82 protein-coding genes and 1 tRNA gene (1 of these 83 only partly in view) are annotated in these 85,518 nt (G+C 65.6%); 27 read left to right on the forward strand and 56 right to left on the reverse strand.

The window, feature by feature from the left end; all coding sequences use genetic code 11:
- The 7 genes from NMQ14_RS10485 to NMQ14_RS10515 form a co-directional block, all read right to left on the reverse strand.
- On the reverse strand, positions 1 to 1,242 hold the 5' portion of the coding sequence (locus NMQ14_RS10485) for an ATP-binding protein (RefSeq protein WP_257095848.1). It extends 246 nt beyond the left edge of the window; 1,242 of the gene's 1,488 nt are visible here — the first part of the coding sequence; its start codon is at positions 1,240 to 1,242; its stop codon lies beyond the left edge, outside the window.
- Between the two features lies 1 nt (position 1,243).
- Complete coding sequence (locus tag NMQ14_RS10490) at positions 1,244 to 1,927, reverse strand: response regulator transcription factor (RefSeq protein ID WP_257095851.1); 684 nt, start codon at positions 1,925 to 1,927, stop codon at positions 1,244 to 1,246.
- Between the two features lie 78 nt (positions 1,928 to 2,005).
- On the reverse strand, positions 2,006 to 2,650 hold the full coding sequence (locus NMQ14_RS10495) for a tetratricopeptide repeat protein (RefSeq protein ID WP_257095852.1): 645 nt from the start codon (positions 2,648 to 2,650) through the stop codon (positions 2,006 to 2,008).
- 4 nt (positions 2,651 to 2,654) lie between these two features.
- Positions 2,655 to 3,473: an SDR family oxidoreductase gene (locus tag NMQ14_RS10500; protein ID WP_257095854.1), complete on the reverse strand. Its 819-nt coding sequence runs from the start codon at positions 3,471 to 3,473 to the stop codon at positions 2,655 to 2,657.
- On the reverse strand, positions 3,470 to 4,150 hold the full coding sequence (locus NMQ14_RS10505; RefSeq protein WP_257095856.1) for a TenA family transcriptional regulator: 681 nt from the start codon (positions 4,148 to 4,150) through the stop codon (positions 3,470 to 3,472). Before NMQ14_RS10505 ends, NMQ14_RS10500 begins: the two co-directional genes overlap by 4 nt.
- Positions 4,137 to 5,612, reverse strand: coding sequence for an AMP-binding protein (locus NMQ14_RS10510; RefSeq protein ID WP_257095858.1), 1,476 nt, complete (start codon positions 5,610 to 5,612; stop codon positions 4,137 to 4,139). The genes NMQ14_RS10505 and NMQ14_RS10510 overlap by 14 nt, the downstream gene beginning before the upstream one ends.
- Positions 5,609 to 6,280, reverse strand: a complete 672-nt coding sequence (locus tag NMQ14_RS10515; RefSeq protein WP_257095860.1) for a thermostable hemolysin — start codon at positions 6,278 to 6,280, stop codon at positions 5,609 to 5,611. The genes NMQ14_RS10510 and NMQ14_RS10515 overlap by 4 nt, the downstream gene beginning before the upstream one ends.
- A gap of 185 nt (positions 6,281 to 6,465) precedes the next feature.
- Here NMQ14_RS10515 and NMQ14_RS10520 point away from each other — a divergent pair, with 185 nt between their 5' ends.
- The 7 genes from NMQ14_RS10520 (at position 6,466) to hemF (ending at position 14,441) form a co-directional block, all read left to right on the forward strand.
- Positions 6,466 to 7,791 carry an aminopeptidase P N-terminal domain-containing protein gene (locus NMQ14_RS10520; RefSeq protein ID WP_257095862.1) on the forward strand — a complete coding sequence of 442 codons (1,326 nt, stop codon included), beginning with the start codon at positions 6,466 to 6,468 and terminating at the stop codon, positions 7,789 to 7,791.
- Positions 7,788 to 8,963: an FAD-dependent monooxygenase gene (locus tag NMQ14_RS10525; protein ID WP_257095864.1), complete on the forward strand. Its 1,176-nt coding sequence runs from the start codon at positions 7,788 to 7,790 to the stop codon at positions 8,961 to 8,963. Before NMQ14_RS10520 ends, NMQ14_RS10525 begins: the two co-directional genes overlap by 4 nt.
- A gap of 109 nt (positions 8,964 to 9,072) precedes the next feature.
- The gene (dusB, locus tag NMQ14_RS10530; RefSeq protein WP_257096002.1) at positions 9,073 to 10,107 is read left to right on the forward strand and encodes a tRNA dihydrouridine synthase DusB; all 1,035 of its coding nucleotides are present in this window, start codon (positions 9,073 to 9,075) and stop codon (positions 10,105 to 10,107) included.
- Positions 10,108 to 10,156: 49 nt separating this feature from the next.
- On the forward strand, positions 10,157 to 10,393 hold the full coding sequence (locus tag NMQ14_RS10535; protein WP_257082114.1) for a helix-turn-helix domain-containing protein: 237 nt from the start codon (positions 10,157 to 10,159) through the stop codon (positions 10,391 to 10,393).
- A 50-nt stretch (positions 10,394 to 10,443) separates the two neighbouring features.
- The gene (gene purH / locus NMQ14_RS10540) at positions 10,444 to 12,033 is read left to right on the forward strand and encodes a bifunctional phosphoribosylaminoimidazolecarboxamide formyltransferase/IMP cyclohydrolase (RefSeq protein WP_257095866.1); all 1,590 of its coding nucleotides are present in this window, start codon (positions 10,444 to 10,446) and stop codon (positions 12,031 to 12,033) included.
- A gap of 225 nt (positions 12,034 to 12,258) precedes the next feature.
- Positions 12,259 to 13,521: a phosphoribosylamine--glycine ligase gene (purD, locus tag NMQ14_RS10545; protein ID WP_257096005.1), complete on the forward strand. Its 1,263-nt coding sequence runs from the start codon at positions 12,259 to 12,261 to the stop codon at positions 13,519 to 13,521.
- Positions 13,518 to 14,441, forward strand: coding sequence for an oxygen-dependent coproporphyrinogen oxidase (hemF, locus tag NMQ14_RS10550; RefSeq protein WP_257095875.1), 924 nt, complete (start codon positions 13,518 to 13,520; stop codon positions 14,439 to 14,441). The genes purD and hemF overlap by 4 nt, the downstream gene beginning before the upstream one ends.
- A 635-nt stretch (positions 14,442 to 15,076) precedes the next feature.
- On the opposite strand, the gene NMQ14_RS10555 is transcribed toward hemF, so the two are convergent.
- The 7 genes from NMQ14_RS10555 to hemC form a co-directional block, all read right to left on the reverse strand.
- The gene (locus tag NMQ14_RS10555) at positions 15,077 to 15,742 is read right to left on the reverse strand and encodes an OmpW family protein (RefSeq protein ID WP_257095877.1); all 666 of its coding nucleotides are present in this window, start codon (positions 15,740 to 15,742) and stop codon (positions 15,077 to 15,079) included.
- Between the two features lie 80 nt (positions 15,743 to 15,822).
- Positions 15,823 to 16,872 (reverse strand): M48 family metallopeptidase, encoded by a 1,050-nt coding sequence (locus NMQ14_RS10560; protein ID WP_257095879.1) that lies wholly within the window; start codon positions 16,870 to 16,872, stop codon positions 15,823 to 15,825.
- Complete coding sequence (locus tag NMQ14_RS10565; RefSeq protein WP_257095882.1) at positions 16,853 to 17,920, reverse strand: YjgN family protein; 1,068 nt, start codon at positions 17,918 to 17,920, stop codon at positions 16,853 to 16,855. The genes NMQ14_RS10560 and NMQ14_RS10565 overlap by 20 nt, the downstream gene beginning before the upstream one ends.
- Positions 17,921 to 17,972: 52 nt before the next feature.
- Positions 17,973 to 19,136 carry a heme biosynthesis HemY N-terminal domain-containing protein gene (locus NMQ14_RS10570; protein WP_257095885.1) on the reverse strand — a complete coding sequence of 388 codons (1,164 nt, stop codon included), beginning with the start codon at positions 19,134 to 19,136 and terminating at the stop codon, positions 17,973 to 17,975.
- Positions 19,136 to 20,251: a uroporphyrinogen-III C-methyltransferase gene (locus tag NMQ14_RS10575; RefSeq protein WP_257095887.1), complete on the reverse strand. Its 1,116-nt coding sequence runs from the start codon at positions 20,249 to 20,251 to the stop codon at positions 19,136 to 19,138. The genes NMQ14_RS10570 and NMQ14_RS10575 overlap by 1 nt, the downstream gene beginning before the upstream one ends.
- Positions 20,248 to 21,051: a uroporphyrinogen-III synthase gene (locus tag NMQ14_RS10580; protein WP_257095889.1), complete on the reverse strand. Its 804-nt coding sequence runs from the start codon at positions 21,049 to 21,051 to the stop codon at positions 20,248 to 20,250. Before NMQ14_RS10580 ends, NMQ14_RS10575 begins: the two co-directional genes overlap by 4 nt.
- A complete protein-coding gene (gene hemC / locus NMQ14_RS10585) occupies positions 21,048 to 22,055 on the reverse strand; it encodes a hydroxymethylbilane synthase (protein ID WP_257096007.1) in 1,008 nt (335 codons plus the stop codon). Before hemC ends, NMQ14_RS10580 begins: the two co-directional genes overlap by 4 nt.
- 182 nt (positions 22,056 to 22,237) lie before the next feature.
- Here hemC and ppc point away from each other — a divergent pair, with 182 nt between their 5' ends.
- Complete coding sequence (ppc, locus tag NMQ14_RS10590; protein ID WP_257096010.1) at positions 22,238 to 25,021, forward strand: phosphoenolpyruvate carboxylase; 2,784 nt, start codon at positions 22,238 to 22,240, stop codon at positions 25,019 to 25,021.
- 157 nt (positions 25,022 to 25,178) lie between these two features.
- Here ppc and NMQ14_RS10595 read toward each other — a convergent pair whose 3' ends face one another.
- Together NMQ14_RS10595 and NMQ14_RS10600 are read right to left on the reverse strand one after the other, a co-directional pair.
- Positions 25,179 to 25,964 carry a LytTR family DNA-binding domain-containing protein gene (locus tag NMQ14_RS10595; protein ID WP_257095891.1) on the reverse strand — a complete coding sequence of 262 codons (786 nt, stop codon included), beginning with the start codon at positions 25,962 to 25,964 and terminating at the stop codon, positions 25,179 to 25,181.
- Positions 25,961 to 26,962: a sensor histidine kinase gene (locus NMQ14_RS10600; RefSeq protein WP_257095893.1), complete on the reverse strand. Its 1,002-nt coding sequence runs from the start codon at positions 26,960 to 26,962 to the stop codon at positions 25,961 to 25,963. The genes NMQ14_RS10595 and NMQ14_RS10600 overlap by 4 nt, the downstream gene beginning before the upstream one ends.
- Before the next feature lie 95 nt (positions 26,963 to 27,057).
- Between NMQ14_RS10600 and argH the strand changes: the two genes are divergently transcribed.
- The 5 genes from argH (at position 27,058) to NMQ14_RS10625 (ending at position 32,890) form a co-directional block, all read left to right on the forward strand.
- Positions 27,058 to 28,461, forward strand: a complete 1,404-nt coding sequence (gene argH, locus NMQ14_RS10605; protein ID WP_257095895.1) for an argininosuccinate lyase — start codon at positions 27,058 to 27,060, stop codon at positions 28,459 to 28,461.
- Positions 28,462 to 28,513: 52 nt separating this feature from the next.
- Positions 28,514 to 29,824 carry a serine/threonine-protein kinase gene (locus tag NMQ14_RS10610; RefSeq protein WP_257095897.1) on the forward strand — a complete coding sequence of 437 codons (1,311 nt, stop codon included), beginning with the start codon at positions 28,514 to 28,516 and terminating at the stop codon, positions 29,822 to 29,824.
- A 3-nt stretch (positions 29,825 to 29,827) separates the two neighbouring features.
- Positions 29,828 to 31,150: a serine/threonine-protein kinase gene (locus tag NMQ14_RS10615; protein WP_257095900.1), complete on the forward strand. Its 1,323-nt coding sequence runs from the start codon at positions 29,828 to 29,830 to the stop codon at positions 31,148 to 31,150.
- Between the two features lie 11 nt (positions 31,151 to 31,161).
- Positions 31,162 to 32,034 carry a fructosamine kinase family protein gene (locus NMQ14_RS10620; RefSeq protein ID WP_257095902.1) on the forward strand — a complete coding sequence of 291 codons (873 nt, stop codon included), beginning with the start codon at positions 31,162 to 31,164 and terminating at the stop codon, positions 32,032 to 32,034.
- A 292-nt stretch (positions 32,035 to 32,326) separates the two neighbouring features.
- Positions 32,327 to 32,890 carry a phasin family protein gene (locus NMQ14_RS10625; protein ID WP_069040689.1) on the forward strand — a complete coding sequence of 188 codons (564 nt, stop codon included), beginning with the start codon at positions 32,327 to 32,329 and terminating at the stop codon, positions 32,888 to 32,890.
- A 333-nt stretch (positions 32,891 to 33,223) separates the two neighbouring features.
- Here NMQ14_RS10625 and NMQ14_RS10630 read toward each other — a convergent pair whose 3' ends face one another.
- Both NMQ14_RS10630 and ubiD read right to left on the reverse strand, forming a co-directional pair.
- The gene (locus NMQ14_RS10630; RefSeq protein WP_257095904.1) at positions 33,224 to 33,979 is read right to left on the reverse strand and encodes a molybdopterin-binding protein; all 756 of its coding nucleotides are present in this window, start codon (positions 33,977 to 33,979) and stop codon (positions 33,224 to 33,226) included.
- A 37-nt stretch (positions 33,980 to 34,016) separates the two neighbouring features.
- On the reverse strand, positions 34,017 to 35,510 hold the full coding sequence (gene ubiD / locus NMQ14_RS10635) for a 4-hydroxy-3-polyprenylbenzoate decarboxylase (protein WP_257095906.1): 1,494 nt from the start codon (positions 35,508 to 35,510) through the stop codon (positions 34,017 to 34,019).
- Positions 35,511 to 35,678: 168 nt separating this feature from the next.
- Between ubiD and NMQ14_RS10640 the strand changes: the two genes are divergently transcribed.
- Positions 35,679 to 36,620 carry a histone deacetylase gene (locus tag NMQ14_RS10640; protein WP_257095908.1) on the forward strand — a complete coding sequence of 314 codons (942 nt, stop codon included), beginning with the start codon at positions 35,679 to 35,681 and terminating at the stop codon, positions 36,618 to 36,620.
- Positions 36,621 to 36,654: 34 nt separating this feature from the next.
- Here NMQ14_RS10640 and NMQ14_RS10645 read toward each other — a convergent pair whose 3' ends face one another.
- Positions 36,655 to 36,852 carry a DUF1127 domain-containing protein gene (locus tag NMQ14_RS10645; RefSeq protein ID WP_257095910.1) on the reverse strand — a complete coding sequence of 66 codons (198 nt, stop codon included), beginning with the start codon at positions 36,850 to 36,852 and terminating at the stop codon, positions 36,655 to 36,657.
- Positions 36,827 to 37,222 (reverse strand): hypothetical protein, encoded by a 396-nt coding sequence (locus tag NMQ14_RS10650; protein ID WP_257095912.1) that lies wholly within the window; start codon positions 37,220 to 37,222, stop codon positions 36,827 to 36,829. Before NMQ14_RS10650 ends, NMQ14_RS10645 begins: the two co-directional genes overlap by 26 nt.
- Before the next feature lie 202 nt (positions 37,223 to 37,424).
- On the opposite strand from NMQ14_RS10650, the gene NMQ14_RS10655 reads away from it, so the two are divergent.
- The 4 genes from NMQ14_RS10655 (at position 37,425) to NMQ14_RS10670 (ending at position 41,975) form a co-directional block, all read left to right on the forward strand.
- Entirely contained in the window at positions 37,425 to 38,828 is a 1,404-nt protein-coding gene (locus NMQ14_RS10655; protein ID WP_257095913.1) for a PLP-dependent aminotransferase family protein, read from the forward strand.
- Between the two features lie 196 nt (positions 38,829 to 39,024).
- Positions 39,025 to 40,551 carry a PhoX family phosphatase gene (locus NMQ14_RS10660; RefSeq protein ID WP_257095914.1) on the forward strand — a complete coding sequence of 509 codons (1,527 nt, stop codon included), beginning with the start codon at positions 39,025 to 39,027 and terminating at the stop codon, positions 40,549 to 40,551.
- A gap of 66 nt (positions 40,552 to 40,617) precedes the next feature.
- Positions 40,618 to 41,190, forward strand: a complete 573-nt coding sequence (locus NMQ14_RS10665) for a PEPxxWA-CTERM sorting domain-containing protein (protein ID WP_257095915.1) — start codon at positions 40,618 to 40,620, stop codon at positions 41,188 to 41,190.
- 56 nt (positions 41,191 to 41,246) lie between these two features.
- The gene (locus tag NMQ14_RS10670) at positions 41,247 to 41,975 is read left to right on the forward strand and encodes a DNRLRE domain-containing protein (RefSeq protein ID WP_257095916.1); all 729 of its coding nucleotides are present in this window, start codon (positions 41,247 to 41,249) and stop codon (positions 41,973 to 41,975) included.
- A gap of 51 nt (positions 41,976 to 42,026) precedes the next feature.
- Here NMQ14_RS10670 and NMQ14_RS10675 read toward each other — a convergent pair whose 3' ends face one another.
- The 8 genes from NMQ14_RS10675 to tsaE all read right to left on the reverse strand — a co-directional run bounded on the left by NMQ14_RS10675 (position 42,027) and on the right by tsaE (position 49,566).
- Positions 42,027 to 42,932 (reverse strand): alpha/beta hydrolase, encoded by a 906-nt coding sequence (locus tag NMQ14_RS10675; protein WP_257095917.1) that lies wholly within the window; start codon positions 42,930 to 42,932, stop codon positions 42,027 to 42,029.
- A 67-nt stretch (positions 42,933 to 42,999) separates the two neighbouring features.
- Positions 43,000 to 43,863 carry a 4-hydroxybenzoate octaprenyltransferase gene (gene ubiA / locus NMQ14_RS10680; RefSeq protein ID WP_257095918.1) on the reverse strand — a complete coding sequence of 288 codons (864 nt, stop codon included), beginning with the start codon at positions 43,861 to 43,863 and terminating at the stop codon, positions 43,000 to 43,002.
- Positions 43,860 to 44,357 carry a chorismate lyase gene (locus NMQ14_RS10685; protein WP_257095919.1) on the reverse strand — a complete coding sequence of 166 codons (498 nt, stop codon included), beginning with the start codon at positions 44,355 to 44,357 and terminating at the stop codon, positions 43,860 to 43,862. Before NMQ14_RS10685 ends, ubiA begins: the two co-directional genes overlap by 4 nt.
- 107 nt (positions 44,358 to 44,464) lie before the next feature.
- A complete protein-coding gene (locus NMQ14_RS10690; protein WP_069039604.1) occupies positions 44,465 to 44,812 on the reverse strand; it encodes a hypothetical protein in 348 nt (115 codons plus the stop codon).
- Positions 44,813 to 44,909: 97 nt separating this feature from the next.
- Complete coding sequence (gene ccoS / locus NMQ14_RS10695) at positions 44,910 to 45,092, reverse strand: cbb3-type cytochrome oxidase assembly protein CcoS (protein ID WP_257096012.1); 183 nt, start codon at positions 45,090 to 45,092, stop codon at positions 44,910 to 44,912.
- 13 nt (positions 45,093 to 45,105) lie between these two features.
- Complete coding sequence (locus tag NMQ14_RS10700; RefSeq protein WP_257095921.1) at positions 45,106 to 47,583, reverse strand: heavy metal translocating P-type ATPase; 2,478 nt, start codon at positions 47,581 to 47,583, stop codon at positions 45,106 to 45,108.
- 163 nt (positions 47,584 to 47,746) lie between these two features.
- On the reverse strand, positions 47,747 to 49,108 hold the full coding sequence (locus NMQ14_RS10705; RefSeq protein WP_257095923.1) for an N-acetylmuramoyl-L-alanine amidase: 1,362 nt from the start codon (positions 49,106 to 49,108) through the stop codon (positions 47,747 to 47,749).
- Entirely contained in the window at positions 49,072 to 49,566 is a 495-nt protein-coding gene (tsaE, locus tag NMQ14_RS10710) for a tRNA (adenosine(37)-N6)-threonylcarbamoyltransferase complex ATPase subunit type 1 TsaE (RefSeq protein WP_257095925.1), read from the reverse strand. The genes NMQ14_RS10705 and tsaE overlap by 37 nt, the downstream gene beginning before the upstream one ends.
- Before the next feature lie 117 nt (positions 49,567 to 49,683).
- On the opposite strand from tsaE, the gene queG reads away from it, so the two are divergent.
- Positions 49,684 to 50,790: a tRNA epoxyqueuosine(34) reductase QueG gene (gene queG, locus NMQ14_RS10715; RefSeq protein WP_257095927.1), complete on the forward strand. Its 1,107-nt coding sequence runs from the start codon at positions 49,684 to 49,686 to the stop codon at positions 50,788 to 50,790.
- Between the two features lie 4 nt (positions 50,791 to 50,794).
- Complete coding sequence (locus NMQ14_RS10720) at positions 50,795 to 51,016, forward strand: SlyX family protein (protein ID WP_257095929.1); 222 nt, start codon at positions 50,795 to 50,797, stop codon at positions 51,014 to 51,016.
- A gap of 97 nt (positions 51,017 to 51,113) precedes the next feature.
- Here the strand turns inward: NMQ14_RS10720 and gluQRS are convergent, their stop codons facing one another.
- Positions 51,114 to 52,046 (reverse strand): tRNA glutamyl-Q(34) synthetase GluQRS, encoded by a 933-nt coding sequence (gene gluQRS / locus NMQ14_RS10725; protein WP_257095930.1) that lies wholly within the window; start codon positions 52,044 to 52,046, stop codon positions 51,114 to 51,116.
- A gap of 46 nt (positions 52,047 to 52,092) precedes the next feature.
- Between gluQRS and trxA the strand changes: the two genes are divergently transcribed.
- Positions 52,093 to 52,470, forward strand: a complete 378-nt coding sequence (trxA, locus tag NMQ14_RS10730) for a thioredoxin (RefSeq protein WP_257095931.1) — start codon at positions 52,093 to 52,095, stop codon at positions 52,468 to 52,470.
- A gap of 84 nt (positions 52,471 to 52,554) precedes the next feature.
- Here the strand turns inward: trxA and NMQ14_RS10735 are convergent, their stop codons facing one another.
- From NMQ14_RS10735 to NMQ14_RS10775, 9 genes are all read right to left on the reverse strand, one after another.
- The gene (locus NMQ14_RS10735) at positions 52,555 to 53,490 is read right to left on the reverse strand and encodes a hypothetical protein (protein ID WP_257095932.1); all 936 of its coding nucleotides are present in this window, start codon (positions 53,488 to 53,490) and stop codon (positions 52,555 to 52,557) included.
- Between the two features lie 181 nt (positions 53,491 to 53,671).
- On the reverse strand, positions 53,672 to 54,763 hold the full coding sequence (ychF, locus tag NMQ14_RS10740; RefSeq protein WP_257095933.1) for a redox-regulated ATPase YchF: 1,092 nt from the start codon (positions 54,761 to 54,763) through the stop codon (positions 53,672 to 53,674).
- A complete protein-coding gene (pth, locus tag NMQ14_RS10745; protein ID WP_257095934.1) occupies positions 54,760 to 55,380 on the reverse strand; it encodes an aminoacyl-tRNA hydrolase in 621 nt (206 codons plus the stop codon). The genes ychF and pth overlap by 4 nt, the downstream gene beginning before the upstream one ends.
- Positions 55,381 to 55,389: 9 nt before the next feature.
- Positions 55,390 to 56,001 carry a 50S ribosomal protein L25/general stress protein Ctc gene (locus NMQ14_RS10750; RefSeq protein ID WP_257095936.1) on the reverse strand — a complete coding sequence of 204 codons (612 nt, stop codon included), beginning with the start codon at positions 55,999 to 56,001 and terminating at the stop codon, positions 55,390 to 55,392.
- Between the two features lie 68 nt (positions 56,002 to 56,069).
- The gene (locus NMQ14_RS10755) at positions 56,070 to 57,020 is read right to left on the reverse strand and encodes a ribose-phosphate pyrophosphokinase (protein ID WP_257095938.1); all 951 of its coding nucleotides are present in this window, start codon (positions 57,018 to 57,020) and stop codon (positions 56,070 to 56,072) included.
- Between the two features lie 164 nt (positions 57,021 to 57,184).
- Positions 57,185 to 57,261: transfer RNA gene (locus NMQ14_RS10760), tRNA-Gln, on the reverse strand.
- Positions 57,262 to 57,315: 54 nt separating this feature from the next.
- Positions 57,316 to 58,236, reverse strand: a complete 921-nt coding sequence (gene ispE / locus NMQ14_RS10765) for a 4-(cytidine 5'-diphospho)-2-C-methyl-D-erythritol kinase (RefSeq protein WP_257095940.1) — start codon at positions 58,234 to 58,236, stop codon at positions 57,316 to 57,318.
- Positions 58,237 to 58,246: 10 nt separating this feature from the next.
- Complete coding sequence (gene lolB, locus NMQ14_RS10770) at positions 58,247 to 58,822, reverse strand: lipoprotein insertase outer membrane protein LolB (protein WP_257095942.1); 576 nt, start codon at positions 58,820 to 58,822, stop codon at positions 58,247 to 58,249.
- Between the two features lie 14 nt (positions 58,823 to 58,836).
- Positions 58,837 to 60,573: a tetratricopeptide repeat protein gene (locus NMQ14_RS10775; protein WP_257095944.1), complete on the reverse strand. Its 1,737-nt coding sequence runs from the start codon at positions 60,571 to 60,573 to the stop codon at positions 58,837 to 58,839.
- A gap of 139 nt (positions 60,574 to 60,712) precedes the next feature.
- On the opposite strand from NMQ14_RS10775, the gene mutM reads away from it, so the two are divergent.
- Together mutM and NMQ14_RS10785 are read left to right on the forward strand one after the other, a co-directional pair.
- Positions 60,713 to 61,525 (forward strand): bifunctional DNA-formamidopyrimidine glycosylase/DNA-(apurinic or apyrimidinic site) lyase, encoded by an 813-nt coding sequence (gene mutM / locus NMQ14_RS10780; RefSeq protein WP_257095946.1) that lies wholly within the window; start codon positions 60,713 to 60,715, stop codon positions 61,523 to 61,525.
- Between the two features lie 47 nt (positions 61,526 to 61,572).
- Entirely contained in the window at positions 61,573 to 63,525 is a 1,953-nt protein-coding gene (locus NMQ14_RS10785; RefSeq protein WP_257095948.1) for a dynamin family protein, read from the forward strand.
- Between the two features lie 11 nt (positions 63,526 to 63,536).
- On the opposite strand, the gene NMQ14_RS10790 is transcribed toward NMQ14_RS10785, so the two are convergent.
- The 5 genes from NMQ14_RS10790 to NMQ14_RS10810 form a co-directional block, all read right to left on the reverse strand.
- On the reverse strand, positions 63,537 to 63,791 hold the full coding sequence (locus tag NMQ14_RS10790; protein WP_257095950.1) for a YfhL family 4Fe-4S dicluster ferredoxin: 255 nt from the start codon (positions 63,789 to 63,791) through the stop codon (positions 63,537 to 63,539).
- Between the two features lies 1 nt (position 63,792).
- On the reverse strand, positions 63,793 to 64,293 hold the full coding sequence (gene coaD, locus NMQ14_RS10795; RefSeq protein WP_257095953.1) for a pantetheine-phosphate adenylyltransferase: 501 nt from the start codon (positions 64,291 to 64,293) through the stop codon (positions 63,793 to 63,795).
- Positions 64,290 to 64,823, reverse strand: coding sequence for a 16S rRNA (guanine(966)-N(2))-methyltransferase RsmD (gene rsmD / locus NMQ14_RS10800; RefSeq protein WP_257095954.1), 534 nt, complete (start codon positions 64,821 to 64,823; stop codon positions 64,290 to 64,292). Before rsmD ends, coaD begins: the two co-directional genes overlap by 4 nt.
- 104 nt (positions 64,824 to 64,927) lie before the next feature.
- Positions 64,928 to 66,241 (reverse strand): pitrilysin family protein, encoded by a 1,314-nt coding sequence (locus NMQ14_RS10805; RefSeq protein ID WP_257095956.1) that lies wholly within the window; start codon positions 66,239 to 66,241, stop codon positions 64,928 to 64,930.
- A gap of 32 nt (positions 66,242 to 66,273) precedes the next feature.
- Positions 66,274 to 67,659, reverse strand: coding sequence for a pitrilysin family protein (locus NMQ14_RS10810; RefSeq protein WP_257095958.1), 1,386 nt, complete (start codon positions 67,657 to 67,659; stop codon positions 66,274 to 66,276).
- Positions 67,660 to 67,765: 106 nt separating this feature from the next.
- On the opposite strand from NMQ14_RS10810, the gene ftsY reads away from it, so the two are divergent.
- From ftsY to dacB, 4 genes are read left to right on the forward strand one after another with little or no spacing between them, the layout of a single operon-like run.
- The gene (ftsY, locus tag NMQ14_RS10815) at positions 67,766 to 68,815 is read left to right on the forward strand and encodes a signal recognition particle-docking protein FtsY (protein ID WP_257096014.1); all 1,050 of its coding nucleotides are present in this window, start codon (positions 67,766 to 67,768) and stop codon (positions 68,813 to 68,815) included.
- 22 nt (positions 68,816 to 68,837) lie between these two features.
- The gene (locus tag NMQ14_RS10820; protein ID WP_257095959.1) at positions 68,838 to 69,488 is read left to right on the forward strand and encodes a cell division ATP-binding protein FtsE; all 651 of its coding nucleotides are present in this window, start codon (positions 68,838 to 68,840) and stop codon (positions 69,486 to 69,488) included.
- A complete protein-coding gene (gene ftsX / locus NMQ14_RS10825) occupies positions 69,485 to 70,384 on the forward strand; it encodes a permease-like cell division protein FtsX (RefSeq protein WP_257095962.1) in 900 nt (299 codons plus the stop codon). Before NMQ14_RS10820 ends, ftsX begins: the two co-directional genes overlap by 4 nt.
- Positions 70,385 to 70,394: 10 nt before the next feature.
- Positions 70,395 to 71,825, forward strand: coding sequence for a D-alanyl-D-alanine carboxypeptidase/D-alanyl-D-alanine-endopeptidase (gene dacB / locus NMQ14_RS10830; RefSeq protein WP_257095964.1), 1,431 nt, complete (start codon positions 70,395 to 70,397; stop codon positions 71,823 to 71,825).
- A 150-nt stretch (positions 71,826 to 71,975) separates the two neighbouring features.
- Here dacB and NMQ14_RS10835 read toward each other — a convergent pair whose 3' ends face one another.
- From NMQ14_RS10835 to NMQ14_RS10895, 13 genes are all read right to left on the reverse strand, one after another.
- Positions 71,976 to 72,299: a DUF3135 domain-containing protein gene (locus tag NMQ14_RS10835; RefSeq protein WP_257082392.1), complete on the reverse strand. Its 324-nt coding sequence runs from the start codon at positions 72,297 to 72,299 to the stop codon at positions 71,976 to 71,978.
- An 82-nt stretch (positions 72,300 to 72,381) separates the two neighbouring features.
- Positions 72,382 to 72,732: a hypothetical protein gene (locus tag NMQ14_RS10840; RefSeq protein ID WP_257095967.1), complete on the reverse strand. Its 351-nt coding sequence runs from the start codon at positions 72,730 to 72,732 to the stop codon at positions 72,382 to 72,384.
- 189 nt (positions 72,733 to 72,921) lie between these two features.
- Entirely contained in the window at positions 72,922 to 74,784 is a 1,863-nt protein-coding gene (locus NMQ14_RS10845) for a chemotaxis protein CheA (protein ID WP_257096016.1), read from the reverse strand.
- Positions 74,785 to 74,955: 171 nt separating this feature from the next.
- Positions 74,956 to 75,786: a protein phosphatase CheZ gene (gene cheZ, locus NMQ14_RS10850; protein WP_257095969.1), complete on the reverse strand. Its 831-nt coding sequence runs from the start codon at positions 75,784 to 75,786 to the stop codon at positions 74,956 to 74,958.
- 22 nt (positions 75,787 to 75,808) lie between these two features.
- Positions 75,809 to 76,207, reverse strand: coding sequence for a chemotaxis response regulator CheY (cheY, locus tag NMQ14_RS10855; RefSeq protein ID WP_257095971.1), 399 nt, complete (start codon positions 76,205 to 76,207; stop codon positions 75,809 to 75,811).
- A 12-nt stretch (positions 76,208 to 76,219) separates the two neighbouring features.
- Positions 76,220 to 77,164, reverse strand: a complete 945-nt coding sequence (locus NMQ14_RS10860) for a chemotaxis protein (protein ID WP_257095973.1) — start codon at positions 77,162 to 77,164, stop codon at positions 76,220 to 76,222.
- Between the two features lie 20 nt (positions 77,165 to 77,184).
- A complete protein-coding gene (locus NMQ14_RS10865) occupies positions 77,185 to 78,156 on the reverse strand; it encodes a chemotaxis protein (protein WP_257095975.1) in 972 nt (323 codons plus the stop codon).
- Between the two features lie 147 nt (positions 78,157 to 78,303).
- Positions 78,304 to 80,325 (reverse strand): methyl-accepting chemotaxis protein, encoded by a 2,022-nt coding sequence (locus tag NMQ14_RS10870; RefSeq protein ID WP_257095977.1) that lies wholly within the window; start codon positions 80,323 to 80,325, stop codon positions 78,304 to 78,306.
- Positions 80,326 to 80,494: 169 nt separating this feature from the next.
- Positions 80,495 to 82,204, reverse strand: a complete 1,710-nt coding sequence (locus NMQ14_RS10875) for a methyl-accepting chemotaxis protein (RefSeq protein ID WP_257095979.1) — start codon at positions 82,202 to 82,204, stop codon at positions 80,495 to 80,497.
- A 171-nt stretch (positions 82,205 to 82,375) separates the two neighbouring features.
- On the reverse strand, positions 82,376 to 82,681 hold the full coding sequence (locus NMQ14_RS10880; RefSeq protein ID WP_257095981.1) for an STAS domain-containing protein: 306 nt from the start codon (positions 82,679 to 82,681) through the stop codon (positions 82,376 to 82,378).
- A gap of 48 nt (positions 82,682 to 82,729) precedes the next feature.
- Complete coding sequence (locus NMQ14_RS10885) at positions 82,730 to 83,809, reverse strand: chemotaxis response regulator protein-glutamate methylesterase (RefSeq protein ID WP_257095983.1); 1,080 nt, start codon at positions 83,807 to 83,809, stop codon at positions 82,730 to 82,732.
- Between the two features lie 13 nt (positions 83,810 to 83,822).
- Entirely contained in the window at positions 83,823 to 84,452 is a 630-nt protein-coding gene (cheD, locus tag NMQ14_RS10890; RefSeq protein WP_257095985.1) for a chemoreceptor glutamine deamidase CheD, read from the reverse strand.
- On the reverse strand, positions 84,427 to 85,275 hold the full coding sequence (locus tag NMQ14_RS10895; RefSeq protein WP_257096018.1) for a CheR family methyltransferase: 849 nt from the start codon (positions 85,273 to 85,275) through the stop codon (positions 84,427 to 84,429). The genes cheD and NMQ14_RS10895 overlap by 26 nt, the downstream gene beginning before the upstream one ends.
- Between the last annotated feature and the right edge of the window lie 243 nt (positions 85,276 to 85,518).

The following is an 85,518-nucleotide window of genomic DNA, read 5'->3' on the forward strand; positions in this document are numbered from 1 at the left end:
GTGCAGCGCAACCTGGATTGCGCTGCCCGACGGCGCATACCGCTGTGCGTTGTCGATCAGATTGCCGACCATACTTGACAGGCCGGTGGCGTCGGCAAGCACCACGCAGAGATCTTCGCAGACATCGAGTTCCAGTGCGTGGCCGCTCGCTTCGCAGCCAGGTAGCCGGTGCTTCACCGCATCAATCACGACGCTGCGCAGCGAGACCGCTGCATCGTCTGCCGGTCTCCCGGCGCGACTGTGCGCGAGCATCTGTTCGGCCAGGTGTACGGTGCGCGCCACGCCTGCGAGCAGGTGGTCAAGCGATGCATTGCGCTGTGCGGCGTCCTCCGCGCGGCGGGCGTTCTGGGCATGTATCTTCAACGCGGCCAGCGGTGTCCGCAGCTCGTGCGCGGCCGAATCGATGAAACGACGTTCACGTTCCAGCGTGCTGCGCACGCGGCCGAACAGGCCGTTCAGCGCGCTCAGCACCGGTTCGATCTCGCTCGGCACCCGGGTCAGCGAAAGGGGCTCGTCGTCCTGCGGCCGGCGTGCGGAAATGCGTTCGGCCAGCTCGGACAGAGGCGCCAGCCCGTATCCGATGAGCAGGCCGGTCAGCAACAGCACCACCAGCAATCCGATCAGCAGCGGCGCACCGGTGGCCCATCCCAGCTTGGCCGACAGTTCCTCGCGCGCGTCGGCGCGCTCGCCCACCTGTATCCAGACGTCGCCCGAATGCAGCACAAACACGCGCCACACGCCGTCCTCCAGCGTATGGTCACTGAAGCCCTTTCGCAGCGGTGCGAAGGGCGCGGCCGGTGCGGACGAGGAGCGCGCCAGCAGGGCGGCCGGGCCCTCATCTGATGCATCGCTCCAGATCTGGTAGGCGATGTGGGTTTCGTATTCGTGGCCAAGTGGCGTCTCGACGTCGTGGTGGCCGAACAGCCAGTCCTGCAGGCGCCAAGACAAAGGCATGTTCGAGCCGGCATCGATCGCCCTGTCGTGCGCCCGGGCCCCGGCACGGATCGGTGCCGGCAGATCCATGACCAGCGGAGAACTGAGGGTGGCGTGCTCGATCTGGCGCGCCATCAGGCTGTCGAGTACGCGCGCCGAGGTGGCGAGGCGGGCATCGAACAGTTCGTCCGCCTCGTCGCGGCCGGCCACGACGGCCAGCCACACGGTGCTGCCCAGCACGCCGAGCAGGATGATTGCGCTGCCGGCCAGCAGCAGCAGGCGTATCGACACGCGTCCCGGCGGCGCCACGTCAGCGGTCGGACCGGGCAGCCGCCGGCAGCGGATCGATCACGTAGCCGACACCACGCACCGTACGGATCAGGCCGGGATGCAGCTTGCGCCGCAGATTGTGGATGTGCACATCGAGTGCATTGCTTTCCAGCTCACTGTCCCAGCCGTAGATGTTGTCCACCAGCTGCTGCCGGCTCAGCACGTGGCCGATGTTCTCCAGCAGCTTGCGCAGCACCATGTATTCGCGCCGCTGCAGTTCGACGTTGCGGCCGTCCACGCTGACCGTCATCGCCGAGGTATCGACCTCGATGCTGCCGTGGCGGATCACATTGACGACCGCACCGCGGGTGCGCCGCTCCAGCACGCGGATACGCGCCATCAGCTCGTCCAGATCGAACGGCTTGGTGAGATAGTCGTCCGCACCGGCGTCCAGGCCGCCGATGCGCTGCAGCGTGGTGTCGCGCGCGCTCAGCACCAGCACTGGTGTGGTCACGCCGGCCTCGCGCGCACGGCGCAGCACTTCCATGCCGTCCATCCGGGGCAGGCCGAGATCGAGCACGGCAAGATCGACGCCCGAGCCGCGCAGCGCCTCGAGCGCCTGCGCGCCATCGCGTACCCACTCGACGGTGTAGCGCGTGCGCTCCAGCGCGTCGCAGATGCCGCTGCCGAGCAGTTCGTCGTCTTCAACCAGCAGAACCCTCATCGGTCGGATCGCGCCATATCGGAAGTGCGTCATTGTCGCTCCAAAACGCGTTGCGGCCGGTTGTGCGGTATCAGGGGGCTACTTGAGCTTCTCTTTCACCTTGACCATCAGCACTTCGATCTCCTTGCGGCGCCCTTCGTCAGCCAGCGGGCGGTTCGGGCGTGCCGGCGCCTTGAGCGCCGTTTCCAGCGATGCCCGTGCCTTTTCGTACTCGCCGGCCCGGTACAGGCAATCGCCCATGAAGTAGTGCGGGTCGATGCCGTTCGGGTTGAGCGCGAGCGCCTTGTTAAGCAGTTCGCGCGCCTTGTCCTTGTCACCGAAGCCGATCGGCCAGCCGGGCACCTGGCAGTACAGCGAAGACAGCGTCACATAGGCCGAGCCATTCAGCGCCTCCGGATTGCGCGCCAGCGACTGTTCCAGCACGGTGCGCGCTTCCTTGGCCAGCGACAGTGCGCCGAGCCCGCCCTTCGCACCAGCCTGGCTGGCCAGTGCGATGGCGTACCAGATGTCGGCTTCGGAGCGGTCAGGATGCTCCGCGCGCACGGCAGCGGCGTCCTTGGTCAGCGCCTCGTAGGCCTTTTCCTGCTTGTCGGCCGGCTGCTTGTACTTGATCTGTTCCCACTCCGACTGCAGTCGGGTGATCGACTCGTCCAGACCTGCCCAGGCCGGCGTGATCAGGAACAGGGCGGTGACCGATAGAAAGGTCTTGATCGACATCTTCATGTGTTTACTCCTCTTGCTTGCTGACTGTTTGTGCGTAACGACGAATGACCGGCAGCTGTTTTGCGAGGCTGGAATCGACCAGCGACGGCAGCATACGGTTGATCCGGACGAAAAGGCGTTCCGGCCAGCCGAGATGCGCTTCCGGACGCCGGTTGTCGAGCAGCGCCAGCAGCGCCTGCGCGACCGTCTCAGGTGTATCGCTGGCGACTCCGAGCTCGCGGTTCAGCGCGACCTGGGCCGGGCTGTTCAATGTGGTCTGCGTGGCACGCGGAGCGAGGTACTGCAGTTCAATGCGGCTGCCAGCCAGCTCGCGTCGCAATGCTTCGCTGAAGCCGCGCAGCGCGAACTTGCTCGCGCAGTAGGCGACGCTGCCCGGGTGACCGATGTCGCCCAGGATGGAGCCGATGTTCACCACGCACGCCTTTTTCTGCCGGTGCAGCAGCGGCAGCAGCGCACGTACCAGCAGCATCGGCGCCAGCGCGTTGGTGTGCAGGATATGTTCGATCTGTTCCGGTGACTGGTCCTCGAACCATGCGAGCTGGCCGACACCGGCGTTGTTGATCAGCAGGTCCGCGCCGCCCGGCAGTGCTTCGGCCGCCGCCAGCACGGCACCCCGGCCGGATGCAGCGGTCAGATCCGCGCGGACGATACGCACGTCCAGAGCGGGAAATGCGAACGTCAGTTCGGCCTGCAGCGTCGCCAGTTTCACCACGTCACGACCGACCAGCAGCAGCGCCGCGCAGCGCGGGGCGAGCGCCTTCGCGATCGCCGCGCCGATGCCGCCCGTGGCGCCGGTGAGCACCACGCGAAGATCTGCCTTCATGCCGCAACCGCCTCATGCAGCGGCGTCAGCGAACGAGTCAGCGAGCGAAACAGGTCGCCGTACAGCCGGTACATCACACGTGCCACATGGATGACCGCCAGCCGGTCATCCTCGTCGTCCAGGCTGTCCATCAGGGTGGCGAAGAAACGCACATGTTCCTGGTCCAGCGAGCCGTGCGAATTGAGGTAGGTGAAGGCGGCCGGCGGCAGATGCAGGCTGTGCGCGATGCGCTCGGCCGCAGTGGTCGCAATCGACACGCTGGTGCCTTCGAGCACATGCACCATGCCGAAGAATCCGACCGGATTCTTGCGCGCAATCCAGTCGTGTGCGTAGGCCACCATCAATTCGGCCTCGACTCCGGGCTCGGCGTTGCGGGCAGCTTCCCTCTGGCCGCCGCAGGCCGCGATGTCGTCGAGTATCCATTCCTCGTGGCCGATCTCCTCGTCGATGTACTCGGCAATGGCGTGCCGCAGCGCTTCGTGCCGTGCCGGCAGGCGCGCGCCGCAGGCCATCAGCAGCGGCACCGTGTGCCGGACGTGATGGAAGGCCTGACCGAGGAAGGCGCGGTACTGCGTCAGCGTCACGCGACCGGACACCGCGTCCTGCAGGATGGGAGCGCTCAGCAGGTGGGCGCGTTCGGCAGCGGTTTCGCGCTGCAGGCGTTCATGAAACGACATCGGGAAAGGTCTCCGCAGTGAAGGGAAGGTGTGCTTCGGGAGGTGCTGCGTACAGCACGGCGAGCCGTTCGCCGTAGACCCGGAGGATGGGATCCCTGCGCACGCGGCCGTTGTCGGTCGCCTGCCCGTTGAGCGCAGAAAAAGGCGCGTCGGCACGCAGCCAGTGAATGATCCGGGCGTAATCGGGCAGGCGGTCGTTGGCCGCGCGCACCACGGCGGCGAGCGCTTCGTCGGTCACCTCGCCGCGCGGCACGATGACGGCGCACAGCTCCGGCCGACCCTCGCCGAACACGACCGCCTGCGCCACGGACGGCGCGGCCAGCAGTTCCGCTTCCGGCCATTCGGGCGCCACGTTGCGACCGAAGCCGGTAATGATCTGATGCTTGATGCGGCCGGTGACGTGCAGACAGCCACGCGCATCGACGTGGCCGATGTCGCCGGTGTGCAGCGGTCCGTCGGCCGGCGCGGCAGCGCCCAGACAGCCGGCCAGCCGGCTGCCGTGCAGCAGGATCTCGCCATCCGGCGCGATCTCTGCCCTGAGGTGGGGCAGCACGCGGCCGACCGCCCCGGGTGCATCGTCCGGCCGGTTCAGCGCCACGACCGAACCCGCTTCGGACAGGCCATACCCTTCGCAGGCCGGAAAACCGAGCGCCCGCGCACGCGTGATCAGGTCGGGCGACACCCGGGCGCCACCGACCGCCACCAGCTTCAGGCCGTGCGGTACCGCTGCGCCCGCTTCGGCGGCGGCCACCAGCGCGGTCAGCATCTGCGGCAGCAGGATGACGCTGTCCGGCTGCCAGCGATGCAGCGCAGCCAGTGCCGCCCGTACATCGAAACTGCTCGAGCCGTGCAGCCCGACGTCGGACAGCGGCGGCACCACGCATTCGCCATCGAGCGCGAGGGCCACATCGGCGCCCGCCACATTTTCGAGCAGCACGGCCAGCGGCAACATGCACAGGTGGCGCCGGATGCCCAGTTCGCGTGCAAGCTGCACCAGCGAACCGGTGACCGCCGACAGTTGCGCCGCGGTCAGGCAGACCCCCTTGGGCTGGCCGGTCGTACCCGACGTGAAAGTGATCTTGGTGGTCATCGGCGGGACGACCACCGCCGATTCATTGCGCCGTGTCCACACCGACAGACCTTGCGACGAACTCGTGCTGGCGCTCAACCCGAGTCGCGCGGCGCGTGCCGGGTCATCCGTCAGCAGCACCGGCGCACCGGCGGCGTCGAGCGCGTGCCGGCACTGCGCGTCGGTGAAGAAGGTCGGCAACGGCAGGGCGACCCGGCCGACCCGGCGGATGGCCCGATCGGCCACCAGCCAGTCGATGCCGTTGTCGGCCAGCAGGGCAACGACCTGCCCCGGGCACCCGGCCAGCCGTTCGGTCAGCGCGTCGACGCGGCCGATGACGGTCGCGTCATCGGCGACACCGTGAGCATCGATCAGGACTGCCTGACGGCTCACGCCGCGTCCTCGACGACGGTGTGCAGACCGCTGGCAATACGGCCGACCATGACCGTCGGGCTGTTGCGGTAGTAATTGCCCCAGTTGCCGACACCGTCGCGCAGCCGTGCCGGGTCGGCCACCGCCACCGGAAAGATCGGAATGCCCAGGCGCACGAACGAATTGGCCAGCGCGCGTGTGGCCGTGAACACCACGTAATCCAGGCCCTGCGCGTAGAAATGCTGCGTGGCGAGTGCGATCAGCAGACGCCCCAGTCCGGCGGACGTCGACGCCATATTGCCCACCTCGGCCACCGCGGCGCGGGCGACCCGCTCGCCCAGCACACCGCCCAGCGCGCTTTCGAGCGGTACATCGAGATACTGTTCGATGAACACCGGACGCACGCCCGGCAAGCTGTAGCCCAGTCCTGCCGCCCATTGGCCATCGCTGTTGCGCACACCCAGCAGCGTGTCGGCAAAGTGCGTGATCACCGCACCGTAGCCGCGGAAAAAGCAGCCGGCGATGAAGCGTTCGAGCGCGGCGCGTTCCGGGTGCAGGCGGCCGACGACTTCGAGCGCCGGGTCGGACAGCGCGGGCGCCATGCCGCGACCCAGCACGCACGCACGGACACCGGCGGAATGCACGGCGGACGTTCCTGCAAGGGTACACAGTGTTGCGGCCTGGTTCATCGCATGCCTCCATTGGGATGGAGGGCATGTTTGCCGGCGAACATTAATGGAGACTTAAGCAAATCCGGCGCGACATGAAACAGGACATTTCGGGACCGGATGCCGCACGAGGAACCGGAACGCATTCCGGAACGCCAGGTCTGTTGGCATTAAACTCCCTCCCTGATCGAATGCCGGAACCCGTCATGCACCCCTATTCCGAACGCCGCGCCCGCCTGATCGAACGCATGGGCAGCGGCGTCGCCGTGATCGCCACGGCCCCCGAACACCTGCGCAACCGCGACACCCACTACGGCTACCGCCACGACAGCTACTTCTATTACCTGACCGGATTCAGCGAACCGGAGGCGGTGCTGGTGCTGATCGCGGGCGATGCACCCCGCTCCATCCTGTTCTGCCGCGAAAAGAACGAAGAACGCGAAATCTGGGATGGCTGGCGTCACGGACCCGATGCGGCACGCGAGCAGTTCGGCTTCGACGCGGCGCACTGCTACGCCGAACTGGACGCGAAGCTGGCGGAGCTGATCGCCAACCAGCCACGCCTGCACTACGTCATCGGCGAAGATGCCGCATGGGACAATCGAATGATGGCGGCGCTCAATGCCGTGCGCGCGCAGAGCCGCGCCGGCAAGTTCGCCCCGTCGGAACTGCTGGACATCCGCCAGCCGCTGGACGACATGCGGCTGATCAAGGACGCGCACGAACTGGACATCATGCGCCGCGCCGCCGAAATTTCCGCCCGCGCGCACCGGCGCGCCATGCAGGCCACGCGGCCGGGCGCTTTCGAGTACGAAATCGAAGCCGAATTGCTGTATGAATTCCGTCGCTCCGGCTCGGAAGCCCCGGCCTATGGCTCGATCGTGGCGGGTGGCGCCAACGCCTGCGTGCTGCATTACGTATCGAACAACGCCCCCCTGCGCGACGGCGACCTGCTGCTGATCGACGCCGGCTGCGAACTCGGCGGTTATGCGTCCGACGTCACCCGCGCCTGGCCGGTGAATGGGCGCTACAGCGCGGCCCAGCGCGACCTCTACCAGCTGGTTCTGGCCGCCCAGGACGCCGCGTTTGCCGCGGTGCGGCCGGGCGCACGATTCATCGACTACCACGACGCTGCCGTGCGCGTGCTCGCCCAGGGCTTCATCGACCTGAACATGCTCGAAGGCAGCGCCGACAGCGTGATCGAACAGGGCACCTACAAGCGCTTCTATATGCATCGTACCGGCCACTGGCTGGGCATGGACGTACATGACGCCGGCGAGTACCGCCCCCGTCCGGGCAGCGCCGGCGCCGGCGAGCAGGACTGGCGCACGCTCGAGGGCGGCATGGTGCTCACGGTTGAACCCGGCTGCTACGTGCGCCCGGCCGACGACGTACCGGAAGCGTTCTGGAACATCGGCATCCGCATCGAAGATGACGTGGTCGTGACCGCCGACGGCTGCGATATCTATACCTCGGCCACGCCGAAGACGATCGCCGAGGTCGAAGCCGTCATGCGCGAGGCACGCGGATGAGTGACGCGCCGACAGCGACCGTGCGCGACGCAGTCATCGTCGGCGCCGGCCCGGTCGGGCTGGCCGCCGGCTGCGCGCTGCGCGCGGCGGGGCTGGACGTGACGGTGCTGGACGCCGGCCCCGCCGGACGCGCGCTCGATGACACGCGCGTGATCGCGCTGTCGGCCGGCTCGCGCGACATCCTGCGGGGCCTGCAAGCCTGGCCGGTTGCCGGCACGACGCCGATCCGGCGCATCCATATTTCGCAGCGCGGGCACCTGGGCCGCACCGAACTGCGCGCCGAAGACTTCCGCCTCGAGGCGCTCGGCCATGTGGCGCGCGCCGGAACGCTGGTGCGCGCGTTGCGCGAACGCGCCGGTCAGCTGGGCCTGACCGTGCAGCACGACAGCGCGGTGCTCGGTGCGCACGAAGGCGACGAAACGGTGCATGTCCGCACGGCAGGCGGCGAGCTGATGGCGCGCACACTCCTCTGGTGCGAAGGCCGCATCACTGACGACGAGGCGCTGTCGCAACAGCGCGACTACGACCAGCACGCCGTGATTGCGCTGGTCACGCCGGCCCGGCCGCATGACAACGTGGCCTATGAACGCTTCACGCCGCAGGGCCCGGTGGCGCTTTTGCCCTGCGGGCGTGATTACGCCCTTGTGTACACCTGCGCCAGTGGCGACGCCCAGACACTGATCACCGAATCCGACGCCGCCTTCGCCGCGCGCGTGAACGATGCGCTGGGCGGACGCGTCGAGGTTTCGGCCGTCGGCCCGCGCAGCGCGTGGCCACTGACCCTGCGCATGCGCCGCGACATCGTCAGCGGACGCCAGGTCTGGCTGGGCAATGCGGCGCAAACCCTGCACCCGGTGGCTGGCCAGGGCCTCAACCTCGGCCTGCGCGATGTCGCCCAGCTGTCCGCCTGCCTGCTGCCTGCGCTGGCGCGCCATGCCGGCGACCCAGCCGTGGCGCTGCAGGCGTACGCCCGGCTGCGCCGCGCCGACCGGATGGCCACCGGCCGGTTCACCGACGGACTGGTACGCATCTTCGGTTTCGGCAGCTCGCATCCCGGGCTCGGCGCACTCGCCGGCCATGCGCGGGGCGCCGCGCTCGCGCTGCTGGATGCCTGTCCGCCGGCCCGTCAGTTCATCGGCCGGCGCATGATGTTCGGCGCGCGCGGCTGGTAGCCACGGCCGACAGAAATTTCGACCGCATTTGCGTGACGGACACGCTTCGCCCCGGCCGCGCATCGGGTTAGAATCGCGCCCCTGTTCGTCGGCAATGCCCCCGCACCCCATGCACTTCGTTGGCTTCAACCTGCGAAACAACCTGTTCGTCGCGCCCATGGCTGGCGTGACCGACCGCCCTTTCCGCCAGCTGTGCAAAAAGCTGGGCGCAGGGCTGGCCGTGTCCGAAATGGTCACGTCGAATTCGCTGCTGTACGGCAGTGCGAAGACGCAGCGCCGCGCCAACCACGACGGAGAAGTGGCGCCGATTTCGGTGCAGATCGCCGGCGCCGATCCGAAGATGATGGCTGACGCCGCGCGCCACAACGTCGATCGCGGTGCCCAGATCGTCGACATCAACATGGGCTGCCCGGCCAAGAAGATCTGCAACGTGATGGCCGGCTCGGCGCTCATGCAGGACGAGCCGCTGGTCGAGCGCATTCTGGAAGCCGTCGTGCGGGCAGTGCCGGACACCCCGGTCACGCTGAAGATGCGCACCGGCTGGAACCGCGACAACAGGAACGCCCCGATGCTGGCGCGCGTGGCCGAACAGTGCGGCATCCGCGCGCTGGCCATCCATGGCCGCACGCGCGCCGACCAATACACCGGCCATGCCGAGTACGACACCATCCGCGCGGTCAAGGCCGCGGTGAACATTCCGGTGATCGCCAATGGCGACATCACGACGCCGCAGAAGGCGCGCGACGTGCTCTCCATCAGCGGCGCGGACGGCGTGATGGTCGGCCGCGCCGCGCAGGGCCGGCCATGGATCTTCCGCGAGATCGAACACTTCCTGGCCTCCGGCGATCTGCTGGCGCCGCCCGAGGTGTCGGAAATCCATCGCGTGTGCCGCGAGCACATCGAAGACCTGTACGGTTTCTATGGCATCGAATCGGGCGTGCGCATCGCCCGCAAGCACATCTCCTGGTACACCAAGGGGCTCATCGGGTCAGCCGCCTTCCGCCACGCGATGAACCAGCTCGAAGGCACCGACCGGCAACTGGCGGCAATCGACGAATTCTTCGGCCGCATGGCGGCCGACAACCATCGTCTGGCCTACGAGCCGGGTGCACTGGACGAACACGCGCAGGAACTGGCCGCCTGATCGCTCAACAGGGCGACGGAGCAGGCCGGACCATCAGGGAGATGCCGCCATGAGCGGACGGAGTGATATTGCCGAGTGCATCCGCCATTCGCTGGAACGCTACTTCCAGGATCTGGATGGCGAGGCCGCAAGCGGCATCTATGACATGGTGCTCAGACAGATGGAGCGACCGATGCTCGAAGTGGTGATGCGCGAAGCCGAAGGCAACCAGACGCGCGCCGCCGACATGCTGGGCATGAACCGCAATACCCTGCGGCGCAAGCTGAACGATCACGGCATGATCTAGCCCATCCATTCCTCTCCGCACCGCCCTCCAACACCCTCCCGGAAAAGCGCATGAAGATACAGCGTGCATTGATCAGTGTGTCCGACAAGACCGGCATCGTTGAATTCGCCACCGCCCTGACCGGGCTCGGCGTCGAGTTGCTGTCCACAGGCGGCACGGCCGCGCTGCTGGCGAAAGCCGGTCTGAAGGTGACCGAAGTGGCCGAGCACACCGGCTTTCCGGAAATGCTGGACGGTCGCGTCAAGACGCTGCATCCGCGCATCCACGGCGGCCTGCTCGCGCGACGTGAGGTCGACGCGCACATGCAGGCGCTGGCCGAACATGACATTCCGGTCATCGACCTGCTGGTGGTGAATCTCTACCCGTTCGAGGCGACGGTCGCCAAGCCCGGCTGCACGCTCGAAGACGCGATCGAGAACATCGACATCGGCGGCCCGGCCATGGTGCGTTCGGCTGCCAAGAACTGGCGCGGTGTCGGCGTGCTGACCGATGCCGGGCAGTACCCCTGCGTGCTCGAAGAACTGCGCACCTCGGGCACGCTGTCCGAAGCCACGCTGTTTGCCCTGTCGGTGGCGGCATTCAACCGCATTTCGAATTACGACGCAGCGATCAGCGACTACCTGTCTTCGCTGAACGCCGACGGCACGCGCGCCGAGTTTCCGGCGCAATCCAATGGCCGCTTCGTCAAGGTGCAGGACCTGCGCTACGGCGAAAACCCGCACCAGCGCGCGGCCTTCTACCGCGACCTGTACCCGGCGCCCGGCTCGCTGGTCAGTGCGAAGCAGCTGCAGGGCAAGGAGCTGTCGTACAACAACATCGCCGACAGCGATGCGGCGTGGGAATGCGTCAAGAGCTTCGAAACCGGCGCCTGCGTCATCGTCAAGCATGCCAATCCCTGTGGTGTGGCACTCGGCACCAGCACGCTGGAGGCCTACCGCAAGGCACTCGCCACCGATCCGACTTCGGCTTTCGGCGGCATCATCGCGTTCAACCGCCCGGTCGATGCGGCGACAGCCGAAGCGGTCAGCTGCCAGTTCGTCGAAGTGCTGATGGCCCCCGCATTCGAACCGGCCGCGCTGGCGGTGCTGGCGGCCAAGGCCAATGTGCGCGTGCTGGAGATTGCGCTCGACGGCGTTGATCCGCAGGGCGCAAGCGCCTGGGCGCGCGGCCGCAATTCTCACGACGCGAAGCGCGTGGGCTCCGGTCTGTTGATCCAGACCGCCGACGAACCGGAATCGCTCGAAGGCCGGCTGAAGGTGGTCACGCAGCGCGCGCCGACCGGCGCGGAAATGGCCGACCTCACCTTTGCATGGCGCGTGGCGATGTACGTGAAGTCCAATGCCATCGTGTATTGCCGCGACGGGGCGACAGTCGGTGTCGGCGCCGGACAGATGAGCCGCGTTGATTCGACACGTATTGCCCGCATCAAGGCGGAGAACGCTGGCCTGACGATCGCCGGTTCGGTGGTGGCATCGGACGCCTTCTTCCCGTTCCGCGACGGCGTGGATGTACTGGCCGAAGCCGGCGCGAGGGCCATCATCCAGCCCGGCGGCAGCATGCGCGACGAAGAGGTGATCGCCGCGGCGAACGAACACGGCCTGGCCATGGTATTCACCGGCACGCGACATTTCAGGCACTGAGATGAATGCCCCCACGCTCACTGTGTTCGCTCGGGAGGGGCGGCTGTGCACAGCCGCCCCGTTCTGCCGGCGCAGCACATGCGCTGCGCAACCCCGGCTTCACCCCCACCGTGGGGGCTGCGCCGCCCTTGGGGCGGCCCGGCGGGCGGCGCGCCGGGCCACGGAAAACAGATGTGCCACGATTTCCGGCCGCAGGTCGGCATACGCATTGAAGAAGGACGCATCATGAAGCTGCTGGTCATCGGTTCAGGCGGACGCGAACACGCGATAGCCTGGAAGCTGTCGCAAAGTCCGCGTGTTCAGAAGGTCTATGTCGCGCCCGGCAACGCCGGTACGGCGCTCGAACCCGGTCTGGAAAATCTGCCGATCACCGATTTCACCGAACTGATCAACTTCGTCGAAGGCGAGAACATCGCCTTCACCGTGGTCGGCCCGGAAGCGGCGCTGGCCGCCGGTGTGGTCGATTGTTTCCGGGTGCGCGGCCTGAAGATCTTCGGTCCGACCCGCAAGGCCGCCCAGCTTGAAAGCTCGAAGGACTTCGCCAAGCAGTTCATGGTCCGCGCCAGCATTCCCACGGCGCGCTACGAAACCTTCACCGATGCAGCCGCTGCGCACGCCTATGTCGATGCAATGGGCGCACCCATCGTCATCAAGGCCGACGGGCTTGCCGCCGGCAAGGGCGTGGTGGTGGCCATGACGCTGACCGAGGCGCACGGCGCCATCGGCATGATGCTCGCCGACAACGAGAGCGGCCGGTCGCGCGTCGTGATCGAGGAATTCCTGCAGGGCGAAGAAGCGAGCTTCATCGCCATGTGCGATGGCGTGACCGCGCTGCCGCTGGCCACCAGCCAGGATCACAAGCGTCTGCTCGACGGCGATGCCGGCCCGAATACCGGCGGCATGGGCGCCTATTCACCGGCGCCGGTGGTCACGCCGGAAATACACGCTCGCGTGATGCGCGAGGTGATCCAGCCGGTGCTGACCGGCATGGCGCTGGATGGACTGCCTTTCACCGGCTTCCTGTATGCCGGCCTGATGATTTCACCGGATGGAGACGTCAAGGTGCTTGAATTCAACTGTCGCATGGGCGACCCGGAAACCCAGCCCATCATGATGCGGCTGAAGACTGACCTGGTCGACCTGATGGAAGCCGCGCTGGAAAACCGACTGTCCGAAGCGCACACCGACTGGGACCGCCGCGTCGCCCTCGGCGTGGTCATGGCCTCTGCCGGCTATCCGGATGCGCCGCGCAAGGGTGACGCCATCAGCGGACTGCCGCCGGACACGGCGGAAAGCCATGTCTTCCACGCAGGCACGTCGGCGCAGGACGGTCAGGTCGTGACCGCCGGCGGGCGTGTGCTGTGCGTGACCGCGCTGGGCGACACGGTGAAGCAGGCGCAGCGTGCCGCCTACTTGCTGTGCGACAAGGTGCAGTTCGCCGGCATGCAGTTCCGCCGCGACATCGGCTACCGGGCGTCACGGCGATGAGCGCGCGCGCAGAGAGGGTACGCAGCTGGCTGCTCGGTCTGCAGGACCGCATCATCAACGGTCTGCAGGCGGCGGACGGCAAGCCCTTCATCACTGACGGCTGGGTGCGTGGCCCGGAAGAGCGCCTGCAGGGCGACGGGCGTACGCGGCTGGTCGAAGAAGGCAATGTATTCGAGCGCGGCGGCTGCAATTTCTCGCATGTGCGCGGCCCCAACCTGCCGCCGTCGGCCTCGGCTAACCGACCGGAACTGGCCGGCGCCTCGTTCGAGGCCATGGGCGTGTCGCTGGTGCTTCACCCGCGCAACCCCTACATCCCGACGGTGCACCTGAACGTGCGCTTCTTCACTGCGCAGCCGCCGTCCGGCGATGCGGTGTCCTGGTTCGGCGGCGGCATGGACCTCACGCCCTACTACGGCTTCGAAGAAGACGCCGCGCACTTCCACCGCACCTGCCGCGACGCACTGGCCCCGTTCGGTGCCGACACCCACGCACGCTACAAGCAGTGGTGCGATGAGTACTTCCATCTGAAGCACCGCAAGGAGGCGCGCGGCATCGGCGGCGTGTTCTTCGATGACCTCGGTGCCGATGGCGAAGTCAGCTTCGACCACGGCTGGGGTGTGATTCAGGCGGTCGGAGACGCCTTCCTCGCTGCCTATCTGCCCATCGTCGAGCGCCGCCGCGATGTGCCCTACGGCGAACGCGAACGCGACTTCCAGGCCTACCGGCGCGGCCGCTATGTCGAATTCAACCTCGTATTCGACCGCGGCACGCTGTTCGGACTGCAGTCGGGCGGCCGCACCGAATCCATCCTGATGTCGATGCCGCCGATCGTGAAGTGGCGCTACGACTGGCACCCGGAACCGGGCTCGCCGGAAGCAAAGCTCTACACCGACTTCCTGCCCCCAAGGGAGTGGGTGTAGCGGCGGTTTCGCGAAGCACTGCTTCGCGCCCGCGGAACCGGGCCGCCGTGCAAAGCGACCCGTGGATGTAGCGGGGGGGTGAGGCAGGGGTTTCGCAGCGCACGCGCTGCGCCTGCCGAACGGGCTGGCTATGCAAAGCCAGCCTCCGTTTCATCGGGGTTTCGCAGCGCATGCCGAACAGGCTGGCTGTGTGCAAAGCCAGCCTCCGTTCAACAAGCAAATTCGGCAAGCACTGCTTCCGGCCCGGTGTTGGGCATCGCTGCGCTCACCCCAACCTACGAAGTACGGCAAGTAGGTTGGGGTGAGCGCAGCGATGCCCAACACCTGCCGCAATGAAAACTGCAACCCCTGCCGGCGAATGCGCGGCGCGATCGCTGTGGAAGCGGATCACGCGCCCGTTCGCGGCGTTCACCGCTTCCCACAGGTCTGCCTCACCGCCCCGCCCCGCCCCGGCCCGACGCGTTCAACATGCAAAAAAACGGGCACCTCAAAGGCGCCCGAACCGGGACCACAGGAAGAACTCATCAGGGTCTGTCGACCATGCATCGTGTCTCACGGTGCATGGTCGACAGACCCTCATCCTGCCTGCCGGCGTTCGGGCTTTTGGCCCTTTGCCGTCAGTCAGGCGCTACAACTCAGAAGCGATAACCGATGCCGACCGACACCAGCAGCGGATCGATATCCAGCTTGCTTACCTTCTGGCCCTGCAAGGCCACTGCATCGTTCCGGACATGGATGTCGGTACTGATGGTCACGTACTTCACATCGACGTTGAAGAACCATTGGTCCGCGAGCTTGTAATCTGCTCCGACCTGGAGCGCCCAGCCAAAGCTGCTGCGATCAATGCGAAGCGGCAACCCGGTCGTTCCGGCAACCGCGAGGTTCGCATCCAGATCGACGCTGCTGAAACGCGTGTAGTTGATGCCCGCACCCACATAGGGACGGATCGTACCTTCCGGATTGAAGTGGTACTGCAGCGTCAGCGTCGGCGGCAGATGCTTGACCGAACCGATCTTGCCCAGGCCATCCAGATCGATGTCATGTTTTTGCGGGTATGTCAGGATCAGCTCGGCAGCGATGTTCTTGGTGAAGAAGTAGCTGATGTCGATTTCCGGGAACACCTTGCTCTCGGCTTCGACATCGGGAAGGGCGCCAGCGCCGACCAGACCGCCGCCATTGCCGTTGTGCGGGTTCATGTGCAGTACCCGCGCGCGCACCATCCAGTTTCCTTCATCGGCCGCTTGCGCAACGCCTGCCACGGCCGTCAGCGCTGCCACACCCACCCACTTGATCGCCTTCATTTTTGTTACTCCCGAGAACTGAAATCCGAATTTGGTAGCGGGAGTATCCTCAAGACGTCAAAGCCCTACTTTGATCAGGGTCAATGGATGATGAAGTCCTCGCCGCGCAGCCGCGCGATGCGTTCGGCGGTATCCGGATGGCTGGACAACCAGCCCATTGGCCCGGAACGGCTCGCGCTGTCATCACCGTGCGCGGCGGCCAGCTTCTCGAGCATGCCAGCCAGCAATTCGGGGGACTGTCCGCGTGTGCGGAGCAGTTTCACGGCGAAATCGTCGGCTTCGCGTTCCATGTCGCGCGAATAGCCCGCCTGTACCAGCGCCGTCGGAGCGGTGGCCAGCAGACTGCTGATGTCGCCCAGATACCAGGCCATGAACAGTGCGGTCACCGAGCCCTGCAGCAGCATGCGCACGCCGTGGCGCTGCTGCACATGCCCCAGTTCGTGTGTCAGCACGGCCAGTACCGGCGCGTCAGCCCCGGCCAGCGCAATCAGTTCGTCGGTGACGATGAGCGTACCGTCGGGCAGCGCAAAGGCATTCGCACCCAGTTGCCCGCTGCTGCGGAACAGCAGCGTATGCGCGATGGGCTGACCATCGACCGACGCCACCGACGAAAGCGCCTCGCGCAGCGCCTGCTGGCGCGCCGGCGGCAAGGTCGTCGGACGGGTCAGCGACTGGTCCAGCCATTCGAGCGTGCGTTCCGACAGCGCGGTCATCGCACTGTCGGGCACCAGCGGCGCGCTGACACGGGCGGCCCAGGGCAGTCCGTACTGCATGATGAGCCAGACCGACAGCAGCAACGCCGACAGCACTATCACCACCATGCGCGGCTGGAACGCCCAGCGCACGACGGCCGCATCACGATGGCCGGTGGCCTCGAGCAGTCGCGCCAAGGCGGCATGGTCGCGCACTTCCAGGTGGGCGCCATCGGCAAAGCTGATCAGGCGCGCGGCATCGCCCATCGGCTCGGACACGCGCAGTGCAGGGAGCGGCTCGCTGCGCGACACCTGGTCGCCTTCGACATGCAGCACGCCATCGGTCACGCCCAGCGTGACAACGTGCGCCCGCGCGCTGCGGCCGTCAAAGTACAACGCGGCGACGTCGGTCACCGGATCAGAGGGCGATGTCGACATCGAACAGGTCTGCCGCCTCCTCGCCGGTGGCGGCGGCGTCCTGCGCCTGCCCGGCGATGAAATCATCGAGCGGACCAGCGCACAGCATCGTGACGCTCTGCAGCCGGTAGCGCGCCAGGCGGATGGCCGCAAATGGCATGAACAGGCCGAGCGTGCATATCACGCCGATCAGGTTGGTCAGCATGATCCCGTACAGCCTGCGCGCACTGACCGTCGATTCGAAACGGTGACCGTCAAGTTTCATGTGGTTCCACACCAGGTTCTGCAGGCGTGCCGACAGATAGGGCTGGACGAACAGCAGCAGCAGGATGAACAGCAGCGGCGCCAGCGCGAATACCGCCGGATTGCCGTCGGCCAGTGTCCCGAGCAGCGCACCGATGGCCGCCATTCCAACAAGCACGACCGCGATCGCCGCGCCATAGATGCGATAGTAGACGCCCACCGGCGCGTCGATGGCGAAGTGCGCACCGCCGAAGCGCGCGTGATTGAACTGGTAGGCCTTCATGCGCTGGTGCCACATCGGTCCCAGCAGATACAGCGTCAGCACGCTGAAGATCGGCCACTTCAGGAACACCGAATAGGCGCCGCCGCTATCACCGTCGAAACCGAAGCGAAGGCCGCGCCAGCTGGAGTAATGCGCCCGGAAGCGCAGCGAGCGCATCAGCAGCACCGGCATGACGGCCGCCAGCGCAACGGCCACCGCGATGCCGGCGATGATGGAAAACTGGAACGACACGTTGTAGGCCAGCAGCAGTATGAAGCCGATGACCCGGCCCTTGAGGATGGCGCGTGGATCGCCGTGATAATCGAAGGCCGCGCCGCCGAGCGTCGTGTGGCGGTAGAAATACTGCAGCCGCCTGACCTTGGCCCAGGCCGAATAGATGCCGAGCGTGAGCAGCGTCAGCACCAGATTGACGATCCAGATGCCGAAGTACTCGCCACCGCGTCCGGAAAACGAGACCGGCTCGCGCTGCAGCGCCGGCGAGCCGGCTGCGAAGGGGTTGCCGCCGGCCGCTTCGGCCGGGGCGTGTCCAAACGGGTTGTTCATGATGGATGGGCAAAAAGCGGGATGACCCAATCATGCCAGATGGCATGACGATTCAACCCATCAGCGCAGCCGATCGGAAATGACTGCGCGCATCCTCGCCGCGGTCGAGGTGTTCGTGCAGCAGCGCCAGTTCGACATGCACGCCGCGCGTCGGCTGCACGGCCAGAGCCGCTTCGAGATAGCTCTGTGCCTTGCCCCACAGCTGCTGCGTGCGGCACAGCCGGCCCAGCGCCAGCAACAGGCCGGCGTCCCCCGGATGCACGCGCAACCACGCTTCGGCGCGACCGATGCGGGCCTGCACATCGCTGCCGTCCGTTTCCGCGTACAGCACGACCAGCGCGGAATCCCATTCGCGGTCGAGTTGCGCCTCGATCAGCTTGCGCGCCTGCGTTTGCTGTCCATCGGCGATCAGTGCTTCGCACATGGCGCGTACCACCTGTGCATCTTCCCGCTCAAGCGCGGGCAAGTCGCGCCAGTAGGCGTCAAGATCAGCCGGGTCGGCCTCACGCAGCGCACCCATGTGCGCCTGTCGGCGCACCGGTGCGGCCTGCTCCGGCGTCAGCGCACGATGCTTCTGGAGCAGGCGTACCACGCGCAGCAGGCCGACCCAGTCGCCCAGCCCGCGGCGCGCGCGCATCGCCAGCCGCAATGCCGCAACATGGCGTTGCCCGCCGGACTGCAGCGCGTCAATGCGGGTGAGGGCATCGGCGAAATCGCGTCGGTCGGTCAGGATGCCTGCTTCGGTCATCAGGCGGGCGGTGCGAAGATCGTCATGCTGCGCCGCCTGGGCGAGCCAGTCGTCGACCTGATCGGACTCGCGCATTTCATGCGCCGCGCGGGCACCGATCAAGGCCGCCAGCCCGGGTGACTCGCCGCCTTCGACCGCCACCCGGGCACTGCGCTGCGCCTGGCCGTAACGGCCTTCGAAGTACAGCCGTGCCGAATCGCGCAGCGCGGTGACCGCGCGCTGACGGCGCTGACGCAGGCGGTAGCGCCGCGCGCGCGCCGGCATGCGCAGCAGACCGTCGACGAAATGGAACAGGCTGTACAGCGCGGCCACGCCCAGCAACAGCACGACGATGAAGAAATTCAGCGACAGCTCGATGCGCCAGGGCGACCACTGCAGCAGCACGAAGCCGTCATTCTCGCGCGCCGCGATCACCAGGCCGACCGCCAGCACGCACAGGCCGAGCAGCCAGAGCAGCAGGCGCACCATCAGTTCGCCCCCTCGCGCACGACCGGCACGCGCTGGCGACTGGCTTTCAGCTGCGCCAGCGCACTCATCGATTCGTTCAGGTCGGGCAGCGCTTCGCCGGGATCCACCATGCCGAGCTGGCGCAAAGTGGTCAATGCGTTCTCGGTGGCGCGCGCGCGGGTGTCGAAGTAGCGCTCCACCCACTCGCGCGCCAGCCGGATGTCTTCCCGCCAGATCGCACCATTGCGCTGCAGCAGCGCGATACGCGCATTGACCAGGCGAAGTTTCAGGTTCTCGCGCAGGAAAAAGCTGTGCGACGGCGCCAGCAGCACCGGATCCGGGCGATCCAGCCGCTCGATCCGCACCAGCTGACGGAATTCGCCCCAGATGTCCTGCAGCAGGCGCTCGACGAAGGACGTGTCGGCAACCGGCGTGGCAGGAGTCGCCGGCGGTTCCGACGGCGAACGCTCGAAAGCCAGCGGCAGCGTGTCGATGGCGGCCAGCAAGGTGTCGATGCGCAGCGCCTGCCCGGCCAGATCGGCCATCGGTGCGCGCCGCAGGCGTTCCATGTCATTGGCCATGGCGCGCCGCAGCGGCAGATAGCGGCCGGTGTCGCTGCGCGCCAGCTGTGCTTCGGCGCCGGACAGTGCCCTGAGCGCCAGCTTGGCGTCTCCGGCCAGCTGCAGCTGCTGCTGGCCGAGCACCAGCGCATGTTCGACCTCGGCCAGTGCGCGCTCGTCGTAGGTGCGCACCAGATCGTCCGCCAGAAATTCGTAGGCCTCGATGCGCGCGCGCAGCTCGGACAGCTGCGCTTCCTGGCTGCCCAGTCGCTCGCCATGGCTGGCCATGCCTTCGGCACCCTGTTCGTTCGCGCGGCTCGCTTCAACCGCCTGCGCGCCGACGGCCGCCACCCGCTTGTTCAGTTCGGCTTCGAGCACGCGCATGCGCTGCACCATGAAGAAGCTGAGCAGGCCGAACACGATCAGCACGAACACGACCACCGGCAGCAGCCAGCCCGGCAGGCGGGTTTCGCGCGCGGCCCGCGAATCGGGTGCGGCCCCGGGCGGGACGTCGGTCCGTTCGGGGCTCACTGCGGACGGCATCGGTGTTGCGGAATTCGGGGACGGGTCTGTCATGTCGATTCGGTGGAGGCGTACTGCGAAAAATAGTCGGTCAGACCGATCATCAGGCCGGCGTCGCTGGCGGCCGTCTCGATCACCCGCGTGAAACCTTGTTCCGCTGCCTGTTCGGCGATGCGCGCATGCGGCACAAACAGCGGCAAGCCACTCAGCCGCTCGAAACAATCCGGTGTCGCGAGCGCGCGCAGATTGCGCACCGATTCGGACGAGGTAAGGGTCAGCGCATGCAGCCGGCCGGCCATCACCGCCTCGTGCAGCATGGCGGCGCCCTCGGTCGGCGCACGTCGACGGTAACAGGTGACGTGGTCAACCGATGCGCCGCGCTCGCGCAGCGTGTCGCCGAGCAGTTCGCGGCCGCCGTCGCCGCGGAAGATCAGTACCTGGCGGCCCGACAGCACGGCGGCCGACAGTTCCGGCAATGCCAGCAGCGCCTCGGAGTCGGAGCGCCCATGCGGCACGATGACCCGAGGTATGCCGCGCGCCCGCAGCGCCTGCGCCGACTGCTCGCCGATGGTGGCCGCCGCGAGATCCGGTGGCCACGGGCGCAGCGGCAGCATCACGTCGAGCGTATGCGCCACCGCGTTCGCGCTGACGAAGATGGCCAGCGCGAGCGTGTCGAGCCGGCCGGCGGCGTCGGCGACCGCCTGCACATCGTCCAGCGGCTCGATGTCGATCAGCGGCAGCAGCAGCGGCTCACCGCCGGCTGCGCGAATCGCCTCGCCCAGCGCGGCCGCCTGGGTGCGCGGGCGGGTGACCAGCACACGGCGTCCGGCCAGCGCGCTGCCTGCCCCGGTCATCGAGTGTCCAGGGCGTTGAGGATGTCCTGCGCACCGTCGGCACGCAGCAGTGCCACACATTCGGCTGCCAGTTCGTCCGGCTGGGCGATGTTGCCGCGCACTTCGGCGGCGGCGATGCGCGTGCCATCCGGCAGGGCGACCCGGGCGCGCAGCCACAGCGCACCGCCATCGACCACGCAATAGGCGGCCAGCGGCACTTCACAGGATCCGGCCAGTGCACGCGACACCGACCGTTCGGCGCGCACACAGGCCTGCGACGGCCCGCACACCAGCGGTGCCAGCCAGGCCGCCACTTCCGGTCGCGACGACAGCGCCTCGATGCCGAGCGCGCCCTGCCCGGCGGCCGGCAGCGACAGCTCGACCGGAATGGTTGCGCGGATGCGACCACCGAGGCCGAGCCGCTTCAGCCCGGCGGCCGCCAGGATGATCGCGTCGTACTGCCCTTCGTCGAGCTTGCGCAGCCGAGTATCGAGATTGCCGCGCAGGCTGGTCACGGCGAGATAAGGAAAGTGGGCGCGCAGCTGCGCTTCGCGGCGCAGACTGGATGTACCGACCACGGCACCCGGCGGCAATTCGTCAAGATTGGCGTAGCGCGACGACACGAAGGCATCCTGAGGCGTTTCGCGCTCCAGCGTGGCCACCAGCGCGAATTCGTCGGCCAGTGTCATCGGCACGTCCTTCATCGAATGCACCGCCAGATCGGCGCGCCCCTCGAGCAACGCGGCTTCGAGCTCCTTGACGAACAGGCCCTTGCCGCCGACCTTGGCCAGCGGACGATCGAGAATCTGGTCGCCGCGAGTGGTCATGCCCAGTATGTCGACCTGGGTGCCGGGGTACAGGGCGGACAATCTGTCACGCACGTGTTCCGCCTGCCACATCGCGAGTCGCGATTCGCGAGAGGCAATCACGATGCGCGCGGGCTTCGGGTAAGCTTGGGTTTCATGCTGCGGGACGGGATTCGACAGATCCGAAATCACGTTCTCCAGGCCGGCCGGGTAGTCCATGAGGGATAAGGGGCGTGAGGTGAACACACCGCGCGCCAGCGTGATCAGGAGCCCCACCGGCTCCTGCAGGCAGCGCGCGAAACGGCCTCGGATTCTAGCAGCCCTGAATGGAACGCACCGCCCTGCCAATGCAGGCCGGCGGCGTCGTTCCCGACCTGACCGATCTTCTGGAAGGATTGCACGTGAATCAACAGGCCCAGACGCCCGTTGCGACGCACGAACGCGCCGCACACGACAAGGACCAGCCGCTGTTCGACGACATCCGCCTGCTTGGCCGCATGCTGGGCGACGTGGTGCGCGAACAGGAAGGCAGCCGCATGTTCGAAATCATCGAGAACGTGCGCCAGCTGTGCGTGCGCTTCCGCCGGGATGACGACCTCGAAGCGCGCGCAGAACTGGCGAAGCTGCTGAACGGATTGAGTGACGACGACACCATCATCGTGGTGCGCGCCTTCAGCTACTTCCTGCATCTGGCCAATATCGCAGAGGATCAGCATCACATCCGGCGCGCCCGGGCGCACGCCATCGCCGGCGACGCACCGCGGCCCGGCACGCTGGCCAATGCCCTGGGCAAGGCGCTCGACGCCAAGGTACCGGCTGAGGAAATCATCGGCTTCTTCCGCGACGCGCTGGTGGTGCCGGTGCTGACCGCCCACCCGACCGAGGTGCAGCGCAAGAGCATCCTCAGTCAGGAAATGAAGATTGCGCGGCTGATCGATGAGCGCGACCGCACCCGCCTGACCCCTGAAGAACTGGCCGACCACGACGAAGCGGTGCGGCGCACCATCACTTCGCTGTGGCAGACGCGCATGCTGCGGCGCACGCGCCTGTCGGTCGCCGACGAGGTGATCAACGGACTGTCCTTCTACGACTACACCTTCCTGCGCGAATTGCCGCGCGTCTACAACGCAGTCGAGGACCAGCTCGAAGCGGCCTTCCCGGAGCACAAGCGCGACATCGGCAGCTTCCTGCGCATGGGTTCGTGGATCGGCGGCGACCGCGACGGCAACCCGTTCGTCACGGCCGACGTGCTGCGCTCGACGCTGCGCGTGCAGTCGGCCCGCGCGCTCGACTATTACCTGACCCAGGTGCACATCCTCGACACCGACCTGTGTTCGACCATGATGCTGAACAATGTCAGTGACGAACTGCGCGTACTGGCCGCCACCGCACCGGACAAGTCGCCGCACCGAGAGGACGAACTGTACCGGCGCGCGCTGGCCGGCATCTATGCCCGGCTGGCCGCCACCGCGCGCACGCTCGACCAGCACGAAGCGCTTTGGAAGGCGGTCGGCGACGCCGACCCCTATCGCACGGCCGCCGAATTCGTGCGCGACCTCGACGTGATCCACGATTCGCTGATCGGCCACAAGTCGCGCCTGATCGCGCGCGGCCGGCTGCGCCGCCTGCGCCATGCGGCACGCGTGTTCGGCTTTCATCTGGCCGCGCTCGACCTGCGGCAGAACTCGGATGTGCATGAACGCGTGATCGCCGAACTGCTCGCCAACGCGCACGTGTGCAACAACTACCTCGAGCTGCGCGAAGAGCAGCGCATCGAAATCCTGATCAACGAGTTGGGCACGCCGCGGCCGCTGACCTCGAGCTTCATGCAGTTTTCGGAAGAAACCGAAGGTGAGCTGGCGATCGCGCGCACGGCGGCACAGATGCACGCGCTGTACGGCCCCGAAGCACTGCCCAACTACATCATTTCCAAGGCCGACGGCGTGTCGGACATGCTGGAAGTGGCGCTGATCCTGAAGGAAGTCGGGCTGCTGAACGTGCATGAGCGACGCGCCGCGATGAACATCATTCCGCTGTTCGAAACCATCGGCGACCTGCGCAATGCGCCGCGCGTGATGGACCGCATCTTCACCATTCCGATCTGGCGCGTGCTGCTCGACGCCCGCTCGACGACGCAGGAAGTGATGCTGGGCTATTCCGATTCGAACAAGGACGGCGGCTTCCTGACTTCGGGCTGGGAACTGTACAAGGCGGAAACCCGGCTGGTGCAGGTGTTCAAGCGGCACGGCATCCGGCTGCGCCTGTTCCACGGCCGCGGCGGTTCGGTCGGTCGGGGCGGCGGCCCGAGCTTCCAGGCCATCCTCGCGCAGCCGGCCGGCGCGGTGCAGGGCCAGATCAGGGTCACCGAACAGGGCGAGGTGATCGCGTCGAAGTACTCGAATCCGGATGTCGGCCGTCGCAACCTGGAAGTGCTGGCCGCTGCCACCTTCGAGGCGACCCTGCTGGGCAAGCGGGAAGGCGATGCGCCGCCGGAATTCACCGATGCGATGGAAGAGCTGTCCGGATATGCCTTCAAGGCCTACCGCAGTCTGGTCTATGAAACCGAAGGTTTCGAGAAGTACTTCTGGGAGTCGACGGTCATTTCGGAAATCGCCGAGCTGAACATCGGCTCGCGCCCGGCCTCGCGCAAGAAGGGCCAGAAGATCGAGGACCTGCGCGCGATTCCATGGGTGTTTTCGTGGTCACAGTGCCGCCTCATGCTGCCCGGCTGGTACGGCTTCGGCACCGCGGTGAACGAATATCGCGCCAAGCACGCCGACGGTCTGGCGCGGCTGCAGGCCATCGTGCACGAGTGGCCCTTCTTCGCGACGCTGATTTCCAATATCGACATGGTGCTGTCGAAGACCGACATCGCGATCGCCAGCCGCTACGCCGAACTGGTCGAGGACGAAGCGCTGCGCACCGCGATCTTTTCGCGCATCCGCGCGGAATGGCAGGCCACGCTGGAGGCGGTGAGCCAGATCACCGGCGCGCCGGAACTGCTGTCCACCAATCCGCTGCTCGCCCGCTCGATCCGCAACCGCTTCCCCTACATGGAGCCGCTGAATCACCTGCAGGTGGAACTGCTGCGCCGTTTCCGCAGCGGCAATCGCCACGAACGCACACGCCGGTCGATCCACCTGACCATCAATGGCGTGGCTGCGGCGCTGCGGAACAGCGGATAAGCCAAAGGGGCTGCGAGCAACATTTACCGCCCGTCCTCTCCGCCCACGCAGTGACGGCCGCCGTGCGGCGCGAACATTTCCGGAGGGAGCGGCGCCTGTAAAGACGGCCTCGGCGGACGCCTCGCCCACAACCACCACCTGCCGAAGCCCAGGCGCCTTACCCGCGCCCCGTCTCCGCGAATTCCGCCTTGACCTGCGCCCACTGCCGGCGGCTGACCGGGAGGCGCTCTTCCAGGCTTTTCAGCACGACTGCCCAGTGGCCGTCGGTGCCGTCGCGCACCTGCTCGAAACCGACCACGGCATCGCGCGCGACCAGGCAGCTGCGATGGATGCGCACGAATCGGCTGGCGAATTCCTGCTCCAGCGCAGCCAGCGGTTCCTCCAGCAGGTATTCGCGTTCGGCGGTGCGCGCGGTGACGTACTTGAGCTCGGCGCGCAGATACAGCACATCGCGCACCGGCACCAGCAGGATGCGGCCGCGTTCGCTGCACGACAGGTGCAGGCGTCCGCCGGGCAACAGACTCTGCACGACGTCGGCCGGCACCGCCCGGCCGGGCACGCGGCGTAGCGCATCGAGCAGACGGGCGGCGCGCACCGGCTTGAGCAGGTAATCGACCGCATTCAGTTCGAAGGCACGCACCGCGTACTGGTCGTAGGCGGTGCAGAACACCAGCGTCGGTGGCGCCGGCAGCCGGCCGAGGTGCGCGGCCAGTTCGATGCCATCCATGCCGGGCATGCGGATGTCGACCAGCGCCAGATCGGCCACATCGTGCGGTGGCAGCGCCTGCAGCGCGTCGAGCGCTTCATGCCCGTTGGCTGCTTCGCCAACCACGCGATTGGGCAGTTCGGGTGCGATGTCGGACAACAGGGCGCGCAGACGCAGGCGGGCAGGCGCCTCGTCGTCGGCGATGAAGACGCGCAGTTCGGCCGGGCGGTCGGTCATGTGGCCGCCCGATAAGGAAAGCGGATGCGCACCCGGTACAGGCCATCCTGTTCGCCGGCATCCAGCTGCGCTTCCAGGTCGAAGAACAGCATCAGCCGCTCACGGATATTGTCCAGCGCCATGCGGTTGCCGCCGCCGTGCGCCGCCATCCGGCCGTCGCGCGGCGGCGCCGGATTGTCGATCTCGACCACCACTTCGTTGCCGCTGCGCGTCACGCAGACCCTGACTTCGCCATTGCCGGCCATCGGCTCGACCCCGTGATAGACCGCGTTTTCGAGCAGCGGCTGCAGCATCAGCGGCGGCACGCGGGCGTCCGGCGGGCAGCCGTCGGTCTGCCACAGCACGCCGAGCCGGTCGCCCAGACGCAGCTTTTCCAGCGCCATGTACTGGCGGCACAGCGCCAGTTCCTCGCCCAGCGTGACCAGTTCGCGGTTTTCGCGCATCAGCACGCGGAACAGGTCGGACAGTTCTTCGAGCGCCCGTTCGGCCCGACGCGGGTCCTCGCGCATGATGCCCAGCACGGCGTTCAGGCTGTTGAACAGGAAGTGCGGACGGATGCGCGCCGACAGCGCCATCAGACGCGCCTGCGCGATGGCCGGGCCGAGCGCGCGCTCCTGCACGGTGAAATAGACCATCGCCGCGGCCGACGCGAGCAGCGCCCACAGGGCCTCGCGCACCGGCCAGGCCTTCATGTCCTCGATCGCCCAGCCGGTCATGGCTTCGGCTAGAAAGGTACACACGAGCGCGCACAGCGCCACGAGCGCCCAGCCGGCGCGTACCGGCAGGCGGGCGAACAGCGGCGCCGCGAGATACAGCAGCAGCAACGACATCAACAGCGCCGGTTCGACCCGCGCCGCCATTTCCATGGCGTCGAGCAGCAGCGCGTCCCAGCTGCGGTTGCGCGCCAGCAGCGCCAAGGCGGCGAGTGCGTTGACCAGCAGCACGGTGCGCAGCACCACGCCCAGGTTGCGCCAGTCAGGCGCGCGCGACGGCCTCAAGCGGCGCTCCGCCACGGGCAGACTGCCCGGTGGCCTATACTTGCAGTCCTTTTTCCGACGCTTCTCATCGCGCGTTTCTTCTACCCGTTGCCATCATGAGCCATCCTTCGCAGCCCGAGCCGACCAAGGCCTGGTCGGGCCGTTTTTCAGAGCCGGTGTCCGAACTGGTGAAACGTTACACCGCTTCGGTATTTTTTGACCGCCGCATGTGGCGGCAGGACATCCGCGGCTCGCTGGCCCACGCCGCCATGCTTGCGCGTCAGGGCATCATCGCGCAGACCGATCTGGACGACATCCGGCGCGGCATGACGCAGATCGAGGCGGAAATCGAGAACGGGCAGTTCGACTGGAATCTCGATGACGAAGATGTCCACCTCAATATAGAGAAGCGCCTGACCGCACTGGTCGGCGACGCCGGCAAACGCCTGCACACAGGCCGCAGCCGCAATGACCAAGTGGCGACCGACATCCGGCTGTGGTTGCGCGACGAGATCGACGTCATCCTCGCCCGCCTGACCGACTTTCAGTCTGCCCTGCTCGATCTGGCCGCCCAGCACACGGATACCGCGATGCCCGGCTTCACCCACCTGCAGGTGGCCCAGCCGGTCACCTTCGGCCACCACCTGCTGGCCTATTTCGAAATGGCGCAGCGCGACCGCGAACGCCTGATCGACTGCCGCCGCCGCACCAACCGGCTGCCGCTGGGTTCGGCCGCGCTGGCCGGCACCAGCTTTCCGATCGACCGTCACTTCGTCGCCGAGCAGCTGGGGTTCGAGGCGGTGACCGAAAATTCGCTCGACGCGGTCAGCGATCGCGACTTCGCCATCGAGTTCTGCGCGGCCGCGGCACTGGTGATGATCCACCTGTCGCGCATGTCGGAAGAACTGATCCTTTGGATGAGCCCGCGCGTCGGTTTCATCGATCTGGCCGACCGCTTCTGCACCGGCTCGTCGATCATGCCGCAGAAGAAGAACCCGGACGTGCCCGAACTGGTGCGCGGCAAGACCGGCCGCGTCAACGGCCATCTGGTCGGGCTGCTCACGCTGATGAAGGGCCAGCCGCTGGCCTACAACAAGGACAATCAGGAAGACAAGGAACCGCTGTTCGACACCGCCGACACGCTGCGCGACACGCTCACCATCTTCGCCGACATGATGACCGGCATCCGGGTCAAGCCCGATGCGATGCGCGCCGCACTTCGTCAGGGTTTCGCCACCGCAACCGACCTGGCCGACTGGCTGGTCAAACGCGGCCTGCCGTTCCGCGATGCGCACGAGGCGGTGGCCCGTGCGGTGCGTCTGGCCGAACAGAAGGGTTGCGACGTGTCCGACCTGTCGCTCGACGAGCTGAAATCGTTCTCGCCGCTGGTCGACGCATCCGTGTATGCGGTGCTGACGGTCGAAGGATCGCTGTCGGCGCGCAATCACATCGGCGGCACGGCGCCGGAACAGGTCCGCGCCGCCATCGCGCGTGCGCGCGCCCGCCTGGCGGCGGGCTGAATCATGGCCGGCCACGGGACCGTGTCTACCAGTTGCCGGGCGGGCTGCTGACATGGACCTGCTCGGCAAGTACCGCATCCAGCGCCTGCTCGGCGAAGGCGCGACCTCGAAGGTATTCCTCGCGCACGACCCGTTCGGCAACCGCGACGTGGCGATCAAGATCGTCGCGCGCGGTGCGGCGGAAGGCGAAGGGGGCAAGTCCGAGCGTTTCCAGAAGAAGTTCTTCATCGCCGAGGCCTCGCTGGCGGGCAAGCTCACCCACCCGCACATCGTGCAGATCTACGACGCGGTGGCCGACGCCGATCCGGCGTATCTGGTCATGGAATACGTGCGTGGCGGCACACTGGAGCCGCACACCCGGCCGGACCGGTTGCTGCCGATCGGCGACGTGCTCGAAATGATCTTCAAATGCACGCGTGCGCTCGACTTTGCGTGGCGGCTCGGCGTCATCCACCGCGATCTGAAGCCGGCCAACATCATGCGCGTGGAAGAGCCGCGCAACGATGGTCACCACCAGCCGGGCACCAATGTGAAGGTGTCGGACTTCGGCGCCGCGATGTCGATCTCGGCCAGCGAAACCCAGGTGTCGGGCGTCGGCTCGCCGGCCTACATGAGTCCGCAGCAGATCAAGGAACACCCGCTGAACCACCAGACCGACATCTTTTCGCTCGGCGTGGTGATGTACCAGTTGCTGACCGGCCAGCTGCCGTTTCAGGGCAGCAACAACTACAGCATGATGTACCAGATCACGCACGCCGAGCCGGTGCCGCCATCGGCGCTGCGGCCAGAGCTGCCGCCGGCGCTGGACGCCATCGTGATGCGCGCATTGCAGAAGTCGCTCGACGACCGCTACCCGACCTGGGACGCCTTTTCCTTCGATCTGGCCGAAGCCTTCCGCGGCGAATCGCTGCGCGAACAGGACAACCGGATCGCCGACAGCGAAAAATTCAACTCGCTGCGCCGGCTCGCCTTCTTCCGCGACTTCACCGACGTCGAACTGTGGGAAGTGGTGCGGCTGGGCGAATGGCACCGCGTGGCCGGCGGTCAGATGCTGCTGCGCGAGGGCGATGCGGCCGACGGCTTCTTCATTCTCGCCGAGGGCGAGGTGAAGGTGACCAAGGCGCGCAAGCTGCTCAACGTACTGTCGGCCGGCGAGTGCGTCGGCGAGATGGCCTGGCTCACGCCGGAGCACGGCACGCGCGGCGCTGATGTATCGACGCTGTGCGAGTCGGTGGTGATCCATCTGGCGAATGCCGCGCTCGAGCGCGCATCCGAACCCTGCCGGCATCGCTTCGACCGTGCCTTCCTGCGCATCCTGGTCGAGCGGCTGGCGCTGGCCAACCAGCGGCTCACCAACGTCTGAACGATGGACAGCGTGCGCCCGAAGGACTACCCGCCCGGCAGCACGCTCGGCCGCTACCAGCTGCGGCGCATCATCGGCCGCGGCAGCACCAGCACCGTGTGGCTCGCGTGGGATCCGGGCGCGCAGCGCGAAGTGGCGATCAAGTGCATCGACCCCGATGTGCTGAATGACCGCACGCGCGGCAAGATGCACCGCAATCTGCTGATCAACGAAGCGTCGCTGGCGGACAAGCTGCAGCATCCGCACATCGTGCCGATCCACGATGCGGTGGTCGGCGACGACGAAGCGTGGATCGTCATGGAATATGTCGCCGGCGGTACGCTGGACGCGCATACCCAGCGGCCTTTCCTGCTGCCGGTCGAGCGCATCGTCGAACTGATGTTCAAGTGCACGCGCGCGCTCGACTACGCGTGCCAGCTCGGCATCACGCACCGCGACATCAAACCGGCCAACATCCTGCTGACGCGCGACGGCGACATCAAGCTGAGCGATTTCGGCGCGGCGATGTTCACCGCCAATCAGCGCACCCAGGTCGAAGGCGTCGGCTCGCCGGCGTACATGAGCCCGCAGCAGGTGCGCGAAATGCCGCTGAACCAGCAGACCGACATCTATTCGCTGGGCGTCGTGCTGTACCAGCTGCTGGCCGGCGAGCTTCCATTCCAGGCCAGCAACAACTACAGCCTCGTATATCAGATCATCCACGTCGAGCCGCCACCGCCGTCAGTGCACCGGCCCGGCCTGCCGCCGGCGCTCGACGCCGTGGTCGCGCGCGCCATGCACAAGGACATCGCACTGCGCTATGCGAACTGGGCCGAATTCACGCATGACCTCGCCCAGGCCTTTCGCAACCGCCGGCTCAGGCCGCGCGACGAAGATTCGGACGTCGCCGAGCACTTCAGGCTTTTGCGCACCCTGTCCTTCTTCACCGACTTCAGCGATGTCGAACTGTGGGAAGTCGCGCGTTTCGCGCGACTCGAACGGGTGGCCGCCGGTACGTTGCTGATGAAGGACGGCGAACAGGGCGACCACCTGTATGTGATTGCCGAGGGCGACGTATCGGTCTCGAAGTTCGGCCGCACGCTGACCATACTGACCGCCGGCGAGTGCTGCGGAGAAATGTCGATCGTCGCGCGCGACCAGAAGCTGCGCGCCAACGATGTGCACAGCAATACCGACAGCCTGCTGTTCGTGATCGACGGCGAGCGCATCCGCCGCGCGTCCGAAACCTGCCGCATGCGTTTCTACGAGGTGTTCCTGCAGGTACTGGCGAGCCGGCTGTCGTCGGCCAATGCGCGCCTCGCCGACAGCTGGGGCCAGGGCGCGTGACGCTGGAGGCAATGCAAGCACTTGCACGGCACATCGCCGCGACGCTGTGCAGCCGGTTCGACGCAGTCAGCGAACTGCCGGCCGGGCGCACCCGTCGTGCGCTGCGGATCGATACCGGCCACGGGCCGCTCTTCGTCAAGGTGTTGCCGGCCGACCGGGCCGCCGTGTTCGCGGCGGAAGCAGACGGCCTGACATTGCTGGCGCAGACCGGCACTTTCCGGATTCCGGCCATCCGTTCGCAAGGCAGCAACGACGCATACGCCTGGCTCGCACTCGAATGGCTGGATCTGCAGCCGGTGCGCGATGCCGAACACGGCCGGCGCTTTGGCGAAGCACTGGCCGCGCTGCACGCTGTGCACGGGCCGCATTACGGCCTGAACCGCGACAACTGGCTGGGTGACAACCCGCAGGAGAACGGCAGCTCCGAATCGTGGCCGCTGTTCTTCGCCCGCAAGCGCCTGCTGCCGCAGCTCTCGACGGCCGTCGAAGGCGGACTGCGCGGGTCACTCGTCAGCAACATCCAGGGCATCGTCGAGCGGATCGGCGCGCTGTTCCTCGACTATCGCCCGGCGGCATCACTGCTGCACGGCGACCTCTGGCACGGCAATGCCGGCGTCGATGGCGACGGCCGCCCGACGGTGTTCGACCCGGCGGTGCATTACGGTGACCGCGAAGCCGATTTCGCGCTGGCCGAAATGTTCGGCGGCTTTCCGACCGCGATGTACGCGGCCTACCTGCAGCGTTCGCCGCTGCATCCGAATGCTCCGTCGAGGCGCGGACTGTACCGGCTGTACCACCTGCTCAACCACTACAACCTTCATGGCACGTCGTATCTGCGAGAGACCGAGCGCACCGCAGCAAGATTGCTGTCGGAACTGACCTGAAAGCATACACCCGCGTATGTTGAGTACGCAGCAGATACTGCGGCTCTTGATCCGAACGATCGTTCACATCACATTGATTCCTTTGCCGAAGTCGCTTCAAAGATTTTGTGTGCAGTGCAACAAAAACAGCTTGACTTCGTTTTGCTCACCCCTATAATCGACGTTATGGTGCGGTGCAATACAGACGCTTCTTGTCCTGTGTGTATCGCACGCATTTTGGTGGCCCGTCAGCGTTTAACGATTTGTTCGCTTCGTGGTCGCTCTTTCAATCAAATGTATGGAGACTTACACCATGGCTTTCACGACTGAACATTTCGCCGCTGCAAACAAGAACACCATCGAAGCCCTGCTGACGCTGGCCAACACCGCCTTCGCAAGCACCGAGCGCCTCGCCGCCCTGAACCTGAACACCGCCCGTTCGATGCTCGAAGACAGCGTCGCCAACGTGAAGACCATGATGGGTGCGAAGGACGTTCAGGACATCGTTTCGCTGCAGAGTGGTCTGGTGCAGCCGTCGATCGAAAAGGCCGTTGCCTACTCGCGCAGCGTCTATGAAATCTTCTCGCAGACTCAGGAAGAGCTGACCAAGGTCGTCGAAGCTCAGGTCGGTGAAGTGAACAAGGCTGTCAGCACCACGCTCGACCAGGCCGCCAAGCAAGCTCCGGCCGGTTCGGACGTCGCCGTCGCCGCCGTCAAGTCGGCCATCGCCGCCGCCAACAGCGCCTACGACAGCATGAGCAAGGCTGCCAAGCAAGCTGTGGAAATGGCTGAAGCCAATGTGAATGCCGCAACGTCGGCCACCGTGCGCGCCGTGGGTTCGGCCAGCACCGCCGCGAAGAAGAAGGCCGCTGCCTGATTCTTCAAGCTGAATGAAAAAGCCCCGCCGAGTGCGGGGCTTTTTTTCGTCTGTCGATCGGCGTGGGAGCAGCGGCCTCGCCGCGATCCTCACGCTGCAAGGTGACCATCGCTGCACTGATCGCGGCGAGGCCGCCGCTCCCACAAAAAAACTTCGCCGTACGCCGCCCGAAGTACTGGCTCGCCCTGTAGCCCCGGCCGCGTACCTCCGCCCCCGCCGTCAGCGGTCGGCTGCGTCCTGCACGGCCAGCCCGCGCAGCATCAGTTCGTGGCGCATGGCCGCCATNGTACTGGCTCGCCCTGTAGCCCCGGCCGCGTACCTCCGCCCCCGCCGTCAGCGGTCGGCTGCGTCCTGCACGGCCAGCCCGCGCAGCATCAGTTCGTGGCGCATGGCCGCCATCGCTGCGGCGACCTTTGCGGGTTCACCCTTGGCACCCAGTTCGATGTGCGGATAGGCGCGTTCGGCATTGCCGAAGCTGGGCAGGCTGAATACCGTCACGCCGTGCTCGCGCTCGATCGCTTCCATCATGTCGAGCAGCCTGCTTTCGTGCGCGTCGGTTACGAACACCGACGATTCGCGCCAGGCTGTCCTGTGATGCAGGTCGCGATATGCGTGGTCGAGCAGCCATTCGATCATCGGCCAAGCCATTTCCGGGAACCCGGGCACGAAGTGGTGATGACCGCAGCTGAAACCCGGAATGCGGTTGAACGGATTCGGGATGATGGCGCAGCCGGCCGGGAATTCGCCCAGCCGCAGGCGGTTCTCCGTCGTTTCGGCGCCGAAGCGGGCGCGGATTTCCGCTTCGGCTTCCGGATGCAGCACACAGTCGACACCCAGCGCCGCGGCCGCGGCCTGTCGCGTGTGGTCGTCCGGCGTGACGCCGATGCCGCCGCAGGAGAACACGATGTCGTCGCTGGCCAGCGAGCGGCGAAAAGCCTCGATCAGCCGTTCGCGCTCATCCCCCAGATAGCTCACCCAGGCCAGTTGCAGACCGCGTTCGCCGAGCAGCGCACGGACCTTGGCGAAGTGACCGTCCTGACGACGCCCGGACAGGATTTCGTCGCCGATGATGTAAAGGCCGATGGCCATGATGCATTCCTCTTGTTGTTTGACCGCGGCAGAGAACTCAAAGCCCCAGCTCGGACCACATCGCGTCGACCCGGCGTTTCACGTCAGCGTCCATCGCGATCGTTCGCCCCCATTCGCGCGTGGTTTCGCCCGGCCACTTGTTCGTCGCATCCAGCCCCATCTTGGAGCCGAGACCGGCAACCGGACTCGCGAAATCAAGGTAGTCGATCGGCGTGTTGTCGACGATGACCGTATCGCGCCGTGCGTCCATGCGCGTGGTCATCGCCCAGATCACCTCCTGCCAGCTGCGGATGTCCACGTCCTCGTCCACCACGATGATGGTCTTGGTGTACATGAACTGGCGCAGGAAACTCCACACGCCGAACATGACGCGCTTGGCGTGACCGGGGTACTGCTTGCGCATGGACACCACGGCCAGACGGTACGAGCAGCCTTCCGGCGGCAGATAGAAATCGGTGATTTCCGGAAACTGCTTCTGCAGCAGCGGCACGAAGACCTCGTTCAGCGCCACGCCCAGCATGGCCGGTTCATCCGGCGGCTTGCCGGTGTAAGTCGAGTGGTAGATGGGATTCCTGCGCATCGTAATGCGCGTGATCGTGAACACCGGAAACTCGGCCACTTCGTTGTAGTAGCCTGTGTGGTCGCCGAACGGACCTTCCGGCGCGTGTTCGTAGCCGGACGGGTGGTTCGCATCTGGGCGCAATTCGCCTTCGAGCACGATTTCGGCGCTGGCCGGCACATCGAGATCGTTGCCTAGGCATTTCACCAGTTCAGTCCGGCTGCCGCGCAGCAGGCCGGCGAACTGGTATTCGGACAGCGTATCGGGGACCGGCGTCACCGCACCCAGTATGGTCGCCGGATCGCAGCCGAGCACCACCGACAGCGGAAACGGCGTGCCCGGGAATTTGCGCGCATGGTCGCGGAAATCGAGCGCGCCGCCGCGGTGGGCCAGCCAGCGCATGATCACCTTGTCCGGCGCGATCACCTGCTGGCGATAGATGCCGAGGTTCTGCCGCTTCTTGTCCGGCCCGCGCGTCACGACCAGGCCCCAGGTGATCAGCGGCCCGGCGTCATCCGGCCAGCAGGTCTGCACCGGCAGGCGGCCGAGGTCGACATCCTTTCCGTCCCACACCACTTCCTGACAGGCGGCCGACGACACCTTCTTCGGCGCCATGGAAAACACCTGCCGGATCATCGGCAGCTTGTCCCACGCGTCACGCAGGCCCTTGGGCGGTTCGGGTTCCTTGAGCATCGACAGCGTGCGACCGATGTCGCGCAGCGCCTCGGCCCACTTCTCGCCGCTGACGCCCATGCCGAGCGCCACCCGGCCCGGCGTGCCGAACAGGTTTCCCAGTACCGGCATGTCGAAGCCGGCGGCGTTCTCGAACAGGATGGCCGGGCCCTGCGCGCGCAGCACGCGGTCGCAGATTTCGGTCATTTCCAGATTGGGCGACACCGGGCGCGCGACGCGCTTCAGTTCGCCGTTCTTTTCGAGCTGCGCGATGAAGTCGCGCAAATCCGTGTATTTCATGTCGTGGTGCGGCTCCAGTGCTTCGCGCCCTGTTGCATCCCGCACAGGGCGCGACCGATGGTAAGCGATAAGTGACGGCGCCGTACCCCGGGTGCGCCGACAGACACCGACGCACCGCCCATGTTCCGGTACAGCTGTCGCAACCGTCGTGTGCGGCCCACTGTCAGAATGCGCGACCGCCCTGCTCCCACACCCGACATGCTCGCCTGGTACGCCGATCACTTCGTCCTGCCGCTGCCCGACACCCATCGCTTCCCGATGGACAAATACCGTCGCCTGCGCGAACGCGTCGCTGCCGAGCTCCCGAGCGTGACGCTCCGCGAGCCGCCGGCGGCGACCGACGCCGAACTGGTGCGTGCGCACGACGCAGCCTATGTGGCGCGCGTCAGCCGCGGCGACCTGACGACGCAGGAAGTGCGCATGATCGGTTTTCCGTGGTCGCCGCAGATGATCGAACGTTCGCGCCGCTCCGCCGGCGCCACCATCGCCGCCTGCAGGAGCGCGCTGCGCGACGGTGTGTCGGTGAATCTGGCCGGCGGTACGCACCATGCCAAGCACGCCAGCGGCGCCGGCTACTGCGTGTTCAACGATGCCGCAGTCGCCGCCCGGCTGCTGCAGGCGGAGCACGGCATCGAGCGCGTGGCCATCGTCGACCTCGACGTGCATCAGGGCGACGGCACGGCGGAGATTCTCGGCCAGGCTGAGGATGTGTTCACGCTGTCGCTGCACGGAGACCGCAACTTCCCGTTCCGCAAGGAATGCAGCCATCTCGACGTTTCACTGCCCGACGGCACCGGCGACGAGGCCTATCTTGCCGCGCTCGACGACGCACTGGCCACGCTCGAACGCCGTTTTGCGCCGCAGTTCGTCATCTACCTGGCCGGCGCCGACCCGTTCGAGGGCGACCGGCTCGGCCGGCTCAAGCTCAGCAAGACCGGGCTGGCCGCGCGCGACACGCGGGTGTTCGACTGGTGCCGCTTCCGCGACCTGCCGCTGGCCATTGCAATGGCGGGCGGCTATGCGGAAGACATCGACGACATCGTGGACATCCACTTTTCGACTGTGCGTCAGGCCTTCGGGCAGCACACAGGGCCCAAAGACCTGGCGTGACCGCCACAGCATCCGACGGCCCCGCCGTCCGGGGTCAGTGCGCACGTCTTGTGTCATCGCGATCTTCCCGTTCGAAGCAGCCGGCCAGCACCGACGGTACGTCGGACCGACCGAGCCCGAGATCGCGCAATTCAAGATCGTTCATGGCGCGCAGTTCGGCTTTGGCCCGGGCGCGCCTGCGCACTTCGTACAGCCGCTGCCCCAGCCTACCCAGCCAGCCGCGCGCGGACATGGCGCAACTCCTGGGTTTCGCCGGAATACCCCCAGCTGTCGGCTGCGATGTCGGTCACGACGATGTAGCTCGCCGGATGCAGCGGACCGAGCAACTCGTCGAGCGACTGCCAGACTGCATATATATAAGCGGACTTTTCCGTCCGGGTGTTGGTGCCGGCGGTCACCCGCACGTCCAGGTGGAAGGCTGTCAGTGATCCGCCGACGCCTTCCGCGCCGACCGACCAGTGTTCGACATGCGACAACGCCAGTGCCGTCAGCTCGCGCTTCTTGCCCAGGATTTCTGCCGTCAGGTCGGTCACCGCGCGGGTCACCGCAAGGCGCGTGTCGGCGTCGAGCGGGCGGGACAGCTGCAGCGTAATCATCGGCATGACGGTTCTCCAGAGGCATATGTCGTGTTTCCCGACGCCATCATCCCTGCTCGACGCTTATCGATACAGATACACCGGGGTCAGTTTGAACCGGTACAGTTTCAGCTCAACCGAAGCTGTACCCATGCATCGCCCCGGCAACTGTATCGATCAGCACTGCGTGACGGGCAGTACAGTGGGGCAGGTTTAACGGGAGCCGCGCATGAATCGCTACGAAGCACTCGCCGACCGGCTGCGCGCCGACATCCGGGCCGGCGTCTATCCGCCCGGGCAGCGCCTGCCGTCGGTGCGGCGCATCGCGCAGCAGCAGCAGTTGAGCATCGCGACCTGCATTTCGGCGTATCGCAGGCTGGAGGCACAGGGCTGGCTGGAGGCACGGCCACAGTCGGGCTTCTTTGCGCGCACGCCCGAGGCGCTGCCGCCGCGCGCCCACCAGACCTGCGACGACGAAGCGCCGGGCGAGGTCACGATGTCGGAGCGCGTCGCGCAGCTGATGCGCGCCTCGCACCGCGACGACCTGCTGGTGTTCAGCACCGCCATTCCGCATGCCGACTTCCTGCCGGTGAAGGACGTACGCGCCAGTCTCGCGCGCGCCCTGCGTCATGACGATGCAGGCAGCGCGCGCTACGGCGAATTCGTCGGCGAAGAGGCCTTGCGTGTGCAGATCGCGCGGCGCGCGGTGGAATCGGGCTGTCAGATCCACCCGGACGACATCGTCATCACCACCGGCTGCCAGGAAGCGCTGACGCTCGCACTGCGTGCGACCACACAGCCGGGCGACATCGTGGCCATCGAATCGCCAGCCTTCTTCGGCACGCTGCAACTGATCGAATCGCTCGGCCTGAAGGCGCTCGAAATCCCGACCGACCCCCAGACCGGCATCAGCCCGGACGCGCTTGAACTGGCGCTTGAACGCTGGCGGGTCAAGGCCTGCCTGGCGTGCACCAGCTTCAGCAATCCGAGTGGCGCATCGATGCCGGATGCGCACAAGCGGCGCCTCGTGCAGATGCTGTCGGCGCGTGGCATCGCGCTGATCGAGGACGACATCTATGGCGAACTGGCGCACGACGGCGAACGGCCGCGCGTCGCGAAGGCCTGGGACCGTCACGGTCTGGTGCTGCTGTGTTCATCGTTCTCGAAAACCATCGCGCCCGGGCTGCGCATCGGCTGGATCGTCGCCGGCCGCTGGCGACGCGAGGTCGAACAGCTGAAGTACGGCAGCACGATGGCCACCGCCCTGCTGCCGCAACGCGCACTGGCCGACTATCTCGCGACCGGCCGCTGGGAGCGCCACCTGGCACGCGTGCGGCGCCAGTACGCGGAACAGATGGCGCGCATGCAGACCGCCATCGCTCGCCACTTCCCGGCGGGCACCCGCTGCACGCGACCGGCCGGCGGCTTCATCCTGTGGCTGGAACTGCCGGAACACGTCGATGCGCTGCAGCTTCAGTCGCAGGCGCTGGCGGCCGGCATCAGCATTTCGCCCGGGCCGATGTTCTCGCCGCAGAGCAAGTACCGCAACTGCGTGCGCCTCATGTGCGCCGTGCACTGGGACGCACGCGTCGACGCCGCGCTGGCGACGCTTGGCCGTCTCGCCGCGGACTGATTCCTTCGCGGCGCGCAATGCGCCATTCGGACCACCTTTATGATTCTCGGTTACCACAAGGCTTCATTCTGAGGTCACGATTCATTCACGGGTCTCACGCATCGTAGTGTGCGATTGCCGGACGCCGACAGGTCCCGCGTAGCCATGGCACGTCTGCATCTGCAGCGCGTATCACGATCACCCATGGAGATCCTGCATGAACGACAACTCATCCAAGACGCCGGTCAATACGACCCGCCGAAACATCCTTAAAGGTTCGGCCTCGCTGGCCGCTGCACCCTTCGTCACCACCTTCGGCATGATGGCTGCACGCAACGCCGAAGCTCAGACCTGTACCCGCCTCGCAACGATGGTTGCCAGCCCCTACGGCATCGTGGCCCCGGTTGCCGACCAGACCACCGGCCTGCCGCTGTTGATGCTGCCGCCGGGCTTCAGCTACAAGTCCATGGGCTGGCGCGACGACGTGATGACCGACGGCAGGCTGAGCCCGAACGCCCATGACGGCATGGCCGTCGTGCGCAGTCGCCGCGTCGGCCGCAGCACCGAACTGACCCTGATCCGCAACCACGAACTCGGTACTTCGTCGGCGCCGCGTCTGGTCAATGCACCGACCTACGACAAGGACGGCACCGGCAACAAGCCGGCCGGCGGCACCACCACCCTCATCGTTCGCGATGGCAACCTTGTCGAAATCCGCCCCAGCCTCGGCGGCACCATGACCAACTGTGCCGGTGGCGTAACCCCGTGGGAAACCTGGCTCACCTGCGAAGAGAACACCACCGACCGCACCAGCGTCGGCGGCAAGAAGCACGGATATGTGTTCGAAGTGTGCGCGGATCCGGACGACACCACCGCCCGGCCGATCGTCGACATGGGACGCTTCCGCCATGAAGCGGTCGCTGTCGATCCGACCACCAATCACGCCTACGAAACCGAGGACGCGAGCCCGGTCTCCGCACTCTACCGCTTCGTACCCGACAACGATGCAGGCGGCGAAAACACCTACGCCGACGGCGGCAAGCTGTACGCCGCCCGCATCAAGCAGATCGTCCGCTCAAGCTACGCCATGGTCGAGGAAGTGAACCAGACCGGCTTCACCTCGCCCTGCGTCGGCGATGAGTACGTGCTGGAATGGGTCGAAATCGCCGATCCGGATGCTGCACCGACCTCGGTCAACGTGCTGGGCCAGAACCGCAACGTCAGCGGCCCGTTCGCCCAGGCCTGGGCGGCTGGCTGCGCACGCATGCTGCGCGGCGAAGGCATCTGGTATCACGCCGGCAAGATCTACATCGTCGATACCTCGGCCGGTGGCGAAGGTTGCGTATGGGAACTGACGCTGGCCACGCAGCACGTCAAGGCCATCTACGTGAGCTCGAACCAGCGGGCCGGCAACAATCTGGACAACATCACTGTCAGCCCGCGCGGCGGTCTGCTGTGCTGCGAGGACGGCGGCACCAGCTCGGATGAACTGGGCAACGGCCTGCGCCTGTTCGGACTGGGCAACGACGGTCAGCCGTACATGTTCGCAAAGAGCAATGTGAGCTTTACGGCCGCGCAGTACGCCGCGGCCGGCAAGACCCTGCTCGGCGGGACGGGCAACCAGCTGGGTTCGGAATTCGCGGGCGCCTGCTTCGATCCGACCGGCCGCATCCTGTTCGTCAACAACTACACCCCGGGTATCACGTTCGCCATCACCGGTCCGTGGGCCAAGGGCAATCTGTAACTCATCTTCGTAGCCAGCCATCGCAGGCGGCGCATCGCAGCCTGCATACCGAAAGGACTCACCACCATGAAGAAACTGCTCGCCTCGTACGCCCTGCTTGCCCTCGCTGCCATCCCGGCACAGGCCGCCACCTTCCAGAACGCCGTAACCACCGGCGGAACCGTCGTCACCGACTTCAGCGGCGCCGGCCTCATTTCATTCGACATCGACTTCGCCAACCTCGCGCCGGTCACGCTGAACTATGAAGTCGACGCCGACGACAACGGCTCTCCAATCACCTTCAGCAGCGTCATCCGCAACTTCACCGGCACCGGTATCGACACCCTGGTGTTCACGCTGAGCATGTCGAACTTCGCCAGCGTCGGCAGCGTCACCACCTTCAACGCCAACGCCATCGTCAGCCTGAATGGCGAAGGCAATGTCGCGTCGATCAGCTTCCCGGGTTCGGAATACCTCGACGTCTTCGTCGGCAACCCGACCGGCGAGCCGGGCCGCATCGACTGGACGATCAATTCCAATGCGCTGCGTTCGGGCGATCTGCTGAGCATCACCGCCGCGGTTCCGGAACCGGAAACCTACGCGATGCTGCTGGCCGGTCTCGGCCTGATCGGCGCCGCCGCTCGTCGCCGCAAGGCCTGATTACCCATAGTTGCATGACCATGCGCCTTCCCGCGCACTAACCAACGGAGAACCTCATGAAATCCACTCTGATCGCACTGGCCCTTTCGGCTGCCTTCGCATCGCCTGCCTTTGCGGCGGGCACGACACTCACCTTCCAGCAGGGCATCGGCGGCTACAGCGGCACGCAGGACACGGTGATCCGCAGCGCAGCGCCGAGCGCCAACTACGGCAGCGAATCGGACATCAGCGTCGATGGTGACGATGGCAGCCCCGGCCTGCAGCCCAACCACGGCCTGATCCGCTTCGACGGCCTGTTCGGCAACGGTATCAGCCAGATCGGCAGTGGCTTCACGGTCGTATCGGCTACATTGACGCTCAATGTATTCAACCCGGGCAGCGGTTTCACCGTGCACGACATGCTGACCGACTGGGCCCAGGGCAGCGCGACCTGGAACAGTTTCGGCGGTGGTGTGCAGGCCGACGGCGTGGAAGCTTCCGTCGCGTCGCTGTTCAGCATCGGTGCCAACAATGGCGCCGAGAACGTCGCCAACGGCGTGTTGGTGATCGATGTCACCGCAACGCTGCAGGGCATGGCTGCAGGCAATCTGCCAGGTTATGGCTGGGCTCTGCTGCCGTTCACGAGCGGCACCAACGGCATCGATTTCGATACGTCGGAGTACAGCGTCACCAGCCTCCGCCCGCTGCTGTCGGTCGAGATCGCGCCGGTTCCGGAACCCGAAACCTATGCGATGCTGCTTGCCGGTCTCGGCCTGATCGGCTTCGCCGCCCGCCGTCGCGGCTGAGCACGTCATTAGATAGAAGGGGCTGCCGGCATACTGCCGGCAGCCCCTTTTTCATCTGGCGAGCAATCCGACCTCGCGCAAAAAGTTGTCCACCCGCGCGGTGTAGGCACCAGGCAGTCCGAGTTCTTCATTGATGGCACCGTGCGACTTTGCCAGCGGCAGTTCTTCGATGCGACCACCGGTTTCGCGCACGCGCTGCGCGAAAGCCTTCACCTGATCACAGGCCTGCTTGCGCTGGCTCGAACAGACTGCCAGCCAGGGCGCGCCGGGTGCAGAAAGCTGACGCACCGGCGAGGCTGCGGCCCAAAACGCCGGGTCCTTGCCGAAGGCTTCGTCGAACAGGCTGTGATGGCGCTCGCCCATCAGGCGTTCGACATCGAGCGCGCCGCTGTCCAGCAGCACGCTGCCAAGCCAGGGCCTGCTGACACGCGCATCGCGCGGAGCCGCCGCGACCAGCGCCACCAGATGGGCGCCGGCCGAATGACCCATCAGCACGACGCGCGACGCGTCACCGCCCCACTCGTGCGCGCGCGCTTGCACGGCTGCCAGCGCAGCGACCACGTCATCGCGCTGCGTCAGCACATCGGCATCGGGCAGCATGCGGTAGTTGATCGACACGACAATCACGCCTGTCGGCAGCCAGTGCGCCAGCTTGTTGTCGATCACGCGGCCGTGCGCCTTGTCGCCGCGGCGCCAGCCCCCGCCGTGCACAAGAAACAGGATCGGCGCCTCATGGGCATCGGCAGGGCTGTATATATCCATGCGCTGGTCGGCGTGATCGCCGTAGGCCACATTGCGTTGCACCTTCGTTCCGGCCGGCAACGTCGCCGGCGTTCCGGACGTCGCACGCCGCTGTTCCGCACGCTCGGCCAGCCGCTCGCGCAGCACACCGGCTTCGCTGTCGAACGCAATGAACAAGGCACCGAGCGCCAGAATCAATGCTCCGATCAGTTTCATGCCGCACTCCCACGCTGGATGTCGATGCCGGGTAAACGCCGGCCGGCAGCCGGACTTACGCCAGGCATCAGCGCAGCGCGTAGTCGGCCACGATGCCGGCGAACACGGCCGCACCCAGCCAGTTGTTGTGCAGGAAGGCGCGGAAGCAGCGTGCGCGGTCGCGCTCGCGGATCAGCGTGTAGTGGTAGGTGGCGATGCCGGCTGCGACCAGCAGGCCGACGTAAAACGGCAGACCGAGGTTTTCCAGTTGTCCGTAGAGGGCCAGCAGTGACAACGTGGTGCCATAACAGATCATCACGGCAGCGACGTCGAAGCGGCCGAAGGTAATGGCCGAGGTGCGGATACCGATCTTCAGGTCGTCATCGCGGTCGACCATGGCGTACTCGGTGTCGTAGGCGATGGCCCAGAACACATTGGCGGCAAGCAGCAGCCAGGCTTCGTTCGGCACGGTGTACAGCTGCGCCGCATAGGCCATCGGGATGCCGAAACCGAACGCCACTCCCAGCCAGGCTTGCGGAATGGCGAAGAAACGCTTGGTGAAGGGATAGCTCGCGGCGAGGAACAGCGCCGCGAACGACAGCAGGATGACCAGCCGGTGCAGCGGCAGGATGAGGATGAAGGCAAACAGCGCAAGTCCGGCCGCCAGCAGCAGCGCCTCGCGGGTACCGACCTCGCCGGTCACCAGGGGCCGCTTGCGCGTGCGCTCGACATGACCGTCGAAGTTGCGGTCGGCGAAGTCGTTGATGACGCAGCCGGCGCTGCGCATCAGCACGGTGCCCAGCATGAATATCCAGACGATGAAGGGCGACGGCTTGCCGCCGCCGCTGACCCACAGCGCCCACAATGTGGGCCAGGCGAGCAGCAGGATGCCGATCGGCTTGTCGAGCCGCATCAGGCGTTCCCAGGCATTGAGCCGTGCCAGCAGATTCATGGCGCAAGCTCCGCGATTGCCGGCAGGAACACCTCGGTCACCAGCAGCGGCCGGCCGGCCCGCAGGAACAACGAACGGCGCGCCCACAGCGGTGCATCGGTCACGATGCCGGCCGCGCGAACACGCCGGTACAGCGGGTGACGGTCATCGAGCCGGCGCACCGACAGCGGCGAACGCGCGATGCGCGCGTCGGCGAACAGCAGTTCTCCCAGGGGCCGCACGCCGACACCGGCGAACATGTGCCAGGCACCGGTCACGTCATGCAGACGCACCACGCTGTGCGCGAACACCACCGGCACGCCGTCGGCGTACAGCAGCACGTCGCGCACGCGCACCCGGCGCGCCGGTGCCACGCCGAGCAGCGGCGCTTCGTCGCGCTCGCCACGCGCGGCGCACTGGCGCAGCGGCCGCACCGAAAAGACGCGGCAGCGCGCGCGGATGCGCGACGTGAGCGAGTGCGGATCGGTGAGCCAGCCGCGCAGGGCGGACGGCATGAACAACGCCGGCGCGTGCCATGCAGCGCCAGCTTGATGAAGGGACATGGAACGGACGCAAAACTTGACCTGCGCGCATGATAGCCGCGCGCAGGTCAGACTGCGCATCAGGCCGCCTTGAGCGGCCCGTGGTCGTCGCAATGCGTACCGTGCGGATGATGCAGGTGGCCATCGACCAGATAGTCGACATGATCGCCATGCGGCACGGCATCGTGCCCGCAGCCCGGTCCATGCACATGATCGGCCGCGTGGGCGGCGCACTGATGCTGCGGTGTGCAGGCCGCCGGGTTGGTCGCACTGACCGCCACGACGTGTTCGTCGACGTGGTCGCCATGCACGTGGTGCAGGTGACCGTCGTGCAGGTAATCGACGTGGCCGTCGTGGCTGACCGCACGATGACCGCAGTTCGGGCCATGCTGGTGATCGTGGTGCGCGTGTTCGGTGCAACTCGTCATTCCCGTTCTCCTCTGGCAGACGTCACAGCCTTGAGTCTATCCCGGACGCGCATTCGTTCCAGCGATGCGGATCACGGATGCGGGCCGCGATTCGATATCAGGGATCCGTGCTGTCGCGCTCGGGCGCTTTCAGCGGGGCGCGGTCGTCGTCCATCATCATGCGGTGAGCCGGCCCTTCGAGATCGTCGAACTGACCGCTGCGTGCCGACCAGACGAATACGATGCCGATGCCGAGCGCGATCAGCACCGACAGCGGCACCAGCAGCCACAGGATGTCCATCAGCCAGCGCCCTTCATCTGTTGCCACGGCGTTGCAGACGCAATGCGTTGAGCACCACGGCGAGCGAACTGAGCGACATGCCGACGCCGGCCATCCAGGGCGTGATCCAGCCGAACATCGCCGGCGGAATGGCCAGCATGTTGTAGGCAAAGGCCCAGCGCAGGTTCTGCCGCACCACCGACAGCGTGGCCTGCGCGGTATCGAAGCCGCGGGTCAGCGCCGCGAAACCGGCCGACAGCAGCACCATGTCGCCCTGCGCCCGCGCCAGTTCGGTGCCGCTGCCCATGGCGACCGACACCTGGGCCTGCGCCAGCACCGGCGCATCGTTCACGCCATCGCCCAGCATGGCGACCACGGCGCCGTTGGCCTGCAGCCTCTCGATGAAGGCGCGCTTCGCTTCCGGACTCATGTGCGCGTGCGCATCGGCAATGCCCAGATCCTTCGCCAGGGCGGCCACCGGCGCCGGTGCATCACCCGACAGCAGCGTGACCGCGATGGTGCGTTCGCGCAGCCTTGCCAGCAGTTCGGGCGCGCCGCTGCGCACCGTGTCGATCAGGTCGAAGCGGGCGATCAGGCCGTCGTTGTCGCCCAGCCAGACGGGTGTCGCCGTGCCATCGGGCACGTCGGGCAGCGCGCAGCCCGACGCCGCGCAGACAAAATCGGCGCGACCCAGGCGCAGCGTACGGCCCTGATGCAGGGCCTGCACGCCCTGCCCGGTCACGGCTTCGAGCGCACTCACCGGCGGCAGCGGTGCAGCGCCCGCGGCCTGCCGGAGCGCGCGCGCGATCGGGTGGGTGGAATGCTGTTCCAGCGCAGCGGCCAGCGCGTGCGCTTCGGCTGCTCCAACCTCGCCGAACGGCACGACCGCCTGCACATGCATGTCTCCGGTGGTCAGCGTACCGGTCTTGTCGAACACCACATGCGTGACGCGCGCCAGCGTTTCGATGGCGTGCGCACGGGTGACCAGCAGGCCGCTCTTCGACAGCACGCCGGTCGCCACGGTGAGTGCAGCCGGTGTGGCCAGCGACAGCGCGCACGGGCAGCTCACGACCAGTACCGACACGAAGACCCACAGCGCGCGCGCCGGCTCGATCCACAGCCAGACCGCCGCCGTGACACAGGCCAGCACGATCAGCACCGACACGAAATGCAGCGCGATGCGGTCGGCGAACTGCACCACGTCGGGCCGACTCGCCGAGGCGCGACCGATCAGCCGGCGGATGGCCGCCAGCCGCGTCGCCTCCCCCACCTGTTCGACCTCGAGCACCACCGGCGACGCGATGTTCAGGCTGCCGCCGACCACGCGGTCGCCGACGCCGCGCGCCTGCGGTTTCGATTCGCCCGTGAGCAGGCTCTCGTCAACCTCGCTGCGCCCGTCGACCAGCCGGCCGTCGGCCGGAATGACTTCACCGGCCGCGACGACGACATGGTCGCCGACGACCAGTCGAACCACCGGTACCGCCTCGGTCGCCGTGCCGGGCCAGGCGGTGAAGCGCTGCGCCAGTGCCGGCATGACCTGCGCCAGATTCTCGACGCCGCGCACCGCAAGCTGGCGCGCCACCAGTTCCAGATAGCGGCCCGCCAGCAGCAGGAAGACGAACATCGTGACCGAGTCGAAATACACCTCGCCGGAGCGCGTGACCGTCGCCCACAGGCTGGCGGCGAACGCGCAGCCGACGCCGAGCGCGACCGGCAGGTCCATGCCGACCCGGCGCGCCACGAGATCGCGCCAGGCGCGCGAAAAGAAAGGCGCGGCCGAGTAGAACACCACCGGCGCGGTCAGCACGAGGCTGGCCCAGCGCATCAGTGCGGCGATGCTGTCAGACAGCTCCAGCTCGCCGGCGACGTAGGCGGGCCACGCATACATCATGACCTGCATCATGCCCAGACCTGCGACTGCGAGCCGCCACAGCGCGTCGCGCCGCTCGTTGCGCGCGACAGACTCGGCGTGCGCCCGGTCGTTCGGCCAGGCCTGGTAGCCGATGTCGGCGACCGACTGCAGGATGGCGGACAGACCCGTGATCGCCGGGTCCCACACGACGCGGGCGCGGCGCGTGGCGTAATTGATGTCCAGCGTCAGCACGCCCGGCAGCCGCCCGACGTGCTGCTCGTTGAGCCACACACAGGCGGCACAGCGGATGCCTTCGATGATCAGGAGCGCCTCGCGTGCGTCGGCACACTGTGCGTGCGCCACGCTGCGCACGAAATCCGCCTGCACTTCCGGCAGGTCATAGACCGACAGGTCACGCCCTCCGCCCGCCTCGGGCGCGACTTCGGGCAGCGCATCGCGATGGCGGTAGAACTGTTCCAGCCCGCCGCTGCTGATCGCTTCCGCGACGGCAGCGCAGCCGGCACAGCACATCGGGCGCTCCTGACCGTCGATGCGCACGCGGTAGCGCGGTGCGCCATCGACCGGCAGCCCGCAGTGATAGCAGGGCAGCGCTGCAGGTTCGGCAGACAGCAACTGGGCAACGGATTCGGGGGCGTTCATGCGCACCATTCTAGAAGACCGGCTCCGGACGGGGCATGACGTGCATCAAGCAGCTTTCGGGGCTGCCAGCAAAGCTCGCCGAAGCCCTCGCTCCGCTCCCTCAGGCCGCATTTCCGACATCGCGCTTCTGCCGCCAAAGCCCGCACCGCGGCAGGCGCAGCGGTTACAGCATGGCCATGCGCGACTTGGACAGCGGCGGATTCTTTGCGAGGTAGCGCTTGATGCCGCGCAGGATAGCTTCGGCCAGCTTGTCCTGGTAGACGTCATCGGTCAGCCGCTTTTCTTCTTCCGGGTTGGAAATGAAGGCGGTTTCGACGAGGATGGACGGCACATCCGGCGCCTTCAACACAGCGAAGCCGGCCTGTTCGACATGCGGCTTGTGCAGCGTGTTGACGCCGCCCAGTTCGCCCAGCACGGCACGACCGAGCTTCATCGAATCGTTCATCGTCGCGGTCTGCGACAGATCAAGCAGGGTGCGCGCGAGATACTTGTCCTTCACGTCGAGATTGACGCCGCCGATCAGGTCAGCCGAGTTCTCGCGTTGCGCCAGCCAGCGCGCCGCCGAACTGGTCGCACCGCTGCCGGACAGCACGAACACCGAACTGCCACGTGCATCCGGTCGCACGAAGGCATCGGCGTGGATGGACACGAACAGATCGGCACGCACGCGCCGTGCTTTGGCCACCCGCGTACCCAGCGGTACGAAATAGTCGCCATCACGCGTCAGAACGGCGCGCATCGTGGGATCGGCATCGATCTTGGCACGCAGCCGCTGCGCGACTTCGAGCGTCACATTCTTTTCGTAGCTGCCGCGCCGCCCGATCGCACCCGGATCTTCGCCGCCGTGGCCGGGGTCGAGCACGATGGTGACCAGACGGCTCACGTCACCCACGTCTTCGGTCGGTGACGTCTTCGGATTAGCCTTGCTGTCTGCTTTCGCACTCTGCGCAGTCGGGTCCTTCGCGGGCGCCGACTGCGCAGGTGCGTCCGGCTGGTCCGGCGTTGCCTCGCCCTCATAGACGATGTCACCCTGACGCGCGAGCTGCATCAGAGGGTCGACCGGATGCTGTGGATAGACGTCCATCACCAGCCGGTGGCCGTACTGCCCGACCGGCGCCAGGGTGAACACCTGCGGCTGAACTTCGGTCTTCAGTTCGATCACCAGCCGGATCACGCCCGGCTTGTTGCGACCGGCGCGGATCACCTTGATATAGGGGTCGGCGTCGGAAATCTTGCCCGGCAGCGTGCCCAGCACATTGTTCAGTTCAAGCCCTTCGAGATCAATGACCAGACGTTCCGGGTCCTTGACCAGAAAGTGCGAGAACTTCAGCTCCGCGCGGGATTCCAGCGTGATGCGGGTGTATTCGAGGGCCGGCCAGACCCGCACCGCCACCAGCGAAGACAACGCGGCCTGTCCGGCAGGGCTGACCGACAGCAGCAGTGCCGCGCCGGAAAAGCCGAGGAAATTGCGTCGACTGAGACCGTCGGCTAGCTTCGGTCGTGTCGAACGAGGTGTTCTAGACATGCGCGTCCCGCTTCGCTGCAGGCGGACACCTGCGCGCGACGCGCATCGCCGGCAACGGCGAGCGCGATGCGCAGATCGGGGGACGGCAGATGGCCGCCGGCCTTGTCCGGCCACTCGACCAGACAGACGCCGCCAGCCGGGCCGGTTTGCCCGAAATATTCGTCCAGACCTGCCTCAATGAATTCATCAGAGTCCGCGAAGCGATAAAAATCAAAGTGATACAGCGGGAAGTTTAAGCTAGAAATAGCATAAGATTCAAGCAATGTGAAGGTCGGGCTTTTCACCTTGCCGTTATGGCCCAGCGCGCGCAGCACGCCACGCACCAGCGTGGTCTTGCCGGCGCCCAGGTCACCTTCGAGAAAGAGCGTCAGGCCAGGACGCAGGGTCTCGGCCAGACAGGCGCCGAGCGCCTCGGTCGCTTCGGTATCGGCAAGATCGATGCTGAAAAAGTCGGTCATGGACGGGTTGATGCACGCAAAATCGGGGTTTCGCCATTATCAGCCGCCGGCCGCCTTGCCCGGAATCCATCGCCACTGAAGCACGATGCGGCGCCAGCACCGTTTCAAACTCGATCCATGCCCGCACGACCGACCTCCCCCATCTCCCTGCCCGGTTCGCCCGAAGCGCTGGCCGCGCAGATCCGCGGCTGGGCGCGTGAACTGGGCTTTGCGTCGGTCGGCTTTGCCGGTGTCGATCTGGGCGACGCGGAAACCCGCTTGATGGAATGGCTTGCCGCAGGTCGCCACGGCGACATGCACTATATGGAACGGCACGGAACGGCACGCGCACGGCCGGCCGAGCTGGTGCCGGGCACGCTGTCGGTCATCAGCGTGCGCCTGCCGTACTGGCCCGACCCGCAGCAGGCCGCCGACGCACAGGCCGTACTCGAAGACCCCGACGCCGCCTATGTGTCTCGCTACGCGCTCGGCCGCGACTACCACAAGGTTCTGCGCGCCCGACTGCAGGCACTGGCAGATCGCATCGAAGCGCTGGTAGGTCCGTTCGGCTATCGCGCCTTCACGGATTCGGCACCGGTCATGGAAGTCGAAATCGCGCGCCGCGCTGCGCTGGGGTGGCGGGGCAAACACACTTTGCTGATCCATCGCGACGCCGGGTCGCTGTTCTTCCTCGGCGAGCTGTATACCAATCTTCCGCTACCGGCGGACAGCGCGCAGCCCGATCACTGCGGCACCTGCACGCGTTGCATCGACATCTGCCCGACCGGCGCCATCGTCGCGCCCTATCAGCTGGACGCACGACTGTGCGTGTCCTATCTGACCATCGAATTCGACGGCTCGATTCCCGAGCCGCTGCGACCGGCGATCGGCAATCGCATCTATGGCTGCGACGATTGCCAGCTCGTCTGCCCCTGGAACCGCCACGCCCAGCTCGCCGTGGAACCCGATTTCGCGGTGCGCAACGGGCTCGACCGGGCGTCGCTGACCGAACTGTTCGCCTGGGGCGAAGATGAATTCGACGCGAAGCTTGCCGGCAGCGCGATACGTCGCATCGGCCATGCACGCTGGCTGCGCAACATCGCCGTCGCGCTCGGCAACGCACCGGCGTCCGCCGCAAATATCGCCACACTCAACGCGCGCGCCGACCACCCTTCGGCCATGGTGCGCGAACACGTCGCCTGGGCGCTCGCCCGACAACATTCACCGGATCCCCAGCATGACTGAGCCCATGAAAACCGAACGATTCGATGAGCTCGAAGCGCGCATCGCGATGATGGACGACCTGCTCGATACGCTGAACCGCACCGTGTTCGACCAGCAGCGCCAGATCGAATCGCTGCAGCAGCAGCTGCGCCATCTTTACCAGCAGATGCAGTCGTCGCAACAGACCGACGCCGACCGCAGCGCCGACGCCCCCGACCCGAGACAGGACATCCCGCCGCACTGGTGACACCTGGGCGGCCGGAGCACTTTTTCCCGGAACGCCGCGCTGCACTGGAAGATTCCTTGGGGAAACGCGTAGTGCGGGAGCTGCCGCAGCGCGGGTGTCAGCGATCCTGCGCTTCGAGTGCGCCGGCGCACGACGCCAGCCGCCAGTGCCCGATCGCCCACGCGAGCAGGGCGTCGCGACCGGCAACGATGACTTCCGCAGGCGGCGCGTGATTGAGGAAGCACAGTGCTTGCGCCAGATCCGGAACGGCGTTGGCGGCTTCGAGCGGTCGGGCAAGCGTCTGCTTCGACAGCTTTTCACCGTGCGCATCCAGCACCAGCGGCACATGCGCGTAGCGTGGCCGCATCAGCCGGAGCGCCTGCTGCAGCAGGATCTGGCGCGGCGTGGAACCCAGCAGGTCGGCGCCGCGCACCACATCGGTCACACCCTGCTCGGCGTCATCAACGACCACCGCCAGCTGATAGGCGCAGAAACCGTCGGCGCGCCACAACACGAAGTCGCCGACATCCGCCGCGACGTCGATGGACTGCACACCGCCGATGGCATCGTCGAATGTGACCACACCGGGCGGCACACGGAAGCGCCAGGCGCGCGGCGAGATGCCGATCCGGTCGCGACAGGTGCCCGGGTAGCGGCGCGTGCCGTCGAGCGACAGTGGCTGGCGTTCCAGATCGCGCCGGGTGCAGGCGCAGGCAAACGCCAGGTCAGCTGCGATCAGGCGATCGAGCGCTGCGCGGTAAAGGCGTGTGCGCAGGCTTTGCCACAACAACTCGCCATCCCAATGCAGGCCGAGTGCGTCGAGTTGATGCAGGATGGTATCGGCAGCGCCCTTGCTGCAACGGGGTTCATCGACATCCTCGATGCGCAGCAGCCACTGGCCGCCGTGTGCGCGGGCGTCCAGCCAGCTGGCGAGCGCCGCGACCAGCGAACCCTTGTGCAATGGCCCGGTCGGACTGGGTGCGAAGCGGCCGACGTACGGCAGCGCCCGCCCCACGTGCAGCGCAACCGGGGTGCGACTATCGGCTACCATGCGCCGTCACCCGCAAACGCCCCACCACGACAGCCCAAGGATAACCATGGCCACCCTCGACCTCACCGCCGACACGTTCAACACGACGATAGAAAACAATCCGTTCGTCCTCATCGATTTCTGGGCCTCGTGGTGCAGCCCTTGCCGCAATTTTGCCCCGGTGTTCGAAGCCGCGTCGGAAAAGCACCCGGACATCGTGTTCGCCAAGATCAATACCGAAGAGGAACAGGGCATCGCCGCTGAGTTCGGCATCCGCTCGATTCCCACACTGCTGCTGTTCCGCGACCAGATCATCCTGTACTCGGAAGCCGGCGCCCTGCCTGCGATGCAGCTCGAACAGCTGATCGAACAGGCGCGTGCGCTGGACATGGACGCGGTCCGCGCCGAAATGGCGGAGACGGCGGCGAAGGAAGCGAAGGGCTGAAATCCGGTCCGTCCACGCCGGCAGTCTTTCGCGGGCACAAGCGGGTCGGCTCGCGTCCGTATTGTCGATGCATCGGACCGGGCGTCATCGGGCGATGTTCAGCTGCCCGGGATCAAGCATCAGGAAGCGGGCACACTGGCCGGCAGCGTGGTCGCCATCGTCACTGACGATGATGATTTTCGGGCGGCTGTCGATGATGGCAGGGCAGATGCCCTCGGCACGTTCGAAGCCTGGCAGGCCGGCGACGTCGACGCGGTGTGCGGGCTCGCCGGAAATGCCGCTCCAGAACCAGAGACGGAAATGCGCTGTTCCGCCTGCCACCGGACCACTGCTGAGCAGGTAGCCACCCAGTGACGGAATGCGCGACAGGCTGCGCAGGCCGTCGCCGTCGAGATCGAGGGTGATCAGCGACGCCGCGATGCGCGGAGGCGCCCCGGCGTCGAACATCGCTGCAGCGTTTTCCAGGCTTGCGATCAACGCCCTCCCGTTCAGCAGCGGGCTACGGAAACCGATCAGCAGGGTCTGTCCATCCAGGCTGAATTCCAGTGCTTCGATGTTCAGGCCGCCTTCGCGCTTGACATCGAGTTTTGCGGCCGCAGCCGCGAGCACCGGATGGGCCGCCAGCAGCGCCGGCTTCAATCCCTTGACGACCTTGGGCGCGACCACCTGGCCCGCCTCGATCCGGAAGCGGACCAGCTTGTCGCGCGACTTCTTTTCATCCCCATCGCCGTCGCGCGAGTGCGACGTGACGGCATGGATGTTTCCCGCGTTGTCGAGCGCGATGCCTTCGAGATCATCCAGTTTCCAGAAATCGTCGCTGGAATCGAGCCAAGCTTCGAGCCAGCCCGGTCGCAGCGGTGAGCTGTCGACACCTCCGTCTAGCGCGATACTCACCAGACTGAACGGTCGCTGTCTTTCATCTTCGAGCACCAGAAAGCGTCCGTCGGCCAGCTGCTGGATGGCGGACGGCTCGTGAATGCCGGTGAGCGGCAGAAATGCGGGCGCATCGTGTGCAGTCATGATCTCGCAGCCTTTCGGGTGTCACTGGACGCGCGCGCCGAAGCTTCACCGGCACGATAGTCCACCGGTGCCCATTTCGGGTCAGGTGAGCGCGACGCAAGGGAATACGACAAAAAAACCCCTGTATCCGCAGGAATACAGGGGTTCGCGCGTCGGGTACTGCGACGCGGTGACGGGACCGTCAGACGTTGAACAGGAAATTGAGTACGTCACCGTCCTTCACCACGTATTCCTTGCCTTCCGCGCGCATCTTGCCGGCTTCCTTGGCGCCGTGTTCGCCCTTGAAGGCGATGAAGTCGTCAAAGGCAATGGTCTGGGCGCGGATGAAGCCGCGTTCGAAGTCGGTGTGGATGACACCCGCAGCCTGCGGTGCGGTGTCGCCCTTGTGGATGGTCCAGGCGCGCACTTCCTTGACGCCGGCGGTGAAGTAGGTCTGCAGTCCGAGCAGGTCGTAGCCGGCGCGGATCAGCCGGTTCAGGCCCGGTTCATCCAGGCCGAGATCGCTGAGGAAGGCCATCTTGTCGGCATCGTCCAGATCGGCCAGTTCGGCTTCGATCTTGGCGCACAGCGCGACGACCGGCGCGCCCTCCTTCGCGGCGTGCTCGCGCAGGCGGTCGAGGTAGGGGTTGTTCTGGAAGCCACCTTCGTCGACGTTGCCGACGTACATCGCCGGCTTGAGCGTCATCAGGCACAGCGGCTTGAGCAGCAGCTTTTCATCGTCGCTCAGCGCCAGCGTGCGCGCGGGCTTGCCGTCGTTCAGGTGCGGCAGCATCTTTTCCAGCACGGCGCACAGCTTCTGCGCGTCCTTGTCTCCGGCGCGCGCCTTCTTCGTGTCGCGGTTGAGCGTGCGCTCGACCACGGCGAGGTCGGACAGGCCAAGTTCGGTCACGATGGTTTCGATGTCGGCAATCGGATCGACGCGACCATTCACGTGCACGACGTTTTCATCGTCGAAACAGCGCACGACATTCACGATGGCATCGGTTTCACGGATGTTGGCGAGGAACTGGTTGCCCAGGCCTTCACCCTTGCTCGCGCCGGCGACCAGACCTGCAATGTCCACGAACTCGACGATGGCGGGCTGGATCTTCTGCGGCTTGACGATTTCCGACAGCGCCGCGAGCCGCGGATCCGGCACCTCGACGATGCCGACATTGGGCTCGATCGTGCAGAACGGGTAGTTCTCCGCTGCAATGCCGGCCTTGGTCAGCGCATTGAACAGGGTGGATTTGCCGACATTGGGCAGACCGACGATGCCGCATTTGAGGCTCATGAGGGGTTTCCTTGTTTGGGCGGCTTTGCATTGAGCAGGGTGGAAACGCGCGTCCAGTCACCGGCCGCGATCAGCGGCCAGGCGTCGAGCGCGCGCCCGATGGCGGCATCGATGTCGCGCTGTTCGTCGGCACGCGGCCGGTGCAGCACATAGTCGGCGACTTCCGCGCCCGGCGCCAGCTGGCGCGGGTGACCGATGCCGATGCGCAGGCGCCAGTAATCGTGGGTGGCCAGATGGGCGCTGATGTCCTTCAAGCCATTGTGCCCGCCGAGACCGCCGCCGAATTTCAGGCGCAGCTCACCCGGCAATACGTCAAGTTCATCCTGTACAACCAGAATCTCGGCCGGTTCGATGCGGTAGAAGCGCGCAAGCGCGCCGACCGACTGTCCGGACCGGTTCATGAAGGTCTGCGGCAACAACAGCGTGATGCCGTCGGCACGCGAACTGCCGACCAGGCCGTTGAAGCGCGCTTCGCGATTGAACGTGATGCCGAGCTTGCGTGCCAGCTGCTCACAAAACCAAAACCCGGCGTTGTGCCGGGTTTCGGAATACTCCGGACCGGGATTGCCCAGTCCGACGATCAGCCGGGGCACGGCTTTGGCACCGTTCCCGGACATCGCGTGCGATTACTTCTCGGCTTCGCCGTCGGTGGCGGCGGCTTCGTCGGACTTGGCACCGCGCGGCAGCGTCAGCGTTGCAACGACCGGGTCAGTGCCGTGGACGATGATTTCGACGCCAGCCGGCAGCGGAATCTGCGACACGTGGACCGACTGACCGACCGACAGGCCGGACAAGTCGATTTCGAGGTATTCCGGCAGCGCGCTGGGCAGGCACTTGATGTCGATTTCGTTCATCACATGCGATACGACACCACCCTGCATCTTCACGCCCGGTGCGTTCTCGGCGTTGACGAAGTGCAGCGGCACCTTGGTGTGCAGTTCGTGCGTCAGGTCGACACGCTGGAAATCCACGTGCATGACCTGCTGGCGGTAGGCATGCATCTGCGTGTCACGCAGCAGCACCGATTCCTTCTTGCCGCCGACATTGATGGTCAGCACCGACGCGTGGAACGCTTCCTTGCGCAGGGCATGGAAGATTTCGTTGTGGTCGAGCGTGATCGGCAGCGCCGGTTGCGTACCACCGTAGATGATGGCCGGCACCTGCGATGCGCGACGCAGGCGGCGGCTCGCTCCGGTGCCCTGTGCTTCGCGCGTATTCGCGTTGAGTTCGATAGACATGATGACTCCAGGTAGATGAAGCCGCCCGCGACCAGGCGGCTGGGGTGTCCCGCTTCAGAGAACGATGTTCATTCCATGAAAAGGGACGAAACGGATTCTTCGTTGCTGATGCGCAACAGGGTTTCGGCCAGCAGTTCGGCAATCGACACCACGCGGATCTTGCTGGAGGCCTGCGCGGCCGGCGACAGCGGGATGGTGTCGGTGACGACCAGCTGGTCGAGGTCGGACTGTTCGATGCGGCTCACCGCCTCACCGGACAACACCGCGTGGGTGCAGTAGGCCAGCACACCGGCTGCGCCATTTTCCTTCAGTGCCTGCGCCGCCTTGCACAGCGTGCCGGCGGTATCGACCATGTCATCCATGATGACGCAGGTGCGACCGGACACGTCGCCGATGATGTTCATCACTTCCGACACGTTCGCCTTCGGACGGCGCTTGTCGATGATGGCGAGGTCGCATTCGAGACGCTTGGCAAAGGCGCGCGCCCGCACCACACCGCCAACGTCCGGCGACACCGCCATCATGTTCGGGTATTCCTTCTTCCAGATGTCGCCCAGCAGGATCGGCGTGGCGTAGATGTTGTCCACCGGGATGTCGAAGAAGCCCTGGATCTGGTCAGCGTGCAGGTCGACCGTCAACAGACGTTGCACCCCCACGGCCTGAAGCATGTTGGCGACCACCTTGGCGGTGATCGGCACACGCGCACTGCGCGGCCGACGGTCCTGCCGGGCGTAGCCGAAATAGGGCATCGCGGCCGTGATGCGACCGGCCGAAGCACGCTTCAGGGCGTCGACCAGGATCACCAGTTCCATCAGGTTGTCGTTGGTCGGCGCGCCTGTCGGCTGCAGCACGAACACGTCCTTGCCGCGGACGTTTTCGAGAATCTCGACATTCACTTCGCCATCGGAGAAACGTCCGACCTGGGCGCGTCCGAGCGACATGTTCAGCCGCTTGGCCACATCCGCCGCCAGTTTCGGGTTGGCGTTGCCGGTAAAGATCATCAGGCTGTCGTAAGCCATGCTGCCTCGCGATACGTGGTGAAAGCTCAACTTTAGACCGGACCGGCCGGCACTGCCCGCATCGGCAAGACCGCCGATGCTCCGGGAACATCCAGCGGGCTCGCCAATGCCCTGAAAACAACTCGGGCAGACCCGCATGCGCTGCGAGTCTGCCCGATGCGATCTGGCTGAGGAGGAAGGATTCGAACCTTCGCATGCCGGAATCAAAATCCGGTGCCTTAACCAACTTGGCGACTCCCCAAAACTACTGCAACGCCTTTACGGCATCGCCCTTCAAAGCTGTACTGCGTCGTTCCTACTGCCCTGCCCTGTCGCCGGTCATTTGCCCATGCAGCGGATGGACATCAACGCCGCGTGCAACAAATCCCAGCCAGCCTTCCGGCCAGCCCGCCGACAGCGTTGCCAGCACCTGTTCGGCTTGCCTCCGTGTCGTGCAGTGTGCGAACACACAAGCCCCCGACCCGGACATCCGCACATTCTGCCCGCCGACTTCCTCGCCGAGAAGCCGGATCGCCTGCGCCACTGCCGCGTATTTCATCGCGGCTACGGGCTGGAGATCATTGCGGCCAAAAAGTCGTTGCTGAGCAGCAGCCTCAGCAAAGTCCGCTATTTTGCAAGGTTCGGTATTTCGTGTCAATTCCGGCGCGGCGAAAATAAGCGGGGTCGGCACCGACACGCCGGGCGCGACGACGACGTAGGCTGCCGCTGGCAGCGACACCGCCTGCAGCTGTTCGCCAACGCCTTCGGCAAACGCAGAGCGACCGAACACGAACACCGGCACATCGGCGCCCAGCTGCAGCCCGAGCGCCTGCAGACGCTCCCGTCGAAGATCAAGGCGCCACAGGTGATTCAGCGCGATCAGCACGGTGGCGGCATCCGAGCTGCCACCGCCCAGTCCGCCGCCCATCGGCAGGCGCTTGTCCAGTTCGATGTCCACCCCTTGAGTGCAGCCGGTTTCCACCTGCAGAAGTCGCGCGGCGCGCACGCACAGATCGTTTTCCGCAGCGACACCCTCCAGCGGCTTGACGCGGCGGATGTCGCCATCGGTGCGCGGCGCAAAGCGCAGTCGGTCTCCGAAGTCGAGAAAGCGGAAGGCGGTCTGCAGCAGGTGGTAACCATCGGGCCGGCGACCGACCACATGCAGGAACAGGTTGATCTTGGCCGGTGCATCGAGCCAGACACCCCAATCGACTGCGTGGGTCTCGGCAACATTCATCGGGTGGCGCTCATTTCACCGGACTCCACCCGTCGATCAGCAGCCGGAATGAATGTTCGCCGTCACTCGCTTCGATCAGTCGCGGCAGCGCGTCCGCACTGTCGTCTTCGTACCGGACGAATTCAACCCGCCAGCCGCGTTCCGTCAGGGCGGCTATGCGACCGGCCGCGTCACGCGACATGACCGATGCACCGCCCGGCCGCCCGGTGACCCAGTAGGCGGCACCCGTCAGCGGAATGTCGGCCCCGAACGCGGCACGCGCCAGTTCGTCCAGCGTGGCCGCGCGGGTGACGCGCTGGCCGTCATCGACCAGACGAACGCCGCTGGCGTCCCGCGTCAGCTGGGCCAGCACCTTGCCGAGCGGACCATTGATCTGAAGCTCGTCGCGATCCTGCGCGTGCTGCCAGTCGAGGCTCGCAGAGGCGGACTGGTCCGGCCCCTTCACGACGAAGCGCCCGCTGAGGGAAAACGCAGCGGCGCGTTCGTCCCGCGCCATGCTGCGGATCAGCCCATGTTCATCGAGACTGACCGGCGGCCGGGTTGCGCATGCCGAAAGGGTCGCTGCGCACGCGGCAACGAGCGCCATACCGACTGCAGATCTCACGGAACGAAGCGCTTGATCGTCGATTCGAGCGCTGCGTTGTCAGGGTACTGGGCAGCCACTGCACGCCAGAGTTTCACGGCATCTTCCTTCTGCCCCAGCAGCCATTTCACTTCCCCGAGATGGGCGGCGATTTCCGGATCCGGGCGGATCGAGAATGCGCGTTCAAGGTAGGTCAGCGCGCCATTCAGGTCGCCGCGCCGGAACATGACCCAGCCCATGCTGTCGAGAATGAACGGGTCGTCGGGCGCAAGTTCCAGCCCCTTGGCAATAAGCGTCTGCGCTTCGTCCAGCCGGGTGTTGCGCTCGGCCAGCGAATAGCCGAGCGCGTTGTAGGCATGCGCATGATCCGGCTTCACTTCGATCAGTCTGCGCAGCCGCTGTTCGGCAACCTCGATACGGTTGTCGCGTTCGGCCAGCATGGCGGTTTCGTACAACAGTTCAGGCTGATCCGGTTCCGCTGCCAGCGCCGCCTCGAGCACCGCCTCGGCTTCTTCGCCGCGGTTGGCATCGCGCAACAACTGGAATTCGAGCATGGCCGAACGCGACTTGCTGCCGCCGGGCCGGTCGGCCAGCTGGCGCAGGTGGGCGCGCGCATCCTCGATGCGGCCCATGCGACTGAGCAGAAGCACATAACGTCCTTGCGCGCCCAGGTAGTGGTCGCCTTGGCCGACCTGCTGGTACCAGTTCAGCGCGTCTTCGTTCTCCTTCAGCTCTTCGGCCAGCTGCGCGAGGTAGAGCTTGACCAGGTTCGGATCCTGGTAGCGCATGCCAAGCAGCTTGGTGAAGTAACCCTGGGCACCCTTGTAGTCCTGGGTCTGCATCGCCAGCACACCGACGGCAAACACCACATCTGCATTGTCCGGCGCACCGCCGAGCAGTATCTCGAACTGCTTGCGCGCACCCGCGTAGTTGCGTTCTGCCACCAGCAGGCGGGCGAACTGCATGCGGACTTCGCGCGCATCCGGATAGCGCTTGAGGTGCTGCTCCATCAGCTTGCGCGCAGCGAGCTGATCTGACTCGGCTGTGGCCTGGGCGCGCAACAGCAGTCCGGCTTCCCATTCCGGCCGGAGTTCGTTGGCGCGGATGGCCGATTCGAGCGCACGCTTGGGCTCGCGCGCGACCATGGCCGCCTGCGCGCGGGCGAAGTGCGCTTCAGGCAGCGTGAGATAGGGTTCGGTCAGCCGCTCGACCATGCGCATGGCTTCAGCCTTGTCGCTGAGGCGGCCGAGCACCCGGTTGAGCCGGAGCAGGCTCTCGCCGATCTGCGAACCTTCCTGCGCGAGCAGCGCGACCAGCTGTGGTTCGAGCTCCTGCGGCCGGTTGGCATTGACCAGCAGGCCGGACAGCATCTGCCGGGCCTGCACCGACTCCGGATCAAGTTCCAACCAGAGCTGGGCCGCCTGCAGCGCCACTTCGCTCTGCCGGCTGAAGGCGGCGATCTCGGCCGCGCGCTTGGCGATGCGCGGATCGCGCGTCGACTGCGCCAGATCCATGTAGGCAGATGCCGAAAGCCCCAGTTCGCCGCGCTGGGCCGCGACCTCGCCCAGCAGCAGCTGGTAAGTGATCTGGCGCGTCAGTTCGACGTCGGGAAGCGGCGGAACACGGAGCGCGACAACAACCGGTTCGGGTTGTTCGGCGACTGCGGCCGTGGCTGACGGCTTGCCGCCGGTCTGGGCGCAGGCGCCTAGCAGAAGCGGAAGTACAAGTGCGAGCAGCAGGGGGCGGGTTGTCATGGGCAGAATCGCCTGGTGGGTTCAGAGTACGCTTGCACGGTTAAGGCCTTGGAGTACGCCGACCGGAAATCGTTGCAGCCCCCGGCGCGTGATGGTATTCCAAATCCCGATTGGCCGTCGCGCACCTGTCTGTCGTTTCATGCCTGAACTTCCCGAAGTCGAAATCACACGTCGTGGCATCGCCGGCCCGCTGACCGGCCACCGGATCGATGCCTGCACCATCCGCAACGGTGCACTGCGCTGGCCGGTGCCCGCCCATCTCGCTGAATCCCTGCCCGGACAGACGCTGCGCGACATCGACCGGCGCGCCAAATACCTGCTGCTGCGGCTCGACCGCGGCACATTGATCATTCATCTCGGCATGTCCGGCAGTCTGCGTGTGCTACCGAGCGGCACGCCCGCCGAAAAGCATGACCATATCGATATCGTATTCGGTGACGCCACGCTGCGCCTGCGCGACCCGCGACGTTTTGGCGCCATGCTGTGGCACGACGGGCCGGACGCGCTGCATCCGCTGCTGGCCCATCTCGGGCCGGAGCCGCTGGGCGCCGATTTCAGCGCCGGAGCGCTGGCGGGTGCTCTGGCGCATCGACGCTGTGCAATCAAACTGGCCATCATGGACAGCGCCGTCGTGGTCGGCGTCGGCAACATCTATGCTTCGGAAAGCCTGTTCCGGGCGCGTATCCGGCCCGGCAAGGCAGCGCACCGGCTGACCGGGCCGCAGGTCGCCAGGCTGGCGGACGAAATCCGCCACACACTGCGCGACGCGCTGGCCGCCGGCGGCAGTACGCTGCGCGACTTCCTGCACACGGACGGCCAGCCGGGATACTTCCAGCAAAGTTATTTCGTCTACGGCCGGGATGGCGAGGCCTGCCGAGTGTGTGGAACCGCTATCCGCAGCCGTCGTATCGGCAGCCGATCGACCTTCTTCTGCACCACCTGCCAGAGATAGCGCGCGCCACGTGTGCTAGATTGCCAAGTGATTGAGTGGAGCGCGCAATGAGCATGCAGGAAGAATTATCGGTCTATGGCAGCTGGCGCACGCGCGTCGAGCAGACCATTGTCCGTATCCGCGGCTGGCTCTTCGAAAGCAACCTGAGCGACGCCCACAACGATCAGTGCATCGAACAGTTGTTGCTCAAACTGCGCGACGACCGGCTGGTCGTGGCCTTCGTTGCCGAGTTTTCACGCGGCAAGTCCGAACTGATCAATGCCATCTTCTTCGGTGACCAGGGCGCGCGCGTGCTGCCGTCCAGTTCCGGCCGCACCACCATGTGCCCGACTGAGCTGATGTACGACCCGGTGCGCCCGGCCTGCATCGAGCTGTTGCCGATCGAAACCCGTCGCGGCACCACCACCGTGTCCGATCTGAAAACCCAGCCCGGTGCATGGAGACGCCTGCCGCTGGACACGACGTCGGCAGCATCGATGCAGCAGGTGCTCGGCCGGGTCAGCGAACAGCGCAAGGTCGCGATCGGCGAAGCAGAGCAGCTAGGGTTCCGCATCGACCTGAGCGGCGAAAACGGCCTGCAGCCGGACGCGAACGGCATGGTTGATGTGCCGGCCTGGCGACATGCAGTGATCAACATGCCGCACCCGCTGCTGCGCCAGGGCCTGGTCATCCTCGATACGCCCGGTCTGAACGCCATCGGTGCCGAACCGGAACTGACGCTGTCGCTGCTGCCCTCGGCGCACGCGGTACTGTTCGTGCTGGGCATGGACACCGGCGTGACGCAGAGCGATCTGTCGGTCTGGAAAACTCATGTCACCGCGGCGGGCGGCTCACGCCAGGGCAGGTTGGCCGTGCTCAACAAGATGGACAGCCTGTGGGACGGGCTGCGTTCCGAAGCACAGATCGACGCGGAAATCGGGCGCCAGATCGAGTCCTGCGCGGCGACGCTCGACCTGCCGGCAAACCGGGTGTTTCCGGTATCCGCCCAGAAGGGCCTGCTGGCGCGCATCCAGCGCGATGGCACACTGCTGGCGCGCAGCCGTCTTCCGCAACTGGAGCGCGCGCTGGTCGAAGACCTGCTTCCGGCCAAGCGCGACATCGTCGGCGCAGCGGTCGAACATGACGCGGGCGGCCTGCTCGCCCGCACGCACGACATGCTGATCGGCCAGAAAAAGGCGGTGGATGATCAGTTGGCGGAGTTCTCCGACTTGCGCGGCAAGAACCGCGGTGTCATCCAGTACATGCTGAAGCGGGTACGTGCCGAGAAGGAGGAGTTCGAGCGCGGCCTGGAGCGCTTCTACGCAACGCGCAACGTGTTTTCGTCGCAGACCAATACCCTCTTTGCCCATCTGGGCATGGACGCGCTGCGCAGCCGCACGGCACAGACCCGCGAGCAGATGGAAAAGGCCAACTTTTCACTGCAGTTGCGCGATGCGATGAATGCCTTCTTCGGCGATGTGCGGGGCAGCCTGCAGAAGTCAGCAGTCAGCATCGATGAAATTTTCCGGATGATGGAAGCGATGTACCAGCGCTTTTCCTCCGAACATGACCTGCGGCTCGGCGTACCGGTGCCGTTTTCGGTCCAGCGCTACGAAAAGGACATCACACGGCTCGAAAAGGCCTTCCACCAGCAGTTCAACACGTGGCTGAACATGCTCACGACGGAAAAGCGACAGCTTACGCAGCGCTTTTTCGAAACGGTGGCGGTGCAGGTGCGCAAGCACATGGAGGTGGTGAATCGCGATGTCGAGCACTGGCTGCGCGCCATCATGGCGCCGCTGGAAAATCAGGTGCGCGAGCATCAGAAGCAGCTGAAGCGTCGCCTGGAGAGCGTGAAGCGCATCCATGAAGCCACCGACACGCTGGAAGACCGGATCGAGGAGCTACGCCAGAACGGTGTGGCGATCGATAACCAGATCGAGGAATTGGCTCGGCTGCGCGCCGCGCTGGATGCAGCGCTGAAGGCTGCGGTGATACGCGAGATGGACGCCGCCGCCTGAGGCGTGAGCGTTCAGGCCTTGACGGCCGTGAGTATGTGGTACTTCGTCATCAACTGATCGTGCGTTTCCTTGTGGTCCGGGTCGAGTGGAATGCAATCGACCGGACACACCTGCTGACACTGCGGTTCGTCGAAATGGCCGACGCACTCGGTGCATTTTCCCGGATCGATCACATAGATTTCCTCGCCCTGCGAAATCGCCCCGTTCGGGCATTCCGGCTCGCACACATCGCAGTTGATGCATTCGTCGGTAATGATCAAAGCCAATTCAGTTGCCTCCACTCACTGCAGCCAGCCTGGCGCTGATGCGCGCCAGAACCGAAGGCTGCACAAACTTGCTGACATCGCCGCCCAGTGAGGCGATTTCGCGCACCATCGTGGCCGAGATGAACATGTACTGGTCGGCCGGCGTCAGGAATACCGTTTCGACGTCGGCCCGCAGCGAGCGGTTCATTCCTGCCATCTGGAATTCGTACTCGAAGTCCGACACCGCGCGCAGTCCTCGCACGATGATGCGCGCATCGCAGGTCGCGAGGAAGTCCATCAGCAGACAGGAAAACCCGCGCACTTCGACATTCTCATAAGGCGCAAGAATCTCGCGCGCCATGTCGACACGTTCATCGGTTTCGAAAAACGGCCGCTTGGAACGGCTTTCGGCGACGCCGACAATGACCCGATCGAACATTTCCGCCGCGCGCCGCACAAGATCCTCATGACCACGGGTGATCGGGTCGAATGTTCCGGGGTAAACCGCAATGGTGCCGTTCATGTTCGTTCCAGCAACTGGTAATGGACTTGCCCGGCCTGCCCTTCTCGCGTCATGCGGAAGTCGCCAAGCAGCGGCACTGGATGTTCCGCCTCGCAATAGATCACCGCGCCTTCCGCAGCCAGTGCATCGAGATGCGGGGCCAGCCTGTCGAGCAGGCCGAGCCCGTAGGGCGGATCGAGGAACAGCACATCGAACTTCCGGGGCGGATCAAGCACGAATGTTAGCGCATCGCCCCGCACCAGTTTGACCTCGGGTGCCGGCAACTGATCTATTGCGTCGCGCAGGCGGGCAAAGGCGCGCGCGTCGCGCTCGACCAGGGTGACCGATTCGGCGCCGCGCGACGCCGCTTCGAAACCGAGTACGCCGGACCCTGCGAACAGGTCCAGACAGTGCTGACCGCTCAGGTCTTGCCCGAGCCAGTTGAACAGGCGCTCGCGGACCGCGTCCGGCGTGGGCCTGAGGCCGGGCACGCCCGCCACGGGCAGCAGGCGGCTGCGCCACCGGCCGCCGATGATGCGAATGCGTGACATGGCCGCAATTCTAACCGCGGGGGCGTCTCCTGCTGGTCGTATCACCCCGGAAGAGCTGCCACCACCGGGCGCAGATGCGCATTCGCATCCACGATAGATGTCCGTCAATCACCCGCGACAATCACCCGCACGATATTGTCAGCCGACAAGCGGCGCTGGAAAGCGTCTTTCACCTGAGCCGCGGTCACCGCTTCGGCGCGCTCGGGAAACTTCTTCAGCCAGTCGAGCGGCAGGCCATAGAAGCCGATGACGGCCAGACTGTCGAGCAGCTTGCGATTGCTGTCCAGGCGCAGCGAGAAGCCATCGACCAGATTGCGTTTGGCGGCCCGCAACTCGTCTTCGGTCGGTCCCTGGTCGATGAAGGCCGCCAGCGTTTCATCGACCACTTTAAGCGCGGCGGCGGCCTGGCTGCGCTCGGTCTGCAGACCGATCTGGAAGGGTCCGAGCTGGCGCTGCGGATTGAAATAGCTGTAGACGCTGTACGCATAGCCGCGCTTTTCGCGTACTTCCTTGGTCAGCCGCGACACGAATCCGCCACCACCCAGGATGTAGTTGCCGACCTGAAGCGGAAAGAAATCCAGGTCGCCGCGCTGCAATGCCGGCTGACCGACGAAGATGTGACTCTGGTTGGCCGGATGGGCGATATTTTCGGTCTTCGCCTGCGGCAGCGTCACCGCAGGAATTGGCGCAAGCGGCTCACCCTGAGGCAGATCCCCGGTCAGTTGCACGGCAATCGCTTCTGCCTGCTCGCGGGTGACGTCACCGACGATCGACACGACAGCGCGCGGCGCGACGTAGTGCGTGCGGTAGTGCGCCACCAGGTCATCGCGACTTATCGCGGTGACCGATTCGATGGTCGGCGTGCTGCCATAGGGATGGTCGCCATACATCGCACGGGCGAAGCGCTTGCTGCCGATTGCGTCCGGCTTGGTGTCCGCCTCGCGCAGACCGGAAATGGCGCGCGCCTTTTCGCGCTCCAGCACGGCAGCCGGAAACTCGGGCTGCGTCAGCAGGGTGTGCAGCAGTGCGAGCGACCCTTCGCGTTCGCGGGCACTTGAGAGCGTGCGCAGCGACAGGCCGGCACGATCGTTGTCGGCCACGCCGCCCAACTGGGCGCCCAGATCGGTGAATCGCTCGGCCAGCGTGTCTTCGTCCAGACCGCCCGCTCCGGTGTCGAACAGGCTTTGCGTCATCGACGCGACGCCGCTCTTGCCTGCGGGATCGCGCGCTGCACCGGCGTCGAAATCGACCTGCACGTCCAGAATCGGCAGCACACGGCTTTCGACGAAGTACACCCGGGCGCCGTTGGGCGCCACCCAATGCTGGATGTCGACGTTTGCGGCGGCCGGCATTGCGGCGGCAACCGCGACGAACATGAAGGCAAGGCGCGTCAGCGCGTTGCGGAAATATGGATTCATCCGTTTCCCCTGCTTGAAATCGGTGGGCACGCTCAGTGACGCAGGCCGGCGGGCTTGGCACGCGGCTTGGCGTTCGGATCGAGCGGCTGCGGGTCGAGCACCGCGACGGTCAGCGTGTCGTCGCCGAAATATTTCTGCGCCACGGCCTGCACTTCGGCTGCAGTGACGGTACGCAGCTTGTCGAGCATGCGGTCGCCATCGCGCCAGTGGTAGCCGGCCGCCTCGAGACGGCCGATTTCCATCGCCTGCACGTACGTGGAATCGCGCTTGTAGACCTGCGACGCAATGGTCTGGGTCTTGATGCGTTCGAGTTCTGCATCCGACACGCCCTCATCCGCGATGCGCTCGATTTCCGCCCGCAGCGACGCTTCGAGCTCTTGCACGGTCCTGCCTTTGGCCGGGGCGCCGCCGAGCACGAAAGTGGCTTCACCACGTGATGTCGAGTCGTAGTAAGCGCCCACTTCGGTCGCGATCTGGCTGCCGCGCACCAGGTTGCGCGACAGGCGCGAGGCTGCGTGGCCGTCGAGGATGCCGGCCAGCACGTCGAGCGCATAGGGCTCGCGATCATTCTCTACATCGGCCAGCCGCGGCGCCTTCCACGCCATCAGCAGCTGCGGCACCTCGGCCGGTGCCTTGACGACGACACGCCGCTGACCGGTCTGCACCGGTTCGGCGGTCGCCTTGCGCACCGGCAAGGGCTGACTTTTCATCTTGCCGTACTGTTTCCTGACCTGTTCGAACACTTTCTTGTGGTCGACATCGCCCACCACCACGACGTAGGCGTTGTTCGGGGCGTACCAGCGCCGGTACCACTCGCGTGCGTCATCCGCGCGCATCTTCTCGAGGTCGTTCATCCAGCCGATGATGGGCCGGCGGTACGGATGCGCGGTGAAGGTGCTGGCCATCAATTGCTCGTACAACTGCGACTGCGGCTTGTCGTCGGTACGCAGCCGGCGTTCCTCCATGACCACCTTCAGTTCGCGACCGAATTCCTCGTCGGTGATGACCACGTTGCGCATGCGGTCGGCTTCCAGTTCGATCATGCGCGGCAACGCGGCCGCCGGCACGCGCTGGAAATAGGCGGTGTAGTCCTGGCTGGTGAAGGCATTGTCGCTGCCACCGGCACGGGCGACGATTTCATTGAATTCGCCCGCCTTCAGCTTCTTCGTGCCCTTGAACATCATGTGCTCGAGTACATGCGCCACGCCGGTGGTGCCGTCGTGTTCGTCCATCGCCCCGACGCGATACCACACCATGTGCACCGCCACCGGTGCCCGCCGGTCTTCCTTGACGATGACGCGCAGGCCGTTCGCAAGGGTGGTCTCGTACGGGTTGGCAAGCACCGGATGCGCCACCAGCGCGCATGCCGCCAGAGCGCTGCACAGCGCGATACCACGGGAAAAACGGCGCAAATCCATCTGATACACTCTCCGGCAGTAAATGTGAGCGCGGCGAAATCCGCCTTCACGCCTCTGTTCCAAAGCCTTGCGCAAGTCGCAAGGTGTTCCAGTGACCGTCTCCCACATGTTTGGTTTCTTCAAGAAAGACAAAGCCGCCGCGCCCGACGCCAGCGATGCCGTACCGGCCGCGCCTGACGTGGTCGCGGCGCAGGATAGCGCGCCTGCCGCCGACGCGCCGAAATTGTCGTGGGCGCAGCGGCTGCGCGCCGGGCTGTCGCGCACGCGTGCCCAGATCGGTGGCCAGCTCAATGCGCTGTTCCTGCGTACCAAGGTCGATGACGAGCTGCTGGAAGAGCTGGAAACCCTGCTGATCACGTCCGACGTGGGCATGGATGCCACCACCCATCTGCTCGACCGGCTGCGCGACCGCGTGAAACGCGAACGCATCGAAGAACCGGCGAAGTTGCGTGACGTGCTGCGCGAGGAACTGACCCGCCTGATCGCGCCGCTCGAGAAGCCGCTCGATGTGGACGCGCACAAGCCCTTCATCATCATGATTGCCGGCGTGAACGGCGCCGGCAAGACCACGTCGATCGGCAAACTGGCCAAGCATTTCCAGTCACAGGGCAAGAGCGTGTTGCTGGCTGCCGGCGACACCTTCCGCGCCGCCGCGAGAGAACAGCTCGAAACCTGGGGGGCACGCAACAACGTTGCGGTGATCGCGCAGGATTCCGGTGATCCGGCCGCCGTGGTGTTCGACGCGGTCAACGCCGCCCGCGCACGCGGCATCGACATCGTGCTGGCGGATACCGCCGGTCGCCTGCCCACCCAGCTGCACCTGATGGAGGAGATCGCCAAGGTGAAGCGGGTCATTGCCAAGGCGGATCCGACCGGGCCGCACGAGGTGCTGCTGGTGCTCGACGGCAATATCGGCCAGAACGCACTGGCGCAGGTGAAGGCCTTCGACGCCGCCATCGGCGTGACCGGGCTGATCATGACCAAGCTCGATGGCACGGCGCGCGGCGGCGTCATCGCGGCCATCGCGAAACAGCACGCACCGTCGCGTCCGATCGCGCTGCGCTACATCGGCGTTGGTGAAGGCCTGGACGATCTGCAGCCGTTCAATGCGGCGGAATTCGTCGATGCCCTGTTCGAACCGCCAAGATCCCTCTGATCGCAGCCCGAGCCCACACCGCATGATCCGTTTCGCTCAGGTCACCAAACGCTATCCGGGCGGTCACACCGCGCTCGACCAGCTGGACTGCGACATCGCGCGCGGTGAAATGGTAGTGGTGAGCGGCCATTCCGGCGCCGGCAAGAGCACGCTGCTGCGCCTGCTCGCCGTGCTCGAACGACCGACCGAAGGCAAGGTTCTGGTGGGTGGCGAGGATGTGTCGGCGCTCAAGCGCGCCGCCCTGCCCTACTGGCGCCGGTCGATCGGCCTCGTGATGCAGGATCAGCGCCTGCTGTTCGACCGCAGCGCCTTCGACAACGTCCTGCTGCCGCTTTCGATCAGCAGCCATCCATCGCGCGAAGCGACCAACCGGGTGCGCGCCGCACTGGAACGCGTCGGGCTGTCCGGACGCGAAAAATCGATGCCGGTCGAGCTGTCGGGCGGCGAACAGCAGCGCCTGACCATCGCCCGCGCCATCGTGAACCGGCCGCAGATCCTGCTCGCCGACGAACCGACCGCCCACCTCGACGACGCCTACGCGCGCGACATCGCCGAGCTGTTCCGCTCATTCAACGAAGCCGGCGTCACCATGCTGCTGACCACGCACGACGACGCGCTGTTCGCACGCTACGCACCGCGCAAGCTGGTACTTGCCCAGGGGCGGCTGCAGTGAGGTGGCTGCGCCTGCAATTGCGCGCCGGGCTGCGCGCGGCGCGCCAGATGGCCCGCCAGCCATTCAACACGTTGCTGGCGGCGCTGGTGGTCGGCATCGCGGCGGCGTTGCCCGCCACCGGCTACATGCTTCTCGGCAATCTGCAGCGACTGGCCGGCAACGTCAGCGCCGCGCCGGAAATTTCCGTATTCATGCAGCCGGGCGCGAACGCCGACGCGGTCCGGACCGCCGACCAGCGTATCCGCGGCCTGGCGAAAGAAGCGAAGGTCGAACTGGTGTCACGCGACGCGGCACTGAAGCGATTCCGCGACAACGACGCTCTGGCCGAAATCCTCGACGCACTCCCCGACAACCCGTTTGCGGATGCTTTCGTGATCCGGCTGGACTCGGCCGATGCCGCCCGGCTGGAAACGCTACGCACCGAATTTTCCAAGCTGCCTGAAGTCGATCACGTGCAGCTCGACTCCGCGTGGGCGAAACGGCTCGACGCGCTGATTGCGCTGGGCCAGCAGGCGGTGACGATGCTGGGTGTCGTGCTCGGCCTCGGTCTGGTCGCCGTCACCTTCAACACGATCCGGCTGCAACTGCTGACGCAGCGAGACGAGATCGAGGTCAGTCGCCTGCTCGGCGCCACCGACGCCTGGATACGCCGCCCCTTCCACTGGTTCGGCGCACTGCAGGGTCTGCTCGGTGGCGCACTCGCCGGCGTGCTCGCCCTGCTTGCGACGCGCGCATTGGCCGGGCCGGTGGCCGAAATTGCCGGTCTGTACAGCCTTGAATTCGTGCTGCGGCCGCTCGCGCCGGCGCACTGGGCTGCGCTGCTTGCACTGTGTGCGGCGCTCGGCTGGCTCGGTGCCAGCGCCTCGGTACGCCGCCATCTGTCGCGCATCGCCTGAGCGGGCTGTCGTGCGTCTCGCGCTCGCTGTTCTGCTCGGCCTGATCGTTGCCCCCGCCTGCGCGGTACTCCCGGCGCCGGTATTGCAGGCGCTGCGCGCTGCCGACATTCCCGCAACGTCGATTTCGGTCATGGTGCAGTCAGTGGACGGCGGGCCCGCACGCATCAGCCATCGCGCCAAGGTCGCGATGAACCCGGCCTCGGTGATGAAGCTGGTCACCACCTACGCCGCGCTCGACAGTTTCGGCCCGGCCTACAGCTGGCGCACCGACGCGCTGATGACCGGCCGGCTGGCCGACGGCGTGCTCGATGGCGACCTCGTGCTGCGCGGCGGCGGCGACCCGGCGCTCAGCATCGAACAGTTCTGGTTGCTGCTGCGCGACCTGCGGGCACGCGGCGTGCGCGACATCCGCGGCGACGTGATCACCGACCGCTCGGCCTTCGCGCCGACGCGACACGACCCGGGCGCCTTCGACAACGAACCGCTGGCCGCCTACAACGTCGGCCCCGACGCACTGTTGCTGGCACACAACGCGCTGCGTGTGCGCCTGCTGCCACAGGCCGGTGGCGCTCCCGCGCTGTGGGCCGAACCCCCGCTCGATGGCGTGCAGATCGACAACCGCGTGCAACTGGTCGAAGGCGAATGCGGCGACTGGAAGGACAGCCTGACTGCGAAAGTCCTGCCGGCCGCGGACCGCAGCACGCTCACGCTGCAGATCACCGGCCGCTTCGCTCGACCATGCGGCGAACGCATATGGAACATCGCACCGCTGCCGGCCGACGAGTTCTTTGCCCGCGCCCTGCGCGCGATGTGGGCCGAACTGGGCGGGCGGATCACCGGACGGGTGCGCGACGGCACAACGCCGCCGAACGCGCTGCCACTGGCCGGCATCGATTCGCCGCCGCTGGCGCAGGTGATCCGCGACATCAACAAATACAGCAACAACGTGATGGCACGGCAGCTTTTCCTGACGCTCGGCAGCGGCGCCGGCACCCCGGCAGACACCGCGGCTGCCGAGGTCGCCGTGCGCGCCTGGGCAACACGGCGCGGTCTGGCGCTGCCCAGTCTGGTGCTGGACAACGGCTCCGGGCTGTCACGCAGCGAGCGCCTGTCGGCCGCCGACATGGCTGCGCTGCTGCGCCACGCCTGGGGGAGCAGTGTCATGCCGGAATTCGTGTCGTCGATGCCTGTGCTGTCGGTCGACGGCACGCTGCGCCGGCGACTGCGCAATTCGCCGGCCAGCGGTCAGGCGCATCTGAAGACCGGATCGCTGTCCGATACGCGATCGATCGCCGGCTATGTGCTCGACCGCAACGGCCAGCGCGTGCTGATGGTGGCCTGGCTCAATCACCCGAATGCGGGTCGCGCACAGCCGGTTCTGGAAGCCCTGCTCGAATGGGTGTGGGCGGGTAACCGGCAGTCCTTCCCGGTTACCGAATGAGGCCCATCGACGATCCGTCCGCAGGCGCGGCGGAAGGTGGTCGCAGTCCGGATCACCACGGTGGCCGTCCAGTCGCGCCGCCGGCCTGAGCCTGCGCGCTGACTGTCGTCCCGATCTGCCGTGGCAACCCGGTCTGCGTTCGGGTGACGTTCAGGAGCCGCGCAGGCCCTGACGCAATGAAGTCTGCAACGCGGACGTTTCGCGGTGCAGCGCCATCAGGCGTTCCGACAGCGCAAGGAGGTAGTCTTCCATCATGCGCGATAGTTCGCGCACCGACTGGTTGGGCGACCCGGCCATGGCACGGCTGGCGTCTATCTGATTCTGCAGGTCGCGCAGCACCGCCTGTTTTTCAGGCGGGCAGGTACTGATGAATTTTTCGATCACACGCCGTCTCTCCGCGAAGTAGGTCTGTGGATCGGACTGCGCAAGATCCTTCCAGACGTCAAAATCGAAGTCCTCTGCTTCTTCCGACACTCAATATCCTCCGCCGAATCCGGTTTCCAAGTCGATGAATGACTCGATCACTGACGGCGATTGGAACACAAGGGTCGCGGACTTAACGCGGGAGGGTTTCACGGGCGGCGACCAGGCGGGCGGCCTGTTCGACGCCTTGATAGGCGAGCTGGCCCGACAGATCGGGACACAGTGCATCGGTATTCACCATGTCGAGCGTGGTCTGCACCCAGGCGCGCACTTCCTGGGCGCGCATGAAGAGGCCACGCGCGTCGGCTTCGGCGGCTTCATCGGCCAGACTCAGGGCCGTCACCATGGCTTCGTTGCCGAGCATTTCGATCGATGCCATCAGACGCATGATTTCTGCGTGATGCGCTTGCACGCTCGCTGCCGGCAGCAAGGCTGCCGCGGGAAACGGGGACGAAATCGGCTGGATGAGAGTTGCTTCGGCCATGATGAGGCTCCTTCGTCGTTCGATGGACGGATTACCGTTGGTATCTGTTTATCGACCGCAAAGACCCACTCTTTAGGGTCAGAAACTCCTGCCGGCAAATCCGCTCCAATCCATTGAAGCAAAAAGAAAAAGCCCGCCCCATCCAGCGATGGGGCGGGCTTTCCGGCGATATCGGCCGATTTATTTCTATCAGGCCGCGAGTGAAACCGGGCTGATCAGACTGGACCGCGACACGCCGCGCGAGTCGCCAAGCGAGCCGAGCAGTTCCTTCATGTCGAGGATCAGCACGATCTGGCCGTTCGACAACGTCGTCACGCCCGCCACGCCCTTCGGACGGAAATCGTCCAGGCTCTTGATCACGGCGTCCTCGCGACCGGCGAAGTTGTCGATCGCCAGGATGAAGGACGATTCGGCGGTCTGCATCAGTACGCCGTACTGCGGCAGGTTCTTCTGCGGCCAGCCGAGGAGGCGGGCCAGCGGCAGCACCGGCATGACCTCACCGCGTACCACCATGGTCGCGCGGCCGCCGACTTCCTGGATGTCCTGTGGCTGGATCGGCAGGATTTCGCGCACCATCGACAGCGGCACGGCGAAGTGCTGTTCGGCCAGACGCACCAGCAACACCGGCAGGATGGCCAGCGTCAGCGGCAGCGAAATCACGAAGGTCGTGCCCTTGCCCTGGATAGACCGGATTTCGATCGACCCGTTGAGCTTCTGGATATTCGTCTTCACGACGTCCATGCCGACACCGCGACCCGATACATCCGACACCGTCGCTGCGGTCGAGAAACCTGGCAGGAACACCAGGTTCAGGCTTGCGCGCTCGTCCAGCGTATTGGCTTCCTCGTCGGTGATCAGGCCCTTTTCGAGCGCTTTGGCACGCAGCCGTTCGGCATTCATGCCGCGGCCGTCGTCGGCCACCATGATCACGATGTGGTCGCCTTCCTGACGCGCCTCGAGTCGCACCACCGACTTGCCTGGCTTGCCCTGCGCGATGCGCTCCTCCGGCGTTTCCACGCCATGATCGACGGCATTGCGGATCAGGTGGATGATCGGATCGGACAGATCCTCGATCATCGTCTTGTCGATTTCGGTCTCTTCGCCGACCAGCGCAAGCTCCACATCCTTGCCCAGATTGCGGGCGAGATCGCGGGCGATGCGCGGATATTTCTGGAACAGGCGGCCGATCGGCTGCATGCGGGTCTTCATTACCGCGTTCTGCAGATCGGACACCAGCAGATCGAGCTGGCTCACGGCCGCATCAAGCGCATGCAGCGTTTCGCTGTCGTTCTTGCCGGCCAGGATGTCCGCGCGCAGCGAGGTCAGGCGATTCTTGGTCAGGCCGATTTCGCCCGACAGATTGAGCACCTGGTCGAGGCGCGAGGTATCGACCCGGATCGAGTTCTCACGACCCTTTTCAGCGTCGCGGCGGCCGGTCGGTGCCGGCGTGCCGGGACGATCGGCGGCCCGGCGGCCGAACGCGGCATTGACCACCGCAGCGACATCGCCATCATTGGCCGATCGCGCTGCAGCCGGTTCGGGCACCGCTTGCGGCGCCACCGGTACGATACCCGTCACCGCCTGGTGCAGGGTGCTCCAGTCCGGCTCGACGCCCCGCGGGGCCGCTTGAGCGGGGGGTGCTTCGACGCTTGCGCTTGCTGCGGCAACCACATCGAGCTCGCCCGCCAGTGCAGCACGCAGGCGCGTCATCACCCCGGCGTCGGCGGCAGCCGGCAGCATGCCGCGCTCCAGGGCACCGAACATGTCGCGCACGATGCCGGTCGCGTCGAGAATGACATCCATCAGCTGTGGCGTGATGGCCATTTCGCCATTGCGCAGTTTGTCAAACAGGTTTTCGGTCAGATGACAGAGCGCGACCAGTTCGGACGCATTCAGGAAGCCGGCGCCACCCTTGATGGTGTGGAAGCCGCGAAAAATCTCGTTCAGCAGACTGCGGTCACCGGGCGTCTTTTCGAGATCGACCAGTTTGTTGTCCACGCCGGACAGCAGGTCGGTCGCCTCGACCAGAAAGTCCTGCAGCAGATCTTCCATGCCCTGAAAGTCACTCATCGTTCGCTCCTGTGGCGGGCAGCGCATTCGACGCACCGCTCGCCCTACTGCTCCTGTTGTTCCGGCTCCACGGATGGCTGGCACCCGTTCGACCGACCCGTTCGTCCGCGCTGACCGAACGCTGTGTCACGACTGTCCTGCTGCTGCCTGTGATCAGAAGCCGAGACTTTCGAGCAGATCGTCCACCTGCTCCTGGCTGGTCACCACATCCTCGCGTCCTTCAGCCGACACGACCGGACCGTTCAGCAGGCTTTCCGGCGTGCTGGCCCGCTTTTCGGCCGGCATGGCTTCGATCAGCACCTGCAGCAATCCGCTTTCCAGCTTTTGCGACATTTCGACGATTTTCTTGATCACCTGTCCGGTCAGATCCTGAAAATCCTGGGCCATCATGATTTCATTCAGCTGCGCCCGGGTATCGCGGGCAAAGGCCGGCACGTCGCCGAGAAAACCGCGGGTTTCTGCCGCCAGCGCCTTGAATTCGTCGACCGAAAGTTCGTTCCGGTACAGCTTCTCCCAGCGGTCGTGCAACGTGCTGGAACGCTTTTCGACATCGTCCTGCAGCGGTATCGCGATATCCGTCGCGTTGAGCACGCGGCTCGCCGCGCTCTCCGTCATCTGCGCGATATAGGTCAGGCGGCTGCGCGCATCAGGCATCTGGGTCGCGACGTCTTCCAGCGCATGGTCGTACCCCAGTTCGCGCAGCGTGTCGTGCAACTGGCGCGCGAGGTGGCCCACCTTGTTGAACACATTGTCGCAGCTGTGTTCGTCAACATCGCCGGGCGTGAGTGCCGCGCCGGCCGGTGCCGAGTAGTCGTCCGATACGGAATCGAACAGGGCTTCCAGATCGGCGCTGTCGCCGCTGCTGTTTGCGGCTTCCGGCACCACTTCGAGCCGCACCTTCTGCGGCGTCTCGGATGCGATGCTGTCGAACAGCGCCTGCAGGTCGTCGGAATCGCCGGTTTCGTCAAGCTTCATCTTCTTCACAATGTCATCTCCCGATGCTCGCTCAGGCGGCCTTCTGGTTCATCTTTTCGAAGATCTTGGTCAGCTTCTCACCCAGGGTGCCGGCGGTGAAAGGCTTCACGATGTAGCCCGAAGCGCCTGCCTGGGCGGCTTCGATGATGTTTTCCTTCTTGGCTTCGGCCGTGATCATCAGGACCGGCAGTCCTTTCAGGGCAGCGTCGGCACGAATGGCACGCAGCAGCTCAATGCCGGTCATGTTCGGCATGTTCCAGTCGGTGACGACGAAATCGAAATCGGACGACTTCAGCTTCTGCAGCGCGATGACGCCGTCCTCGGCTTCATCGACATTGGTGAATCCGAGTTCCTTCAACAGATTGCGCACGATGCGGCGCATGGTCGAAAAGTCGTCGACAACGAGAAACTTCATCTTGGGATCTGACATGGCCTACCTCTCTCAGGCTTTATGGGCTTGCAGCAACGGACGCAGCGTATCGGCCAGCACTTCGGCGTCGAACTTCGCCACGTAGGCATCAACACCGACGCTCTTGCCCATTGCACGGTTTGCTTCCGACGACAGCGACGAGTGCATCACCACCGGTATATCGACGAATCGGGGATCGTTCTTGATGTGTCGAGTCAGCACATAACCATCCATCTCGGGCATCTCCGCATCGACCAGTATCAGGTCGATCTCGTCCGTCAGCGGCTGGCCGGTCTGCGTGGTGTGCGCAGCCATGCCCTGCAGGCGCGCCCACGCTTCGGCGCCGTTGGTGGCGTGCTTGTGGCGGATGCTGAGCTTGTCCAGCACTTCGGCGATCTTCTTGCGGGCCACCGCAGAGTCATCGACGAAGAACACGTTCGGGTCGTAATTGCCGCCCAAAGGCGGAATCTCGCCGACGATGGCGTCGCCGAAGGTACCGGCCAGGATGCTTTCCACGTCGAGGATGGACACCAGCCGGCCATCGTCGAGTTCGGTGATCGCGGTGATGTAGAGCTGCTCACTGGTGACGACCGACTCGGGCGCGCGCACGCGGTCCCAGTCGACACGGATGATGCGATCCACCTCATGCACCAGAAAGCCCAGCGTACGCTTGCTGTACTCGGTCACCATCATCGCGCCACCCATGCCTTCGGGCGCGTCGGTCAGGTTCATGATGCGTGCCAGCGACAACACGGGAATGACGTTTCCACGCAGCGAAATCAGACCTTCGACGCCAGCCGGCATGTTCGGTGTCGGCGTGACGATGGGCGTGCTGCTGACCTCGCGCACCTTGAACACATTGATGCCGAACAGCTCATGCGTGCCGAGCGAAAACAGCAGGATTTCCATCTTGTTCGAGCCCGCCAGCTTGGTGCGGGCGTCCACCTGCTCGAGCAGGTTGTGATCGGGTCTGTCCATCGTGTTGTCTCCGGTCTTGTTCAGGCAGCCACGCGATCCATGCCCTTGCTGCGGCGGATCAGGCGGGTGATTGTTTCGGCGAGGCGCTGTGCCTCGAACTTGGACACATACTCATCGACGCCCACCGATCGGCCCAGCTGCTGGTTGGAGCCCGACGACAGCGACGAGTGCATGACCACCGGAATACCGGCGAAGCGCGGGTCGGCCTTGATGTTCTTGGTCAGGATGTAGCCGTCCATCTCCGGCATCTCGACGTCGGTCAGGATCATGCTGATCAGTTCATTCACCTTGCGGCCGCTGGAATCGGCGTAGCTGGCAACCTTCAGAAGTTCGGCCCACATCTGGCCGCCGTTGATGGCGCTGACGTAACGCACACCCATCAGGTCCAGCGTGCGCGTGATCTGGGTGCGGGCCACCGGGGAGTCATCGCAGAAGAAAACCGTTGCGTCTTCGATGTCGAGCGGCTTGATATCCTTGAAGGCGAGATCGTTGTCGATATCCGCCGTTTCCGACAGGATCTTCTCAACGTCCAACATCATGACCAGACGGTTGTCCGCGAGCTCGGTCACTGCGGTCACGAGACCGCCGAGATTGGCGGTCAGCATGGCCGGCGGCACGCGCATCTGCGACCAGTCCAGCCGCAGGATGGTATCGACCGACTCGACCAGGAAACCCTGGGTGTGGCCGTTGTATTCGGTCACGATCATCACGTCGCGCGGCGTGTCGCTCGGGAACTGGGCAAACTTGGCCAGATCGACCACCGGTACCAGCGCGCCGCGCAGACTGACCATGCCTTCGACGGCATTCGGCATTTCCGGCGCGGCCGTGATGTTGGGGGTACGCATCACCTCGCGCACCTTGAACACATTGATGCCGAATGTCTCGCGTCGCCCGGTGCGTATATCCACACCGAGCGAAAACATCAGTATTTCGAGCTTGTTGGTACCCGCAAGCTTGGTGCGGGCATCGATATTCTTGAGTAACTCTGACATGTCGGCCTCGTCTGTCTGTTCAGTGGCACGAAAACAACCGGGTGCTGATGGATTTACGGCAGCGCATGGAAAGTCTTGAATGGCTGCAGACTTGGAAAAACGCTTCGAATGGGCTGCATTTCCGGCCTCGACAAACGTTCGGGTACGTCACACGCGAAAGCGCGCGCCGGCGTCTTCGAGCTCGCGGGCCAGCGAGGACAGGTGCTGCGCCTGTTCTGCCATCGAATTGATTGCAGACGTGTTTTCTTCAGTCATCTGGGCGATCTGCTCGATCTTGCGTGCCACTTCATGACTGGCCGTCGTCTGTTCGCTGACCGACTCGGCGATGCCGCTGATGCCGCTCGATGTCGAGGCAGCGGCCTCGGCCGCCCGGCCGAGCGCATCGACCACCCGGGTCAGCTGCTGGCGCGAGGCGTTGATCGCCTCGGACCCGCGGCGCACCACGGCATCGACGCCTGCTGCGTGTGCGTCCAGCGTGCGCGTGACGGCCTCGATCTCGAGGGCCGATGCAGCCGACTTCTCGGCCAGCTTGCGCACTTCGTCGGCGACCACCGCGAAGCCGCGTCCCTGCTCACCGGCACGGGCCGCCTCAATGGCCGCGTTGAGCGCCAGCAGATTGGTCTGTTCAGCGATGTCCTTGACCTGGCGGGTCATGCCACCGATGGCACGCGTGCTGTCCACGAAAGCGCTTGCGGCATCGGAAATTTCTCCGACCACCTGACCGACATCGTCAAGCTCACCGCTCACCGCGTCTATCGCGCGCCGCCCCTGGTCCGCTTCGTCGCGGCTGGCGTTGGCGTGGTGACGCATGTCGGACGCACTGTCCGACACGCTGTTGATCGACACCGAAAGTTCTTCGATGGTGGCCGCCATGGCCGACGCGGACTGGCTCTGGTGGGTCGATGCATGACTGATCTGCTGCGTCGCGCTGGCAACGACATGGGTCACTTCCGACACGGCAGAGGCCGAAGCTTTCACCCGCGCGATCAGCGTCGACAAGCCGTCGGCCATGCGGTTGAAGCTGGCTGCGATATCCCCGAACTCGTCACGACTCGAAACGTCGATGCGCGCCGTCAGATCGCCATCGGCGAGCCGCTGCCCCCCTTCGATGGTGCGGCGGATGTCGTCCTGCAGTGAGAAGTAGAGGCCGAGCGCAAGATACAGTGACAGAAGCATGCCCGCGGCCAGCGCTGAAGCGATCAGCAGCTCCAGGCGGACCATTTCGGTTCGATGCACGGCAAGGCTGGCTTCAAGGCTGGACAGCAGCGTACGGGCAGTACCCAGTGCTGCATCGACCGGCGCGCTTGCGCGGGCAAACACTTCAGAGGGCGGCAAATCGAACGTCTGGCTGACCACCGAATTCTCGATCATCAGCGCGGTGGCGCCAAAGGCGTCGCGCAGTTCTGCCACTTCCGCGGTGATTGCGCCTGCATGGGCCGGCGCATTCTTCAGCACGCGTTCGAGCATGCGTTCCGATGCATCGACCTGCGCCTTCGACAGCTGCAGCAGGGACCCCAGTTCGACCGCCTTCTCGGGCGACATCGAGCGGGTTGCACTGATCGACGCCGCCAGCCCGCGCAGCCGGGCCAGATACTCGATCGTCTGCGGCATGATGCCGATGGTCGCTTCCATCAGCGTAAAGCTGTCCGGGTAAGGATCGAAGGTCAGGCCCGACGCATCGGCCACCATGCGGAAATCGTTCAGCAGATTGACGATCAGTTCCGAGTGCCGGCGGAAGTTCTCGCTGCCGGTGGCGCCGCTCATCAATTGACGCACCGCCACCCACTCGTCATTCAGGCGATTGATCTGCGCACCCTGATCCAGCAGCGCAGGATTGGCGTCAATCTGCGCCGTGAGCTTTGCGATGCCGGCCGCCACTTCGGCCGCCTTGGCTTCGACCTTGGGCGCCAGGCTGGCGTCGCCGTTGAGCATCGATGAGGACATGCCGCGATGCTGCTGCACCGTGGCGAGCACGCCCAGCAAGGTGCGGACATAGTCGGCACCGATGCGTTCGTTGTCCATCGCGCGCACCGCGCCCATGCGGTCCAGCGTCTGCAGCGCGCCAACGCCGAACAGCAGCGACAGCAGGATGCCCATGACCAGCATCATCTTTGGCGCGAAACGGAGACGTGACATCAATGCCCGGGCGGGCGACAGCAGGGCGTTCATCGTGTGGGTCTCCTTGAAATTCAGTTCTGGGCAAATCGGGAGCCGGATTCGGCGGCGCGCTCACGCGGCGCCGAATAGGTAGTGGACTTACTGAACTTAACGGCGACGCCGCCGACGCATTGAGTTTGCGGTCGCGTTGCGCTTGATCCAGATCAGCAGCAGAACTTAATCAGGCGACGTAGCCGATCCGGAAGCCGCCCCACTGGCGGCCACCTACATGGATTGGTGCCGAAATGTCGTGCACCACTTCGCCGGTGTCGCGGCGATAGGTCTGGATCAGGAAAGGCTGCGCATGCGCACCACAGCGCTTGCCGACCGGGTCTTCAAAGATGCGCTTGGTACGGTTGCGCACGATGTCGACCTTCTCGTCACCGGTCAGCGGCTGCGAAAACTTCTTGTTGTGGGTCGGGAAGTAGCCCTTGCGATCAACCGCGCCGGCGTAGATGAGACCGGGGTGACGATCGAGCAGCGGCTCCTGGATGGCCGGAAGCAGCCGGTCGGTCAGGCTGTCGAAGCGCGTGGTGTACTTGACTGGCCGGGTGCCGGCGATCGGCTGGTAGTTCTCGTCGAACAGATCTTCGATCTTGATCTCGCCACGCTTGACTGCCGCTTCCAGACACGCCCCGACCTGCGCGGCCGCCCCAGCGACCAGCTCCGGCATCCGTGCGTGCATCGCCACCGCCTGTTCGCCCGCAGGGCCGAGTCGGAACACCTGGGCCAGTTCGGCCAGGTTGCTCGACAGCACGTCCAGGCGCCCGGCGTCGGTCGCCGCAACGTACGACACCTCGCGGTTTGATTCGGCCATGGCGAAGATGCGCTGTACGTGCTGGTCAACCTGTTCGCCCAGCGCATGGTTCTGGCGCATCGCTGCAACCGTGCCGCCGACCCGTTCCAGCGTTGCATCGGCGCATTCGCGGATACGCTCGAGCGTAGCCACCGCCTCGCCGGTCAGGGCGGCACCGTTGCGCGCCTCGACCGCGCTGGCGCGCACCACCGCCGCGGCTTCGCTGGTTTCGCGTTGCACCGCCGAAATCATCGTGTGGATCTGCCCGGTCGACGAAGCGGTGCGTTCAGCCAGCTTGCGCACCTCATCGGCCACCACGGCAAAGCCGCGGCCCTGCTCGCCGGCCCGTGCCGCCTCGATAGCGGCATTGAGCGCGAGCAGATTGGTCTGGTCGGCGATCTCGCGAATCACCTGCACCACGCTGCCGATCTCCTCCGACCGGCTGCCCAGGTGTTCGATCTGCCGAGCGCACTGTTCGACGCTGCCTGACACGCGCGACATTTCGGCGGCGACACGGCTGACCACCTGGGCGCCCTGCTGCGAAAGTTCGCGCGAACGCGCCGCGTCCTCGACCGTCAGGGCCGCCACGTCGGTGGCCGCCTCCATGCTGCTTTTCATGTTGCCCACGTCGGTGCTGGCGGCGCGCGATGCGGTGCACTGCGCATCGGTCGAGCCGGCCACCCGCTCGGCCCCCTTGCCGAGCCTGGCACACGCTTCCTGCAGGCGCGACGAAGTGAACAGCATCTTGGCCATCGCCGCACTGAATTCACCGACCAGGCGGTTGTAGCTTTCGGCCAGCCGGGGCAGCGCACCCGGCCCCTGCACCGGCAACTGGAACGTGAGATCGCCCTCCAGGCGGGCCCGTTCCATACTGGCGACGAGCGCTTCGAGCGGCCGCTCGAACAGGTGCGCACAACTCAGCCGCACCACCGCCAGGGCGACCAGCGCCAGTCCGGCCGCGAGCAGCACGCCGCCGGTGTCGAGCGACTCCGCCCCCCAGGCAAACGTACCCAAGTGGGTCAGGAACACAACAGGATAAAGACACAACCAGAGCAGGTTGCGCCCGAGCAACGAGCGCGGGGGGCGTGCTGACATTTACGGTCTCCTCACCGGTGAGGGCATTGTTCGCCCGATATGAAGGAGACACCGACGTGTACCCGTCGATTGCCTCCCTCTCCGTCAGGGCATGGTTTGCCCATCCGTAAGGAGTGTTACGACAAAGCGTACACAAGCTTTAATGTGGCCTTGCTGCGCTCGCCGTCCCGGTCAGTCGATGCGGAACAGCTTGCCGAAGTTCGCGATGTCGAGCACCTGGCGCACTGGCGGGCTGCAACGCGACAGTCTGATTTCACGCCGTGCGTTGCGCGCCTTGTCGCGCAGCATCAACAGCATGCCGAGCGCAGAACTGTCCACGTAATTGACGGCGGCGAGGTCGACGTGGAGTTCATTCACTTCATCGCGCACCAGAAGTTGTTCGGTGGTGTCCCGGAATTCCCTGTGCGCCGAAAAGTCGAAGCGCCCGCCCAGGCTCATGCACGCAACCTTGTCGGCGATGCTGACCTTGATGTCCATGGTGTGTCTTCCTGTCTGTAATCGATGAATGAGTGCGGCAATCTGCCGTCAGCCGTGGGCGGCCATGCGGCGACCGCCCTGCAGCGCAGCCATGATGCGTTCGGCCACCTGCGTGAGCGGACTGACCTCGCAACACGCGCCGATCTGGGCCGCCTCACGGGGCATTCCGTAGACGACGCAGCTTTCCTGGTCCTGGCCTATCGTCCACGCGCCCGCCTTGCGCATCGCCAGCATGCCCTGTGCGCCGTCCTTGCCCATGCCGGTCAGCAGTGCGGCAACCGCATTGCCGCGCGACTGTGCCGCCGCGGAATCGAACAGTACGTCGACGGCCGGGCGATGCCGGTTGTAGGGCGGCGTCTGCAGCAGTTCGCACACATAGCCACCGCCGGACTTGCGGATTTCGAGGTGCGCATGTCCGGGTGCGAGGTAGGCGTGACCCGGCAGGATGCGTTCGCCCTGTTCGGCCTCCTTCACGCGCAGACGTGACAGCGAGTCGAGACGTCGAGCGAAGCTCGCGGTAAACATTTCCGGCATGTGCTGAACCATCACGATGCCGGGCATGTTTTCCGGCAGGCGGGTCAGTACTTCCTTGATCGCTTCGGTGCCGCCGGTCGACGCACCGATACACACGATGCGATCACCCCAGTTGCTGCTCACCACGGGCGGCTGCGTCACCGCACTGACAGCAGGGCGCGCAGGCGCATCGCGCCTCACCTTCACGTGTGCGCTGAACGCCGCACGTATCTTGTCCTGCACCTCCTGTGCATAGCCGGCCGGCAGTCCGACCATGGTGGCGCGCGGCTTCGCGATGTAGTCCACCGCGCCCAGTTCGAGCGCCTGCAGCGTCGCTTCGGAACCCTGCGCAGTCTGGCTGGAAATCATGATCACCGGCATCGGGCGCAGGCGCATCACCTTGTCGAGAAATTCCAGACCGTTCATCTGCGGCATTTCGACATCCAGCGTCAGCACGTCCGGCAACAGGTCCTTCACCTTCTGGCGTGCCACCAGCGGATCGGGTGCCGTACCCACCACTTCCATGTCGGGCGCCTGGTTGATGATGGCGGTCAGCATGGCCCGCATGACTGCGGAATCGTCAACCACCAGCACCCTGATTCTTGGCTTGTTCATCAGCGTCGCCCGATCACGAGAACAACTCGATATCGCCTGACGCATCCGTGCGTGCAAGCCGCTCCTGATACTCGCGCTCGCGCCGTGCCAGCGTATCGTTATTGACGCGTGCGAGCTTCTTCACCAGCACCCGTCCGACACGCGGAAAGAAGTAGATCTTGCGGGCATGCTTTTCCTGCAGATCCTGCGCGAGGACCGGAATGCCTTCCTGCTTCAGGTAGTCGAGCACGAAAGACGAATTGCGTTCACCGACATTTGCGCTCGACAGCGACGCCATCACGCGTCCGCCGCCGAATACTTTGGCTTCGAGCGCCGAACGCCGGGCGCCCGACTTGATCAGCTCATTCACCAGCAGCTCCATCGCATACCCTCCGTAGCGCGCCGAACGACTGGTCGCTTCGGTGCCACCGTCGGGCAGCATGAAATGATTCATGCCACCAATGCCGCGTTCCGGGTCGCGGATGCAGGCGGCTACGCACGAACCCAGAACGGTCACCAGCAGCATGTCGCGTGTCGTCACGAAAAATTCGCCGGGCAGGATCTTCACCGCCTCACGCGAAAACTTGCTGTCGAAATAGCGCTGCGACGACTGGTGTTCGATCAGGGAAGGACCGCGACTATCGACCGCCGTCAACACGACCATAAACCGTCCTTCCGAGATTGCGGAACAGATCGACTGCGTGCGAAAAGCTTTCCGAATGCCCGGCGAACATGAGCCCTTCCGAGCGCAGCAGCGGGACGAAGCGCTTCAGGATGGCGTACTGCGTCGGCTTGTCGAAGTAGATCATCACGTTGCGACAGAAGATCGCCTCGAGCGGCCCGCGGATCGGCCAGTTCGGTTCGAGCAGGTTGACGCGGGTGAAGCGGATGAGCTTCTGCAGTTCGGGGCGCACGCGGACCTCGCCGGCACGAGCGCCGGTGCCTCGCAGGAAGTACTTGCGTACCAGTTCGGGCGACAGCTTTTCGATGCGGTCTTCGGTGTAGACGCCAGCCTGGCCCTGCGCCAGCACCTGGGTATCGATGTCGGTCGCGATGATTTCAACCGGCGGGTTCATCGAGCCATACAGCTCGCAGCAAGTGATGGCCAGCGAGTAAGGCTCCTCTCCGGTCGAGGCGGCGCTGCACCAGATGCGCGCCGTCGGCTTGTCGAGCCGGGTCAGATGCTCCTTCAGCAGGTCGAAATGATGCGCTTCGCGGAAGAACGATGTGAGGTTGGTAGTCAGTGAATTGACGAAGGTTTCCCACTCGGTGTGATCATTGCGCTCGAGCCGCTTCAGATAGTCAGCGAAGGTCGCATCACCGGTGGCCCGAAGCCGGCGCGCCAGCCGGCTGTAGACCATGTCGAACTTGATCGGCGACAGCGAAATGCCGGCATGCTGGTGTATCAGTTTTGCGATGCGGTCGAAATCGTCGCGCGTGAAGGAAAACTCGCGCGTTGCGCCGGTCAGCGACCTTGCATCCGCCAGTTGCCGGGTCACTTCGACTGCACTTGCTGCATTCCTGCCTGCCTGAATCACGATGCCGACCTCTCGGTTGATGTCATGCTGACGCGCGGTCAAGCCACGCGCTTGCTCAGAATTCTTCCCACTCCTCGTCGACCGCCGCGGCGGTGGCAGGCTGAACCCGCCTCACCTTGCCCAGCGCCCCGCCGCGCGAACGCGGCAGCACCGGTTCGCTGTTCGCCGCCTCACGCTGCCTCAGCGATGCAC

The organism is Methyloversatilis sp. XJ19-13, assembly GCF_024580155.1.
Classification (GTDB): Bacteria; Pseudomonadota; Gammaproteobacteria; order Burkholderiales; family Rhodocyclaceae; genus Methyloversatilis.

Excerpts from the sequence above, each read along its gene's own strand:
- NMQ14_RS10870 (WP_257095977.1), bottom strand. The coding sequence starts at position 80,325 with ATGAACGCCCTGCTGTCGCCCGCCCGGGCATTGATGTCACGTCTCCGT.
- NMQ14_RS10625 (WP_069040689.1), top strand. The coding sequence starts at position 32,327 with ATGGCTTTCACGACTGAACATTTCGCCGCTGCAAACAAGAACACCATC.
- NMQ14_RS10575 (WP_257095887.1), bottom strand. The coding sequence starts at position 20,251 with ATGACAGACCCGTCCCCGAATTCCGCAACACCGATGCCGTCCGCAGTG.
- NMQ14_RS10615 (WP_257095900.1), top strand. The coding sequence starts at position 29,828 with ATGGACAGCGTGCGCCCGAAGGACTACCCGCCCGGCAGCACGCTCGGC.
- mutM (WP_257095946.1), top strand. The coding sequence starts at position 60,713 with ATGCCTGAACTTCCCGAAGTCGAAATCACACGTCGTGGCATCGCCGGC.
- NMQ14_RS10640 (WP_257095908.1), top strand. The coding sequence starts at position 35,679 with ATGCGCGACCGCCCTGCTCCCACACCCGACATGCTCGCCTGGTACGCC.
- NMQ14_RS10645 (WP_257095910.1), bottom strand. The coding sequence starts at position 36,852 with ATGTCCGCGCGCGGCTGGCTGGGTAGGCTGGGGCAGCGGCTGTACGAA.
- ftsY (WP_257096014.1), top strand. The coding sequence starts at position 67,766 with ATGTTTGGTTTCTTCAAGAAAGACAAAGCCGCCGCGCCCGACGCCAGC.
- NMQ14_RS10880 (WP_257095981.1), bottom strand. The coding sequence starts at position 82,681 with ATGGACATCAAGGTCAGCATCGCCGACAAGGTTGCGTGCATGAGCCTG.
- NMQ14_RS10860 (WP_257095973.1), bottom strand. The coding sequence starts at position 77,164 with ATGGACAGACCCGATCACAACCTGCTCGAGCAGGTGGACGCCCGCACC.
- ccoS (WP_257096012.1), bottom strand. The coding sequence starts at position 45,092 with ATGGACATCCTGTGGCTGCTGGTGCCGCTGTCGGTGCTGATCGCGCTC.
- NMQ14_RS10875 (WP_257095979.1), bottom strand. The coding sequence starts at position 82,204 with ATGTCAGCACGCCCCCCGCGCTCGTTGCTCGGGCGCAACCTGCTCTGG.
- NMQ14_RS10845 (WP_257096016.1), bottom strand. The coding sequence starts at position 74,784 with ATGGAAGATCTGCTGCAGGACTTTCTGGTCGAGGCGACCGACCTGCTG.
- NMQ14_RS10785 (WP_257095948.1), top strand. The coding sequence starts at position 61,573 with ATGAGCATGCAGGAAGAATTATCGGTCTATGGCAGCTGGCGCACGCGC.
- NMQ14_RS10650 (WP_257095912.1), bottom strand. The coding sequence starts at position 37,222 with ATGCCGATGATTACGCTGCAGCTGTCCCGCCCGCTCGACGCCGACACG.
- purH (WP_257095866.1), top strand. The coding sequence starts at position 10,444 with ATGAAGATACAGCGTGCATTGATCAGTGTGTCCGACAAGACCGGCATC.
- NMQ14_RS10690 (WP_069039604.1), bottom strand. The coding sequence starts at position 44,812 with ATGACGAGTTGCACCGAACACGCGCACCACGATCACCAGCATGGCCCG.
- ubiD (WP_257095906.1), bottom strand. The coding sequence starts at position 35,510 with ATGAAATACACGGATTTGCGCGACTTCATCGCGCAGCTCGAAAAGAAC.
- NMQ14_RS10720 (WP_257095929.1), top strand. The coding sequence starts at position 50,795 with ATGAAAACCGAACGATTCGATGAGCTCGAAGCGCGCATCGCGATGATG.
- NMQ14_RS10700 (WP_257095921.1), bottom strand. The coding sequence starts at position 47,583 with ATGAACGCCCCCGAATCCGTTGCCCAGTTGCTGTCTGCCGAACCTGCA.
- ychF (WP_257095933.1), bottom strand. The coding sequence starts at position 54,763 with ATGAGCCTCAAATGCGGCATCGTCGGTCTGCCCAATGTCGGCAAATCC.
- trxA (WP_257095931.1), top strand. The coding sequence starts at position 52,093 with ATGGCCACCCTCGACCTCACCGCCGACACGTTCAACACGACGATAGAA.
- NMQ14_RS10570 (WP_257095885.1), bottom strand. The coding sequence starts at position 19,136 with ATGGTGCGCCTGCTGCTCTGGCTGCTCGGCCTGTGCGTGCTGGCGGTC.
- lolB (WP_257095942.1), bottom strand. The coding sequence starts at position 58,822 with ATGGCGCTCGTTGCCGCGTGCGCAGCGACCCTTTCGGCATGCGCAACC.
- NMQ14_RS10735 (WP_257095932.1), bottom strand. The coding sequence starts at position 53,490 with ATGACTGCACACGATGCGCCCGCATTTCTGCCGCTCACCGGCATTCAC.
- tsaE (WP_257095925.1), bottom strand. The coding sequence starts at position 49,566 with ATGACCGACTTTTTCAGCATCGATCTTGCCGATACCGAAGCGACCGAG.
- NMQ14_RS10565 (WP_257095882.1), bottom strand. The coding sequence starts at position 17,920 with ATGAACAACCCGTTTGGACACGCCCCGGCCGAAGCGGCCGGCGGCAAC.
- hemC (WP_257096007.1), bottom strand. The coding sequence starts at position 22,055 with ATGGACTACCCGGCCGGCCTGGAGAACGTGATTTCGGATCTGTCGAAT.
- NMQ14_RS10535 (WP_257082114.1), top strand. The coding sequence starts at position 10,157 with ATGAGCGGACGGAGTGATATTGCCGAGTGCATCCGCCATTCGCTGGAA.
- NMQ14_RS10660 (WP_257095914.1), top strand. The coding sequence starts at position 39,025 with ATGAACGACAACTCATCCAAGACGCCGGTCAATACGACCCGCCGAAAC.
- dusB (WP_257096002.1), top strand. The coding sequence starts at position 9,073 with ATGCACTTCGTTGGCTTCAACCTGCGAAACAACCTGTTCGTCGCGCCC.
- NMQ14_RS10500 (WP_257095854.1), bottom strand. The coding sequence starts at position 3,473 with ATGAAGGCAGATCTTCGCGTGGTGCTCACCGGCGCCACGGGCGGCATC.
- NMQ14_RS10885 (WP_257095983.1), bottom strand. The coding sequence starts at position 83,809 with ATGAACAAGCCAAGAATCAGGGTGCTGGTGGTTGACGATTCCGCAGTC.
- NMQ14_RS10610 (WP_257095897.1), top strand. The coding sequence starts at position 28,514 with ATGGACCTGCTCGGCAAGTACCGCATCCAGCGCCTGCTCGGCGAAGGC.
- NMQ14_RS10595 (WP_257095891.1), bottom strand. The coding sequence starts at position 25,964 with ATGACCGACCGCCCGGCCGAACTGCGCGTCTTCATCGCCGACGACGAG.
- NMQ14_RS10520 (WP_257095862.1), top strand. The coding sequence starts at position 6,466 with ATGCACCCCTATTCCGAACGCCGCGCCCGCCTGATCGAACGCATGGGC.
- NMQ14_RS10705 (WP_257095923.1), bottom strand. The coding sequence starts at position 49,108 with ATGTCTAGAACACCTCGTTCGACACGACCGAAGCTAGCCGACGGTCTC.
- NMQ14_RS10655 (WP_257095913.1), top strand. The coding sequence starts at position 37,425 with ATGAATCGCTACGAAGCACTCGCCGACCGGCTGCGCGCCGACATCCGG.
- ispE (WP_257095940.1), bottom strand. The coding sequence starts at position 58,236 with ATGAATGTTGCCGAGACCCACGCAGTCGATTGGGGTGTCTGGCTCGAT.
- NMQ14_RS10630 (WP_257095904.1), bottom strand. The coding sequence starts at position 33,979 with ATGGCCATCGGCCTTTACATCATCGGCGACGAAATCCTGTCCGGGCGT.
- coaD (WP_257095953.1), bottom strand. The coding sequence starts at position 64,293 with ATGAACGGCACCATTGCGGTTTACCCCGGAACATTCGACCCGATCACC.
- NMQ14_RS10685 (WP_257095919.1), bottom strand. The coding sequence starts at position 44,357 with ATGCCGTCCGCCCTGCGCGGCTGGCTCACCGATCCGCACTCGCTCACG.
- cheD (WP_257095985.1), bottom strand. The coding sequence starts at position 84,452 with ATGGTCGTGTTGACGGCGGTCGATAGTCGCGGTCCTTCCCTGATCGAA.
- NMQ14_RS10505 (WP_257095856.1), bottom strand. The coding sequence starts at position 4,150 with ATGTCGTTTCATGAACGCCTGCAGCGCGAAACCGCTGCCGAACGCGCC.
- queG (WP_257095927.1), top strand. The coding sequence starts at position 49,684 with ATGCCCGCACGACCGACCTCCCCCATCTCCCTGCCCGGTTCGCCCGAA.
- gluQRS (WP_257095930.1), bottom strand. The coding sequence starts at position 52,046 with ATGGTAGCCGATAGTCGCACCCCGGTTGCGCTGCACGTGGGGCGGGCG.
- NMQ14_RS10490 (WP_257095851.1), bottom strand. The coding sequence starts at position 1,927 with ATGAGGGTTCTGCTGGTTGAAGACGACGAACTGCTCGGCAGCGGCATC.
- pth (WP_257095934.1), bottom strand. The coding sequence starts at position 55,380 with ATGTCCGGGAACGGTGCCAAAGCCGTGCCCCGGCTGATCGTCGGACTG.
- purD (WP_257096005.1), top strand. The coding sequence starts at position 12,259 with ATGAAGCTGCTGGTCATCGGTTCAGGCGGACGCGAACACGCGATAGCC.
- NMQ14_RS10755 (WP_257095938.1), bottom strand. The coding sequence starts at position 57,020 with ATGGCTTACGACAGCCTGATGATCTTTACCGGCAACGCCAACCCGAAA.
- rsmD (WP_257095954.1), bottom strand. The coding sequence starts at position 64,823 with ATGTCACGCATTCGCATCATCGGCGGCCGGTGGCGCAGCCGCCTGCTG.
- ubiA (WP_257095918.1), bottom strand. The coding sequence starts at position 43,863 with ATGAATCTGCTGGCACGGCTCAATGCCTGGGAACGCCTGATGCGGCTC.
- hemF (WP_257095875.1), top strand. The coding sequence starts at position 13,518 with ATGAGCGCGCGCGCAGAGAGGGTACGCAGCTGGCTGCTCGGTCTGCAG.
- NMQ14_RS10675 (WP_257095917.1), bottom strand. The coding sequence starts at position 42,932 with ATGAAACTGATCGGAGCATTGATTCTGGCGCTCGGTGCCTTGTTCATT.
- NMQ14_RS10620 (WP_257095902.1), top strand. The coding sequence starts at position 31,162 with ATGCAAGCACTTGCACGGCACATCGCCGCGACGCTGTGCAGCCGGTTC.
- argH (WP_257095895.1), top strand. The coding sequence starts at position 27,058 with ATGAGCCATCCTTCGCAGCCCGAGCCGACCAAGGCCTGGTCGGGCCGT.
- NMQ14_RS10805 (WP_257095956.1), bottom strand. The coding sequence starts at position 66,241 with ATGAATCCATATTTCCGCAACGCGCTGACGCGCCTTGCCTTCATGTTC.
- cheY (WP_257095971.1), bottom strand. The coding sequence starts at position 76,207 with ATGTCAGATCCCAAGATGAAGTTTCTCGTTGTCGACGACTTTTCGACC.
- NMQ14_RS10865 (WP_257095975.1), bottom strand. The coding sequence starts at position 78,156 with ATGTCAGAGTTACTCAAGAATATCGATGCCCGCACCAAGCTTGCGGGT.
- NMQ14_RS10665 (WP_257095915.1), top strand. The coding sequence starts at position 40,618 with ATGAAGAAACTGCTCGCCTCGTACGCCCTGCTTGCCCTCGCTGCCATC.
- NMQ14_RS10810 (WP_257095958.1), bottom strand. The coding sequence starts at position 67,659 with ATGGATTTGCGCCGTTTTTCCCGTGGTATCGCGCTGTGCAGCGCTCTG.
- NMQ14_RS10750 (WP_257095936.1), bottom strand. The coding sequence starts at position 56,001 with ATGTCTATCGAACTCAACGCGAATACGCGCGAAGCACAGGGCACCGGA.
- NMQ14_RS10820 (WP_257095959.1), top strand. The coding sequence starts at position 68,838 with ATGATCCGTTTCGCTCAGGTCACCAAACGCTATCCGGGCGGTCACACC.
- NMQ14_RS10840 (WP_257095967.1), bottom strand. The coding sequence starts at position 72,732 with ATGGCCGAAGCAACTCTCATCCAGCCGATTTCGTCCCCGTTTCCCGCG.
- NMQ14_RS10515 (WP_257095860.1), bottom strand. The coding sequence starts at position 6,280 with ATGAACCAGGCCGCAACACTGTGTACCCTTGCAGGAACGTCCGCCGTG.
- NMQ14_RS10555 (WP_257095877.1), bottom strand. The coding sequence starts at position 15,742 with ATGAAGGCGATCAAGTGGGTGGGTGTGGCAGCGCTGACGGCCGTGGCA.
- NMQ14_RS10580 (WP_257095889.1), bottom strand. The coding sequence starts at position 21,051 with ATGACCGGGGCAGGCAGCGCGCTGGCCGGACGCCGTGTGCTGGTCACC.
- NMQ14_RS10560 (WP_257095879.1), bottom strand. The coding sequence starts at position 16,872 with ATGTCGACATCGCCCTCTGATCCGGTGACCGACGTCGCCGCGTTGTAC.
- NMQ14_RS10670 (WP_257095916.1), top strand. The coding sequence starts at position 41,247 with ATGAAATCCACTCTGATCGCACTGGCCCTTTCGGCTGCCTTCGCATCG.
- NMQ14_RS10775 (WP_257095944.1), bottom strand. The coding sequence starts at position 60,573 with ATGACAACCCGCCCCCTGCTGCTCGCACTTGTACTTCCGCTTCTGCTA.
- NMQ14_RS10495 (WP_257095852.1), bottom strand. The coding sequence starts at position 2,650 with ATGAAGATGTCGATCAAGACCTTTCTATCGGTCACCGCCCTGTTCCTG.
- NMQ14_RS10525 (WP_257095864.1), top strand. The coding sequence starts at position 7,788 with ATGAGTGACGCGCCGACAGCGACCGTGCGCGACGCAGTCATCGTCGGC.